Raw genomic sequence first — 115,343 nt, forward strand, 5'->3', positions numbered from 1 at the left:
GAGATGAACTGGGCATCTGGCTCTTCATCGCGGATGCTGATGGTGAGGGGGGTGCCGGTGATTTGGGAGGCGAGTTGGGCGCGGGCGATGGTGGGTTCATCGCGGGTGTCGAGGCGGAGGATGACGCCGCGGGAGGGGCGGTAGCGGAAGACGTTGGATTCGCAGCGGAGGGCGGAGGGATCGTGGGCGATGGAGAAGTAGGTCTGCCATGCAGAGGCGTAATCGGTTTCTGCGGAGGCGGTGTCGGTGAGGTGGCAGAAGTTGAGGACGTAGTTGGGGCCGCCGGCTTTGGCACCGGGGCCGATGCAGGATTTTTTCCAGCCGCCGAAGGGCTGGCGCTGGACGATGGCGCCAGTGATGGGGCGATTGATGTAGAGATTGCCGGCTTGCGCGTGCTCCTTCCACCAGGTGACTTCGTCTGGGTCGAGGGTGTGCAGACCAGCGGTGAGGCCGAAGGCGGTGGCGTTTTGCCAGGTGGTAGCTTGTGGTAGTGACTCGGCACGCATGAGGCCGAGGACGGGGCCGAAGCATTCGGTGAGGTGGAACCATGAGCCGGGACGGACGCCGAGCTTGATGCCGGGGGTCCAGGAGTTGGGGTCGTTGCTGAGTTGGCGTGGTTCGAGGAGCCATTCTTCGCCTTCATCGAGCTGGGTGAGAGCGCGGAGGAGGTCGGGGCCGGGTGGTGTGACCAAGGGTGTGACGATGCTTCGGGGGTCGGTGGCGGGGCCGGTGTGGAGGCTGGCGGCGGCATCGCGAAGCTGACGGCGGAAGGCGGGGTCGTCGTAGATTTCGGCCTCAAGGATGGCGAGGCTGGCGGCGCTGCACTTTTGACCGGAGTGACCGAAGGCGGAGCGGACGAGGTCTTTGATGGCGAGTTCGCGGTCGGCCTGCGCGGTGATGACGAGGGCGTTTTTGCCGCTGGTTTCGGCGAGGAGGTGCAGGGAGGGACGCCAGGTGTGGAACTTGCGTGCTGTCTCGTAACCGCCGGTGAGGATGACGCTGGCGATGCGGGAATCGGTGATGAGTTGGGTGCCGATGCTGCTGTCGCAGGGGAAGAACTGGAGGACGTCGCGAGGGACGCCTGCATCCCAGAGTTGGCGGGCGAGGAGGAAGGCGATTTGAGAGGTGACGCGGGCGGGTTTGAAGATGACGCTGTTGCCTGCTGCGAGCGCGGCGAGGACGCCGCCAGCGGGGATGGCATAGGGGAAGTTCCAGGGAGAGACGACGGCGACGATGCCGAGGGCTTCTGCTTTGACGCCGTGAGGCGCGTGGGCGGTGCGGGCGTAGTAGCGGGCGAAGTCGATGGCTTCGGAGACTTCGCCATCGGCATCGGCGACGGCTTTTTTGCCATCGGCGTTCAGGCAGGCGAGTGCGGTGAATCGTTGGGCGGACATGAGGTCGGCAGCGCGATTGAGGATTTCGGCGCGGCCATTGACGCCGAGGGCGGCCCAGGAGGGCTGGGACTGAACGGCGGTCTGCAGGACGGTTTCGAGCGCGGGGAGTTCTGGGAGCTTGTCTGGCTGCCAGACATGTGTGGACGCGGTCAGGGCGGCGCGATTGGCGGGCTGGGTCCAGTCGGTGTCGGGTTCGTTGGCGAACTGTGTCTGCGTGGCAGGATGAACGACGGGGGTGATGCGGCGGGATGTGGAGGAGACGGTGAGGCGGTCGTGCCAGCCTTGCACGAAGCGGGCGTGCTGGTGCTCCCACTCGGAGGAGCCGGGGCGCATGGCGAACATGTCGCGCAGGAAGTTTTCAGGCGCGGTGTTTTCGTCGAGACGGCGGACGAGGTAGGCCATGGCGCTGAGGAAGTCATCGCGCTGCACAGCGGGTGCGTAGAGGAGGAGGCTGCCGGCGACATCGCGCACGGCGCGGGCCTGATGATTGGCCATGCCTTCGAGCATTTCGATTTCGACGCGGTCGGTGACGCCGTTTTCTTCGCGAAGGGTGAGGGCGAGGGCGACATCGAAGAGATTGTGAGTGGCGACGCCGAGGCGGACGGCGGCGGCGTGGGCGGGCTGGCAGCCGTACTCCATCATGCGGCGGAAATTGGCATCGGTGTCGGCCTTGGTGGGATAGGGCGCGGGAAACCAGCCGTGGAGTTCTGCCTCGACGTTTTCCATGGCGAGATTGGCGCCTTTGACGAGACGGATTTTGATGGGGGCGCCGCCGCGGGCGACGCGCTGGATGGACCATTCGGTGAGTTCGCGCTGAGCGGCAGCGGAGTCGGGGAGATAGGCCTGGAGGACGATGCCGGCAGAGTGCGTGAGGAACTCGGGTTCATCGAGCACGGCGCGAAAGGCGGCGACGGTGAGGGCGAGATCGCGGTATTCCTCCATGTCGAGATTGACGAATTTTCCGCCTGCTTTGGCGGCGGCGCGGTAGAGGGTACGGAGGTGGCTTTTGATGGAGGCGAGGGTGTCGTCCCAGGCGATGAGATTGATCTGGCTGAAGATGGCGGAGATCTTGACGGAGATGTAGTTCACTTCGTCATCGGCGAGATGAGAGAGGACGGCGGCGAGGCGGTGCGCGGCTTCTTCCTCGCCCAAAACGGCTTCGCCAAGGTGGTTGAGATTGATGCGGAATCCTTCCGATGCTCGGGTGGTGAGGTAGCGGCGCAAAGGCGCTTTTTCGCCGGGAAGAATGACGCGTGCGCTGTCTGCGCGCATGCGGTCGGCGACGGCGTTCATGACGACGCCGGGGAGGACGTGACTGCCGAGTGCGCCGAGGCGCATGAGGAGGCGATCGGTGAGCGGCGGATACTGCGGGATGCCGAAGTCGGTGAGGAGTCCGCGCCAGCGGCGGGCCTCTGCGGCGGGGTCGTGGCTGCGAAAGACTTCATCGACCATTGCGAAGGTAAATGCCTTGCCGGTGGGGTCGTTCATGAGGCGGCCGAGGTTCGCGGCTTCGGCGTGTTCCGCGGCGGTTTGCTGGTGAAGCGCGGTGGTGAGGAGGACTTCGGCGAGGGAGGAGACGCGATCAACCAAAGCGGCGTCAACGAGGGGGGCGGAGGTGCCAGAGGGAGAGGAGGCGGGCGGCTTCTGGCGGGTTGGGGGTGCCGTGGTGTTCATGCAGTGATGATCTGAGTGAACAGGGCGGGAGTCGTGGAGATATTCGCAATGGGGGATGCGGAAAAAATACAAAAGGGAGGGGAAATTTGGGGGAATGGAATATTACAACGCGAGAGATTGGGAGGCCGCAGAGATGAGGTTTGGAGGGGGAGGTTTTTGTTGAGGTGGAGTGCGTGGGGAAATTTGGACGCGCTGTTTTTTGGCAAAGGAATGGGGATCCAGAGGGTGGGTGTTGTTTTGGTAGGTGAGATGGACCGGAAAGACACGATGAAGACAGGGGTCTGAGGTGGGTGTTGTTGGAGGGGCGCGTGGGTGGGCGATGCCTTCTCGCATACCTCCGGCATGCGGCCTCGAGGTATGGCGTGGGGTTTGTGGGAACCGGTGGTTCTCGCTACACCGCTTCGCGGTTTCGCTTCACCACCGGCTAATTTCTCTGCTCCCTCCGGGAGCACGGAGGTCGTGCAATGAATTCCACAAGCGGGCGGCGAAGCGATTTGCAGACGCTGCTGGTGACCTTCGGCATTATCCGAGGGCCCTGTTAGGCACTTAGCAATTCGAAACTGGCCATCATGTCATGTCTTTGTTCGACGAAGCTGCTGAATCAAGAGCTAGTGCAACGCCCCTGAATCTGTCGGCACATCGGATCAAGTATGCGCTTGTAAATGAGTTAAAAACACGAGTAAGCTCCCATCATGTCATGGGAAGTTTCAACCTCAAAACCACGTTTTGATACTCTTCCAGAAGAGGTTCAATAAAGGATCGTTAACGCTTTCATGAACAATGTGGTGCCTGATACATCGGGATATGATGATCTGACTGTCGATGTCATTTCGCATTGGTTTGCCAATCGTGAAGTTTTGGGTTTTTGGGTTCGCCAAAAACATTTGCGAACAAATAAAAAAACGTACCGCCGAAACAAACAGCCAGAATGAGATGAACAACGAAAATAATTCACCAAGAGTTGATTACGCCGGATATTCCATCGAGGCTCTTCAGAATTTTGTTTTCCGGTATGTTGAAAACCGAAAGCATGTTGATTATTTTTTTGATCTAGGAGGCGGGAAGGGTAATGGCATCATTTTATATCCTCAGCCCACATCGCAAAGTAAAGGGCTATTGCCAGGCGACGTTTCGCGAGCTTTTGATCGAGTTGTCGCTCATTTAAAATCGGTTGGGTATGACGTTGCAATCAGTGAGTGATGAATTCACCAGCCAACCAATCGAGAGCGCCTAAATTGAGAGCTTGAGATGAGTTGCGAGGCGGTGATAGAGCGACAAGGAATGCTGGGGAGCATGCGGTGCCGCAGGTCGACGGGCAGGAGTGCCCATCGTACTGCCGGATTGGTGGTGCTTTGTCATGTTACCGGAGATTGAAGAGCGTGTGTTTTTGTGGTCTAAGAAGGATGGAAGGGACGACATGTGCGGTTTGATTTTTTGGCGCAGCGGGGCGGATGAGCTTAGTGCGTGAGAAGGCTGCGGACGGGTGCTTGTGACTTATCGCTTTTCTCGCGGGGGTTTTGATCTTCATTTGGGGATGCGCTCTGCAACACGGTTACGAAGTCGTCGGGAGGATATTTTTGCGAGTGCGCCGGGGCTGGAGGCGGCGGAGGCGTTGTTTGATGCGATTGGGGATGTGCTGTTTTGTGTGAAGGACAGGAGCCGGTGCTATGTGGCGGCGAATGAGGCTTTCGTGCGGAGGGCAGGGCTGAGTCATCGGGCGGAGCTGCTGGGGAAGACGGCGCGGGAGGTGTTTCCGGCGATTTTGGCGGCGGGGTATGAGCAGCAGGATGATGAGGTGTTTGCGAAGGGGGCGACGGTGAGTGACCGGCTGGAGATGATCACGCAGGCGGATGGGGGCGTGGGGTGGTTTGTGTCGCAGAAGGTGGCGGTGAAGAATGCGGCGGGAGAGGTGATCGCGCTGGCGGGGACGTCGCGGGATCTTCACAAGGGGGCGGTGGATGGGAAAGAACTGGGGGCGCTGGCGGGGGTGCTGAACACGCTGCACCGGGACTGCGCGAAGCCGCTACGGATTGAGACGCTGGCGAAGAAGTCGGGGCTGTCGTGGAGCCAGTTTCAGCGAAGGGTGAGGGCGATCACGGGGCTGACGCCGAGGCAGCTGCTGACGAAGTCGCGGATCGAGATGGCGGCGCAGGCGCTGAGGTCAACGAATGAGGCGCTGTCGGCGGTGGCGTTTGACTGCGGGTTTTATGATCAGGCGGCGTTCAGCCGGCAGTTTCGGGCGGCGACGGGGCTGACGCCGGGGGAGTATCGGAGGGCGTTTTTGGGGAGGTGATGGGGAGCCGTGCTCTGTGCAGTTCTCTGTTCTCTGTTCTCTGTTCTCTGTTCTCTGTTCTCTGTTCTCGGTTCTCGGTTCTCTGTTCTCTGTTCTCGGTTCTCTGTTCTCTGTTCTCTGTTCTCGGTTCTCGGTTCTCGGTTCTCTGTTCTCGGTTGGCGGAGTGGGGGGTAGGAGGCTCGGGTTTGCCGCAGAGAGGCGGAGTGGCAGAGAGGGCAGAGGCTTTTGGGACAAGGGGATGGCGGGAGATTTGCACCGCAGAGGTTTGGAACGCCGCAGAGGTTTATTTGGTTGGGGTTTGTGGGTTATGAATCGTCAATCGTGCATGGATAAGGGGGCTCGGAGGGCGGAGGATTGACGATTGTCGAGCAATCGATTTTTGATTTTAGAGGGGCCGGAGACCTTCCTGGTAGGGGGTGTTGGTGACGCTTGTAACGTCGGTCTGGCTGCGGGGGTGATTTGATCGAGGACGAGTTCGAGTAGGAGGACGAGGACGAGGACGAGATGGAGGATGGCGAGGTGGGATTGGGGATGGCGAGGGAGGGAGATTGGGGTGGGTATGGGCTTGCGTGGGGGCGGGAGCGGCTGAATGCTGGTGCGGTCTGTGCTGCAAACCGGGTGCGGACGCCGAAAAGAAGGCCTATCCTGAGGCGTTAAGTTTCCATCCCTTTCCTATGAATCTTGCCCTACGTCCCGCCACGCACGAAGCTCTGCAACGGTTTCGCCTGCGCCGTGAGCTGCTGCTGAAAGTTCGCGCCGCGCTGTGCGGAGTGGCGATTGCCTTTGCGGCGTTCACTTTGATCGCGTTTCTGGACCGGGCGTGGTTCATGCCGGACAGGCTGCGGCCGTGGGTGACGCTGCTGGCGTATGGGGGTGCGGGGTATGCGGCGTGGCGGGTGGCGTGGCGCTTCATCGCGCAGGGGAGCGGTAAAGAAGGGGCGGCGAGGCTGATCGAGGCGGCGGAGCCCAAGCTGCGGGAGCGACTGCTGGCTGCGGTGGAACTGGCGGACCCGAACGGGGGTGTGAATGTGAAGGACTCGGTGGAGTTTCGTGGGAAGCTGCAGGACGAGGTGGCGGCGGCGGTGGAAGGGATCGACTGGAATGCGAAGCTGCCGACGCGGGCGCTGATGCCGTGGTTTTACGCTGCGGGCGGGGTGTTTGCTGGGATATTGGTGCTGTGCCTGGTGCCGAACCTGCACCTGGGTGGATTCCTGGCACGCGCGGCGCTGCCGTTTGCCAACCTGGAACGACCTGCGCTGGTGAAGATCAAGATTCTGGAACCGGTGAAGGCGAACGCGCTGGCGCCGATCGGCTCCGAGGTGCCGCTGGTGATCGAGACGACGGGACCGAAAACCGAGCGTGCGACGCTGGAGTTTCAGGTGGAGGGCTCGAAGCCACGGAAGAATGAACTTTCCACGGTGGGTGCGAACCGATTTGAAGGAGTGGTGCCGGTGGGGCAGACGGATGTGATGTACCGGGTGCATGTGGCGGATGCGATCTCGCCGTGGCGAACGCTGCGGGCTCGTGCAAGGCCACGCATCGTGGAGTTTACGAAGACGATCGTGCCGCCGGAGTATTCGGGCGGGGCGGAGAGCAAGGTGACGCAGGACCAGGGCGACCTGGAGGCGCTGGATGGCTCGACGATCAAGCTGACGCTGAAGACGAACCAGCCGGTGTCTCAGAGCGACTTTGTTTTGAATGCGGATCAGCCGGAAAAGAAGAAGCTGACCACGAAGATTTCGGCGGATGGGATGATCGAGACGGAGGTGGAGGTGAAGGCGACGAACAGCTCGTGGCAGATCGCGCTGAAGTCTGAGGAGACCGGATTTACCAATGAAGAGAGCACGCCGTGGCGCATCACGACGATCCCGGACCTGCCGCCGACGGTGCAGATTCATGAGCCGGTGGAGCAGATCGAGCTGCTGCCGGATGAAGGGGTGAGGCTGGTGGGACTGGCGACGGATGACGTGGGGCTGAGCCAGGTGAAGCTGGTGCACGCGATCAATGGCGCGGGATGGAAGGAGCAGGATGTGCCGAGCGAGAAGGCGGCGAAGGAAACGCCGATGCAGACGCTGCTGCCGCTGGCGCCGCTGGGCGTGAAGACGGGCGATGCGCTCTTGATCAAGATGGTGGCCACCGATTTGAAAGGACAGAAGGCGGAGTCCGCGCCGGTGCGGGTGATCATTCTGGAGCAGACGGTGGACCCGCAGCAGCGTGCGTGGGCGGAGAGCCAGCGCCGGCTGGCGATGAAGGCGGAGCGGCTGGAGGAGCAGACGCGGGAACTGCGCAAGGAGGTGGACCAGGTGCGCAAGACGGAAAAGAGCGCGCGCAAGGACCCGAACAAGGCGAAGGACGCCGCGGAGAATGCGCTGGCGAGCGCGCAGGAAAAACTTGAGCAGGTGAAGGCGGAGTCCGAGGATCTGTGGAATGCGCTGAAGGATGCCGCACGTGATGCGCCGAACCAGCTGGATGCGGCGGAGGCACAGCTGGTGGGCAAGAAGCTGGCACAGCTGAGGCGCGAGCCGATCCCTGAACTGGAGAAGCTGAATGCGGATGAGATTCCAAACACGGAGCCGCTGAAGCGTGCGGCCAACGAGGCGGCGGGAGAAGCGGCGCAGATCGCGGATGCGCTGCGTGCGTTTGCGGCGGAGGACAGCGCGAAGATCGCGGCGAAGGAGGCACAGCAGCTGCAGCGGCAGTCGAAGATGCTGACGGACACTTCGCTGCAGGCGAACCGTGACGCGGAGCAGCGGCCGAAATGGCAGGAGCAGCAGCGTGCGCTGATGGCGCAGAGCAAGACGCTGCAGAAGGACCTGCAGAAGCTGGATGAAACGCAGAAGGGCCGGAACCGCGGGCAGCTGCAGGACATTGACAAACGCCTGAACGAGACGGCCGCAGATCTGGCGAGCAGCCTGGACAAGTCGGATCAGATCAAGAGCCCGGAGCACCTGTATGGCGCGTCTGACAATCTGCGCAGCCGGCTGCAGCAGGCGGCGGATGTGAGCCGGACCATCGCGGAGCAGACGGCGAACGAGGCGCAGCAGCGGCGCGAGAGCCTGAACCGGCAGGACAACCCGGCGCTGGCGAAGCTGGAGGAGGCGCGGAATTTTCTGGCCAATGCTGAAAACGCGGCGCGGGATCCGCGGCACAACAAGAAGGATCATGACGACCTGACGCCGGTGGAGAAGGCGCAGAAGCAGCTGACGGAAGCGGCGAAGCAGCTGCAGGACCAGGCTGAGCTGAGGGAGCAGAACCAGGCGACGAACACGCAGGCGGCGCTGGACATGAACCGTGCGAGCCGTGCGGTGGATGAACTGGCGCGGCAGACTGAGGAGGCGGGCAAGATCCCCCTGCCCTCCCCCGAAGAGGCTGACAAAGCGAGGCGCAGCAACGCGCCGCCGTCCGAGGCGACGAAGGCGCTGGCAAATCTGAAGGAGCAGGCCACGCAGCTGGCGCAGGCGACGCGTGCGCTGGAGGCGGATGCGCTGGCGCAGGATGCAGCTCAGGCGCTGGAGGCGGCGCAGGCGGAAGGCATGGAGCCGCAGAACCTGCAGGATGTGGCGCAGACGGCGGCGCAGGCGAAAGCGGCCGCGGATGCGCTGCAGCAGGTGCCGGAGAAGATCAACCGCGCGCGCCTTGCTGAAGCCATGCAGAAAACTGATCCGCAGGCGGCGAACAATCTGCGCGCGGCGGCGCAGCAGGCGAGCGACATGGCGCGCAATGCGGCGGAGCAGAACAAGAACCTGGCACGTGAAGCGGCGCAGCAGCAGGCGGGGCAGCCGCTGAACAGCCAGCCGGCGCAGCAGGCCACGGCGGAGGCGCAGAAGAAGGCGAACGAACTGGCGGCGCAGCTGCAGCCGCAGGTGGAGGCCGCGCGCGCGCAGCTGGCCGGCATGACGCCGGAAGTGAGCGAGATGATGAAACGCGTGGCGGAAGATTTGAAAAAGACGCAGGAGGAAACGCAGGTGGCGGCGGACGATGCCAAGGCGGAGAAGCCGGTGGAGGAAGTGGCGGAGAAGGCGCAGGAGCTGCGCCCGGAAGCCGCGGAGAATGCGGAGAAGATGGCGGCGCTGCAGGCGGCGCTGCGGCAGGAGGCGAATGCGTCCGACCTTTCCAAGAAGAAGGATGAACAGCTGTCCCGTGCTGCGGATGTGGCGCTGGCGCAGATGCAGCAGAAGGCGCCTCAGATTGCACAGAATCTGAAGCAGGCGGCGCAGGCACAGCAGAGCAAGCCGCAGGAGCAGGCACTGCAGGCCGCGGCGAATGCACAGAAGCAGACGGCGCAGGCTCTGGAACAGCTGGCGCAGAACATGAAGAAGGTGGAGGACGGGCAGCAGCTGACGGACGCCGAACAGGCGGCGATGCAGCAGATGGAGCAGGAGCTGGGCGTACAGAAGCCGCTGGATGAAGCCTACGACCGCGCGAAGGAACTTGCCGACATGGCGAAGGACGCTGCGCAGAACCCGCAGGCGGTGCTGGATGCTTTGGAGAAGGAGCTGCCGAAGAATCCTTCCATGCAGAAGGCGCTGGCAGAAACGGCCAAGAGCACCGCGCAGAAGGCGGAGCAGGCGGTGGCGCAGGAAACGAAGCAGGCGGTGCAGAACGGCATGGCGCAGAAGCAGGCGGCGAATGATCTGGCGCGCGTGGCCCGCCATCAGCAGCGGCTTGGAGACAAGGATGCGGCGCAGCAGGTCGCGCAGGCCAGCAATCAGCTCCAGCAGGCAGGGCAGCAGGCTGAGGCGCAGCAGGCCAATCCGGTGCCGAACGCGCAGGCGGCGCAGCAGAGCCAGAGCAATGCCGCGAAAGCGGCGAAAGCGGCGGAAGGCACGAACAGCAAGACGTCTCCGGCCATGCTTGCGTCCCCGCTGGAAAAGATCCAGGGACAGATGCTGGCGCAGGCGCTGGACCAGCTGGATGCACAACTGCACCCGATGCAGGGGGGGCAGCAGCAGCAGTCTGAAAACGGGCAGCAACAGCAGTCGCAGGGCGGGCAGCAGCAAGGGCAAGGCGGCCAGCAGAAGGCGCAGCAAAGCCTGAGCGACGCGCAGCAGGCGCAGCAGCAGAGCATGGCGGATGCACGCAACCAGGGGCAGACACCGGGGCAGAAACCTTCCCAGCAGCAGGCGGACAACAAGAAGCCGCAGGGGCAGAACACGCAGTCTCCCACGGCTGAAGGGGGCAACCAGGCCATGGTGCTGCAGGACGGCGTGCTGGGGCAGGCAACGGTGCTGGTGAACGGGGACTGGGGCCACCTGCCGCAGAAGATGGCGGATGATCTGACGGAGGCGACGCGGAGCGAAGCGGCGCCGGAGTATCGCGCGGCGATCGAGAGCTACTACAAGGCGATCGCGGCGAAGGCGAAGCGTTGATTCTGAAGTTGGAAGTTACAGGTTTAAAGTTTCAAGTCATGCACTTGGGGCTGCTGGCTGGTGCTTTGGTGAAGCTATGAGATGGACTTTTTTAAGCACTCGGTTTGATGAGGATGGTGCGGCGTGTGAGGCGAAGTGATCAGCTTCCCTGTGAAAATAGGGTTGCTGATGGATGTCATGCTGTGCCTTAATTCGGCATGAGAACGTTTCTGATTGGGACCGCGCTTTTTTTAGCCGGTGGTTTTACCATGGGGCAAAATGCGGGCGCGTTGAAATCGAGCTATGAAATCGTGAGTGGTGGGACGGTGAGGCAGATGACGCTGGTGGCGGATGAGATAGCGGTGAGGGAGGCGGATGGAAAGCGGACGGTTTCCAAGGCGGGTGCTGCGGATCTGGCTGCGGCTGCGAAGGCGACGCGTGTGCGATCTGGAGGCGTGGCGAAGGTGGAGCTGATGCTGACGCACACGACAGGTGGTGCGAGAGCGAAGACGACGCGGCATTTTGTGACGCAGGAGGTGCTGGTGAAACTGAAGGCTGGAACGACGGCCAAAGAAGTGGCGCAGAGGGCGGGCGTACGCGTGAGCAGCGAGCCGGGGCATGCGCCGGGCTATGCGGTCATGGATGCGCTGACGTCTGAAGGAGCGCTGGTGGCAATGGAGGCGCTGAGAGCGCAGCCAGAGGTGGAGAGCGCGAATGTGGTGCTGGCGACGCAGAAGGAGGCAAAGTTCACGCCGAATGACCCGCTGTTTTCCGAGCAATGGCATTTGAGGAACAGCAGTCAGCTGGGAGGCGCCTTGTGGACGGACACAAACATCACGAGCGTGTGGGACGCATACAAGGGCACGGGGATCACCATCGGCATCATCGATGGCGGGCTGGAGTACACGCATCCGGACCTCGCGCCGAATTACAACACGGACCTCGATTTTGACTACAATGGGAATGACGCGGATCCCGCGCCTGCCGATGTGACCACGGAGAAGCATGCCACGGCGTGCGCGGGTGTGGCCGCGGCCCGAGGGAACAACGGGCTCGGCGGCACAGGAGCGGCGCCCGAGGCGACGCTGACGGGCTTTCGACTGATCGCGGCGGCGAACACGGACCAGGACGAAGCCAATGCGTTTCTGACGCACAATGATGTGATCCAGGTGAAGAGCAATTCCTGGGGCTGGCCTGATGGCGATGGCTATGGCGGGCCGGATGTGCTGGCGACGGCGGCTTTGCAAACGGGAGCGAGCAGCGGACGCGGGGGCAAAGGGACGATCTATGTCTTCGCGGGAGGAAACGGCCTCATTTATGGAGACAACTCGAACTACGACGGCTACGCGAGCTCGCCGTATGTGATCGCGGTGGGAGCGGTGAATGATTTTGGATTTCAGAGCTACTACTCGGAGCCGGGAGCGAACCTCATGGTCTCCGCGCCTTCGAACGGAGGAATGCACAATGCGGGGATCCGCACCACTGACATCACGGGAGAAGGCGGCTACAACACCACGGCGGCGGGCACGAATGATCTGGCGGACCGCAACTACACGAAGACGTTTGGCGGCACTTCCAGCGCGTGTCCGCTGGTGTCCGGCATCGTGTCGCTGATGCTGCAGGCGAATCCGAACCTGGGATGGCGAGATGTGCAGGAGATCCTGATCCGCACGGCGCGGAAAAATCACCGGACGGACACCGACTGGGTGACGAATCAAGCGGGGCTCTCCTTCAACCACAAATACGGCGCGGGGATCATTGATGCGGCGGCTGCGGTAGCGCTGGCGCAGCAGTGGACCAACCTGCCGGCGATGACGACGCAGCAGATGGCGGTGACGGGACTGAATGTGGCGCTTACGGACAACTCGACCACGGGAGGCTCGACGCAAAGCTTCAACTTCACGGCGGCCAATTTCCGCGTGGAGCATGTGACCGTGGCCGTGGGGGCGACGCATACGTGCCGTGGAGATCTGGAGATCACGCTCACCTCCCCTTCCGGGATGGTGAGCAAACTCGCGCAAGTGAATGACGACACGACGGCGAATCTGGCGTGGACGTTTGGAACCGTGCGGCACTGGGGCGAAACGGGTGCGGGAACCTGGACGGTGACTGTCAATGACAGGGTGGCCACGCAAACGGGCGCACTTAACAGCGTGACGGTGACACTGCTCGGAGCGACGAATGCGAATGCGCGCATTGTGGGAACAGGGGCCACATTGACCGCAGAGGGGAACACGCCTGCCAACTCGGCGGCGGATCCGGGCGAGGCGGTGACGTTTAACGTGGGGCTGAAAAACATCGGTGCGGCGGCGACGAGCAATCTTACGGCGACGCTGATGGCAACAGGTGGTGTGAGCAATCCTTCAGCGGCGCAGAATTATGGCGCGCTGAGCTCTGGTGGTGCTGCGGTGACGCGATCCTTTTCCTTCACTCCTTCAGGAGGGTGCGGCATGTCGGTGCCGCTGCTGCTGAAGCTGCAGGATGGAGCCACCAACCTGGGCTACGTGAGTGTGAACGTGCCGCTGGGCACGAGTGCGACGGCGAACTTCGCCGCGTCTGGAACGATCATCATCCGAGACACAAACCCGGCGCTCCCGTCCCCTTCCCCAGTCACTGTGTCCGGCCTTGTGGGGCGGGTGCAGACGGTGACAGCGGCGTTCACCAGCTTCACGCACTCGTATGTGAACGATGTGGGAGCACTGCTGCACGGACCGGATGCGCTGGAGATGCGGCTTTTCAACGGCGGCATCCGCAACCGAGCGACGGCGCTGGACCTGACCTTCAGTGACAATGCGGACGTGCCCTTTCCCTATCTGGGCACGAGCATGACGGCCGGCGCGTACAAGCCTTATTACCTCTACAGCACCACTTCGCGGCCATTCACCGGAGACGTCGCGACGGAGATGGGCTACACGCTGGGAGAGTTCAGCGGCCTGCAGGGCAATGGCACATGGAACCTGTATGTACAGGATTATTCCGCAGGAGACACCGGAACGCTCGGCGGGTGGAGCCTGAACTTCACCACGGTCACGTGCACGGACAATGTGATGCTGACGCAATCGGCCAGCAGCGGAGCGGAGGGGGCGGGGAGCATCCTCGTGAGCGTGACGCGCACCGGTGGGAAAGAGGGCAGCGCGACGGTGAACTATGCCACGAGCAATGGAACCGCGACGGCGGGCAGCGACTACACGGCGACGAGCGGCACGCTGAGCTTTGCCGTGGGCGAACTGGTGAAAACTTTTGCCATTCCGATCACCAACGACACAGCGCTGGAGTCGAACGAGACAATCCAGGTGACGCTCTCCTCGGCGGGTGGAAACACGACGCTGGGGACGCTGGCCAGCGGGAGCGTGACGATTGTGGATGATGATGCACCGACTCCGGTGGCGATTTCTCCGGCGACGCAGACCGTGACGGAGGCGGCGACGCAGGTGACCTTCACGGTGAGCCGGAGCACAGCGGGGAATGCGGGAACGGTGAACTATGCCACGGCCTATGGCAACGCCACCGCGGCGGATTTTACGGCGACATCGGGCACGCTGAGCTTTGCGGCCGGCGACTTGAGCAAGACCTTTACCGTAACCTTGCTGGATGATGCCGTCATCGAAGCAGCGGAGTCGTTTACGGTGACGATCAGCGGACCGACGGGTGGTCTGACTTTGGGAACACCAGTGGTGTCCACGATCACGATTGTGGATGGTGACGCCGACGCGGACGGCATGACGGATGATTACGAACAGAGCGTGGGACTGAATGCAGCTGTGAATGATGCGACGCTGGATCTGGACGGGGACGGCATCAGCAACTACAAAGAGTTCATCCTCGGCACGGCGCCGAACTCTGGCAGCAGCCAGTATCCTGTGACCGCCGCGAGTGCAGGTGGCAACATCAGCATCACGTTTCCAACGCTGACAGGACGCACTTATAAAGTGGAGCGGAGTGACAATGCATCGACGCCGTGGACGACGGTGCAGCAAGGGATCGCGGGAACGGGATCAAACCAAACTGCAACGGACACGGGAGGTGCCGCGCAGCCTCGGAGGTTTTATCGGGTGACGGTGACGCTGCCGTGAGGGAGGATTTACCAACTCTCGAAAAGCCAAGACCTACCACGGCCTTGGCAAGCCTATAGAATCTACCGTCAGTGGGCGCATGTGGGAGGTGGGTGAGAAGCGCTGTGCCAAAGACGCTCACCTAGAGCCCGCCACATCTTCTGCGTGCCTTCCGCATGCGGCTTTGGCCTGGAGTTTATCGTGCGAGAGTCCGGTGATTCTCGCTGGCCCAGCCTCCCTTCACCTCCGGCTCATTTTCTCGGCTCCGTTGAGAATCCAATGTCAGATTTCGTCTGGCTGGCTAAACTTCATGTCATCTCTTGCGCGATATTCAGGCTGCATGATTCAAAGCTCCGGATTCCGGCTTTGCCAGTTATTCCAGTCTCCCCTAGAGCATATTAAAAAATACTATAGCCACAAGAGGCAAACCAACCCATGGCGTTTTTGGCCGTGATTTTTGAGAACGCCATGGTGATGGCTTCATCAAGCTGCGCGGGCGTGCGTGCCTCCGCGCTGCGCAACAGCCCCTTGATCTTGCTCCACATCTTCTCAATCGGGTTGAGATCCGGTGAGTAGGCCGGCAGGAACCGCACTTCAGCGCCAACCGCCCTCACCAGCTCCAAAACTACGGGACTTTTGTGCACCGCGAGGTTGTCCATCACAACGATGTCGCCCTGCCGCAACGTTGGGCAGAGCACCTGGCCGATGTAAGCCACGAAGGCGGCGGTGTCGGCCGCTCCAGAGAGGTGCATGCAAGCCGTGGTGCCATCGAGACGGATGGAGGAGATCATGGTGGTGCTCTGCCACCGGCCACACGGCGCTGCTGCATGCAGCCGATGACCGCGCGGAGCTCTGCCACGCAGGCGGGTCATGTTGGTCTTGGCACCGCTCTCGTCGAGAAAGACCAGCCGCCAAGGCTCTAGCCCGCCTTGCTTGCGCTTCCAGAGGCGGCGCGCTTTGCGGACGTCTTCGCGTTCTTGCTCGGCAGCGCGGAGCGTCTTTTTTTATATGTCAGCCCCATGTCCACGAGCACGTAGTGGATCGCGGGCAGGGTGCACTCCAGCCCCAATGCATCACGCAGTTCGGCCAGTGTCATGTCGGGCTTGCCCTTGAGATGCTGCCGAATGGCCATGCGGTGTGCGGCTACAATGAGCTTTTTGCGCCCGGCAAGGTGATGCCGTGGCTTGATGCATCCGGTGTGGCGCCGCTGCTGCAGGAGCTTTTTGACCATGCCAAGGGAGACCTGAAAGCGGTGCGCAATCTCATCGCGGCTGCCTTCGCCTTTGTCATAAGAACTCAGGATGCGTTCACGCAAATCAAGGGAGAGTGTGGCCATGTGCCTTCATAGCATGTCATCGCCACAATGGCTATATAATTATTTAAAATGCTCTAGGCAGGAAAATCAGGGTAGAAAAATCTTTTGGAGCGCTGAGAGTGAGGCCAATGAGCGTGGGAAACGCCTGGACCTGGCATGAATGCTGAACTTGAGACACGAAGAGGCCGGATCTTTTTTTGGATCGGGATGGGGGTGTTTCCGGTGTTCTGGCTGTGGTGGATGAATGCGCGGCAGTTTAAGAACGTGCAGATTCAGGGGGCGCGCCTTTGGACGGGGCTTTACGTGGCGGCGGTGGTGGCGGCGTGGTGGATTTCCCCGGTGTTTCGAATGAGGGTGAACCAACTGCCGTGGAATTATTCGTTGATCGCCTTTGAGGTCGGCGTGTGGCTTTGGATCTGGCTGCTTTTCCGGCTGGTGAAACTGCCTGCAAACGTTCTGGGATTTGTCATCTGGGTGGACATGATGGGCATGTTATTCGGCAGTGTCAGACCGGTCTTGATGGCTCCGCCGCAGCATCCTGCGGCATTGCTGTTTCTTTTGGTTCCCGCCGGGGTGCATCTTCTGGTGGAGCCGGTGCGGCGATATCAGGAACGGCTTAAAAGCCATCTGCCATGGTATTCGATGAGCCGGGACCTTCACACGCAGGAGCATGAGCGTGTGGGCCTGGAGGAGGCTTTGCAGATAGCTGAAGGATATTGGTCTCGCGCCGGGGAGAGCCATGAGAAGACGGACGAGGAAGAGATGGCGGCGATGACGTTTGGATTTGGGTGGAAGGGACAGTTTTTGGAGTTTTGCATCAGGGCTCCTGACCGGATCTCATGCACGGAGGATCTTGTGCGCGACCATGTGCCGTGGTTTCTGAGGCCGTGGCTGGGCAAGCGCATGAAGGAGGAAGATCTGACCAGCCGGGACATGATGATACGGCGAATCGAAGATTTTTTCCATCGTTCTGCCGGAGGAAGCCGCCGGAAGCAATGAGAGGGTCCGGCGACGGAAGGGCGAGACGTGTCCTGGCTTTTAATACCAGGAGCCATTGAAAACGGGCCTGTTTTTCGCACGAAGACAGGTCTTGAGCAGAGGCGGCGGCGAGGAGTGTTGTCTGAAGAGTGAGACTACGTGAGAACATGCGGAGCCTGTACCTGCGGCGGAGTGGCGTGAGGACGCTGCTGGTGAAGGCGGTGTGCGAAGAAAGCGCCCATTCTTCGCTGAAGCAGCGAAGGGTAAACAGGGTTTGCTTCCCGGATGGTGCTTGCAAACCCAGGGAAGCACTCGCCATCGATCGGCATCCCTGGGCTCAATGACGGAAGGCCATTGGCCTTCAATGGGGGATCGTCATTCTACTAGGCGAGTCTCAATCAATGTTGATGGGGTTACACATCCTTTTGAAGGGAAGTGAGAAATGGAGCCAGTCTGTGCGGCTGCATCTTCCCGAAACATATCGTCTTGATAAAGAGAGAGATATCGAGCCTAGTGTGAGGTGCGGAAACAACATCAAATACAGGCGGGATTCGCTGCGGCCCTGCTCTCCTTGCTGCTGACTGGCATCTCGGCGTGGTGGAGCGTGCAACACAATGTGCAGCTGAACGGAATGGTGGACCAGACCCGGGAGGTGATCGACAGCCTTGACGGGCTGCTGGTGGAGGCGCTGAACACAGAAACGGGGAACCGCGGGTATGCGATCTCGGGTGATGAGAGCTTTCTGCGGCCGTACGAGGAAGGGAAAGAGGCGATCACGAGGGCGCTTGCCAATTTGAAGCGCCTGACGCGGGACAGTGCGGAACAGCAGAAGCGTCTGGCAACCCTGGAACCAGTGATCCAACACAAGCTCACCGTGGCAGGACACGCGGTCGAACTGCGCCGCAGCGGAGATGCCAGCGGGGCGCTGAGATACATTGGCGAGGGTCATGGCAAAAGAGCGATGGACGAAATCCGAGGAGTGATCGGGACGATGAAGGCCGCGGAGGGCCGGCTGCTGAAGGAACGCACGGCGAAGGCGGAGGAGCTTTCCCGCGTAACGATGAAGCTGGTGGTGTTTGGCAGCCTGCTTTCCCTGGCGCTGACGGCTGTGGGAGGCCTGATGGTGCGGAGGGATTTCAAAAAGCGGAAAGAGGCGGAAATTGAACGGGATCTCTTCTTCACGCTGCCGCTGGACATGCTGTGTGTCTCCAGTGCGGACGGCTACTTCAAACACCTGAACCCGGCATTCAGCCAGACACTGGGATGGAGCACGGAGGAACTGCTGCGGACGCCGTACATCGACCTCGTGCATCCGGAGGACCGTGAGGCGACGCTGAGGGAGGTGGAGCGGCAGGTGGTGGCAGGAGAAAAAGTGCTGCACTTTGAGAACCGCTATCAGCACAAAGATGGCACGTGGCGCATCCTTTCCTGGAGGTCCATGCCGCACACCGGGGGGCTGATGTTTGCCACGGCACGGGACGTGACGGAGCAGAAGAATGCGGCCGACCTCCTGCGTGCCCGCGAGGAGAAGCTGGCGGTGACGCTGAACTCCATCGGCGATGCGGTGCTGGCGACGGATGCACAGCGGCGCATCACGCGGCTGAACCTGATCGCCGAAAGGCTGACGGGCTGGACTCTGGCTGAGGCGAAAGGACGGCCTGTAGAGGAGGTGTTTCGCATCATCAACGAAGTCACGCGTGAGCCGGCGGTGATACCGGTGGATGATGTGCTGGCCACCGGGGAGATCCACGGACTGGCGAACCATACGGTGATCATCGCCCGGGACGGCACGGAGCGGCCGATTGCTGACAGCGCGGCACCGATTCGAGACCTTGCGGGCAAGATCATCGGAGTGGTGCTGGTGTTCCGGGATGTGACGGCGGAGCATGAGTCGCAACGGGCGCTGCGGGCCAGCGAAGCGCTGAACCGGGCGGTGCTGAACTCGATGATGGCCAACATCGCGGTGGTGGACCGTGAGGGGACGATCATCGCGATCAATGACGGGTGGGAAAGCTTTGCGCGGGCCAACGGAGGCGAGGCGCTGATGCACACGATGGGCGTGGGAGCGAACTACCTGGAAGTCTGCAAGCAGGCAGGGCGGGAGCTGGGAGGAGAGGCGGATGAGATCGTGGAAGGCATCCAGAGCGTGCTGAACCACTCGCAACCCACCTTTAAACACGAGTACCCCTGCCACTCACCGGATGAGTACCGGTGGTTCACGATGCAGGTGTCCGCATTGACCCGTGAAGAAGGCGGAGCGGTGATCGCGCAGATCAACATCACGGCGCGCAAGCGTGCGGAGCAGGTGCTGGCGGATTTCAAGGCGGCGCTGGACGAGCATGCGATCGTGGCGGTGACGGACGCGAGCGGGATCATCACGTATGTGAACGACAAGTTTTGCGCGATTTCGAAATACACACGCGAGGAGCTGCTAGGGCAGGATCACGGCATCATCAATTCGAACCACCATCCGAAGGAATTCATCAGCACCCTGTGGCAGACGATCAAGAGCGGGCAGGTGTGGAAGGGGGAGATCAAAAACCGCGCCAAGGACGGTTCGATCTACTGGGTGGACACGACGATCGTGCCCTTCCTGGGCGCCGATGGAAAACCGGCGCAGTACATCGCCATCCGGGCGGACATCACGAACCGCAAGCAGGCGGAGGAGGAGATCCGGCGGTTTAACAGCGAGCTGGAGAAGCTGGTGGTCCAACGCACGAGCGCGCTGCAGGAACGCGAGGCGCAGTTGCAAGAAGCACAAAGGATCGGGCAGATGGGAAGCTGGCACCTGGAAGTGGCGGAGAACCGGCTGAACTGGTCCGATGAGATTTTCCGCATCTTTGAAAAGGACCCGCTCAAGACGCGGCCATCCATCGAGGTATTCCGGGCGACGGTGCACCCGGATGACTTGGAGCGGGTCACGCAGGCGTATACGGAGGCGGTGAGAAACCGCAGCACGTATGAGATCGAGCACAGGCTGCTGCTGCCGGACGGACGCATCAAGCATGTGCGGGAACGGGCGGAGACGGTGTATGATGAGGAGGGGCGGCCGCTGCACTCTCTGGGCACGGTGCAGGATGTAAGTGAACGATGGATGGCGGAGGAGAGGGACGCCGCGCGACTGCGCAAGCTGAAGAAGCTCTCTGAACTGAGCATGAAGCTCTCGGGCGAGCCGGGAGCGGTGTTTGAAGAAGTGGTGAGCATGGTGGCGGAACTTTTTGGAGTGCCGACGGTGTGCCTGGCGGAAAAGGTGGGGCCGCAGCTGCATTTCAGGGCGGTGATCACGGACGGCAAGATCCTGCGTGACGCAGGGTACTGCGCGCTGGCCAACACGCCCTGCGCGGCGGTGGCAGCCACGAAAGACCTGCAGATCTTTGAGCGAGTGCAGGGAAAGTTCCCCGAGTGCGAACTGCTGAGGCTTTATGATGCAGAAGTTTATTGCGGTGTCCCTTCTCTAGATGTGAACGGGGAAGTGGCGGCGATCACCTGCCTGCTGTCCCACGGGCCCCAAGTGTACAGCGTGGAGGACCAGGAGATTCTGCGGATCATTGCGCAGCGTATCATTTTGGAACTGGAGCGCAGCCGCATTCTGACGGAGCGGAAAAACATGGAGCGTCTGGCGCTGCGCTCGCAGCGGATGGAGGCGATCGGCACGCTCTCCGGGGGTGTGGCGCACGATTTGAACAACGCGCTGGCACCGATCCTGATGGGAGTGGAGCTGCTGCGGACACGCTGCCCGCAGGAGGCAAAAATTCTGGACCTGTTTGAGACCAGCGCGAAGCGCGGAGCTGACATGGTGAGGCAGCTGCTGACCTTTGCCAAAGGAGCGGACGGCCAGCACAGCGTGCTGCAGGTGGAGCGCCTGCTGCGGGAGATGGAGAAGCTGATGCTCAGCAGCTTCCCGAAGAACATCCAGATCAGCGTGAGCTGCGCGGCGGAGCTGCCGGCGGTGCTGGGAGATGCGACACAGCTGCACCAGGTGCTGCTGAACCTGTGCGTGAACGCGCGGGATGCGATGCCCACGGGCGGCACGCTGACCCTGGACGCGAGCACGACGGAAGTGGACGAGGCCTTTGCGAGCGCCGTGACGGAGGCGAAGCCGGGCAGCTATGTGGCGCTGCGGGTGCAGGACACGGGCATGGGCATTCCGCAGGAGATCCAGGACCGGATCTTTGACCCGTTTTTCACGACGAAGAGCCCGGACAAAGGCACGGGCCTGGGGCTGGCGACTGTGATCGGCATCGTGAAAAGCCATGACGGATTTTTGCAGGTGACATCGAGGCCGGGCGAGGGCTCGACCTTCACCGTATGCCTGCCCGCACGTGTGGTAGAAGGTGGTATGCCGGTGACGCCCACGAAGGATGCGGCTGCGGCGCGGCCGGGCAACGGGGAGACGATCCTGCTGGTGGATGATGAAGCCGCCGTGCGCGAGATGGCGTGTGTGGTGCTGCAACGGCTGAACTTCAAGCCGGTGACGGCGGCGGATGGAGCGGAGGGGCTGCAGCTGGCGATGAGGCATCAGGCGGATCTGCGCGTGGTGATCACCGACCTGCACATGCCGCACATGGACGGGCTCGCGTTTGTGCGCGTGCTGAGGCTGCTGATGCCGAAGCTGCCGGTGGTGGTGGCCAGCGGGCGAATGGAGGACCCGCAGGCGGCGGAAATGGAGGCGCTGGGAGTGACGCGGCGGCTGGACAAGCCTTTTACGGAAGGACAGCTGGCCCATGTGCTGGAGGAGCTGCTGGCAGGGAGCCAAGGCGTGGATGGATGAGGGTGGAAGCCATGCCGTGCGTGGTCTGATGGAGGGGACGTTTTGGTGTGCCGCCTTTACGTTCCCGGCGCTCTTCGCTGTGCTCGTGCTTGCGATCAAAACTTTTGTCACATCGCCCGGACGGCGAGGCGGCCCCATTTGGCTGCGCTGGTCGCATGCCTGTTATTTTCGAGTGATGGGGGACCGTGTGCTGGAGAGGCTGTCGAGTGGCCCCTCACCCCAGCCCTCTCCCCGAAGGTATTTTTGGGTTGGTTCTCGCTATTTTATGGGCGGGGAGAGGGAGAGCCGCGTTGAGGGACCTGGATTTGCAGGACACGAACTCATGGAAAATGCACCAGCCTTAAGCTCGCGGACGGGCGGGCTGGAGCCACACGCCAACCATCCTGCTTCTACTTTGGAAATTTCGAATTTCTGGGATGCTAGAGCCAGCTTTTCCAGAGTGTTTGACCACGGATTACACGGATACCTGAGGCTGAGGGTCACATTTTTCGCGGTGGTTTTCGCGCACGCCCTGAGAAGTTATCAAAGTAGAATCGCGGTCCAGCATGCGCCTGCGGCCTGAAGTTTGTATTCGAGAACAACGCCGACAGCTTCGGTGTCTGGCGAGGTGCACGTGTGCAGCGCAGCGCTTTGTTTGAAAAGCCTTGGGGAGCGAAGCAGGATCAGGGCACGACTTCCACGGGGGTGCCGACGCGGACTTCGCGGTAGAATTTTTCGGCCATGCCGGCGGGGAGGCGGATGCAGCCGTGGGAGGCGGCGTAGCCGGGGAGGTAGCCCTGATGCATGCCGACGCCGCCGTAGATGCGCATGAAGTAATACATCTTGGCGCCTTCAAACCGTGTGCCTGGGGGCCTGCGGTCGATGCGGTTGTTGATGTTCTGCATGATGACGTTGCCGTTGAAGTCCTCGTAGTCGCCGTAGATGGAGGATTTGTGATCGATGTCCTTGTCGAGGACGTGGTATTTGCCGGGGCGGGTGTCGTAGCCTTCGGCACCGGAGGAAATGGGCGAACCGCCGGCGAGCTGGCCGCCTTTGAAGAGATAAACCATCTGCTCGCTGAGATTGATGACGACGCTGGGACGTCCGGCCATGTCATCGGCATACCAGAAAGAAGCATCATTGCCGCCGAAGACACCGGTGACGCCCTTCCAGACGAAACGAGAGGCGCGGGGGATCTCCTGCGTGACGAAGCGGCGGCTGAAATGGAAGGCGTTGTTGCCCGTGGTCTTGACGGTGTTGCAGCTGACGAGGCTGAGCGCGAGGGGGAGGAGCAGGAACAGGCGGCGGAACGTCATGCGCTGCATGTAGGGTTTAAAGTTTCAGGTTTAAAGTTCAAAGTTGTGCCAGAACGCGCCCGCGGTGTGGATTGGGAACGTGGGACCTGCGTCCCGGCCCGATGTTCAAAACAGCGGGCGGGAATCGTCACGACGCATGCCGACGGGAGCGGACTGGAAACGTCCGCAATCCCCAGTGCGGACGCGTTATTTCACGAGGAAGAAGGCGCGGAAGGCATCCAGCAGAGGCTGGGTGGTGACGTCGAGGGAGGTCGTCTCTTCGATCCAGCGGGACTGAGGATCGAGGATGTAGTTTTGGTAGGCGGCGGTGGCGGGGTCGGCATCGCCGCTCCAGAGGCGGAGGCGTGAGCCGGAGGTGAAGGGCTGCGAGCCGGGAGTCTGCGGAGTGGCAAGGCCGGTGCTGAGGAGCGAGGTGCCGGAGGTCTGCGGCAGGGCGAGAGCGGTGGTGCGGACTTCACCGACGAAGGTGAGGGTGGCAGGTGTGGTGCGGATCTGCACGAGCATGCCTGCCTGCGGCGGAATGATGCGCGCGGCATCATCCGCGAGGGAGGAGTCGCCATCGCGCACCCACTGTGCGGTGGTGCTGGAGGCGCGCAGCCATTCGATCTGGAACTGGCTGGTGGTGGAGTCGAAGAACATGATGCGGTCGGCCGAGTCGGACGCAGCCGAGGACTGAAGAGCGGTGGCAGGGATGAGCGAGCCGAGCGTCCAGTGAGGACGGATGCGGACATGAGCGCTGGCGAGGGCGGCGCCTGGAGCCGTGGTGAGGGAGATGGTGGCGGTGGATGCGGAGGCATCGAGATCGAAGGTGCGGCCGCGAAGAGCGCCGTCCATGACTTCGAGATAGTAGCTGGCGCCGTTCTGCAGGGAGGAGCGGATGTCTGCGCTGCCGAGGGGGAGCGTGACGGTGCGGTCCGCGACGGAGGTGACCTGACCGGCAAAGATGGCGGACTGGAGCAAGGGCATGGAGAGCGACTGGCGGCCGACCGGGAAGAGCATGCGCGCCCAGCCCTGAGCGGCGCTGAATGCGGTGGCTTCAGGCTTGCCGTCGAGATCGGCATCGAGCGTGACCTTGATGCGGAGGAAGCCACGGGAGGCACCGGCAAAGGCGGCGTCCACGGCGGCGTAGCGCTGCGTTTGCGTCTGATCCGAACTGGTGGTGGTGGCGGGGTTGATGGCCAGGGTGGACCAGGTGGTGAGATCGCTGCTGCCTTCAAGGTAGCAGCGCACATCCGCGTGGCTGCCGGAGGCACGGGTGAGGACGGCATCGACGGCACCGGTGACGCTGTTGCTGACGAGAGAGAAGCGGGAAGCACCGAGGCCGCTGCCGCCGGGGGTGCCGAGGACGTATTCGAGGAGATTGGACATGCCATCGCCATCCGGATCGTCATTGGGGCTGCTGAGTCCGGCCAGGGAGTTCTGCGTCTGCCAGTCGGTGAAGGTGGCGGGAGCGGTGGCGGCAGAAGTGGAGGCGGGGTTGAGGGCGAGATTGCGCTTCTCCTCGATGCCAAGCGGGCTGCCGACGAGAGGCTGGAAGCCGAAGTCGATGGTCATGATGCCGGAGTCGTCCGAGACATCGTCCATGAAGGACTGGAAGCCATTTTCACCGGAGTTCACGGTGAGGGAGGTGTTCAGCGGCATGGTGCCGTAGGCGAGATTGATGAGGCCGGAGGAGACGCCGGTGCTGGAAGGCGTGGTCATGTCGGCACCGTTTTCGTCGAGGCGGTCGTCCTTGCTGGTGTCCGCGGTGGTGGTGGGCTGGACATTGCCCGTGCCAGGAGCGGAGGTCATGCCATCGAGCGCAGCACCAGCGGCGAAGTTTGACGCAGGAATGTGAACATAGTAGGCGGCAGGCGAGGTGGCGTAGAGCATGTAGGTGCCGTCCGCGGCGGTGACGGCGGTGGAGACCGGAGTGTCGGTGATGGCCTGTGCCTGCTGGAAGAGTTTGACGGTGACGTTTGCCAGCGGCGAGTCGATGCCGGACTCGAAGGTGCCGTTGAGGTTGACGTCTTTGAAGACGAGGTTGCCAACCATGAGCTTCTGGGGCTTGAGGCCGAGATCGATGGTGAGGTCGATATTGGCATCATCCGCGTTGTCGCTGGTCCGGTCGAAGCCGGTTTCGCGGCCGTCGGAATCTGTCGGCAAGGAGCCGGAGACAAGGGAGAAGGCGCTGGTGACGGCACCGGTGGTGGAGGGGTCTGCGGCAGGAAGAAGGTTCTGGTTCAGGTTGTCGTCGCTTCCGTTGGTGGTGAGGGTGCTGGGGACGAGGAAGCCCAGTTTGCCGGTGACGCTGAACTGCGAGGCAGGGATGCGGACGAAGTAGCTCTGCGGAGCGATGGCAGGCGGCGCATAGAGGATGTAGGCGCCATTGGCGTCCGTGGTGGTGGTGCCGACGACGGTGGTGTTCTTGGTGCCGTCGTCATAGACGAGCTCGAGGGACACGCCGGAAAGCCCGGTGTCTACTCCGGCCTGGAACTTGCCATCGGCATCAGCATCGCGGAAGACGAGATTGCCAACGCCGAGGCGGGTGGCGAAACCGAAGTCGACGGTGAGATTGGAGTTGGCGTCATTGGTGTCATCCGAAGCGCCCTGGAAGCCACCTTCGAGCGAGCCAGCAGGAGCGGCATTGAGCGTGAGGGTGACGGGCATGGCGGTGATGCCGACCTGCTCAGGATTCTGAGCGTCGACGCCGTCTTCACCGATGTTGTCATCGCCTACATTGACCTGATAACCGCGCAGAGAAATCTTCTGATACAGCGGGCCGGGGCCGACGGGACCGCCATTGATGCTGACGGAGGGTTTGAAGTTGTTTGCAGCGACGTGGACGGTGTAGGTGCCGGGGTTGAGATTGCCGAAGTAGTAGCGGCCACTGGCATCCGTGACGGTGCTGCGGATGTAGCTGCTGGAGCCGGCGGTGCCGGTGCCGGAGTAGAGCAGCATCCAGACGCCGGAGACGCCTTCGCCGGAGTCTGCGACGCCGTTGTTGTTGGCATCCAGGAAGACGAGATTGCCCACGCCCATGAGATTGGTGACCACGCCGCCGGTGAAGCCCATGTCGATGGAGAGATCCACATCGGCGTCATTGTAGGCATCCTGCGAAGAGAGGAAGCCGGACTCGCCGGTGGTGGAGAGAGGCTCGGTGCCGTAGGCGAGCGCGAAGGAGATGGAATTGACACCGGTGGTGATGGGGGAGCCTGCATCGAGGCCGTTTTCATCCACATCGTCGTCCTTGCCATTGTCGTCGCCGAAACCAAGCATGCAGGAGGTGCCGCTGAGAGGAGCGCCGGTGGCAAACTCGGAGGCGGGGATATTGATGAAGTACTGGCCTTCCACGTAGGTGCTGAGCAGGAAGGTGCCGTCGAGGCCGGTGGTGGTCTGGGACACCGGCGTGGCGGTGGCAGGATTGTCACCCACCTTGAAGAGGCGCACGCTCACGCCGGCGACGCCGATGTCCTGGCTGTCGTAGTGACCGTTGGAGTTGACGTCGCGGAAGACGAGATTGCCCACGCCGAGAGGTTTCGGAGCGAAGCCGAGGTCGATGGTGAGATTGACGCTGGCGTCCTCAAAGTCGTCGGACTCGGAGTAGTAGCCGGTTTCATTGGTGGCAGCGGTCGGGGCCTGGTTTGGCAGGACGGTGAAGAGCGGAGTGCGTGCGCCATCGACCAGCACGGACGTGATGGTGTAGCCGTCCTGAGCGACGTCGTCATCGCCGACCGTGGTGGAGACGGTGGTGCCGGAGGAAGGCTTCGAAGGCACGAGATTGTCGAGAGCGGCGGCGTCCTGGAAATTGGAAGCAGGGACGCGGACGTAGTAGGAGCCGGGAGCCACGCTGAAGTAGTAGAGACCGCCGCCGTAGGTGGTGGTCGTGGTGACGGGAGCGGTGGCGTTTGCCACGCTGGACCACAGCTCGACGGTGACGCCATCGATGCCGATTTCGGTGGCAGGATCGAAGACGCCGTCATTGTTGGCATCGCCGAAGATGGTATTGCCAATGCCGATGTGAGGGACAAAGCCGAGGTCGATGGTGAGATTGGTGGCGGCGTCGTCGATGTCGTCGCTGGAGCCGAGGTAGCCGCCTTCCTGGCTGCCGGTGGGGGCATTGGCGGGGCTGAGCTCGACCACTGCGGTCTGGATGCCATTGTAGTTCGGGCTGCCGTCGTCGATGCCGTCTTCGCCGAGATTGTCATCTCCGGTCTGAGTGCCGAAGACGCTGGAGTAGCCGTAGAGCGGCGAGCCGAAGTCAAACTGGGAGGCAGGCACGCGGACGAAGTAGCGGCCTGGGGTGAGGTCGGAGAAGAGGTAGCTGCCGTCTGAACCAGTGGTGGTGGTGGCGACCGGGGCATCGAACGGAATGAAGGCGCCTTCGGCGTAGAGTTCGAGACTGACTCCAGCAACGCCTTCGCCGGCATCGGCACGGCCATTGTAGTTGGCGTCCTTGAAGACGAGATTGCCAACGCTGACGGCGTGGAAGAAGCCGAAGTCGACGGTCAGATCGGTGTTTTCGTCCTTGGCGTCGTCGATGAAGGCGTCGTAGCCGAATTCACCGAGGGAATCGGTAGGCTCGTCTCCGGGAGAGAGATGGAAAGGAGCGGAGACAATGCCGTAGGTGGCGGGATCGGCGACATCGATGCCGTTTTCATCGAGGTTGTCATCGATGCCGTTGTCACCGCCGTCTCCGGGCAGGGAGCGCCAGCCGGAGAGAGGCTTGCCGGCGGCGAACTCCGTGGGCGGGATGAAGATGCGGTAGTCGCCTTCGACGAGATTGCTGAAGAGGTAGGTGCCGCCATTGGTGGTGGTGAGGGTGGAGAGAGGCGGAGCGGTGAGAGGATCGACCGAGGCGTCGAAGAGCTGCACTTTGACACCGTCCACGCCTTCGCCGACATCGAAGGTGCCGTTGCCATTGAGATCCACGAAGACCAGGTTGCCGACGCCGACGGCATTTGGATTGGTGGGTGCGAAAGCGAAGTCGATGGTGAGGTCGAAGTTGTTGTCATCAAACGAATCGAGGTCGTTGAAGCGGCCGGTTTCGCCGGTGGAGTCGGTAGGCTCGGCATCCACGCCGAGGGTGAAGACGGCGCTGCTGATGCCATTGAGGAAGGGAGCGGAGTCGTCGATGCCGTTTTCGTTGCCGGGGAGATTGTCGTCCACCACGCTGGTGATGCTGCTGACACCCGTGACGGATGTGAGGCCGCTGAGCGGATGGCCGGGCTCGAACTGCGAGTAAGGAATGTGGACGACGTAGCTGCCTGCGGGCAGAGCATTGAAGAAGTAGGCGCCGCCATCGGCGGTGATGGTGCTGAAGAGAGGGACGCCGAAGCCGGGAGTCTGGTCGCCGCGGAAGAGTTCCACGGTGACGCCGTCCACGCCTTCGCCCACGTCGGCGAAGCCGTTCTGATTGGTGTCGATGTAAACGAGGTTGCCGACGCCGACTGGAGTCTGGAAGCCGAAGTCGATGGTGAGGTCGATGGCGGCGTCATCCTGGTTGTCGGAGGTGCCTTCAAAGCCGGTTTCGCCGCTGTCGTCGGTGGGTGCATTGCCGGGATAGAGGCTGATGACGAGGGAGGAGACGCCGTTGAGTGTCGGATCGCCATTGTTGATGCCGTCTTCACCGACGTCGTCATCACCCGCGAGACCTTCGAGGATGCTGATGCGCTGGTAGAGCGGGCCGCCGGACTTGAACTGTGAGGATGGGATGTGCACCAGGTAGTTGCCGGGGCGGAGGAAATTGAAGCCGTAGCGGCCGGCGGCATCGGAGGTCTGGATGGCGAGAGGATTGTCCACCTCAGGGAACTGAGTGTCTGTGTACAACTCGAGCTTCACGCCGGGAATGCCTTCGCCGGTGTCGTAGTGGCCATTGGAGTTGCTGTCGGCGAAGACCATGTTTCCAAGAGCGACCGGGCGGAAGAGACCGATGTCCTGGGTGAGGTCGATTTCGATGTCATTGAGATCGCTGGAGGAGTCGAAACCCGTCTCGATGCCAGTGTCGATCGGAGCCTGCTCACGAACCAGATTGATGGTGCCAGTGCGGACACCGGTGATCCACGGCGTGTCGGTCGGCAGGGCCTTCTGCCCGACATTGTCATCCCCGGCCGAGACAACGGGGAGGCTGAAGAGACCGCGGAGATTGCCCGTGGATTCAAACTGGTAGGCGGGGAGATAGATGAAGTATTGTCCCTGCCAGAGATTGCTGAAGAGGTAGAGGCCGCCATTGGCCGTGACGGCGGAGGCCACGGGCTGGGTGACGCCGGGCGTGTCTCCCACGCGATAGAGCTCGATGGCCACGTCATCCCTGCCCTCTCCGACATCGAAGCGGTTGTTGCCGTTGTCATCCACAAAGACCAGGTTGCCGATGCCCATGATGCCAGGCTCAACGAAGCCGAAGTCCACGGTCATGTCGCCATTGGCATCGACGGTGTAGTCATCGAGTTCGCCGCCGCGGCCGGACTCCGTGCCAGTGTTGCCGTTTCCAGTTGGCTCGGTGCCAGGGGTGAGGGTGATGAGGGGGCTCTTGACGACGGTCTTGGGACCACCGGGCTGGCGGCCATTGTCATCGCCATCGATCTGATCATCCAGAGTCGAGGAGATGGGGCTGCTGTAGCCGCTGCCCGCCAGAGGGAGGCCATCGACGAAGTTGGACTCAGGGATCTGGAGCTGATAGACGCCGGGCGCCTGGCCGGAGAAGTAGTAGAGGCCGTTGCTGTCCGTGTAAGTCCAGCCGACGAGGAATTCGGCGCCGTCAGCGGAGCTGCCATTCAGATCCTGCCAGAGCTCGACGCGGACACCGGGGATGCCGATTTCAGCGGCGTCCTGGATGCCATTGGCATTGTCATCATTCCACACGAGGGAGCCGATGGAGACGGAATCTGGAAGCGGCGCAAACGGACGGCCGATGGCGAGGTCACGCGGGCCGGACCAGATTTCGAAGTTGGGGCCTGGAGGACGCGGGATCGGAACTTCGAAGATTCTGACGGTGCCATTGGGCGCCGTGGCGACGTCCACGCTGAGGAGGGAGCCGCTGATGTAGCTGCTTGCATTGATGGGCTTGTCCCAGTGATAACCGGCGATGTAGAGGCGATTGTCGGCAGGATTGAACTCGACATCGCGGGTGTCCACCAGGCCCTTGCCAGCGCTGGAGATGGTGCCGATGAGCTGGGGCTGACCGGGGGCCGAAGGCGTGGCGATGTTGACGCTGAAGACTTCGCCGTCGGTGCGGTTCACGCCGTAGAGGGTGCTGCCCTCGATGTCGATGCCGGAGATCAAAGCGATGGGCTGACCGCCCGGGACCATGGCGATGAGCTGGGTGTCTGTAACGATGGTATTGAGCAGGGCGCCGGTGGTGGTGCTGTAGCGGCGCACTTCACGAATGTCATTGGTCTGGACGACGAGGTAGAGATTGCCATCCGGACCGAAGTTCATGTCCTCCACGCCGCCCTGGGAGATGAAGGTGTAAGGAGCGGTGCCGATGGGCTTGCCGGGAGTGGCGCCGCTGGGGCCCTGGAAGCGGACGATGCGTGCGCCGTTCAAGTCAAAGACGTAGAAGTTGCCGTCAGGACCGATGGCGAACTGAGTAACGAGACTCATGCTGGCGGTGGAGTTGTCGAGCACGGCGCCGAGGTCCACACCGGCGGGGCTGATCTTGCGGAGGTTGCTGGCGCCGTAGTGGGCGACGTACCAGTTGCCATCCTGGCCGAGCTCCATGCCGTAGGGGACATCGCCATAGTCGGCATTGCCCTGGCTGAGGCTGTTGCCAAAGGCGGAGACGAGCGAGCCCGCATACAGTCCGGTGGAGGCATTGAAGGTCTGGATGCTGTCCGCCTGGGTGGCTGAGACGTAGATGCTGGGGGTCATGTTGACGAACCCGAAGTCGATGGATGTCTCGTTGTAGGTGCCGCCGGTGGTGCCTGGCTCAGCACCCGGTGTGAGGGTGATGACGGGGCTGTTCACGGCACCGCCGCTGAGCTGGAGGCCGTTGTCGTCATTGTCCACGCCATTGTCCTGGAAGGTGGTGTTGCTGCTGGAGAGAGGCTGCGCGGCGGGAGCGGTGGGGATGCGCACAAAGACCTGCAGAGGAGGCACGGAGGTGAAGAGATAAGAGCCGCCGCCGCTGGTGGTGGTGGTCTGGAGAAGGGTGTCGTCTGTGCCGCCGATGCTGTTGTCAGCGCCGACATTCCAGAGCTGCACGGTGACGCCATCAATGCCGGGCTCGCCGACATCGCGGAGGCCGTTGTCGTTGGTGTCCTGCCAGACGAGATTGCCGACGCTCATGCCGCGGAAGAGGCCGAAGTCGATGGTGTTGTCGGTATCGGCATCGCCATCGTCCACGGTAGGTTCGCCACCCTTGGTGAGGGTGATGACAGGAGAGTAGGCAGGAGTGCCGGGGCCGCCGGGCTGGGAGGCGGCGTTGTTGTCATTGTCCACGCCGTTGTCGAGGTTCACCGGATTGCCGCCGATGATCTGCAGGGAGTTCGACATGATGACCCGCATGAAGAAGTAGCCGGGCTGCAGATTGTAGAAGCTGTAGCTTCCCTGGGCATCGGTGGTGGTGCTGCTGAGCAGGAGATCGCTGTTTGGACCACTGCCGCCGATGGCGTGGTCTGCGCCGGGGTCCCAAAGCTCGACGGTGATGTTGCTCAGGCCGGGTTCGCCGACGTCCTTGACGCCATTGTAGTTGCTGTCGTCAAAGACGGTGTCTCCGAGGCTGAGGCCCTTGACGAGGATGGAGTAGGACTGGGTGGCGGAGCAGTTGTAGGCATCCGTGCTGCGGACGGTGAAGCTGGCGGTGCCGTACACCAGCGGCGCACCGGAAACGAGGCCGCTGGAGGACACCGAGATGCCAGCAGGAGGAGAGCCCGCGATGACCGTGTAGGTGTAGGGACCGGTGCCACCGCTGGAGCTGAGCTGCTGGCTGTAGGAGGCGCCATAGTAGGCGCTGGGCAGCGTGGCGGGAGTGATGGAGACCGAGGGACAGGCCACGGCCAGCGTGTAAACGATGGTGTTGATGCAATTGAAGGAATCCGTGACCTTCACCGTGAAGGTGGAGGTGGAGGCCTGGGTGGGAGTGCCGGAAATGACACCGGCGGAACTGAGGGAAAGACCGGAAGGAAGCGTGCCGGCGGAAACGGTCCAGGTGTATGGGGCGCTGCCGCCGATGGCGCTGAGAGCCGTGGAGTAGGACGTGCCGACCACGCCATTGGAAAGCTGCTGCGGAGAGATGACCAGGCTGGGGCAGACGATGGTGATGGAGTAAGGCTGCGTGCCGGGAGCGCCATTGGCGTCCAGCGCCTGCACGGTGAAATTGTAAGTGCCGGGGCTGGCGGTGGTGGTACCGGAGATGAGGCCACCGGAGGAGATGGACAGGCCGGTGGGCATGGTGCCGGTGAGCTTGCTGAAGCTGTAAGGAGCGGTGCCGCCGGTGGCGCTGAGCTGCTGGAAGTAAGGCACCAGACGCACGGCATCCGAGAGAGTCGTCGGCGTGATGTAGATCGGCGGATAGTTGACGGTGAAGGTGTAGCTCTGCGTGGAGGCGCAGCCGTCTGCATCCGTGGCCTTGATGCCAAAGGTGTAGCTGCCAAGGCCGGTGGGAGTGCCGCTGAGCACACCGCCGCTGGAAAGCGTGAGGCCGGCAGGCAGGACGCCGGAGGCCAGGCTCCAGGTGTAAGGAGAGGTGCCGCCGCCGACGCTGAGCGTCTGCGAGTAGGAAGCATACTGGGTGCCTGCAGGAAGCGGCACAGGGCCGATGGAAAGCGTGGGGCAGGCAATGACGATGGCAAGGGCCTTGCTGGCGGAGCAGCTGACGCCATCGGTGGCACGCACGGTGAAATTGTAGGTGGCGGGCACCGCAGTGGGCGTGCCGGAGATGAGGCCGCCGGTGCTGAGGGAGAGACCTGCAGGCAGCGCACCGGAGATGATGCTCCAGCTGTAAGGCGATGTGCCGCCGGAAGCGGAGAGCTGCTGGCTTGGGTAGGCGACATTCTTCGAAGCGCTCGGGAAGGTCGGCGCAGTGATGGTGAAGGAAGGGCAGTTCACCGTGATGGAGTAGGCCGAGGTGCGGGCGCAGCCGTTGGTGTCCGTGGCTGTGACGCTGATATTGTAAGTGCCGGGAGCGCTGGAAGGCGTGCCGCTGAGAACGCCGCCGCTGCTCAAAGTCATGCCGGTGGGCATGGTGCCCGTGAAGCCCCAGGAGTAGGGAGAGGTGCCGTTGCTGGCGGTGAGAGTCTGCGGCGTGTAAGCGGCGTACTGCGTGGCGGCAGGCACGGTGGCGGGAGAGAGCGAGATGGTGGGACAGGTGACCGACCAGGTGAAGGAGGTGTCAAGGAAGCAGCCGTTTGCGTCCGTGGAGCGAACGACAAATGTGTAGGTGCCGGGAGCGCCGGTGACGGTGCCGGAGAGCAGGCCGCCGGCGGAAAGAGAAACGCCGTTTGGCAGCGTGCCTGAAGCGCGGTTGTAGGTGTAGGCCGCCGTGCCGCCCGTGGTGGAGAACTGCTGGCTGAAGACGGTGTTTTGCTGGACAGAGCTGAGCGTGGTGGGAGAGAGGGTGAGGACCGGGCAGACGACATTGAGCGTCATGGCCTGCGTGGCGGAGCAGTTGGAGGCGTCCACGGCCTTCACGGTGAAATTGTAGGCGCCGGTAGCGGCGGTGGCCGAGCCGCTGAGCACACCACCGCTCGAGAAGGTGATGCCGGCGGGCAGCGTGCCAGTGGCGATACTCCAGGTGTAGGGTGCGGTGCCGCTGGAGGCGGTGAAGGTGGTGCTGTAAGCTGTGGCCTTCAGCGCATTGCTCAACGTGGTGGGCGCGATGGTGATGACCGGGCAGGAATGGACGCCGAAGTCGATGGTGTTTTCCGTGTTGGTGGCGCCAGTGCTGCCGGGCTCGCCACCGGCGGTGAGCGTGAACACCATGCTGTTGATCAGCGAGCCTGCACCGCCGGGCTGCGAGCCGTTGTTGTCATTGTTCACCCCATTGTCCGTGCTGACGACGACACTGCTGGCCAGCGAGTAGGCGGCGGGAGGCGTGAGGCGCACGTAGTAGCTGCCAGCTGTGTACACTTTGAAACTGTAAGCACCGGTGCTGAGAGTGGTGGTGGAACTCAGCACGGTGTCCGCATTGAGACCGGTGCCGCCGACGGCATTGTCCGCGCCTGGGCTCATGAGATCGAGCTGCACGCCGGTGACGCCGGTTTCGGTGGAATCCTTGAGGCCGTTGTTGTTGGCGTCGTTCCAGACGAGGTCACCGACGGTGATGCCGGTGAAGAGGCCGATGTCGATGGTGCTGTTGGTGCTGGTGCCGTCTCCGTCCACGCCAGTGCCGGGCTCGGTGCCGACCTGGAGATCGATGACGGGGCTGTAAACGAAGGTGCCGGCGCCGCCGGGCTGGCTGCCGTTGTTGTCACCGTCCACGTCGTTGTCGAGATTCACCACGACGCTGCTGACGCCCGGCACGCTGGCGGTCGGGGTGACACGCACGTAGTATTTGCCCGGGACGAGATTGGTGAAGGCATAGGCGCCTGCGCTGCTGGTGAGCACGCTGGCACCGACCTGGGTGTCCGCATTGGCGCCGGTGCCGCCGATAGCATTGTCCGCGCCGGGGCTGAAGAGCTGCACGGTGGCGGAGCTGATGCCGAGCTCGCCGACATCGCGGAGGCCGTTGCTGTTGACGTCGTTCCACACGAGATTGCCGATGCCGACCCATGGCGAGACGGAGCAGGGCTCGGTGGCGATGGTGTTCACGCCGGAAGGATCGGTCACAAAGGAGCCTTCGGTGGAACCGGGGGTGTAGCTGAAGGAGGTGAGCGCGCCATTGCTGTCGTAGGCAGGTGCGCTGCTGAGGTCCACCATGTGGAGGATGAGGCCATTGCTGCCGCCGGTCTGGATGCCTTCCCAGGTGGCAGCATTGACACCCATGGAGGCCCAGTTGGCGGCGTTGTTCACGCGGCTGACATCGAGCACGCACTGGAAGCGGACGCTGCTGCCGGTTTCGGTGACGAGATTCTGCAGCACGTCAGCCGAAGTGGTGCTGCCGGGCGCGCTGCTGACCATGAGGTTCGCGGCAGTCTGCCAGCTCTGATAGCCGAGCGTGGTGTCATACTTGTAGATGGTGACGATGGGGCTGGAGCGGGTGATGCCATTGATGTAAACGATGGCGTGGTCCGCAGTGGCGGGATTGGAACCGGTGCTGACGACGAACCAGAGGGCATCCACCTTGCTGGCGCCGATCTGGTTGAAGGTCATGTCCAGAGCGAGACGGCTGAGCGCGGCGTCGTAGATCAGGTTCACGCTGTCCATGTTTGCCACACCTCCGGGGGTGTAGTTGAAGTCGTAGGCCTGGGCGGGCGTCCAATCCGAGGACTGGCTGAGGATGCCGTCACGATTGGTGTCTGTGGCGAGGAAGTGATAGCAACCGGTGGCGCTCGGACCGCTGGCCTTGAAGCCGAAGTCGATGGTCATGTTGCCATTGTTGTCGTCGGTATCGTCGAGGGTGTTGAAGGCGCCGCTTTCGCCGTTGCTGTTGATCGGCTCGCCCGAGTCGGAGAGGGAGATCAGCGAGCTGCTGATGCCGTTGACGGCGGGCTGGGCGTTGTCGATGCCGTCATCGTTGCCGACGATGTTGTCATCGATGTCGTTGTCGGAGGAGGTGGAGGGGAAGATGGAGATGGTGTTGACGAGGGCCTTGCCGGTGGCGAACTCGGACGCAGGGACACGCACGTAGTAGGAGCCGGGGACGACGCTGGTGAACTGATACTGGCCGCGCTTGCTGGAGGTGCTGCTGGTGGTGGTGCTGGTGACGAAGGAACCGGCGCTGTTGAGAAGCTCCACGCGCACGCCGCCGACACCTTCGCCGGAGTCATAGACGCCGTTGTTGTTGGCGTCCTTGTAAACGAGGTTGCCGATGGAGCAGAAGGTGGGGCGGAGGCCGAAGTCGATGGTGTTGTCCACATTGCTGCCGAAAGGCGCGAGCAGACTGCCCGGCTCCGTGAGGGCGGAGAGGGTGATCATCGGAGAATAGATCGGCGCGCCGGTGGCGGACTGGGTGATGCCGTTGCTGTCGTTGTCGATGCCGTTATCCGCATTGCTGCTGGTGGAGCTGCGGCGTGGGTGGGTGATCGGCGGGGTGAGCTTGACGTAGAACTTGCCCGCACCAAGTCCGGTGAAGCTGTAGAGGCCATCGCTGCCCGTGGTGAAAGTGGTGCCGACCTTCACGTCATCGCCATTGTTCACGGTGGTGTCGGTGGAGGAGTAAAGCTCCAGCTGCGCGCCGGACACGCCGGTTTCGCCTGCATCGACAACGCCGTTGTTGTTGTTGTCTGAGAAGACGAAGTTGCCCATGGTGAGGGCGGCGCTGAAGCCGAAGTCCACGGTCATGTCCTGATTGCCGCCGCCGCTGGCGAGGTTTCCGGGCTCCTTGCCGAGGGCGAGATTGATCACGGGGCTGGAAACAGGGGTGCCGGAGCCGCCGGGCTGGATGCCGTTGCTGTCATTGTCCACGCCGTTGTCGAGATTGACGGATGGAGAAGCAACAGGCCATTGCGAGTCAGGTGTGGGCAGGCGCACGAAGTAGTTGCCCGAATTGAGGCCGCTGAACAGGTAGTAGCCGTTGGCATCCGTGGTGGTGGTGGCCACGATGGTGTCGTCCGCGGTGTTGGTGGTATTGTCAGCGCCGGGATTGACGAGCTGCACGGTGAGGTTTTGCAGACCGGGCTCACGTGGGTTTTTGATGCCGTTGCCATTGGTGTCCGCCCAGACGAAGTCGCCGATGGCGAGCGACTGAGGATTCACCGTGGCGCTGCCCTGCAGGAGGATGTTGTCCACGTCGATGTAGCCGGTGCCGTCGCCGCCCCAGAGATACATTTCGATGAGGAAGGATTTGCCGGCGAGCTGAGAGCCGGTGGGGATGGCGGTGGCGCCGCCGAGGAAGGTGCTCCAGGGCAGATTGAGCGAGTACCAGGAACCGGTGGCGGGAATCTGGAAAGTGCTGGTGACCGCGGTGCAAATGGTGGTGCCTTCCATCCAGGAGAGGAAGACTTTCCCCTGCACCGGCGAGGTGGTGCCCACGCGATAGAGATCCATGAGGATGTTGCCGATGTTGCCGGTGGCAGTCGGGTCCATGTCGTAGCGGATCCAGAGGCTGTCGGGGCGCTGAACGAGAGAGGTGGGGGCGGAGTCGTAGCCGGTGTCATAGGCGGCATCCCAGTCACGCATGCGGCGGGAGAGGGACCCGGAGCGGATGGGGCCGTTGTTGGTGGGCTCGCTGATGTCGGTGAGGCCGTTCATGTCCGCCTCGATCTGGATTTTGGCGGCATTGACGATGGCGGGGCTCTTGTAGCTCGGAGGAGCAGGCAGACCACCGCTGGAGATGTTCATGTCATACTCAAGCAGATTGGTGAGCGAGGCAGGCACGGCGCGCAGGGCGAAGTCGACGGTGTTGTCCACATCGAGGCCGCCGGCGACATTGCCGGGCTCCTTGCCAACGGCGAGAGCGATGACCGGACTGGTGATGGCGGTGCCAGCGGTGCCGGACTGGATGCCGTTGTTGTCATTGTCCACGCCGTTGTCGAGGGCGACCTGCGGACCGGAGGAAAGCGGATAGGAGGTGGGAGGAGTGGCGATCTTGACGAAGTAGTTTCCGGGAGCGAGGCCGGTGAAGGCGTATGCGCCGGTGCCGTCCGTGGTGGTGGTGCCCTGGGAGACATCGTCGCCATTGCCAATGACGGTGTCCGTGGTGGAGAAGAGCTGGAGGGACACGCCGCTGATGCCCTGCTCGCCGACATCACGCGTGCCGCTTTGATCGGTGTCCTGCCAGACGAGATTGCCGAGGGAGAGACCATTGATGACGACGATGTAGTCGCGGGTGCCGGAGCAGGCGGCGGCGTCCACAGCGCGGATGGTGAAGCTGTAGCTGCCAGCGGCGGTGGGCGTGCCGCTGATCACGCCGCTGCTGGTGTTCAGGCTGAGGCCCGTGGGCAGGCTGCCGGCGGTGACGGAGTAGGTGTAAGGGCTGATACCGCCGCTGGCGACGATGGTCTGCGAGTAAGCGACACCACGATAGCCGGAGCTCAGGCTGGTGGGGCTGAGGGCGAGCGTGGGGCAGACGACCGTCATGGTGATGGTCTGCGTGGCTTTGCAAGAGTAGAGGGCGGTGGCGGTGACGCCGAAGCTGTAGGTGCCGGTGGCGGTCGGCGTGCCGCTGATGACGCCGGTGGGGCTGAGAGCGAGGCCTGGAGGCAGCGTGCTGCCAACAGGGAGACTCCAGGTGTAAGAGCCTGTGGCGCCGGATGCACTGAGGGTGGTGGAGTAGGCATTGGCGACGGTGCCGTTTGGCACTGTGGTGGGAGTGATGCTGACCACAGGGCACTGCAGTGTGAGCGTGCAGGCGAGCGTGCCGGGGCAGTTGTTCTGGTCCATGGCCTGGACGGTGAAGCTGAAGGTGCCGGCGGTGTCCGTGGGTGTGCCACTGAGCAGGCCGGAGGTGCTGAGCGTCATGCCAGTGGGCAGGGAGCCGGACTTGATGGTCCAGGTCTTGGTGCCCACGCCGCCGCTGCTGGAGAACTGCTGCGAGTAGGCGGACCACACCGTGGCGGCGGGGAGAGTGGAAGGTGTGATGGTGATGGCCGCGCAGTTCACGCCGAGCACCAGCGCCTGCTGTTTGACGCAGGAGTTCAGGTCGCTGACCTGCACGGTGAAGTTGAAGGAACCGACAACGTTGGTGGTGCCGCTGATCAGACCTGCGGACGAGAGGGTGATGCCGGAAGGCAGCGCGCCGGAGGCGAGGGACCAGGTGTAAGGAGTGGTGCCGCCGCTCACGGTGAGCTGCTGGCTGTAGGCGACGGTGTCCGTGGCCTGCGGCAGCGTGGTGGGGGAGACGGTGATGGCGGGGCAGTTGAAGATGATGCTGCAGGTGCGTGTGCCGGTGCAACCCGCGGTGTCTGTGGCAGTGACGCCGAAGGTGTAGGTGCCGGGAGCAACGGTCGGCGTGCCGCTGATGACACCGCCGCTGCTGAGAGTGAGGCCGGCGGGCAGCGTGGAGCCGCTGTTCAAGGACCAGGTGTAGGTGCCATTGCCACCGCTGGCGGTCATCGTCTGGCTGTAGGCCTGATACTGGCTGCCAGCAGCCATGGTGGAAGGACTGACGGTGATGGCAGGGCAGTTCACATGCAGCGTGTAGCTGCGGGTGCCGGAGCAGGCGGCGCTGTCAGTCCCCTGCACCACCACGGTGTAGTCGCCCGGAAGCGCGGTGGGAGTGCCGCTGAGAAGACCGGCGCTGCTGAGGCTCATGCCTGCAGGAAGGGCACCGCTCTTGATGCTGAAGGTGTAAGGGGAGGTGCCGCCCGTGCCATCCATCAGCACGGCCGAGTATGCGGCGAACTGCTGGGCATTGGCAAGCGTGGAAGGCGTGAGGGAGATGGTTGGGCAGATGACCTTGATGCTGAGGGCCTGGGTAGTGACGCAGTTGTTCACGTCACGCGCACGCACGGTGAAATTGTAGGTGGCAGGAGCGGAGCCGGGAGTGCCGCTGATGACGCCGGCGCTGCTGAGGCTCATGCCGGTGGGCAGCGCGCCGGTGGTGATGTCCCACACGTAAGGAGCGGTGCCGCCCGCAGCGTTCAGCGTGACCGAAGTGTAAGCAGCGTACTGAGGTGCATCGGCGAAGGTCTTGGGAGTGATGTTGAAGGTAGGGCAACCGACGGTGAGGGAATAGGTGCGGGTGCCGACGCCGCTGTAAACGTCGCTGGCACGAACCGTGAACGGATAAGTGGTGGGGACCGAGGAAGGAGTGCCGCTGAGGAGGCCGGTGGTGGCGTCCAGCGTCATGCCGGTGGGCAGGCCGTTGTTGCCGCTGTTGGTCGCGGTGTAGCGGGCGAGGGCTTCCGCGGCGGAGAGGGCGCGATTGTAGATCGCAGGTTCATCCAGCGCGCCATTCCAGCAGGTGCTGGTGGTGGAGCTGCCACCCATGACGAGCGGCTGGGTGGAGTGGCTGATGGCCGTGGTGAAGGCTTTCGTCGCAGCCTGCACACCATTGACATAGATGAACAACGTGGCGCCGTCATAGGTGGCCACGACATGATTCCATGCGTTCACCGTGAGCGTGGCGTCCACGACGTCGGAGGCCGAGGCGACGGTGGAGGGGCGGTTGACAAAGAAGCGCACGGTGCTGGTGCCGCTGCGCTGGATCAAGCCATAGCCATCGGCCGGAGTGGCGCTGTTCGTGCTCTTTTGGATGATGATCTGATCTGCCGCTGGCGTGGCGCTCGATGGCTTCACCCAGGCTTCCAGTGTGATCTGAGCGGGACGCAGCACCGACTGGTCGGCGACCTGGAGGTAATCATTGGTGCCGTCGAAGCTGAAGGCTTTGCCGACGAGGCCGGTGGTGAAGGCGACGCCGTTAATCAATGCGGCGTTGTTGCTGGCGATGATTTCCGCACCACCGCTTTCACCGGGCCAGAGGGCGGCGGTGCCGGTGAGAGGCGCGGGTCCGACGCTCCAGGCATAGGGAGAGGTGCCGCCGGAGGCCACGAGGCTCTGCGAGTAGGTGGCGTATTGAGTCGCAGCAGGCAGGGTGGATGGCGAGACGGTGACGATGGCGTTCGCCAGTGTGAGGATGTAGTTCTGCGTGCCGGAGCAGCCCTGGCTGTCGGTGCTGCGCACGGTGAAGGAGTAGCTGCCAGGAGCGGCGGAAGCGCCGGGAGTGCCATTGATGAGGCCGGCGCTGCTCATGGCCATGCCGTTTGGCAGAGCACCGCTGCTGATGGCATAGGTGTAACCGCCGGAGCCGCCGCTGGAGGTGAGCGTGAGCGGATTGTAGGCGACGTACTGCGTGGCCACAGCGACGGTGCCGGGGCTGATGGTGATGACGGGGCAGCCGCGGAAGCCGAAGTCGACGGTGTTTTCCGTGTTGGTATTGCCGGTGCTGCCAGGCTCGCCGCCGGCGGTGAGGGTGATCACCGGGCTGATGACAGCGGTGTTGATGCCGCCGGTCTGGCTGCCATTGCTGTCGTTGTCACGGCCGTCATCCGCCGTGTTCACCACGCCGGAAGCCAGCGGATAGGCCGCAGGCGGCGTGGGGACGCGCACGCGGTAGCTGGCGGGCTGATAAACGGTGAAGCCATAGACACCGGAGCTGTTGGTGGTGGTGGTGGTGATGACGGTGTTCACCGAGCCATCGAGGAGTTCGACCGTGACTCCAGCTCCGACACCCGTTTCGGTTGCGCTGCTGAAGACACCGTCGTTGTTGGCATCGACGAAGAGCTGATTGCCAAGCTGGATGCCGGAGAACAAACCAAAGTCGATGCTGAGCTCGGTGTCGGGGTTGGTGTCGCCATCGTTGACGGGCTCCGTACCGGTGGCGAGCGTGATAACCGGGCTGTAAATGAAGGTGCCGGGGCCGGCGGGCTGGCTGCCGTTGTTGTCATTGTTCACGCCGTTGTCCAGCGAGACCACATTGCCGCCGGTGGCCTGAATGCTGGCGGGCGGAGTGACGCGGACCACATACTTGTTTTCGGCGAGGCCGGTGAAGTTGTAAGCGCCGGCGGAGTTCGTGGTGGTGGTGGCGACGAGGAGGTCGTCGGCATCGCCCGCGACATCATTGGAACTGGTGAAGAGGTCGACGGTGACGCTGCTGATGCCGATTTCGGTGGTGGCGCCGGTGTCGCGGATGCCGTTTTTGTTGGCGTCGTTCCAGACGAGATTGCCGATGGTAAGCGTGGCAGTGGTGTTGACCTGGCAGAGATAGACCAGGTCAGCCGCGACCGCATTGGTGGAACTGCCGCCGGAGAGAGCGAGCGTGGCGGTGTCGATCTGCGAAGCGGTGGCGCCATTGGCCACGCGGAAGTGGTAGGTGAACTGGCGCCACAGAGGCTGGGTGGAGTTGGCGGTGGCTTCGGTCCAGTTGTTGTAATCGGAAGCACCAAAGGCGGAATAGGAAATGGTGCCGCCATTGTATCCGCAGCACTGGCTGACGCCCGGAGCGGTGGCGCTCATTTCGCCCTGCGGCACGGTGTAGTATTGATAGAGGCCGGGAGTGGAACCGGTGATGATCTGGAAGATCTGCGCATTGGCGCCGAGATTCCACAGGATGGAAGCCGCACCGGAGGAGGCGCTGGTGGCCCAGACGCTGAGCTCGTATTCTTTGCCGGGCTGCAGCACGCTGCTCCAGTTGCCGCCGCCTGCGGGGAGGAGACTGACGGAGGAGTTGGTGCCCTGCAGCAGAACCATGCGCTTGCCGTGGCGGCTCTTCACGCTCTCCATCCAGGAAACCTTGGAACCGGTGGTGCCGACGCTGACCTGCATGCGCTGCATCGGCTCGCCCACACCGCTGGTGCTGTTGGTGCCGCCGACCCACTGGATGGCATTGATTCCGGTGCCCATGGTCGTGCCCGTGCCATCGTAGCCGAGAACGGTGGTGCCGGTGCCGGTGATGTTTGGCAGGCCCTGGAATTCGAAGCTGGGGTTGTCGATGAGATTGGTGATCTGGCAGGGATTGGAGTTGGCGAAGCCGATGTCGATGGTGCCATCCGCATCTGCGTCGTCTCCATCCACTCCGATAACTGGCTCCGTGCCGGGAGAGAGGGTGATGAGCGGCGTGTAAACGGCGAGGCCCGAGGCGGCCTGGATGCCGTTGTTGTCATTGTCGACGCCGTTGTCCAGATTCACCTGGCTGGTGCTGGCCTTGGGATAATAGGCCGGCGGAGTGGGGATGCGCACGTAGCAGGTGCCGGGAGCGAGACCGGTGAAGGTGTAGGCGCCATTGGAGTCGGTGGTGGTGGAGGCGAGCAGCACGTCATCGCCGCTGCCGTTGTTGCCCACGCCATTGATGCCCGGAGACCAGAGCTGCACGGGAAGGTTTGGCACGCCGCTTTCCGTCGAGCCGCGCAGGCCGTCATCGTTCATGTCCACCCAGACGAGATTGCCGATGGACATGCCCTTGATGTTGAAGGTCACGGCGGTGGCGGTGCTCTGGCAGCTGTAGGCGTCCGTGGCACGCACCGTCACGGTGTAGGTGCCGAGCGTGGTGGGAGTGCCGCTGACGGTGCCATTGGAGGCGAGGCTGAGACCGGGGGGCAATGTGCCGCTGACCAGGGCAAAGGTGTAAGCCGCCGTGCCGCCGCTGGCGGTGATGGTGGCATTGAAGCTGGTCTTGAGATAACCATTGGCAGGAGCGGTGCCGCCGACGGTGATGACAGGGCAGACAGGAGTGACGGTGTAAGAGCGAGAGCCGGAGCAGCCGTTGGCATCCGTGGCAGTAAGCGTAAAGGTGGCGGGCGTGGAGGTGGTGGGCGTGCCGCTGAGCACTCCGGTGCTGGTGTTGATGCTGAGCCAGGAAGGCAGGCTGGCGCCGCTCCAGGTCAGAGGAGTGGCGCTGGTGCCGGAGGTGGTGATGGTCTGCGAATAGAGGAAGCCGATGGTGGGAGCGGGGAGAGAGGCGGGATTGAGCGTGATGACCGGGCAGACGCGCAGCGGGATCGTGGAAGTGGCCTTGCAACCCAGGCTGTCCGTGGCGGTGACGACGATGCTGCTGGCACCGGCCGTGGTCGGCGTGCCGCTGAGGACACCGGAGGACGAGAGCGAGAGACCTGCTGGCAGTGTGGCGGCCTGAACGGACCAGGTGTAAGGCGCCGCACCGCTGCTGGCGCTGAGGGTCTGGCTGTAGCTGGTGCCTGCGATCACAGATGGCAGGGTGGAAGGCGAGATGAGGATGGCAGGGCAGTTGCGCAGGCCGATGTCGATGGTGTTTTCGACGTTGGTTGTGCCAGCGGTTCCGGGTTCACCGGCGAAGGTAAGCGTGAAGGTGGCGCCGTTCACCACGGTGCCTGCGCCGCCGGGCTGGCTGATGGCGTTGCTGTCATTGTCCACGCCATTGTCAGCGGAGACGCCATTGAGGGCCATGAGCTGCGTGGCGCCGGGTGTGACTCGGACATAATAGACACCGGTCTGGAACACCGAGAAGCCATAGGCACCGCCGGCGTTGGTGGTCGTGGTGGTGATGATGACGTCGTCACCATTGTAGGCCACATTGTCCGCGCCGCGGGACATGAGCGCGACGGTGACACCGGCGACGCCGCTTTCGCTGCCGCTCTGATAGAGGCCGTCGCCGTTGGCATCGAGGAAGACGAGATCGCCGATGCTGATGCCGGAGAAGAGGCCGAAGTCGATGCTCAGGTCGGTGCTGGCATCCGTGTCACCGTCGTTCACCGGCTCGGTGCCGGGAGTGAGGTCGATGACCGGGCTGTAGAGAGGAGTGCCCGGGCCGCCAGGCTGCGCGCCGTTGTTGTCATTGTTCACTCCATTGTCGAGCGTGACCGGTGTGCCGCCGGTGACGGGATTGGAGGAAGGCGGAGTGACCACCACGAAGTATTTGCCGGGAGACAGGCCCGAGAAGGAATAAGCACCGGAGGTGGTGGTGGTGAAAGTGGTGCCGATCTGCGTGTCCGCCGCGCTGCCGGTGCCACCGACGGCATTGTCCGTGCCCGGGCTGAAGAGCTGCACCTGCGCTCCTGCGAGACCGGTTTCAGAGGAGTCCTTGAGCCCGTTGTTGTTGGCGTCATTCCACACAAGATCGCCGAAGGTGATGGAATTGACATCGACGGAGTAGGAGCGGGTCTGCGAGCAGTTGTTGGCGTCGGTGACCTTCAAGGTGAAGGCGGAGGTCTGCACCGTGGTGGGAGTTCCGGTGATGGCGCCCGTGGTCCCGTTCAGGCTGAGGCCGTCTGGCAGAGCGCCGTCGCTGACCGACCAGACATAAGGAGCGACGCCGTTGGTGGCGCTCATGCTCTGGCTGTAAGGAACTGCGACACTGCCACCGGCGAGGATGGATGGCGCGATGGCGATGATGGGGCAGGAAGGAGTGAGCGTGAAGGTGCTGGAACCCGTGCAAGCATTGGAGTCGGTGGCACGAATCGTAAACGTGGCGGGCACCATGTTGGTGGCGATGCCGCTGATGACGCCGGTGACGTTGTTCAGGGTAAGGCCGGCAGGCAGCGAACCGCTGGTCATCACATAGCTGTAGGGCCCCTTCCCTCCCGTGGCGCCCAGCAGCTGGCTGTAAGCCGCATTCATCGTCGGCGTGGCGAGGGTGGCGGGAGTCAACGTGATGGTGGGGCAGACGGGAGTCAGGGTGTATTGACGTGAACCGGTGCAGAGATTGGCATCCGTGGCGGTGACGGTGAAGGTGACCGTTGTCGAATTGGTGGGAGTGCCGGAGAGCACGCCGGTGGCGGAGTCCAGGGAGAGCCAGGCGGGCAGACCGGTGGCACTGTAGCTGATCGGGGTGGCCGTGGAGCCAGTGGCGGTGATGGTCTGGGAATAGGTCGTGCCCACGAGCGGTGTCGGCAGCGTGGCGGGATTCACGGTGATGACGGGAGCGATTTTGATCTGCACCTGCTGGTCTCTGACGCACAAGCTGGCATCGATGACACGCACGGTGATGCTGGCGCCATTCACGCCATTGGTGGCGGCGGTGGGTGTGCCGGAGATGACGCCCGCACTGCTGATGCTGAGACCCGCTGGCAGCGCGCCCGATGAGATAGTCCAAGTATAAGGAGTGGCGGAGCTGCCCGTGGCGCTGAGTGTCTGGGAGTAAGCCGTGCCGACCGTACCATTGGCCAGTGTGGTGGGAGTGACGGTGACGACCGGGCAGGAACGGAAACCCATGTCGATGGTGTTTTCAAAGCTCGTGCTGCCGGTGGATCCGGGCTCCTTGCCGACCGCCAGGGTGAAGACGTTGCTGATGGAGTTTGAACCCGGGCCGCCGTTCTGCACGCCGTTGCTGTCATTGTTCACGCCATTGTCTGCGGTCACTGAAAGGGTGGCGGAGCTGTAGGCGCTGGGCGGTGAAGGAACATTGATGCGGTAGGTGCCAGGTGCGCAGCCGCCGAAGAAGTAAGCGCCGCTGGCATCCGTAACGGTGCTCAGCATGAGATTGCCGGTGGTGCCGTCCAGAAGCTGAACGGTGATGCCCGACACGCCGGATTCGGTGGTGGACTGGAACAAACCGTCGCCATTGATGTCGGCAAACACGAGGTCGCCCACGCTCACGCCATCGCTGAGGGCGAAGTCCACGGTGAATTCCGTGTTGGCATTGGTATCCCCATCATTCACCGGCTCGGTGCCGGGAGCGAGGACGATCATGGGGCTGTAGATCGGCGTGCCGGGGCCGCCGGGCTGCATGCCGTTGTTGTCATTGTCCACGCCATTGTCCAGAGCCACGACCACGCCGGAGGTCGAAGGCAGAGAGGCAGGCGGGATGACCTGCACGTAGTAGGTGCCGGCAGGGATGGAACTGAAGACATAGACGCCGCTGCTCGTGGTGGTGATGGGCGAGGCGATTTCATAGTCCGCATTCACTCCGGTGCCGCCGCGCACGCCGTCCGCGCCAGGATGGAAGAGATGCACCACCGCGCCGACGGCACCAGGCTCGCCTGCGTCCTTGATGCCATTGCGGTTGGTGTCCTGCCACACGGCATTGCCAAGGCAGAGGCGAGAGTCCGCAACGGCCGCCTTTTGGAACACCATGGAATCTTCCACATTGTAGGGGTTGTTGCCATACACTCCCATCACGGTGCCGTCCGCGGAGATGCCGTCGCCACCATTGTAGATGTTCCAGAAGGAATAGGCGCTGTCCTGCCCGACGTGGCCGTCTGAAACGAGCAGGTCCGAAATGCGGGTGTAAAGGTCTGTGGGCGTGTCCCACATGACTGCAAAGCTGCCGGTGGAGGCGCTGCTGTAGATGGAACCGAGCACGCGGCCGGTATCGCTGACCGCCCCCACGATGCCGCCCAGGCTGTCCTGCGGGAGGATGCGTGGGAGATTGGTGCGAAGGCTGGCCTGAATGTCATACACGAACGGCGTGGGCACGCCGGAGAGCTTCTGGCTGGAGCCGATGTAGCGTCCGTTCGGGCTGACGCGGCCTGCGTTCAGAGAACCGCCGCTAAAGGTAACGATCGTGGTGGTGTAACCTGAGCCCGGGCTGCCGCTGAGGACTTTGCCCACACCGCTGGTGTCTGTGACGAGCAGCGTGGTGCCGTCCGCAGAGGCATCCACCACGGCGAGAACGCCCGGGATGGCCGTCCATGCACGAGTGCTGATGTTCCAATAACCACCCTGGGAGATGACGGGGCCGCCGGGGCCGTCCGGGTCCACGGTGCCGAAGGCGTAGGCGCTGTCGCTGGTGAGGGCGGAAGGCAGCGCGCTCATGCTGGCATTGGTATCAAACGGAGTGAGCAGGCGCACGCTGGTGCCGGTGGTCTGGCTGTAGTACCAGGGAATGATGGAGACCTTGGTGCCAGTGGTGAATTTTTCGTAGCCCACGGCATTGCCGCTGTCGTTGACATCGCGGCCCATGGCGTAGGGATGGGAGGCGTCCAGCAGCGGCACGTTGATGTTTGTGTCCGTGAGGGTGTTCAGCAGGAAGCCGTAGGACGTGAGGCCGGTGCGGATGCCGGTGATCCAGCGGCCGTTTGGCGACATGTTGTAAAGGCAGTTGCCGAAGCCGGAGTTTTCACCACCAAGCACATCGCGCCCGAGGCGGGTGACTTCATAGGCGCCGCCGATGGACTGATTCAGCGGCATCGGGCAGCTCGAAACCACATTGGAGGAGATGGTGATGCTGCGGGTGATGGAAACCTGGCAGGTGGTGGCATCCGTGACGGTCAGGGTGACGGCAGAAACGGATGCAGCGGTCGGCGTACCAGTGATGGCGCCGGTGGTGGTGTTCAGGCTCAGACCGGCAGGCAGGGAGCCGGAGGAGATCGCATAAGTGTAAGGGGCGGTGCCACCCGTGGTGGTGAACGTCTGGGAGTAGGTGCGGCCGACCATGCCCACGGGCAGAGTGCCGGGGCCGACACTGATGACGGGGCACTGCGGCGCGATGATGTAGCTCTGAGTGGTGGCGCAGCCATTGGCATCCGTGGCGGAGATGACAAAGGAACGCGAGACCGGGCTGGTGGGCGTGCCGCTGAGCACTCCGGTGCTGGCATTGAAGGTGACACCTGCAGGCAGCGAGCCGCTGACCAAGGCGAGGACATAAGGAGCAGCGCCGCCGCTGGCGGAGAGGGTTTGCGTGGAGCTGGAACCGACGGTCCAGGCGGAGGTCAGAGTGCTGAGGGAAATGACCGGGCAGATCTTGATGGTGACAGGCTGATCTTTCACACAGCCACTGGCGTCTGTGCTGCGCACCGTAAAGCTGCCGCCGGCTCCATTGGACACCGTGGGGGTGCCGCTGAGCACGCCGCTGGTGCTGAGAGTGAGGCCGGTGGGCGGAGTGCCGCTGACGACAGAGTAGGTGTAGGGGGCGGTGCCGCCGCTGGAGGCCAGAGTCTGGCTGTAAGCCGTGCCAACCGCACCGGCAGGCGCAGTGGCGGGGGTGACAGTGATCACCGGGCAGACCTGGAGGGTGAAGGTGCTGGAAGACTGGCAGCCATTGGCGTCCGTGGCGCGCAGAGTGATGCTTGCGCCCACCGCATTGACCGCTGTGGGCGTGCCGGAAATCAAACCAGAGCTGGTGTTGAGGGAGAGGCCGGCCGGCAGGGTGCCGGAGGTCAGCGCCCAGGTGTAAGCAGAGGTGCCGCCGCTGGCGGAGAGGCTCTGCGAGTAGGCGGAACCGAGGGTGGCCTGCGCCAGGGTGGAGGGAGAGATGGTGATGGCCGGGCAGACAGGAGCCAGGGTGCAGGCCAGTGTTTTGGCGCAGCCATTGGCATCCGTAGCCCGCACGGTGAAGGCGGCCACAGTCGTGGTGGTGGGAGTGCCGGTGATGACCCCGCCCGAGGACATGGTGGCCCAGGCTGGCAGCGCGCCGCTGGCGAGGGTGAAGGTGTAAGGAGAGGTGCCGCCGCTGGCGGAAACCGTCTGCGAATAAGAGGAGCCAACGACAGGGGTGGTGAGCGTGGCCGGAGCCAGGGTGATGACGGGACAGACCTGCAGCGTGACGATTTGGGAACCCTGGCAGCCATTGGAATCATTGACCCGAACAGTGACGGAGGTGGCGGGGCTGGCGGAGGCGGTGGGAGTGCCGCTGATGACACCGGTGGAGGCATTGAGCGTGAGGCCCGCGGGCAGCGTGCCGCTGGTGAGCGTCCAGGAGCTGTAAGGAGCCGTGCCACCGCTGGCGGCCAGCGCCTGCGAGTAAGCCGTGCCCACCGTTCCCTGGGTCAAAGAGGTGGGGCTGATGGCGATGGTGGCACATGCAGGAGTGATGGTGTAGGAGCGTGTGCCGACGCAGCCGTTGGCATCGGTGGCCTTGACCGAGAAGGTGGCGGAGGTGGTGCTGGTGGGAGTGCCGCTGAGAACGCCTGTGGAGCTCAGAGTGGCCCAGGCTGGCAGCGTGCCGCTGGCGAGCGAATAAGTGTAGGAGGCGGCACCACCGGAGGCGGTGATGGTCTGCGAGTAGGCGGTGCCCACGGTGGGAGTGGTCAGCGTGGTGGGGGAGAGGGAGACGACCGGGCAGACCTGCAGCGTGAAGGTTTTGGTGCCTGCGCAAGTGCTTGCGGCCGTGTCCGTGGCGGCGATCGTGATGCTCACGCCGGCGGCATTGCCGGCCGTGGGGGTGCCGCTGAGAAGACCGCCGCTGCTCAAGGTGAGGCCGGATGGCAGAGTGCCGCTGCTGACGGACCATGTGTAGGTTCCGGAGCCACCGGATGCCGCGAGTGATTGAGAATAAGCGGTGCCGACGCCGCCCTGAGCCAGGGTGGAAGTGGAGACACTGATGGCGGGGCAGCCCATGGCAAACGTCATGGCCTGCGTGCCCGCGCAGCCGTTTGCATCCGTGGCACGGATGGTGACGTTGGCGCTGCTGTTGGAGGTGGGTGTGCCGCTGACGACGCCGGTGCTGGCATTGAGCGTGAGGCCCACTGGCAGTGTGCCGCTGACGACGGCGAAGGTGTAGGGAGTGGATCCGCCTGAAGGAGTGATGGTCTGCGAATAGACGACGCCCACCGTGCCGCCGGCCGGCGTGACGGGCGCCAGCGTGACAGCCGGGCAGATCTGCAGCGTGACAGCCCGCGAACCCTGGCAGCCATTGGCATCATTCACACGGAAGGTGACGGTGGTGGCGGGGCTGGCCGTGGCGGTGGGGGTGCCGCTGATGACGCCGGTGCTGGCATTGAGAGTCAAACCAGCCGGCAGCGCTCCGCCGGTGATGGTCCAGGAACTGTAAGGGGCGATGCCGCCGCTCGCTGCGAGGGTTTGAGAATACGCCGCGCCCACACTGCCGGCAGGGAGCGCCGAAGGAGTGACGGTGATGGTAGGACACTGCGGGGTGAGGGTGTAGGCGAGCGTGGAGGTGCAAGCATTGGCGTCCGTGACGCGCAGGGTGAAGATGGAAGTGGCCGTGCTGGTGGGCGTGCCGCTGAGAACACCGGCGGAGGTGAGAGAAGCCCAGGAGGGCAGAGTGCCGCTGGCGAGAGCGAAAGTGTAGGGAGCGGTGCCGCCAGTGGCGGAGATGGTCTGCGTGTAAGCCGTCCCGACTGTCGCCGCGGGGAGAGTGGTCGGAGAGAAGGAGATGACAGGGCAGATCTGCAGCGTCATTGCGCGCGAGCCCTGGCAGCCGTTGGCGTCGTTCACACGCACCGTGATGGACGTTGCAGGGCTGGCCGATGCGGTCGGCGTGCCGCTGATGACGCCGGTGGAGGCGTTCAGCGTGAGGCCTGCGGGGAGAGTGCCGGCCGTGACGGTCCATGTGCCATACGGCGCGGTGCCACCCGTAGCGGAAAGCGTCTGCGAGTAGGCACTGCCGACCGTGCCGGTGACCAAGGTGCTGGGGGAGATGGTCACTGCCGGGCAGACAGGCGCCATGGTGTAGGAAAGAGCACCGGCGCAGCCATTGATATCGATGACACGCACGGTGAAGGTGGAGGAGGTGGTGCTGGTGGGCGTGCCGCTGATGACACCGCTGCTGGCATTGAGCGTGAGCCCCGCAGGCAGTGAACCGGAGGTGATGCTCCAGGAGCCGTAAGGAGCAACGCCGCCGGATGGAGTGAGCGTCTGGGAATAGGCGGTGCCGACGGTGGCGGGCGGAAGCGTGGAGGGTGTAAGACTGATGGCCGGACACAGAGGAGTGAGCGTGTAGCTGACTGTGCCCACGCAGCCCTTGGCATCGGTCGCGCTGACGGTGAAGGTGGCGCTCGCGGTGGTATTCGGCGTGCCGCTCAGCACGCCTGCGGAACTGAGAGCAGCCCAGGCAGGCAGCGCACCGCTGGAGACCGTGTAGGTGTAAGGCCCGGTGCCGCCGGTGGAGGTGATCGTCTGCGAATAAGCAGCGCCAGCGGACGGCACCGCCGCGGTGGCCGGTGAAAGCGAGATGGCGGAGCAAACATTGGCCAGGTAGTCCTCCACTTCGCCAACGCCTGCGGTGCCGGTGGAGCCGGGAGTGCTCACCGAGCTGAGGCGGACGCGGATGCCCACATTGCCAAGAGAAGCTCCAGCAGGCGTGGTGAAGGTGATGGCGCGCGCGCTGGAACTGGTGCCGGTGGCGATGACGACGTTGCTGGCCACCTGCTCGCCCGCGTCTGTCAGCACGCCGTTGCCATTGAAATCCACCCACGCATTGAGGAAGGCGGAAGAGCCGCTGGTGTTGGTCACCGTGGCGGTGAGCGTTGTGGAAGTGCCCTGGTAGATGGCGGATGGCACCACCACGCCGTCTTCGTCATTCAGGCCGGTGATGTTGTCTCCCGTGGCCGAGGCGTTGTTGTTGGCGGAATATTCGGAGTCAATCAACGCGCCGAGACGGAGGGTTGAATTGAGTGTGCTGCCAGCAGAGCCGAAGGACGAATAATCGCCGTAGTCCACTGCGGTGAGCAGGCCGAAGTCGATGGTGTTTTCGTTGTTGCCGCCGCCGGTGGAGAGGTTCCCCGGTTCGGCGCCTTGGGTCAGCGTGATGATCGGACTGTAAACCGTCGTGGCGCGTCCGCCCGGCTGCGAGCCGTTGTTGTCATTGTCCACACCATTGTCTCCTGCCACGGTGCTGCTGACCACGGAGTAGAGCGTGCTGGGCGTCACGGTGACGAAGTATTTGCCGGTGCTCAAACCCACGAAGCTGTAAGTTCCAGAAGCGTCCGTGGCGGTGGTGCTGGTCAGCGTGTCCGCCGCAGAGCCGGTACCGCCGATGGCGTTGTCAGTGCCGGGATTCCAGAGCTGAACGGTGACACCGCCGATGCCGCTTTCCCCGACGTCCTGTAGGCCGTTGTTGTTGACGTCGTTAAACACCGTGTCGCCGATGGACAGTGTGCGAGTCAGGCCGAAGGTGGCGTTCACGATCCCCACGGAGCCGACCGTGACGGCGAGGCTGCCATCGATGGTGCCGTCACTGCCCGAGCCGGAGCCGAGGAACTCACCTGCATTCAGCCATCCGTTTGGAACAGCAGCCGCTGGAGCGGTGGAACCGAGGCTGCCGTAGGAGGTGCTCAGCACGACCTTGTAAGAGGTGTTGGCCGAGGCGCCGCCGAGGATGAAGGTACCGTCACTCTTGACCGGGAAGGAGTCCACCAGATTGCCGGAGCCGTCCACGAGCATGGCAAACAGGGTGCCGCTGGCGTTGGTGCCGGTGCCGCTGATGATGCCGTCGGTCAGGCCGTTCACGTCATAGTACACGATGCCCTTCACGCCGAGGGAGGTCACGGAGGAGGAGATACCTTCGGACAAGTCGGTGTAGGTGGCGGTGGGCAGCGGACCCACCTTCACCGCATTCGGAGTGGAGGTGTCGTACCTGTCGATGCGGTAAACATTGGAGCCAGCGGAGCCCAGAGCATAGAGGCGGGTCACACCACCCACACCGGCAATCTGCACGGAGCTGTTGCTGGAGTAAGGGATCTGCGTGTCCACGCTGGCGGTGGTGGCGGCGGGGCCGGAGGAGTTTTCGCCGTCATCAATGAACTGGTTGAACAGCGTGTTGGTGCTGTTGATCACGGTGGAGGTGACCAGCAGGCCGTCCTGCGGACGAATGACGAAGTCACCGCCGTTGAAGGTCTGGCTCAGGTGGAAGAAGTTCGTGTAGTCGCTGTAAGCGGGCGTGCTGAGGCCCAGGCCGGCGGCGTTCAGATGCCAGACGGCCACGTTGTTGTCGAGCTGGCCGCCGGCGTAATATTCGCCATTGTAGAAAGCAGCACGCGGGAACGCTCCCGAACTGGCAGTGGCCGAGGAGGGCGTGCCGGAATTGAAGGTGATGTTTGAAAGCGCGGAACCTGTGACGAGCTGGTAGCTCCAGGTTTTGGTAACGTTGTTGTAGGCCGCCGTGTACAAGCTCGCATTGTAGCCGCTGGATCCGGTGGAGGTGGCCAGCCAGTAGAAGCGGCGGTTCAGCCAGTCGAGTGCCAGGCCGTTCATCCATGCGTCCGTGGCGCTGGCGTTGAAGCCGGGAGAGGCGGTGTTCAGATTGAGGATGCCCGGCGTCACCGAGACGGTCGGCGAGGCGGAGTTGGGATTGTAAACGGAGATTTCGTCCAGGTAGAACTGGGTGCCCACCGCGCGGATGCTATAGAAGTAGTCACGGAAATTGGACGAAGGCGCGACGATGGTGGTGGTGTAGTCTTCCACTTCACCGTAGCCGCTGGCACCGGTGGCGCCGGGGGAGGCAACCGAGGTCAGGCGGAAGCGGGCGCCGACGGACCCCAGGGTGGCCGTGCTGGGAACATCGAAGTAGAAGGTCTGGAAGTCACCGGAAGTGCCGTCATCAACGACTGAATCCGCGATCACCTGCTCGCTGGCTTCCAAAGTGCCGTTGTTGTTGAAATCCACCCAGCCGTTGAGGTAGGCGGGAGCGCCGGAGGTGTTGTTGAGCTTGACGGTGACCGCCACGCCGGCCTGGCCCTGCACCAGAATGGCCTGAAGCGTGACGCCGTCTTCGTCGTTCACATTGGTGATGTCGTCACCCGTGGCCGCGAGGTTGGTGACGGCGGTGAATTCATTGTCTTCCAGATCGCCGATGCCAAGCGCCGGGGAGTTGTAGCTGCTGGCGTCCGCGAAGCGGGAGAAGTCACCGCGATCAGAAGCAGGGACGATGGTGAGAGCGTAGTCTTCGACTTCACCTGTGCCGGCGAGGCCGCTGTCTCCAGGAGAGGCGATGGAGGTGAGACGGAAACGCACGCCAACCGCCCCGGTGGCCGCAGCGGCCGGAATGGTGAAGGTGTAGGTGCGCGTGCCGCCGCTGGTGCCGGTGGCGACGACATCATTGACCGCGATCTGCTCGCCCACATCGGTGAGGAGGCCGTTGTTGTTGAAGTCGATCCAGCCATTGAGGTAGGCGTCCGCGCCGGTGGTGTTGGTCACGTTTACGGTCACGCTCACGCCGGACTGGCCCTGGATGACGGAGGCGGGAAGCGTGACGCCGTCATCGTCGTCGGTGTTGTTGGTGTCGTCCCCGGTGGCTGCAGCGTTGGCCAAGGCAGGGCCTTCGCTGTCCACCAGCGCTCCCATGCGGAGAGCGGTGGAGTAGGTGCTGCCGGCAAGGCCAAGTCCGGAGTCATCTCCGAAGTCGGTGGCCGGGAGGATGGTGATGATGCTGTCCTCCACCTCACCGTTTCCGCTGAGACCGGTGGAACCCGGGGTGCTGGTGGAGGTGAGGCGGACGCGAATGCCTGCCGTGCCGAGAGATGCCGCAGCGGGCACGGTGAAGGAGATGACCTTGGTCGAATTGGACGTGCCGGTGGGGATGATCGTATTGGCGGCGATCTGTTCACCCGTGTCGGTCAGGGCGCCGTTGCGATTGAAATCAATCCAAGCGTTCAGATAAATGGAGGCGCCACTGGTGTTGGTGACGATGGCGCTGATGCTGCCGGTGGCACCAGCAACCAGGTAAGCAGGGAGGATGACACCGTCTTCGTCGTCGGTGCCCGTGGTGTCGTCTCCCGTGGCGGTGGCATTGGCCGTGATGGCCGTTTCACTGTCGGTAGTGGCACCGAGCCTGATGGTGCTGACCGTGGTGCTGCTGGCACTGGCAAAGACCGAATAGTCACTGAAATCCGTGGCCGCCTGGGTGCTGGCCGCCGAGGCGAAAAACAGGGCGACGAAGGCAAAAAGGGCGTGTCCCAGCCCGGCACGGTGTCCCCTCACGCCCGAAAGAGCGCGCAGCGTGGAGGCAGCCGAATGCCCGTCTCTGGGGAGAGAGGGGAGCTGACGGCTGTATTCTGGAGACAAATCCATGTAATTCTGTGAATAAACCGACTTTAACCATATCAATTATAATTTCAATAGAAAGAAGGGAATTATTTAACTTTTCCTAATCACCCCCTTTTCCTCCCCCCAAAATGTCAAAAAAAGGCTCACTCCGAGGCTCGACACACCAGCGAAATCCCTTATCCTCGGCACCCCCCTCAAAAAAGTGGAACACATGAGCAAAAAAATCGTCCTCGCATACTCCGGCGGTCTCGACACCTCCGTCCTTCTCTCCTGGATCAAGGAAACCTATGACGCTGAAGTCATCGCCTTCTGCGCCAACGTCGGGCAGGACGACGAACTGAAAGGCCTGAACGCCAAGGCCAAGAAAACCGGGGCCTCGAAGATCTACATCGACGACCTGCAGGAGGAATTTGCCTCCGACTTCATCTACCCGATGATCCAGGCCGGAGCCATCTATGAAGGCGAATACTTTCTGGGCACGAGCATTGCGCGCCCGCTGATCGCCAAGCGCATGGTGGAGATTGCCAAGGCTGAGAAGGCCGGGTTCATCGCCCACGGTGCCACCGGCAAGGGCAATGACCAGGTGCGCTTTGAGCTGACCGCCGCCGCTTTGGCGCCGGAGATTGAGATCATCGCCCCCTGGCGCGACGAGCGCTTCCGCACCCAGTTCCCCGGCCGTGCGGAGATGATCGCCTACTGCGAGGAGAAGAAGATCCCGGTGCAGGCCAGCGCGAAGAAGCCTTTCTCCATGGACCGCAACCTCCTGCACATCAGCTACGAAGCGGGCATCCTGGAAGACCCCTGGTTTGACGCCAGCGATCCGAAGTACAAAGGCTACTTCAACACGCTGTCCGTCTTCCCTGAAGACGCGCCGGACAAGGCGGAGACGGTGATCCTGGAATTTGAGAAGGGCAACTGTATCGCCGTGAACGGCAAGCTGCTCTCCCCGCTGGGCGTGATGAAGATGCTCAACAAGCTGGGCGGCAAGCACGGCGTGGGCCGTGTGGACATGGTGGAAAACCGCTTTGTGGGCATGAAGAGCCGCGGCGTGTATGAAACCCCCGGCGGCAGCATTCTGCACTTTGCGCACCGCCAGATCGAAAGCCTGACGATGGACCGCGAGGTGATGCACCTGCGCGACAGCCTGATTCCGAAGTATGCCACGCTGGTGTACAACGGCTTCTGGTACGCCCCAGAACGCCTCGCGCTGCAGGCCCTCGTCACCGAGAGCCAGAAGAAGGTCAGCGGCACGGTGCGTGTGAAACTCTACAAGGGCAACATCATCCCCGCAGGCCGCAAGAGCATCTTCAGCCTGTACAACCCGCAGATCGCCACGATGGAAGCCGACCCGACGAAGGCCTACAACCAGGACGACGCGACCGGCTTCATCCGACTGAACGGCCTGCGCCTGAAGACGGGTGCGATCCGGGATCGGAAGAAGTAAGACGCTCCAACGAGCCGATCATGTTTTCAACGCCGCAGGGGAGACTCTGCGGCGTTGTTCGTTTTGCTGGGGAGGTTGGAAATTCATTGATACGCACACAGCCCCGCCTTGAATTTGTTTCGTACCACCAATACCTATATCCTGCCTAGGTATTCCCGCCTTACCGTACCAAACACCGATGTCATCCCAGAACGAAGCCACAGCACCCAGCAGCGAATTCGGAGACCTCTGCCGGTCTCACGATTGCGGCTTAGCCCAATCTGCCTTTTTTCATCTTTTAGGAGCCGGAATGATTGCCGGGGGCATCTTTTTTTGGGTGAACATGTCAGTTCGAAGTTTTAATGACGCCATATTCCCGCTGTTATTTATCCTTGGGGGTCTGCTCACCATTCTGGCAGGCTGGCGCAATTCGAAAATACGTTTGGATCTGTACGAAAACGGGATGACGTTTACGGGGTCCGGCAGCCAGTGGAAATGCCGGTATGATCAGATTTCAGAGTTGTATATCCACTCCCAGTCTGCGAATGGCGGGAAAATGCCCGTTGGAATTCAGGTGGTCTTGAAAAACGGCCAAAGCTTTACTGCAAAAGCCATCACCAAAGTTCGGGAGGCGGCAGGCTTCATCCAAGCCAAAAGATGACATTGTGAAGTTTGCGAACAAAACAACCGCGAATTTACAGTGCCACAAAACAGAGGCTCAAGGAAAGCCGGACTGCGGGAAGCGATAGTGCGGCTCTTTTGAAAAGGGTTCGAGCGGTCATCGTCGTGGCAGTGTGGATTCGAGGGTATTTTGTCGTGTTGAATACGATTGCAGAATCCAGCGGAAGGTTGGCTTCGATTCAAGATTGGCCCGCTGGAAAGCGGGGCTCAACAAGTCCCCTTCCCCGCTCACTCAACTTTTACCCAATCCAAGGAGTCCTACCCATGCGTGTGATGGTGTTCGTCAAAAACAACGATGTGAGCGACAAAGACTTTGTGCCGACGCCGGAGGTGCTGGAATCGATGAAGGCGATGGGGATGTTCAATGATGAGTTGCGCGCGGCTGGCATTCTCATCGACTGCGACGGGCTGAAGCCTTCTGCGCATGGCAAGCGGGTGGCGTTTGATGGTGAGAGCCGCACGGTCATCGACGGGCCGTTTCCGCATTCGCGGGAGTTGGTGGCGGGCTTCTGGCTGTGGGAGGTGAAGGACATGGAGGAGGCGGTGGCCTGGGTGAAGCGCTGCCCGAATCCCATGCCGCAGGCGAGCGAGATCGAAATCCGGCCGATATACGAAATGGATGATCTGCGATGAGGGACGGGCCGTGAGCAGAAAGGCAGCACTCCCCCGCCCCGCCTTCTCACCACAGCATGAAGCCCGTCTCGCCGGCGATACGGACGCGGGAGTTAAACAGCACAACCAGCGCACCAAGGCCGTAGGTAAGATTGGAAAAACCCAGCCACAGAGGGATGGCCGAGTGCGGCAGGAGCGCAGTGCGTGACGGAATGATGTCGGGATAGATGCGATTGAGGAAAAGGAGACCAACAGCCGTCCCGGCGAGAAACACCAGAGACAGCAGCCAGCGGCAGCACCTGCTCTGGTTCATGAATCCATACATGGCCGCCAGACTGGCGGCATACCATACCAAGGAGCCTGCAAACCAGATGAACAGCTCGTGAAACAAGAACAACGCGATCACCGCCGCGCCCCAGATCATGTGCGTCCACATGATCTTGCGCGTGAATTCGATTTCTCCACGGTTCTTTGCCCCGCGATTGCGCTGTACATCAAGCATGCGGTGTCATTGGGAGGATGCGGAGCTTTCGTCCATATTGTCTTTGATGAGGATGCCGGTTTTCTGAGCAAAGGCCAGCCACGGACTGCCTTTAGGAAGGCTACGTCCGCAATCCAAGCAGAGATTGGAAGTGACCAGCACATTCTTCACCTCGCCCTCGCTCCAGGCGGCGGCCGTGGAGAGGCCTGAGAAGGTGTTTCCGCTGAGCACGAGGCCATTTGCGCCGGCCTCCAGTTTCACGCCGGTGCCGATGTCGATGGCCATGGGCTCCTTGCCTGCATCCGGGCGTTTGTTTTTGCCGGCCCCGATGAAGGAGTTGGTGAAGGTGTTGCCGGAAACGGTGTTGCGCTCAGAGTCGGCGGAGACACGCACTGAAAACTGGTGCACGAGGACGAAAGTGTTGGCGCTGAGGGTGCAGCCGCAGGCGTCCCGCAGGTCAATGCCGCCCTGGAGGTGATGCGCAATGACATTGGCGCTCAGCGTGATGCCATAGCAGTCGCGGTCGAGGATGATGGCGGTGCCATTGCACTCCTCGATCATGTTGCCGCTGACGACGGAACCGTAGGTGTTCTCGATGATGATGCCGTTGCCGAGGTGATCGTCGATGTTGTTTCCGTTCATGCAGAGGTTGAAGGCATCCATGCAGCGGAGGGCGTCCTGATTTTCTTCGAAGTGGCAGGCGTTTACGACGATGTCGTGACCGCCGTGGATTTCGATGCCGCTCTTCTTGTTGTAGGTGAGAATGCAGTCCGCGACGCGCGGATCTTCCGTGCAGTCCACCATGTGGATGCCGTGACCCCCATGGTGGTCGATGGAGACGCCTTCGAAATAGATCTCCTGAATGCCTTCGGCAAAGACGCCGTCTCCGCTCCGGGGAGTGCCGCTGATGCGCAGATCGGCCATCTGCACACGCCAAAGCTGGGCCTTGGCATCGGTGTCGCGAGTTGGCGGCCGTAGAATGAAAGCAGCTTCTCCCTGCGTGTTTTCATTCACGATGTGCGTGGCGGCGCCGCTGCCCACGATCCGGGTCTCCGCCGTCCTTACCCGCAAAGGCTGCGTGATCACGTAACGCCCGGGTGGGATGGACACAAGTCCTCCGCCCTCCGGGACCGCATCGAGCGCCGCCTGCAGGTTTGGATGCTTGCCTGCATCCACACTTGCGACGGGCGGAAGAGTCTGAGCCTGCAGGACGAATGCGGAAGTCAGAAGGAGGGATAAGAGTGTTTTCACCCTAGACAAACGCTGCGGATTAAGACTTTCCTCGCATGGAGCTTGCAAATTCTCATTTTATCTGGTGGCAAAGGCGAAACATCCTAAGTGCGATTCAAGAAAAAATCTGATGCGCCATACATCCAAATAGTTTCTGCATTTCGATAGACGGCAGCCAAAAGCTCAAAGTAGGTTTCCGATTATGAAGAACGCGCTCACTCTCATCGCCACCCTTGGCCTTCCCTGTTTCCTCCACGGCCAGATGGCAGGAGATGTGGAACCAGCGCCGCTCACTCCAACGCTGAGCCCCGCCCAGATGGCTCCAGACCTGAGTCCTGCGCATTTCGGCGCCCTTACGTTTTATTTTGAGAACGATGCCTTTGCCGGGACGGACCGGGATTATACCAACGGAGCGCGCATCAGCTGGACCTCGCCGAGCCTGAACAAGTTCAGCGACGATCCCGCCGCAGGAAATGTGGCGGGCTATTTTGATGATGCGCCGTTCATGGGAAACAGCGGCTACACGCGGAACGTGGCTGTGTTCATTGGTCAAAGCCTCTTCACGCCCAACAACACCAAGGCTTCCACGCTGGTGCCAAATGAACGCCCCTACGCCGGCTGGCTCTACGGAGGGCTGGGCCTCGTGTGGAAGACTCCGCGGGTGAAGAACACCTTTGTGCTGAACATCGGCGTGGTGGGACCGTGGGCACTGGGGGAGGAGACCCAGATGGCCGTGCACCACGCCCTCGGCCAGCGCTCGCCGCAGGGCTGGAGCAATCAGCTCCGCAACGAGGTCGGCATCAATGCCTCCTATGAGCGCAAGTGGCGCTTCCGCAGCAATCACGACGTTGCGGGCCTGGCCTGCGACTTCCTCCCCTATGCCGGGGCCACGGTGGGGAATGTGTATACGCTGGCGGACATAGGCAGCGAGTTGCGATTCGGCTACAATCTGCCGGATGACTTTGGCACCAGCGGCATCAGCGATGCGGCCACCACGCCTACGCCGGTGGAAGGCATGGGCGCGCGGACCTGGATGCACCGCTTTGGCGTGCACATGTTTGCCCGTGCGGAAGGACGCGCCGTGGCCCGCAACATCTTCCTGGACGGCAACACCTTCCGCAGCAGCCACTCCGTGGACAAGAACGTCTTTGTCGCGGATCTCTCGCTGGGCATGGCCATGAACTGGCGGAACTCCAAGCTCAGCTACGCCTTCATCTACCGCACCCGTGAGTACAAAGGGCAGCCCGAAGGGCAGCTCTTTGGCTCGGTGATGCTAAGCATCTTTTTCTGATCCGTTATCGGCCCAAGGCTCGCAGTGCCTGGTTTGCTGGTCCATGGTGCATGAGATGCCGCGATGCTCAACCGGACGGCGACATGGCTCGTTTTGCGGTCCGCATGCACTGCCTTGCTTTTTCCCGCACTTTCCGCCTGCAAAAGACCTTCGGCACGCCACGTTTGGATTTTCCCCACCATGATCAAACGCCTCACGCTCCTGTTTGCCGCAGCCTTGACACTCTCCGCCTCGGCGGAGCCGAAGAAGCTGCTCGTCGTCACCGTCACCACCGGCTTCCGCCATTCCTCCATTGAGACGGCGGAGAAAGTGCTCGCGGAGCTCGGTCAGAAATCCGGTGCCTTCACCGTGGATTACGTCCATCAGCCCGAAGGCCAGCCGAAGAATCCCGGCAAGGCGCCTGAGCGTGGCCCGAAGGACACGGACGAGTCCTTCAAGGCGAAGACCGAGGCCTACAGCATCGCCAACGCCAAGTTCAACGAGGACAACAAAGCTTGGGGCGAAAAGATCAAGGCCTACATGGCTGAGAAGATGGCGCTGGACAAGATCAAAGGCTACGACGGCTTCGTGTTTGCCAACACCACCGGCGATCTCCTGCTGCCTGACCGTGAGGGCTTCATCAAGCTGATCGAAGGCGGCAAGGCCTTCATCGCGATGCACTCGGGTTCGGACACCTATCATCCTTTCCGCGGTTACATCGACATGCTGGGGGGAGAGTTTGAAACGCACAAGTCGCAGGTGGAGATCCAGCCGGTCATCCATGACCCCGCGCACCCGATCACCAAGACCGTGCCCATGGGCTGGAAAGTCTTTGACGAGATTTACATCATTAAGAGCTTCAACAAAGCCAAGGTGCATGGTCTGCTGGGCCTGAACACCCACCCGAACCTGGAGCAGATGAGGGCTGAAGCAGCGCAGCGGAAGGAAAAGAAGGTCGAAGACCCGAAGAAGGATCAGGACCTGAAAGATGTGGAGGCACAAAAGGGGCGCTACTACCCTGTCTCCTGGTGCAAGCAACTCGGCTCGGGCCGTGTCTATTACAACTCACTCGGCCACCGCGAAGACGTGTGGGACCCCACCTGGAAGGCCGACACCAAGGAGCGCAAGAACAGCCCCGAGATTGCCGAAACCTATCAGGAGATGATCCTGGCTGGCATCAAGTGGGCGCTGAAACTAGAGGAAGGCGTGTCCACTCCGGGGAATATTCCGTGAGTTCGAAATCAGCTTTGTAATTCGAAGGGCGCTGTGGTGACACAGCGCCTTTTTTTCTGGCGCTGCTACAGCCCCGAAGGCGGCAGTCCGCCCGCTGGCGGCGGTCCGCCCGGCATCGGTCCCGGCGCACCGGGTGGCAGGGGCGGTGGCACAGATCCAGAAGGTGAAACATATCCAGGATGTGGAAGGGGAACGCCCGTCAACATGTTGTAGCAACCACCTCTGCCAAGGGTAGAAGCTTCCTGATCTTGGAGGGCCATTCCCACCAGGGTGCCAGCATCGAAGGCGATGGAACCAGCGGCAACGGCGCTCATTGATATCAACGCGGCCTTCAGCAGTTTCCTTTTGAGAGGATGACCTTCCGGCAACGCCGTCACATCAATCGGCTCGCCATTCAGATATTGGAAGTAGGTCACGCAGGGGCTTTCTTCGGTACTCGCCAGCAGCTTGCGGCGCTCCTCCGAATTCATCATCGAGAGATTATGCACGTTCTTCTGGCACACGTCGCAGAAGCGCGTCTTCTCATCTCCCTGCATCTGCGCCCAGAGTTTGGGGCAGGAAAAGGAGAGGGCTGGAAAGTCAGCGGTGGCGCTCATGCGGGAGGGAAACCCTGTTTCCCACTGACTATAACCTAAACCAACGCGAACTGCACGCGTGTATAATCCAGCACCTCGGGACAGCCGGGCTCGAAGGGATGCGGACGGGCGGCGGTGATGGCGACGACATCGCAGCCTGCGCGGCGGCCGGCCTCGATGCCAGCGGGGGCGTCTTCGAAGACGAGGCATTGGTCCGGGGTGGTGCCGAGGAGGCGGGCGGCTTTTTGGTAGCCTTCGGGGTCGGGCTTGCCGTAGGCGACCATTTCGGCGGTGACCATGACGGACGGCACTGGCAAACCGGCAGCGGCAAGACGACGGAGGGCCAGTTCCCTGCCCGCCGAGGTGACCAGCGCCCAGCGGTCGCTGGGAAGGCGTGAGATGAGCTCCTTCGCACCGGCGATGGCAACGATGCCCTCGACATCGGCGATTTCCATGGCTTCGACCTTCCGACTTTCTTCCTCCACATCCGCGCCGGGGATGGCGAAGGCGCGGACGGTATCGATGGTGCGGCGGCCATGGGACACGGCCATGATGGGCGCGGAGTCATGCCCATGCGAAGCAGCCCAGTGCCGCCAGACCCGATCCACCACGGCACGCGAGTCGAGCAGGGTGCCGTCCATGTCGAAGAGGACGGCTTGATAGGGGCGTGGGAGGTGGAGGATTGGGGGCGTGGGGGAGGACATTGGGGTGAAGTTTGGCGCGGCGGAAAGTCGCGTTCGGGATTGCCGCGCTGAACGGGCAGCCTTGGATTGCGGGCATTTCGACACGAAGGGCCCGTAGCTTCAATGAAGCGCTGGAGGAGAAGCTTTCCAGAACGAGCTAAAGCTCTAGACTACTTTACAAGCCTGAAACGGCTGCGGCGGCGGCGACTTCGGCGCGTTTGTCTTTGCTGAAGCGGATGTCTTCAGCGCGCTCAATGAAGATGGTGTCTTCGCAGATGTTTTTGGCGTGGTCGCCGACGCGTTCGAGGAAGCGGGCCACGAAGATGAGGTGTATGTAGCCTTCGAGCTCGGCGTGCTTGGATTCCATCACAGAGATGATTTCGCGGTCGAGCGCTTTTTCAGCGGCATCCAGCTCCTTGTCCAGAAGGCGGGCGGCGGCGGCGGCATCGGGGTCGGCATTGAGGAAGGCCTGGAGGCTGATGTCGAGATTGCGGTCGCACAGCGAATAGACGGGCTGGATGAGCTTGATCTCGGGGAACTCGGGGAGGTTGTTGATGATGCGGGCGCGCTTGGCAATGCTGGAGGCCTGGTCGGCGATGCGCTCCAGGTTGTTGGCCACACGAATGGTGCCCATGACCTGGCGCAGGTCGTGGGCGGTGGGCTGAAACTTCACGAGGATCTGCATGCCGATCTTGTCCACGTTCTTTTCGAGTTCGTTCACATCCTGGTCTGCGGCGATGGCGGCATTGCAGAGGTCGGTATCGCGCTCCAGCAGGCCGCGCATGGCGCTGGCGAGGTTCTTGCGCGCCATGCTGGCCATGGCGAGAACGTCGTCACGCAGCTTGTCGAGCGAGTGATTGAAACTGGAGAGGATGTGATCTTGCATGGCTTAGGATGAACTAATGTAACGGTTTTGCTACATGGGAATTGGGGAAGATTCCGCCGGCAGCGGCTCTTCTTCGCCCTCGGCCGCCGCGCCTTTGGGGTCGCGATTGGTGCGCTGGCAGAAGTCGAGGTAGCCGAGGATCTCAAAGGTGCCGTCGAGATGCTCCACAAGGGCGGTCATGGACTCGACCCAGTCGCCGGAATTGAGGTAGTGGGTGGAGCCGACCATCTTGTTGTCCGCTTTATGAATGTGGCCGCAGATGATGCCGATGCAGCCGCGCTGTTTGGCGAGGTTTTGCAGCTGCTCCTCATACTTGCCCACGGCGCCGATGGTGGACTTGACCTTCTGCTTGACCCAGGCGCTGAAGGAGAAGGGCTCCTTCCCACGCAGGCGGCGGTAGCCATTGTAAAAGCGGTTGATGCGCAGGAGGAAATTATAGCCGAGGCCGCCGAGCTGGGCCAGCCAGGCGTGATTGGTGCTGACGGCATCAAAGCCATCGCCATGCACCACGAGGTAGTCGCCTTTGGGCGTGTGGTGGATGTGCTCGTCGGTGATGATGAAGTGCTCGAACTGGATGGGGATGAAGCGGTCCAGCACATCATCATGATTACCTCGCAGGTAGATGATGTCGGTGTTTTCCTTCTCCATCTTGCGCAGGACGGTGCGGATGAAGTTGGTGTGGCCCTTGTTCCAGCCGCCCATGCGGCGGAGGTGCCAGGCGTCGATGATGTCGCCATTGAGCACGAGCTTTTCGCAGAGGCAGTTGCGCAGGAAGTGGGAGGCCTGCGCGGCCTTGCTGTCCGGCATGCCGAGATGAACGTCGGAGACAAAGATGGTCTTGAAGCGCAGCTTTGACTTGCCGGTGGCGGGATTCAGAACTGGGGCGTCGTCATTCATCGCTTCAATCAATCATGCGGTGCATCACTGATGCCAGTTCATGCTCAAACTGCTCGATCACCCGCTCCCAGCCGAGGTCAAAGGCGGACTGGCGGGCGGCGAAGCGCAGTTCGTCATTGCGCCATTCTGCGGCGGCCACGCGGGTCTGCGTGAGGAATGCCGCCTCTTCATTGAAGGGGGCCAGCCAGCCGTTCTGCCCCGAGCGAATGAGCAGGCGCGGCGCGGCGTAATCATAAGCCACCACGCCCAGGCCGGCGGACATGGCCTCCAGCACCACATTGCCAAAAGTTTCCGTGATGCTGGGAAAGAGAAACACATCGCCCGAGGCATAGTGCGCTGCGAGGTCCAGGCCCGTGCGGGCGCCCGCGTAATGAAAATCCGGGCGCTCCTGCTGAAGGGACTCCAGGCGGGGGCCATTGCCCACGATGACCATGCGTGCAGCCGGCTGGACTTTTTTAAATTCATCAAAGGCACGCACCACCAGCTCCAGATTTTTTTCCGCGGCCACGCGCCCCACATAGAGGGCCACGGGGGTGTCTTTGTCCGCACCCCAGGCCTGGCGCAGGGCGGGATCCCGCCGCTTGGGGTCAAAGAGTTCGGTGTCCACACCGCGACCTAGGACACCGACGTTTTGGATGCCCCAGCGCTCCAGCATGGCGGCGGTGTCCACGGAGGGAGTCAGGGTTCGTGCGGTCTGGTTATGGATGGCCCGCAGGACGCCCTGGGCCACGGTCTCCATGCCGGGGAGGTGGTAGTCTTCGAGGTAATTTTGGAAATTGGTGTGGAAGCCGGAGACCACGGGGATCTGGCGCTTGCTGGCCGCACGGATGGCGGAGATGCCCATGAGGGTCTCCGTGGCGACGTAGAGGGCGTCCGGCTTGTAACTGTCCAGGATCTCCAGCATCTGGCGGGTGGAGGCAAAGCCAAAGCGAAGACCGGGGTAGCCGGGGAGCGGCATGGAGTGCATGACGTGGCGCTTCAGGCCGTCATCCCCCTCCACGGTCGTCACCACCTGAACTGTATGGCCACGACGCGTCAGCCCTGCGCCGAGGGTATGGAGCGTCCTCGCCACGCCATTGATGTCTGGCGGGTAGGTGTCCGTGACGATGAGAACTCTCATTATGGGAGACATTTAACGAAAGCTGGATGAAGCGCATCCACGAAAGCAGACCAACTTTGACTCCGTGACGAATCCGTCACGCTTCACATCTGGGAAGCGAGCAAGTCAGTTGCGATGTGTCAGCTTCGTTGCCATCATCGGTTTGCCGCTGGTGCACAACACCCCAAAGCCATTCCCCATGAGCAAAATACTAATCGTCGAGGATGAATCGGACATCGCGGAACTCATTTCCATGCACCTCAGCCGTGAGGGGCATGAGTCCATCTGTGTGAGCAACGGCCTGCAGGTGATGCCGACGGCGCTGGCCCAGCAGCCGGAGCTGATCGTGCTGGACCTGATGCTGCCCGGCCTGGACGGGATGCAGATCTTCAAACGCCTGCGCGCGGACACCCGCACGGCCACCATTCCGATTATCATCCTCACCGCCAAGGGGCAGGTGACAGACAAGATCGCCGGCCTGGAACTGGGGGCGGACGACTACCTGACCAAGCCCTTCAGCCCGCGCGAGCTGTACCTGCGCATCAGCGCCGTGCTGCGCCGGGTGAAAAAGGTGACTCACGTCTCGGAGATCCAGCGCGGGCGCTTCATGCTGGACCGCAAAAACCTGAAGCTGTTTCTGGATGGCACGGCGCTGGACCTGACCACCATCGAGTTCAAACTGCTGACCACCCTGATGGAAAACGACACCGCCGTGCACAGCCGCGCCGACCTGCTGCGGGATGTGTGGGGCTACAACAGCGACGTGGCCACCCGGACGCTGGACACGCATATCAAACGCCTGCGTGAAAAACTGGGTGCAGCCGGCGATCATATCGTCACCATTCGCGGCACCGGTTTCCAGTTCCAGACGGAGCTCTCCGCCGCCTCCCAGCCTGCATGACCTCCTTTTCTTTCCTCCTCGCCCTGCTGCTGGCCGCGTGCCTCATTGCCTGGGCGCGACGCGAGAAGTACTGGACCAAACGCTGGGAGGGCGCGGCCAAATCTCTCGGCATGAAGGCGCGGGATGCCGACCAACTGCCGGTGCAGGCGGCCGCCATGGTGCAGGCCCGCCTGCATGCTGAACAGCAGGCGGAGCAGCGCCGGGTGTTTGAGGCTCTGCTGGACGAGATCAGCCAGGGGCTGGTGCTGGTGGATGCGAACCTGCGCATCCGCTACGCCAACGGGCCGCTGAAGAAGCTGCTGCACCGCCACGAGATCCACAGCGGGCGCTCCCTCATGGAAGAAGTGCGCGACCACCAGATTTCCGACCTGGTGCAGGAAGCCCTGAGCAAAAAAAGCCACGCCACCCGGCGCATTCAGATGCTGCCGTCGGATGTGGGTGCCGGGGCCAATCTGGGGGGGCGCTACTTCATCGCCGAAGCCGCGCCGCTGGCCGCCGACGTGGGCGGAGGGGCCTGGCTCATGATTCAGGACGTGACGGAAGCCGCCATGACGGAGCAGATCCGCCGGGACTTCGTGGCCAATGCCTCGCACGAGCTGCGCACACCGCTCACGCTGATCAACGGCTACATTGAAATGCTGCAGGAGGACGCCGGCAAGGCCTCCCCCACGGTCAAGCGCAGCCTGGATGTGATGGAGAAACATGGCAAACGCATCGCCCGCATCATTGAGGACATGCTCGCCATTTCACGACTGGAAGACGCCAGCAGCACACTGAACAAGGAGCCGTTCAATGTGCTGGACTGCGCCAGGGACGCGGCTGACCGGCTGGCGCCGATGCTGGAGGGCCGAGATGCACGCATCGAATTTCATTTTCCCAAGGAAGGGGGCGAACTGGTGGGCGACCGGTTTTACTGGGACCAGATCTTCAGCAATCTCATCGAGAACTCGCTCAAGGAGAACAGCAAGCCCGGCCTCGTCATCCGTGTGTCCGGGGAGTGGCAGGACAAAAGCTGCGTGATCAAGGTCAGCGACAACGGCATCGGCATTCCGGCTCACGACCTGCCCTTTGTCTTCAAACGCTTCTACCGCGGCAACAAGCACCACTCTTCCACGCAGGTGAAAGGCACCGGCCTGGGCCTTTCCATCGTCAGGCGCGCGGTGGAGGCCCATGGGGGCAAAGTGGAGCTGACGAGTTCCCCGGGGATCGAGACCACATTTACGATGCGGCTGCCTTTGCTGCATACCCAGGCTTGAGCGGAGGCGTAGAGTGTGGTTAGAACCCTCCCCCTGTGCAAGACCCTTTCGGCCATCGCATCTCCTACCTGCGCGTCTCCGTCACCGACCGGTGCAACGAACGCTGCCGGTACTGCATGCCCGAGGAGGAGCAGACGTGGTTCGCCAAAGAGGAGACGCTGAGCTATGAGGAACTGCTGCGCGTCGTCCGTGTCGGAGCCACTCTAGGAATTAAAAAGATTCGCGTCACGGGCGGAGAACCCCTCACCCGCCCCGGTGTGGCGGACTTCTGCGCCGAGCTTTCCAAGATCGCAGGCATCGACGAAATCGGCATCTCCACCAACGGCACGCTTTTGTCCAAGCTGGATGGCGGCAGCACTATCGCGGAACACCTGGTGAAAGCGGGTGTGCGCACGGTGAACATCTCGCTCGATTCGCTGGACCGGGCGACCTATCAGCGCACCACCAGCCGCGACCTGCTGCCGCGTGTGCTGGAGGGCATCGACGCCGCCAAGGCCGCCGGGTTTCAATCCATCAAGCTCAACTGCGTACTCATGAAGGGCCAGAGCGAGAACGAGTTGCCGGCCCTGATCCAATACGCGCACGAAAAAGATGCTCTGCTCCGCTTCATCGAACTCATGCCCGTGAGCACCCAGGAAGTGCTGAGCGAGGATAATTTTCTTCCCATCGCCACCGCCAAAAAACTCGTCGAGCAGACCACCGGCCCGCTCATCGAATCGCCCGATTTCAAAACCAACGGACCCGCCGTCTATCATCGCGTGCCCGCCACCGGCCAGAAGATCGGTTTCATTGGCGCGATGACGAACCTGCACTTCTGCGAGAACTGCAACAAACTCCGCCTCACCTGCGACGGCAAGCTGCGCCCCTGCCTGGGCAGCTACCTCGAGTTTGACCTCCGCAGCGTCATCCGCGCAGGTTGCACCGATGCCGAGCTTGCGGCGTTCTTCCAGAACGTGGTGGCGCGGAAGCCGAAGGAGCACGACTTCCGGCACAACTATCAGCCGAACCGTCGGATGATTGCGATTGGGGGGTGATTGAAGAGGGTGCGGCTTACTTGTAACCAGACTTCCAAGATTCTGATAACAGGCCTCCAATATTGCCCTCAATCAGCCGCTGCCACAACTCGAGCACTTGCTCTTTTCGGACTGGTTTCATATGCATTTCGCCACCTTTGGTAAGATGTTCAAAAACGAGCCTCCCATCACGATGCGCGGACATGCACCATCCCGTATCATCATGAATGACTGCTACGCTGCCATCCATTATACCAGACAGCTTCAATTCATCGTACAAAGCATCCAGACTTTGCACGGGCGGATCATCGTCGCCCGAGCCATCCATATGAGTTACACCAAACATGGCTTCGCTAATCCTTTCATCCTATTAATATGGCCCCTGATATTCGCTAGTATATAGGATTTTGATAAAGCACTAATCAGAGTGTCTGAGAACAAGAGAAACGGCACAATGCCTCCTCGCCACTACATTACTCCATTTTCTGCCCCATGCCCACCCTCACCCACCTCAATCGCAAAGGCGAAGCCTCCATGGTCGATGTTTCTGCCAAGCCACCGCTGCGGCGTGAAGCGGTGGCGGAAGGGCGCATTTTGCTTCAAGCTGCCACGCTGGATTTGATCCGTACCAATCAGGTGAAAAAGGGAGATGTGCTCAGCATCGCGCGCATCGCGGGGATCCAGGCGGCGAAGCAGACGCAGTATCTGATCCCGCTGTGCCATCAGATTCCGCTGAGCAAGGTGCAGGTGGATTTTGAAATTCGTGCCAAGGCGGTGCACATCACCGCGACGGCGATCACCGTAGCACCGACTGGGGTGGAGATGGAGGCGCTCACCGCGGTGAGCGTGGCCGCTTTGACGATCTATGACATGTGCAAGGCGGCTGACAAAAAGATGCGCATTGAGGGCATCAAACTGGTGAGCAAGACGAAGGGCTGAGGCCGGCGTGCTGCAGATTTCTGGTTGCCCTTGTCCTGCGCGGAGCCTATGACAAGGCATGGCGGAGCGCCCCCGGGCACTCCGTTTTCTTTATCCGCAGGGCGTGCAAACACACGCCGTGCAGCCGTTCGCAGATGCAGGGAAGGCCGTGAGAACCGGCCACAGTGGCGCTGCGGTATCGGGTCACAGACCTCCATTCATGTTCTTTTTGGACATGGAACACAGCCAATCGGGAGCAATCCTTGGTGAAGGCGGAGGCGAGGAGCGGAGGCGGTCATACGCCATCGCGCAAACCCGGAGTCCGAACATCTCGCTGCGAACACATCACCCGACCCGCCATGTGGCGGTGCGCGGGTGATTTCATCGAACCAATGAACAACGCAACGACATGTACCTCCAGAAAAACCTGGGTCGCCGCCATTGTGCCGCGATCTCGGCGGCACTCCTAGCCGCCATCCAAATCGGCGCGGCGCAAACGCCCGCCAAAACACAGAACAACGACGAGAAAAAGAACCCGTCGAAAGACATTCCGGAAGTCGTCATCACCGCGACGATGACGGAAACAGAAACCTGGCGCACCGCCAGCAGCGTCACGGTCATCGACCGCAAGAAGATCGAGGAAAACCAGTACCGCTTTGCCGTGGATGCGCTGCGCAATGTGCCCGGCGTGGGCATCGCCACGCTGGGAATTCCCGGCAACGTGGCCACGGTGATGACGCGCGGCACCACCACGAAGGACACCGCCGTGATGATCGACGGCAGGCCGATGCCCGCGAACCTCGCGGGTTCCTTCAACCTCGAAACCATGACGCTGGACAACGTGGAGCGCATCGAAGTGCTGCGCGGCCCCGCCGCCAGCCTCTACGGCGGGCGCACCATGGGTGGTGTCATCAACATCATCACCCGCAGCGGCAAAGGTTTGGAGAAGCCGAAGACCACGGCTTTTTTTGAAACCGGCAGCTACGGCACCTTCCGCGAAGGAGTGAGCTCCCTCGGAGCCATCGGCAATCTCGACTGGGGCCTTGAGGCCACCCAGACCGACATGCAGGGCCAGCGGGAAAACAGCCAGTTTCACCAGACCGCCATCGCGGGCAAAGTCGGCTACCAGTTTGCCGACAGCCTGCGCTTTGACCTCGACACACGGCACTACAATGCCAGCGTCGGCGTGCCGGGAAACATCTACACGGTGGATCCGGATGCGCGCCTGCTGACCGAGTTTTGGAGCATCTCGCCACGGCTGGTATGGAATACCACTGAGCGCTGGACGCAGTCGCTCACCTTTTCGCACAGCCAGTTCCGGCAGGTGGCCACGGGCATGGGCGGCTTCTTCAATCCGGACAACCGCACCAGCTCGCGCACGGACTTTTTGGAATACAAAAGCGTCGTAAACGTGATGGACCAGTGGACGATCACCGCCGGCGCGTGGTTTCAGGATCAGAAGATCAGCCGCTACAACGACACGGCGCAGATGCTGGACATCTCGCAGGCGCAGACAAACTACGCCTTCTTTGTCCAGTCCCAGGCGCAGCTTTTCAAAGGCTTCAACCTCATCAACGGCATCCGTTACGACAAGTACTCGGACTTCAGCAATGCCCTGACCTGGCGCAGCGGCGTCAGCTACCAGGTCCCGGTCATCAACACGGTGCTGCATGCGAACTACGGCACGGCCTACACGCCGCCCACGCCGCAGGATCTCACGCCTGTGTTCGGCGGGAATCCGAACCTGATCACGCCGGAGCGCAGCCGTGGCTATGAGTTTGGCATCACGCAGCCGCTGCTGCAGAACAAGCTCTCGCTGCGTGCCACCTACTTCCACAATGACCTGCGCAACACCTACCAGTACCTGCCGCCGTTCTTCATTCCGGTGGCCGTCGGCTCCGCCACCACCCAGGGCCTGGAAAGCGGGCTGGACTGGAACCCATGCGCGATGTTTGGCGTGAACCTGAGCTACACTTATCTGGGTGCGTATGACAACACCAACATGGCCCGCCTGGTGCGCCGCCCGCGCCATACCCTCTCCGGCGGCATCCGCTTTCAGCCGGTGCCGGATGTGACCTTCAACCTCAACGCCCTCTATGTGATCGACCGCGAGGATTTTGATCCCATCAGCTTCGCGCAGCGCGATGTGCAGGACTACCTCAACGTGCGCCTCTCCGCCAACTGGCGTGTGAACCGGCACCTGGACCTGTTTGCCCGCGTGGAAAACCTGCTCGGCCAGAAATACTCGGAGATCCCCGGCTTTCCTGTCATGGGAACCGGCGCGTATGCCGGGCTGCGTTTGCGCTTTTGATCCGCATGGCTAAGACTGGGGCGTGAGCAATCCTGCGCCACGCCCCGAATCCCCTGCCGCACTGCGCGAACGTTTCATCCGTCGCGTCAGTGCGGACAGTCCTTTCTACCGGCTGTTCGACCACCTGCCGGACCTGGCGTTTTTTGCCAAGGACAGCGACTTCCGTTTCATGTGCGCCAGCCGCCGCTTCATGGACCGCTTTGGCATCACCGAAGAAGCGGGCATCGTGGGCAAGAATGACTTTGATCTTTTCCCTGCCCGCCTGGCCGAGAACTTCCGGCGCGATGACGAACTGGTCATGAGCACCGGCAAGGCCCAGCTCAACATCGTCGAACTCTTCTTCACCGATCAGGGCCTGCCCGACTGGTTTGTCACCAACAAGCTGCCGCTGACCGATGCAAAAGGCCGAGTCATCGGCATCATGGGCACGGTGCAGAGCTTTGAGGGCAAGAAGCAGATGCTGCAGCCCTATCTGCAGATTGACCGTGCGCTCGCTTATATCCGCGAGCATTTCCGCACTGGCGTCTCCATCACGGAACTGGCGCAAATTGTGCATCTCTCACCGCGCCAGCTTCACCGCAAGTTCGTGGAAACCTTCGGCGCCAGCCCGCAGGCCTTCATCATGAAGCTGCGCATCCAGGCCGCCTGCGAATCCCTGCAGCGCGAAGGGGCGAACATCTCCGATGTGGCCCGCGATCTGGGCTTCTGCGATCAAAGCGCGCTGACCCACCACTTTCACCGCCACATGGGCATGACGCCGCTGCGGTATTTGCAGCAGTTCCGGCTGAGGAGGGTGTAGGAGGGAGATCATCTGCTCCCCTTTCGAGGCTGAGCGTGAGGGATCTGGATGATCCCTCTCCTATCTTGCAATTTCTGGTTGCTCACACCGCAAAGCCCTGTTACAGACTCCGCCCCACAACTTCCGCGCGGTTAGCTCAGCGGTAGAGCACTGCCTTCACACGGCAGGGGTCGCAGGTTCGAACCCTGCACCGCGCACCATCTTTTTAAGTTGTGGAGAGTTCCCGGGCCGGCAGAGATCGGCTGGTGCGATCAGTCACCACACATGACGGTGCCGCTCAAGTCCAGGCCTTCACACACCCCCATCAAGCAGTGACGCGATGGATTCAAGGCCTCCCTAAGACTGAACGATCCGCTCCCCTTCCCGCACCACCTTGGCGCGTTGCAGTAGAAGCTGACCTCCTTTGATGGTGAAAAACTCGAAGTGTGGATCGATCTGGTCGTCGTCGATTTCGCAGCGCAGTTCGCCCTCAGCCTCGCCGAGGGTCCGGGCCACTTCCATGAACAGAGTCAGAATCACTCGATCCCGCTCCCGCCCCATCCAGGAGAACTCCAAGGATTGGAGGGCCAGATCCACCTCGATGCCCGCTTCGGCAAACAATTCGTCCAGATGATCTGCCTGATCGCGGGAGAGGATTTTAAAGGTGAAGTAGCCGTCGTAAGTTCTGATCTCGCTCATGCACGGCATGCTTGGCAGCTTTTGTTCCGTGGAGCCACCGAAAAGGTATTGAACCGCAGTTGCCAAGGCGCCGCACCCATGGAGGCATCGAAAATCCAGGCGGCTCAGTGACACGACACAGGGCGCGAGATTCGGCTTGCCGCAGGCCCTTCGCTTTCTCATCATCAGCATTCCTTTTTTCCAGCATGAAGCCGCTCCTCATCTGCCTCCTCCTCGCCACATGGAGCGCCGCAGCCGCTGACAAAATGCCGGCGGATTTTCAGGCGCAGGCCCAAGAATCCGTCCAAGCCCTCGTCGATGCCGGCAAATATCCCGAAGCAGAGCAGGCCGCGCGCAAACTGGTGGTGGCAGGAGACAACCAATTCGGTCCGAACAGCGCGCCAGCACTGCGTGCCAAAATCATGCTGGCGGGCCTGTTCTTCGCCGAGAATAAACAGGCCGAGGCAGAGTCTCTGCTTCAGAGCCTGTCCACCATCCTCAAACCGATGCCGCGTGAGGAAGTACGCGACTTCCTCATCAGCCAGGGGCGCGACATCAGGACAAAAATGGAGCGTGGGAAGTTTGCGACGGCTGAACCCGAATTCCGCACCTTGATCGCTCTGGACGAGCAGGTGCTCGGTGGAGAGAATGATGACACCCTGCTAGCGCGCAGCGGTCGCGTGACCTGCCTCCTGGAGCTGGGAAAATATGCTGAGGCAGAGAAGGAGCAGCGCGCCGTCGTGGCCGTTCGTGAGCGCACCCTGGGTCCGGATGATCGTCAAACTCTGCAGGCACGCTGCAGTCTGGCCACGCTCCTCATTCATGCAGGCAACTTTGCGGAAGCAGAGGCGATCATCAGCGACGTGATTCCTGTGAGCGTCCGGCGTCTCGGCCCGGAGCACAGCACCACCCTCTATGCGCTGAGCATCTTTGCCTCCGTGCTGGTCTACAACGAGAAATTCGTCGAAGCCGAGCAGGTGAACCGCGGCCTCATCCCGCTGCAGACACGCATCTTCGGCCCTGAACACCTCAACACCCTGAGCAGCCGCAGCCAGCTGGCGAAAGCCTTGCTGGATCAGGGCAAGGCCGCGGAGGCTGAGCAGGAGCACCGCGCGGTGCTGGCCATTCGTGAGCGGGTGTATGGCGCCGGGCAGGCGGACACGCTGCAAAACTGCTACAATCTGGCACTGTGCCTGCAGGCGGAGAAAAAGACGGCGGAAGCCCTGGTGTATGCACAGCGGGCCTATGAGGGACGCTTGAAGCTTCTGGGCAAAGAACACCCCAACACCCTCAAGGCGGAAAAACTGGTGAAAAGCCTCGGCACTGCGGCCAAGGAATGACCGGGAGCCCGTGCATGCTGTTTTCTGACGTCCCTAGCTGCGAGCCTGGACGCCGCTCTTGGGTCCGGCTGGCTCTCTGCTCGCCTTCCGGGGTTTGAACCGGAGCACCGCGGCCTTGAAATCGTCCAGGCTCTCTCGTGCAGATCCGTAGCGGCCTGCGACGTACATTTCTGCCAAAGGCGCGAACTGGGAGGAGAGATCTGGGCGGGAGAGAGCGACTCGCTGGGCGAAGGCAAGCGGTCCTTCATTGGGCAGCAGAGCGTGCACACCGGCTTTGCCCACACGTCGGCAGGCCCGCTGCCAGGTTCGCATCCAGGGGTCCGCATGGCGCGCGGGACGGCGCAGCCACAGGGTGATGAGCAGGACGCTGAGCACCACAAAGGCGGCACTGGGAATGAGCAGCACGAGTTTGCTCTGCCGCAGGCCGACACGCTCCAGCAGGCCGCGCTGGGTTTCCTGATTGTAGTCGATGACCTGGTTCTGCCAGCCGTAGTTCACGCTGTCCCACCAGAGATGAAGGCGCTGCAACGTCCGCCCCCACAGCGTGCGGCGCTGGCGCTCCGCCTCCTCGGCACCGCCGGCCAGGTAGGAGCGCAGGTCGATGTTCACACGATCGGGCGCCAGCGCGGCGGTGGGATCGATGCGCAGCCAGCCAAACTTCTCCAGCCACACCTCCGTCCAGGCATGCACATCGCTTTGTTTCACGATGAGGTAGCCCCCATTGTGATCTGAGTACTCGCCGCCAAGATAACCAATGACCACACGCGATGGCACCCCTGCCATGCGCATGAGGGTGGCAAAGCTGGCGCTGAAGTGCTCGCAGAAACCCGTGCGGCGGTGCAAAAAGAACTCTTCAAGCGCCTGCGGACCTTTGTATTCGCCCGGCTCCAGGGTATACCGGAACCCTTGTGTGCTGATGAAGCTGAGGCCGATGCTGACGATCTGCTCGTCACTTTGCGTCACCGATTTCCAGTATTCCGTGAGTTCCCGGAGCTTGGGGGAGATGTTCTGAGGAAGCTGCAGCGCGGCGATGCGGTGGGTTTCCAGCAGCTCCGGCACGTCTGCTGGGTCCTGTGGGGTGGGAATCTTGAAGCGCGAGAGCACCTCGAAGCGCTCGGTGTTCTGCACCGAGATGGGAGATGCGAGCGTGTCATCATAGTCAGGATAGACCTCCACACCCCGAAGGTAGCTCACGAGCGGGAGATCGAGCGCCGGCAGCCAGCGTTTGCAATGAGCCTCAAGATCGATGATCTGGGTGACATCCGTCTCGCGTTTCTTCCCGGAGAGCCTGGGTGAGAAGCCGAGGCGGTCGCCACGGGTCCAGCGCATGCCTTCGCAGTGCCAGAGGGTGAGGCAGCGCCAATAGCGGGTGTCATTGGCGGGCAGCCTGCCATCTGGAAAACGCACCCGGAAAGAAACCTCGGAGCTCAGGGCCACTTTGGCGATGTTGCCAGCGTCGAGCACGTTGTCGATGCCAGTCTGGCCAAAGCGGCTGCGGCCAAGCGCTGAACCAAGGTCCAGCAGACCGCGTGGAAAGACAAAGAAGAGCAGCACCGCCAGCGGCAGCGCCTGGGCAAACAGAACAGCCGTGACCCGCGCCGGCTCGCGCGCGCCGGGCAGATTGCGCCGAAAACGCACCATGGCGGCGGCGATGAGCAGCAGCACCGTGACCGTCCACACGGAGCGGGAGAGACGGTTTTCCATCAGGATTGAGCAGAAGGCCAGGAACCAGCCGATGAGGGCGAGCACCTGAAACTCGCGCGGCGTGCGGCTTTCCAACATTTTGGCTCCGGCGAGCACGAGCAGCAGCGCGATCCCGGGCTCCATGCCGCTCAGCTCTCCATAGGTGGAGTAGACCGCCGCCACACCAGCAAAGATGACGCCCACGCGAACGAGGACCGGCGGCACCCCACGGCGCAGCACGCCGCGCCAGAGCAGGCAGAGAGCACACACCACCAGGCCGCCCATGGCGATGTAACCGTGCAGGGGCAGGATGGCGAGAAGCAGCGCGATGCTCAGGAACATGAGCGGCCGCCAGGGCAGGAAGGTGGACTGCTCCATGCTGACCACGCTGCCGGCCCTGCCATTCTTGAGGTCATTGGAAGGGGCTGCTCCCGCCTCCGCCGTGGTCTGCATGGAGAGGGCGTCCAGGCAGCGCCGCATGTGAGCAGGCCCATGGCTGGCGCGGATGGTTTGACCGGGCATGCGGAGTTCATAGGGCTTGCCTTCGTGCTCGCAGATTTCCATCCAGCGGGCGATCTGCGAGGCACGTGCGGACTCCTCCAGAGTCATGGCTTTCCAGTCAAAGACGACGACGCCCTGGCTGCCGCTGCTCCATGCTTTGACCATGAGCGGACCGCCGCGGGCCGCAGCACGCCAGTCGATGTGGCGCGGCGAGTCTCCCGCGCGCCATTCACGCAGGCCGGCAAAATCATCGCCACCACTGGTCTGCCCGCGGGCGGTGGCGACTGCGATGGCATCGCCCTGCCGCGCGGGATCTGGAGCAGGCAGAGGAAGATCTCCGGAAGGCTGCGGATGCACCCGACGCACCCATGCCGTCTCCACCATGCACTCCGCAGAAAACAGGCCGAGCGGATACACACTGCGCACCAGGAGCTGCAGGGCGCCCCCGGTTTGCTGCACCGGCGGGGGCAGGTCCACGATGACCGAGGCTCCCGCCGGCACGCGCTCCACAAAGACGGGCTCTTTGGCACCAATGACAAGGGCTTCGAGGCCGCAGGGGGAAACCGCACCCGTGGCACGCAGTTCCACAGGGATGGGCATGGAGGCGTCCTGTGCGGCGGGCCGTGCGCCGACCAGCCGCACCTGAAGGCCGCGCAGATTGGCCCGCGCATGCAGCCAGGAGAGCATGCCCATCGTCGCTGTGAGCAGCGCGATGAGGTGCGCCGCGCCATTGGACTGGGCTTCGGCGGCATACCACATGCCTGCCACGATGGCCATGAGCGCCAGCGTGTGTCGGTTCCAGCGCACGCGCACTTTCATGGCATCAGGGCACGGGAGTTTCGGCGATCAACTGGCGTGCCAGATCGAGGCCGGTCATGCCTTCGGCGGCATGCTCCAGACGATGGCCCATGACGTAGACAGCCACGGCCTGAATGTCCTCCGGCAGCACCATTGCCCGCCCATTGAGCAAGGCCCAGGCTCGTGCCGCCGCCAGCACCGAAAGTCCGCCACGTGGGGAAAGTCCATGCCCCTGCACACGGCTGGCGGCCAGCAGGTCCTGCAAATAGTCGAGCAATGCCGGAGCGGCATGCACGGCACGCGTCCAGGTTTGCAGCTGCTGGAGTTCGATGAAGGACATCGCCGGCTGCATCGCACGGAGGATTTCCCGCCTTTCCTGACCTTCCAGCAGAGCGCGTTCCGCACTCCGATCCGGCACCCCGAGCGCAAGACGCATGAGAAAGCGGTCCATCTGCGACTCCGGCAGCATGAAGGTGCCGATTTGCGAAGAGGGGTTCTGCGTGGCGATGACAAAGAAGGGCTCGGGCAGCGGATGCGTGGCGCCATCCGCCGTCACCTTCCCTTCCTCCATGGCTTCCAGCAGCGCGGACTGTGTCTTGGGCGTGGCGCGGTTGATTTCATCCGCCAGCAGCACCTGGGTGAAGACGGGGCCTTTGTGAAAATGAAAGGCCGCTGTGTCGCGGTCATACACCGAGGCGCCGAGGATGTCCGCAGGCAGCAGGTCGCTGGTGAACTGCACGCGGCGGAAGCCGAGACCCAGCGCCTGCGCGAGCGCCTGGGAGAGCATCGTTTTGCCCACGCCCGGCTGGTCTTCAAACAGCAGATGCCCGCGCGCCAGCAGGCAGGTGACCGCAAGGCGCACGACATTCTCCTTTCCCAGAATGACCTGCGATACACGCGCGATGATGGATTCGATCTGTTGAGACGCTTGCAGAGCGGTGGCAGCGGGCAGCATGGCGTCGGCGGAGGTGTGGGATGCGCGTGAGGACACGAATGGTTGGGTTAGACATTCAAGTCTCGCCGAATTCCTGCCAGGAAAGCAAGCCGCTTTCACCACACTCCGCAAATTGATGCGCATCCGGCATTCAAAGCCTTGCCGCATGCTCCACTCATGGTGCTGCAGCACAGGCCGCCCTTTGTCCATCAGCGAATCACGCCAGCCTTCCGATACACATCCACAATGTCCAGGATGGAGCGGGCAAACGGGGCCGGGAGATACCAATGGACGTTTTCTTCAACATTAACGCCTGCGACCATGGCGGGCATGTTCGCCGGCGGCATGCCTGGCACCTGCACGGGAACCCTTGGCATCGGCCCGGTTTTGTCCTGAAACGTGGTCTTGATGCAGACCGCCCCCGTGCCGCCTTTGAGGATTTGATACGGAACCTCTTTGGTCGTGCTGCCGTTGTGTGCCAGGCTGACCAGATTGTAGTAAGGCTCACGGATGCCGTCCGGTACCGGCAGCCACCTGGCATTCTTCCCATTCTGATCCACGAACTGGACGGAGACGACTTTGCGCTCCTTGTCCACGAGCATGAACATGACGTTGAAGGGCTGCCCGTGGTCCACAAACTTTCTGGACTGAAAGCCGCAAAGGACGAGCGAGTCATTCGGAAAACAGGGGTGCACCATCGGCCGCTCTGAGATCTTTTTAAAGTCGGGAGGCAGTGTCTTTACCGCCTCGTCAACGGGCATGCGCCAGGTGATGCCGCCCACGATGGAGGACGGTATGGGCTCCTGGCCCTTGGGCGCATCACCGACGGAGGCCTTGCAATAAAATTCCAGGGACTCAAGCAGCTCCCGTTTGGCAGTCAGCGTCTGCGGCAGCCACCTGGGGGAGAACACCATGCCTCCGGGCAGATCCGAAGGTGCAGCGCCTGCCTGGCCCTGATCTTCGATCCACTTTTGATCCGCCGTGCTCAGGGTGCTGATGCTGAGCGTGTGGAGCTGCCCGTTTCCGAGCCGGAGCGTGACCTGCCCGTTCTGGGTTGATATAAACGCAGCGCGGACGCTGCGCCCCTTTGCATCGGTAAACAGACGAATCTGCTCGGCGCTTTGTGCGTGCAGGGAAAAGACAACAAGGAGGAGGAGGATTTTGGTATGCATGATGAAACAGCTCTTTCACAGAGATGCTTCGTGATGCGCGAAACGCGGTTGCACCCGCCTCAGCGTTTTTTTTCAGCCAGGGCTTTGGCGATGGCCGGATCAAGACCGGCGCCACGCACTCCGGTGGCGAGGATGCGTCCCGTGTCCCCATCGATGAGGAATGCGGCCGGGATGGAATTGACGTGGTAGAGCCTGGCGATGGAGGCGTCCCAGGACTTGCCCTCAAAGACCTGCGGCCAGACGATGCTCTTCTCTTTCAGAAACGCGGTGAACTGGTCCCTGTTTTGATCGAGGCTGATGCCAAGAATCTCCAGGCCCGCGGCATGGTGCTTTTGATACGCACTCACGACATAGGGCGCCTCTTTGACACAGGGCGGACACCAGGTGGACCAGAAATCCAGGAGGAGGATCTTTCCTTTGAAGGCGGCAGGCACGGCTATCTTGGAGCCGTCCAGCGTGGCAGCCTCAAACGGAGGCGCCTGCATGCCGGTTGCCAGCACGATCTGCGGCTTGAACTCGGGCACAGAACGCGAGGACGGAACAATGCGGAAGCTGGCGCCGCTCGGCGTGAGGTCCGCGATCTCATAGTTCGAGGCACCGATTTTGAAGGCGTCTTTCACATGAAAGAACTTGGGGCGGCCATCGCCATTCAGGTCTATGCGGAGGCTGCTGGTGGGTGCGCTGAAGTCTCCCTTGCAGTCATCGTCACACAGCAGCGCGGAGACGACCTTGCCTTCCAGTAAAATGGAGCCTGCACGCAGGTAGTCCGAATAGTAGAGCAGGGCTTTTTGCGGGCGCTTAGGCATGCCGGTGCCAAAGCGGTAGGCCTCTATCCTGACATTGGCCGGCCGCTCGCCGCCAAAGTTCAGCTCGGCCTGGAAAGAGCCGAAGGCGGAGATCTCCTCCGTGCCATCATCCTTTTTTAGGATGCGGCGCGCCCATGAGGCAGGCGGATCATCGCCGAGGTCTCCATTGGCATTGCTGTCCACATAGAGGCGGGGATTGAGACTGTCCGGCTTGTCGATGATGAAGGCATGGCTGCGCTGGCGGTCGGCGGGCCCCAGTCTGACGAAGCCGTATTCTGCCTGCTCAAGGCCCGCGGGAGAATTGCGAAGCGAAACCTGCGGGCTGGGAAAGGTCTGTGTCAGCTGCGGTCTGTAACCAGGCAGGCGGCGGCTGCCACCACTGGAGATCAGGGGCAGCTCAATGAACTGTCCGATGCCGTTTGAAACGGCCTGCGGAGTTTTGGACCTGGGCGTGGCTGTGACCAGGGCATGTTGCGTGGCGGAGTCTGGCAGGCCGGGGCTGGGTCTGAATTTCAGCCATGAGAGGCCGCCCAGCGCGAGAATGGCGGCCCCCGCCAGCCACCATGGCGCGGCAGGGAATTTCTTGTCCGGAGCAGACACGGGGGCACGCACCGCTTCCGGCAGCAGCGGGGCCTGGCCCGCGGGTGGCACTGGCGCGGCCTGGGACTCCTGTTCCTCCTGCACGGAGATGGAGATGGGCCGTGTCAGGATGCCATCGAGCGCCAGACGCATTTCGCGGATGCTCTGGTAGCGGACTTCCCGGTCCTCTCTCATGGCGGATGCGATGATGGGGTCAAAGCGGGGATCGAGACCTTTCACGAGCAGGCTTGGCAGCTCGAAAATGCCCTGCGGCAGGCGTCCTGTGAGCATCTGGTAAAGCATCACACCCGTCGCATAAATATCCGCACGATGATCCACACGGCTGCCCAGGGTCAGCGCCTCAGGCGCCAGGAAATGCATCGTCCCCATCACATGCCCGGTGACGGTGAGGCTGTCATGATGGCTCTGGGATGACTTGGCGAGCCCGAAGTCCGCCACTTTCACCTGCCCATCAACCCCGATCATGATGTTTGCAGGCTTGATGTCCCGGTGTACGACTCCGCGCTCATGCGCGTATTGCAGCGCATCGCACACATGCGCGGTGACCTCCAGCGCATGGGCGGAACTCAGGCGGCCCTGGCGCGCCACCATCTGCCCCACGTCCGTGCCGTCCACAAACTCCATGATGAAGTAGAGCGTGCCGTCCCTCATCTCTCCAAAGTCAAAGACCTTCACGATGCCGGGATGATTGAGCTGCGCCATGGCGCGGGCTTCCTGCTTGAACCTCTCCGCAAACGATGCGTCGTAAACGCTGAGCATCCAGGGCAGGATTTTGATCGCAACGGGACGCTCAAGAGAGGTCTGCATGCCACGATACACCGCGCCCATGCCGCCACGGGCGAGAAAAGACTCCACGACATAGCCTTCGAGCCGCGCCTGCAGTTCCTCAAGCTCCGGCGGCTGCCAGAGCCGAGGGTCAGACACTGGCTTTGTGGCGTCCTGCTCCAGCGCACCTTGCAGCAGGTCGGCGGCGGCATTGCCAAAAAGCGGATCAGAGGATGGCGGCTCGGGTTCGGGAGTCATTGGAGTGAGGATGATTGTGTGCGCAGGAGCTACTTTGAAGGCGGCGCGGTCTGGCTGGTGGATGCAGTCGTGGCAGGCGCGCCTTCCGCCACGAATGCTGGAGCAGCCCAGAAGGCGTGGTCACTGCTGGCATCTCCCGCAGTCTCGGTGATGAGGGTGAGGCGCTTCGAGCCCGCGGGCAAAGCCACGGAGACAGGCACCTCATGCCCGGGGTAGCTCCTCAACTCATTGGAGTTAAAAACCGCCTTCCCATCCACTTCGACGATGTAAGTCCAGCTGCCGTACGCAGTGACCGGCTGCCCTGAGGCCAGGTGGGATGGCCCGATGCCCGTGGCTGTAAAGGAGGTATAACCAGCAGGGATCGCAAATTCGACACGGCTTGGCGGATGTGCCCAGAGGTATTGCTTGCAGGCCACACCGCCGACATACACACCGCGTCCTTCGAGCGCGTTGATCTCCCCGTAGTAGTTGGCACGGAACACGTCCCAGCCCACTTGGGCGTGCAGCGGAGACAGATCCGCGAGCGAGAGTTCATGCCTGGGCGCCGGCGGTGCAGCGGTGACTGCCGGATCAGCGGCGATGGCCTTCCAGTGGCAGATGCCCGCGGTCCTTCGCTCCGCGCACTGCGCCGAGATTCGCAGCGCCCTTGTCTTCACCGCGGGAAACTTCACCACGCACCACTGATCCTTCTCCGCAGGCGGCATGGTGGCGTCCACGGGCACCCATGCGCCCGATTCCTCCCGGTAAAGCAGCCGCCAATACAACGGCATGGCAGAGATGCCGCCCTCAGACCAGACGATCTGGCACTCGTGGATTGACTGCGGTGTCTCCCATTCCAGCTGAGCCCATTCCATAGCCCCCTTTCTTGGATTCCAGCTCATGCGCTGCGGATTGCTGGAGTCGGGCACGGCCACCTCCCTGCCATCGTTCATGTGCCTGGCGTAGTTGTCATGGGCAAACGAGCATCCAGGCCTGGCCAGAGGCGCGACATCCTTGCCAGGAACTGCAGGGGCAGATCTGACCTCGGTCGGTTCCAGCTGGATGTAGTCGAGTCCGAAACAGATGACGTCGTGGTTGAGCCAGACTTTTCCATGAGTGTCCACAAGCCTGACCTCCAGCGTGTGATCACCCGCCGTGAGATCAAAGACACCCCAGTCCAGAATGTCCGAGGTCACCATCGTGTCCGCCTGCATGTCAAAAGGCGCACCCTGCACCCGCCTGCCATCCAAAAAAATATCCACCACTCCATAATCTGCGGCCCCCGTGAGCACGCCCATCACCCGCTGCCTGCCCGGCTCCTCCACGAAAAAGGAGGTTTTGAGCACATCTCCCAGCTTCCCATCGTGCCACCATAGATGCGCCTCCGCGCTCCAGACCCCGGCGTGAAAGGCAGTGGTACTTTGGACCTGAGAAATGCCGCCCGTTACCCGGGTTTCCTTCATTTCCTCTCCTTCGATGCGCTGAATGGTCACCCTCACGGGCTGCGAAGCATGGTGCCACACTAGAAAAGCAGCGAGAGCAAGCACCATGCCGCCGACTGGAAACAAGAAGACGAGCTTCCCCTTTGCCTTTGCGCGCGCTGGCATGGCGGGCTGCGAGGGGCGTTGAGGCCTGGAGGAGGCATCCAGGACGGCGGGGGCCTCCGCGGCATTGGGGTCCACCTGCGGCACCGGCTTGGTGAGTATGGCGTCGAGGTCCTGGCGCAGTCCGTTCACATCCTGGTAGCGTTCCTCGGGGTTGCTCCGCATCGTGCGGGTGATGATGCGGTCGTACCGCGGGTCCAGGCCTGCGACCTTGTGAGACGGGAGTGCAAACATGCCCTTGGGCAGATTCCCCGTGAGCATCTGGTAGAGCATGACTCCGATGGCATAGATGTCAGCGCGATGATCGACCGTGGAACCGAGTATCAGCGCTTCCGGAGCTATGTAATGCATCGTCCCCATGGCCATGCCGCTCTCGGTAATACTGGACTGCTCACCCTGGGCCGTTCTGGCCAGGCCAAAGTCCGCCACCTTCACCATGCCATCGTAGCTGACCATGATGTTTGCCGGCTTGATGTCGCGGTGGATGATGCCGCGTGAATGGGCGTATTTCAGCGCATCGCAGACGTGGGCGGTGATCGCCATCGCCTCCTGGGAGGACAGCCGTCCTTTTTTGGCCAGCATCTGCGCCAAATCAGTGCCATCCACGTACTCCATGACAATGTAGCGCGTGCCATCCTCCGCCTGGCCGAAATCATACACCGCCACGATGCCCGCGTAGTTGAGCTTGGCCATGGCCAGCGCCTCACGGCGGAAGCGTTCGCCGAAACTCGGATCTGCGGTGCCCACCTCCGGTGAAAGAATTTTGATCGCCACATCCCGCTCCAGCGCCCGCTGGTGGCCATGGTAAACCGCCCCCGCCCCACCGCAGCCGATCAGGGAATACACCTCATACTTTGGCAGCAGAGCCTGCAGTTCTTCCGGAGCCGGCGGCTGCCAGGGGCCGGAACCGCTGGAGGGCGAAGGTGATGGCAATGCGGACATGAGCAAACCAGTAAAGATATAAAGAAAGACATGCTAGGCGAGCAAGGAATGCGCTGAATCGCTCAACATCGCAGCTCTTAAGCGGAGCGTGGGCAGTCGAAGGCCACATGAAAAACCGTGGAGCCTTGATTTAGAAGGCTTTCTCCGCGGTGTTCTAATCCTGCGCTGTTCAATCAATGTTTCTCCATACCCAGCATTCCACATGCCTGCATTACGGGGTGAACGCTTTCACTTGAATGAAGAAAAAGACGGCCTGCGTAGGTTTGCCATCCAGCTTCGCCTGCCGGGTGAGATCGGGCTTCGTCGCGGCGGAGGGCAGGCTGCCGCCACTGGCTCCGCCGAGAACCAAAACATGGCCGCTGGGCATGCTGACACCAATCGTCGATTTGACGACACAGAAGACGGGCTGAAGCACGTGGTTCTCGGTGAGGACGACCTCGCTGAGCTTGCCTTCTTTGTCAGCGGCCACGGCCTTGACGGGGCTGCTGTAATTGATGAAGCCTTCAAACGCCACGAGTTCTGGTGCCAGGTTCATTTCAATAAGAGTGCCGTCTGAATTGATGACGGGCTCCACTTCCAGGCGAAAACCCGTATGACGCATCTCGAAGCTTCTGGGAGTGGAAGGCGTGGCGGCAATCACCTGCCCCGGTGCGATCTGCACCGGCTTGCTGCCAGCCTCGCTGGAAATTTTTGCCGGCACGAACTCAGTCGGGTAGATAAACTCCCTTATGCTTTCACTAGTGGAACGCACTCCACTTCTGGTGACAAAGCTGGGAGAATACATCAATGCATGTCCGGAAATCTTTTCGAGCTTTGCCAGCATGGCCGCGGCCTTGTCTGCCGGGATGATGCCGAGGTTTGACATGGCGGCAGTGCTCTCCAGCGCAAGGCCGGCATCGCGCAGGGCGGCTGCGTCCAGCGGCACGCTGATAACCTTGGCATTGATCTGTACTTCCTTTGCCTGGGCAAAGGCGGATGCTGCAACGGCAAAAAGAAGGGTGAGGACTTTCGGGGTGTGGTATGTTTTCATGGGAAGATTCAATGCGGTTCAAAGAAATGTTCAGCGCGGGATGACGCGGTAAGTGCTGTCTTCTTGATCCAAGCGCAGCCCAGCCTGACGGGCACTCGCTTCGAGGATATCCTCCAGCGGTCCCACACGGGCATCCAGATTGATACTGCCGGTCTTGGGATCGATCCGCGGGTCCAGCTCAATCTGCAGCTTCAAACCAGCCTCTGCCACACGCTGGCGCAGCAAGGTCACGGCGTCTCCAATGCTGGTGCCGGAAAACTGGACCATCGACACCAGTGCCAGCGATTCATCGTCCAGCAGTTTTTCCTCCTGCTCATGCAGGCCTTGTGAGTCAATGACGAAGGTGCTGCTTTCGGCCTTCGATTCTGCCAGTCCGAGCCGAGTGCCGTCCTTGGTGGTGACAAGCCAAACGTGGCCGATATAGGTGAGCTGGTGGCACGAGTTCCCGCGCGCCAGGCCCCGCCACCTGGCGAGCTTGCCGTCCTCCCTCACCCACTGGATTCTCACCTCCTCGGCGAGTTTGTTGGTGAAGCGAATTTCCGATGGATCTCCCCCTTCCACTGAGGGGCGGATTTCAATCATGCGGGCGGGCAGCGCCGGAGTATTCACCGGTGCCGCTGGCGATGCCCCGGCCACGGCTGCGCCTCGTGCAGGCCCGTCAATCCAGATCAGCGGAGAAGCGGCAGTGCCTTTCACCTTGGCAAGGGGTTTGCCGCCGGCGTCCGTGATCAGCCAGACATGGCCATCATAGGAGTTCGTCACATGATCGCGCCCTGGCAGGATGTCGCCATAGGAGTGCTGCTTGCCATCGCCCGGCAGCCAGTGAATTTTCACGGTGCCGGAGGTCTGATTGACAAAGCGAAGCCCAAATGGCGCGCCTGAGCCGCCGCCCTGGATCGGTGCGGTGCTGAGATTGGAGGTCAACAATGCCCCAGGGGGCGGAGTCATTGATGGTGAAGGCAAATCGGCGGCATGCGCGCTCACCGGGGCTGACGGCCTCTTCTGACTTTCGGCGCTGAGGAAGGTGGGATAGGCCCAGAAGGAGTGGTCAAATCTCCCATCGGCCAAGTGATCAGTGATCAGGGTGAGCGTCTTGGAGCCCGGTGGAAAAGCGATGTCCACGGCATGCTCACACGTTTTGTAACGCGAGAGCTGATCGGATTGATCCAGAAGCTTGCCATCGACGAGAACGGAGGCTTTCCAAGTGTCTGCCTCAGCCACCGGAAGGCCGGTGTTTTGCATGGAAGGGCCGACGGCAAAGGCCGTGAAGCGCGCATAGCCAGCCGGGATGGCGAAGTCAACACGGCTGCTGGCATGTGCAAACAGGAACTGCGGGCAGGGCTTGCCGGCCTGAAAAACACCACGCCCTTCGCGTGCGTCGTACGCCCCATAAAGGTTTGTCCGATAGGGACCAGCGCCGACCTGTACATGCAGCGGAGAGAGATCGCCCAGAAAGAGATCGGGACGCTCGCGCTTTTTGGGATCTGGCACGCTTGCGGGATCGGCAGCCTGAACCTGCCAGTGGCAGATGCCTGCGGACCAGCCATCGAGGCACTGTACCGCCAAGCGCAGCGCGGTGGTTTTCACCGGCGTGAATTTCACGCTGTTCCAGCCATCACGCGTGGCCGCGGGCATGGCTGCGCCTACCGGCACCCAGGCTCCGGTGGACTCTTCCCGGTAAAGAAGCCGCCAGAAGGACGGCAGTGCGCAGCCTCCGCCCACTGAGCTATCGTCGAACCAAAAGACGCGGCATTCACCAACCGCCTGTGCCGTCTCCCATTCATACTGCGCCCATTCAGCACCGCTCTTGCGAGGATGCCAGGTGAAGCGCGGCAGGCTCTGATCGTTGGATTTTCGTCCAAGGCGCTCCTCGCTGGTGTTCATCATGCGGACGTGGTCGTTCCCGAATGCATAGGAGGCGCTGGGCTGGGCCTTGGCGGCGATGTTTGTCTCCGCCGCAGCAGGAGCAGCGGTGCTCACAGACGGCTCGAGCTGGAGATAGTCGAGGCCGAAGCCGTAGGCGTCGCGCTTGTCCACATTGATGACACTGGTGTCGAGCATGCCGATGCGCAGCACATGCGGACCTGCGGCGAGATCGTGCAGGCCGAGATCGCTTGCGCCGGAAATGACGGCCTCATTGGCCTGAAGATCGAAGATCCTGCCCTTGAGCTTTTTACCATCGAGGCTCACTTCGATGACACCATAATCCGAGGATGAGGTGAAGGCCGCTTTCACGCGCTGCCTGCCAGCCTGCTCACGTTCGACGGTGATTTCCAGATCGAGGCTGTAGCCAGCGGCACCACCGTGCCACCAGAGGTGGGAGTCCCCGCTCCAGAGAGCGTTGGGTTGTCGCATTGGCTGCGGCTCGACCTCGCCGCCGGTGACCTTGATGACCTTGAGCACTTCGCCTTCGAGGCGCCTGGCCACGCTGCGCTGTGGCGGAGGTTTGGGACTGAAAAATGGCCAGACTATGACGAAGGCGAGGACGCTGACAGCGCCGATGACGAGTGCTTTCAAGCCTTTGCCACGACGCGGCGCCGCTGCGCTGGCCGGCTGCGAACGCGAGGCTGAAAAACGCGCCTGAGGCGGCCCCGCTGGACGCGCGCCGGGCTTCTTTGGCCCCGGCCGGCCCGCCGTGGGCGCAGCGGCTCTCACCGGGTGCGCCGGCATCTGCAGAGCCGTTTCCACCCGCGGCAGATACGCCGCAAAGGGAGAGTCCCCAATGGCCTGCCATTCCCGCGCCCCCTCCGCCATGACGAAGTGGCCGGCCACAAGCTGCCCCGCATGGATCATGGCAACGATCTGGTCCGTGGTGATGGGACCGTAGGTATTCTGTGTGTCGGAGTAGAACCAGGTGTTCATGTTTGGGAAGAAAGTGGACTCTCCATGCTACTTCGTGAAAACCGGCGGCCGGTTGCACCTCAGCGCAAAATTTTCTTCAACTGCCAAGGACATGAGTTTCGCGGTCCAGCGATGTCATTGAATGAAATCATCCCCAGCCAGGGTCGATGGCGTGAATCAGCGGCGCACAACGAAGTCCATATCGCCCCGGTAGTAAGTTTCGAAAATCAGGACAGCAAGGGCGGTGTTTTCGATTTCTTTGCCGTTCATGAAAACGGATTGGTGGCCGTTCACAGAACCATCCGGCTTCATGCAGGCGAGCATTTGCGGGAGCATCTGATTGTTCCAAAAGAGCCAGTCATCTCCTCCGCGATGATAGAATGCGCGAGTATAAAACAGCACCGATTGGAGTTCCATGCTGGCCCAGTTTAACGGCTCTTTTTGGAAGTGTTCCCGGGCAAACCGGATGCCATCTTCAAGCAGTGACGGGTCTCCGTCCGGGAAGAGCTGAAGCACGCGCAGGCAGGCGCCTGTGATGGCCTGCGGCGTCTCGGGTGCCGCCGCCTCAAAACCTCCTCCAGCGCTCTGAAGAGAACGCAGCGCACTCGCCACATGGGTGGCACACTCATTCATCCCTTCGAATTCCAAACCCGTGAGCTTTGCAGTCCTCAGTGCCTCGCACTGCCAAGCCAATGTGAAGATGCTGGCCCGAGTTCCGCCCGAAACGGAAGTCCGGGACCTGATGATGAAGCGCACAGCTTTTTCAAACACCTCCCGCATCCCCGGTAATGAGCTGGAGCCCATGCGTGCGGCCTGATACATCTGCCCCAAGGCGTCAGTTGCCATTCCATGTTCGGCCGCGGCATGAGGACTGGCAGAGTCGGACGCGATGAGACCATCACTGTTTTTTTTCCCGGTTTCGATGAGAAACAACAGCCCCTTCAAAATGGCGTCACGATAATAGCTTGAATCTATCGTCTCACAGCGTCCGGCAAAAGCCTGCAGGGCGAGCGCCGTCATTCCAACACGATCCTGATCACCCCAGGAGCCGTCACGATTTTGCTTCGCTTTCAAAAACTCAAAGGCTGCGATCACAGCTCTTTCCACATTTCGATCCCCGCCTGTACGCATCATCATGGCCAGCCGTTCCGCTGGGTTGCAGCGGTTGTTCAAAACAGTTTCCAGAGCAGCTGCGTTTGCAAGAGGAGCAGCCGCGGGCAACGCTGAGCCAGGGCGTTTCAGCTTGAGCCAGCCAAGCCCCCCCAGGCTGATAACAATCGCTGCCGCGAACCACCCAACATTACCTGCGTAGGTTTGCTTCACCCTCCCGGTCTTGGTGACCGCCCTTGGCCCTCTGGCTGCGGGCGCAGGGAGGTTTGTCCGCAGAGCTTCCGATGCCTTCTGCACGGGTTGGGTGAGGATCGCATCCAGCGCATGGCGCATATCTCGTATTTTCTGGTAGCGTTGCTCCCGGTCTTCACGCATGGCACCTGCCACGATTGCATCGTAGCGTGGATCAAGCCCCGGAACCTGCATGGAAGGCATCTCAAACAATCCCTGCGGCAGCTTGCCTGTCAGCATCTGGTAGAGCATGACACCCACGGCGTAGATATCCGCGCGATGGTCGATGCCCATGCCAAGAGTCAGCGCCTCAGGCGCGACAAAGTTCAAAGTGCCCATGACGTGGCCGCTCAGGGTAAGGCTCGCATTTTGTTGGCGGGAGGATTTGGCCAGGCCAAAGTCCGCCACCTTCACGCTTCCATTGTACCCGACCATGATGTTCGCAGGTTTGATATCTCGATGTACCACTCCGTTTTCATGGGCATAGTGCAGGGCATCACAAACGTGCGCTGTGATGGCCATGGCGTGGGCAGAGGCGATGCGGCCCTGCTCCTGCACCATTTGCCCCACATCCGTGCCGTCAATGAACTCCATGACGTAATAAAGCGTGCCGTCCGCCATCTCACCAAAATCATACACGGAAACGATGCCCGGATGGTTTAGCTGCGCCATGGCCCTGGCCTCCTGCTTGAAGCGAAGCGCAAAGCTGGAGTCGCTGTCGCGAAGCTGCGGCGGCAAAATTTTGATGGCCACGGACCGCTCCAGCGAGGCCTGGATGCCGCGATACACCGCCCCCATGCCACCCCGTGCCAGAAACAATTGCACCTCATATGCGCCGCCAAGACGTGCCTGCAAATTTTCAGGTGTGGGCGGCTGCCACGCACGAGGATCGTCGGTTTGAACACGTGAGGAGGGGGCCATCGCCGCGCAAATGAGATCGGCGGTGTTGTTGCCAAAGAGCGGGTCGGAAGAAAGTGGCGTTTCAGAACTCATCGGGAGGAAGTCGTATCTGAGAGCTTCTTCGCGAAAAACACCGCGCGGTTGCACCGGCGGTGAAAAAAATTTCACTTCACGTACGCGCGGCCATCAGTTCACGCAGTTCGTCGTCGATGTTGGCAGGCGTGGGGTCATCCAGCGTGGCGGCTATCTGCTCGCGAATAAGGTTCTGGCATTTGCCGCGTAGACGTGAGATATCGCTCTTCAGGGTGCCTTCGGGGCGGCCGAATGTCAGGGAGAGCTTGGCCAGGGTCTGTTCGCTGCTGCCAGTGATGAAGGGTGCAAGGGCTTTGAAAAGCTGTTCCAGCCCGCGCTCCGCATAATCGCGCTGCAGTTCTTTCATCGCGTTGGCGGCCAGCGTCTTCATCCATTGGCGCTGGAAGGCGATGATGGGCGTATGGTCATCCACGGGTTCGGCCCGCAGGGCCTGCGTCTCGCTGAGGTCGGCCATTCTGGCCACCTTCCCCGCCCCGCGCTTCGCCGCCGTGTCATGGCGATGGCGGTCGATCAGGAAGGATTGCAGCTTGGTGATCAAATAGGCCCGCAGCTTCACTTTGAACCCCTCGGCATCGGCAAACGCATTTTTAGCCAGCAGTTGCTCGAAGAACGCCTGCTTCAGATCTTCGGCCTGATCAGGCGGGAGTCCTTTGCGCAGGAGGAAGGCCATGATGGGTTTCTCATACTGCCTGCACAGGTCGTTCAACGCCCGATCGGCTCCCGGCTGCCCATCCGCGACCGCAAGACGCACCATGCTCCATTGGGTGGGTGGAAACGAGGCCGGCGTATGCTGCGACACGGGAGTATTCATCTATTGCAAGGGCACACCTCAACTACCAGCCCTAATCTCCAAATGCAAGGAGTGTACGTCATCCTTTTCAACAGATGAAGGGCAGAAGTGCTAAATCTGCTGCAGCTTGTTCCGCTCATTCGGCGTGCGGCACACCGGACAAATGGTGACGGCGATCTTGCGCTTGGCCTCGCAGGCATAGGCGGTGCCACAGATGCGGCACTGGATGGCGATACGGCGGCGGTAGACCTCGCGCTTGCGGTCACGCCAGAAGGTGTAGAACCACAGCAGGCAGACGGTGGAGACACCGACAGCCATGAAGAGGATGATGAGGCCGCCGAGCGGAATGGGAATCATGGCGGCGAGGCCTCCCCCCAGCGGAACGAAACTTCTCCCCAGTCCACCTGCTTTGCCTCAGACGGAGTGAAACGCAGCGAAAGCACCGCAGCATGGAGCTGCTGCATGATTTCCACATCTTCGACGCTGCCCAGTGGCAGCGCGGTGATAATCTGGCCGGAGGAGCCAATGCCCACACGGAACTGCACGCGCGTGGGCTGGGTCAGCCGGATGCCGGAGAGCTCCACGCTGGCGGGGCCGCGCTTTGCCAGCGCCGTGCTCATGAAGGCACGCAGCTGGGCGGCGGGGGCGGCCGCCACGGGCGGGGCGACACGGTGGGGCACTGGCGGCAGCACATCCGCAGCGGCAGTGAAGAGCCGCGGCTGATGAATGGCGGTGGCGGCCGGGTCCAGCTCCCGCAGCTTGATTTGATGACCCTCAAAGGAGGGGTGGAAGGCCAGGGCGGTGCCTTCAACGGGCAGAGTCGACTCCGCATCGCTCAGCAGCGCAAAACTGCGATCCTGCGCCCGATGGATGAGCGCGAGCTCGGCAGGGTTTTTGGGATTTAGCGAGATCACATGCTGCGGTGTGACCGGCAGGCGCTGCGCCACCGGGTGCACGATGCGAAAAATGAAGAAAAAGCCAGCCATGGCGGCCATGAGCAGCAGCAGCGCGACGAAGAGATGCCAGGTGGAGTGGTCCCGCACGCCCCAGGCAAAGATCAAGGCCGGCTCGTCATGATGTGGTTTGGCAGACATCGTGGGTGAGCGCTGGTTCAGGCCCTGGGCGGCACGGTGGAATACGCCACTTCATAGCCAAGCTCGAGGGCGATGTTGCCGATCTCGACGACACGGCCATGCGGCGTCTCCCGGTCGCTGTGAATGATGGCGCGGCGCTCGCCTTCGCGGCTGGCCTTGAGTTTTTCACGCAGCTCCCCGGGACTGGTGCGCACCCCGTCAAAATAGAGCTGATTTTCCGCCCCCGCAGGGACGGTGATGATATGGGCGCGGTCAAAACCCGTGAGCCGGGAGTTTGACTGTGGAGTCTCCACCTTGATGCCGGACTGCACCACAAAGTTGCTGTTCAGAAGGAAAAAGACCAGCAGCAGCAGGATGGTGTTCAGCAGCGGCACCGTGTACAGCCAGGGGCTTTGCTTGGGCAGTTGGCTCTCGAGCTTCATGGTTGGTGCGGCGGTGCACGCAGTATCGGAGGCGCGGGGTGGTTGGGCCAGCCGAAAATGCGCTGCGGGCGCTTATCCTTTCATCCCACGGCCGCGCGCCTTGGTCAGCGGCGGCGCGGCTTCCGCCTGGCGAAACTCCACGATGTTGTCCGTGCTGTTGGCGTCTTCGATCAGGTTCACGATTTCGATGCCAGCGCGTTCCAGATCATGCATCAGAGAGCGCGCACGGGCGCTGAGAAAGGCAAAGGAAAGGTAGGAGGGAATGGCCACCACCAGACCGAGTGCGGAGGTGATGAGGCTTTGATACACCCCGTGCGCCACATCCGCCTGAGTGGCCAGACCATTGGCAGAGGAAAGGCTGGTAAAACTGTCCAGCAGGCCGATCACCGTGCCCAGCAGGCCGATGAGAGGGGCCGCGTGCGCGATGGCGTTCAGAATGCCCAGAAAGCGCTCCAGCCGGGGAACTTCCAGCTGACCTGCCTCCTGAACGATCTCCTTGAGCTGCTCGCGGGGGGCGTGGTGCCGCAGAAGGGCCGCATGGACGACACGGCCGGCGGGGACTCGCGTGGCCACGCATTCCTGCAGCGCCTCGGCGAAGTTCTTGCGGCGGATGAGGCTGGCCAGACCGGCCAGAAACTCGCCCACATTCATGCTGGCGCGGTGAAAGTAGGCCAGACGCTCGATAAAGATCGCTCCGGCGAAGCATAGGCACCCTATCAGGAGCCAGACGAGAGGTCCGCCTTTGGAGATAAGATCAATCATGTGCCTGGAGTCGGGAAAGTGATGGGATAGGGTCTGGCGCTACACGCCAGTTCGGGAGACGTGAAAAAACCAAGCAGATTTTATGCCGAGACCGATGGCTTGTAAACACTGGAAATAAACAGGATGCGGGTGCCTGCCGGCCTCGGAGGGACCTATGGCAGACACGTGGGGAAACTCCCCTGCCCCTCCCCCCTTCATTTCCCCTTTCACATTCCGCACATTCATACCAAAAGCCATCACCTCCCAGCCTTGATTCCCTTTCCCAAAACCGCTCCAATGGCTGGATGAAACCTTTCGATCTCCAGGTCAATGGCTACGCGGGCACCGATTTTAACGGCGACAACCTCACCGCCGAATCCCTCCACCACGCGTGCGAGGCCTTGGCGCAAGACGGCTGTGACGCCATCCTGGCCACGTTTATCACGGACGAAATTCCCACCTTGGAACGCCGCATCGGCAAACTGGTGGAATTGCGAGAAAAAGACGAGCTTGCCCGTCGCATCATCACCGGAATCCATATCGAGGGGCCGTTCATCAATCCCATCAAAGGCTACGTGGGTGCCCACCCCCCTCATGCGGTGAAACCTGCGAACGTGGACGACGCCAAGCGCCTGCTCACAGCCGCCGGCGGTCTGGCCAAACTCGTCACCCTGGCCCCCGAGCACGATGAAGGCTGCAAAACTACCGCTTTCCTGGCCTCTCAGGGGGTAACGGTTTCCGCCGGACACTGTGATCCCACGCTGGACCAGCTGAGCGCGGCCTGCGACGCCGGGCTGAACATGTTCACCCACCTCGGAAACGGCTGCCCCATTCAGATGCACCGGCATGACAACATCATCCAGCGCGCCCTAAGCCTGCATGACCGCCTGTGGCTCTGCTTCATCCCGGACGGGGTGCATGTGCCGTTCTTTGTGCTGAAAAACTGGCTGGCCGGCATCAGCCTGGAGCGTACCATTTTCGTGACGGACGCCATCTCTGCCGCCCGCCTGGGCCCCGGTCGCTACACCCTCGCCGGATGGGATATCCTCATTGGCGAAGACCTCGTGGCCCGCTCCCCGGATGGCACGCATTTTGTGGGCAGCACCGTCACCGTGCCGAGGATCAAGGCGAATGCGCTGGCAGAACTGGGAATGAGCGACGCGGATCTGAAGCAGGTGCTGGATGTGAATCCGCGGAAGGCGATTATGGTCTGACGCCTGTCTTGCTATGAACCAAAGAGCTCTCTCTTGCGAGCACGCTGCTGATTTGGCGAAAGCTTACCTTCGCAGAAGAATCAGCAGAGAAAGGTTTTTGTACACGCCCAGTGCAGTGTTGGAACAAGAGCACTCTTGGTTGTTTGATTTTTATTATACAAAGTGGCGCAGCCTTCGGAAGACTTCGGAGCCATTTGGAATACAACTCAGGGTTGAGAAGAAGACGGGCAAGACCACTTGCCATACGCCTCTTGTGAAAAGTAATCATTGATTGAAGGGCCATTTGTGAATCCTTTTCTCTGGCTCGAATCTAAACGCGGACGCTACACTGTCGTCCGCTGGCTTTTTCCGCGCCTGCTGGCGGGCATCTACCTCATCGCGTTTGCCTCCTGGGGCGTGCAGTATGACGGGCTGGTGGGTGAAGAGGGCATCCTGCCGGCGAAGGCGCTGATGGAAAACATCCACGCCTATGAAGCACGCGAGCACCACACGCTCTTCTGGCAGATGCCCACGGTCTTTCACTGGCATTACAGCGATGCCTTTGCGCATGGCATTCTGATCTCCTGCTGTGTACTGGCGGTGCTGGTGATGGCGGGTGTGGCGCAGGGGCCGCTGCTGGCTCTGCTTTGGTTTGGCTACCTTTCGTTTGCCACCACGGGCGAGATTTTCATGGGCTACCAGTGGGATGCCCTGCTGCTGGAGGCAGGGCTGCTGGCGCTCTTCCTCGCGCCGTGGCGGCTGTGGTCCTGGCGTGGGCCGACGGACCCACCACGCGGCTCCGTGTTCCTCCTGCACTGGCTGCTCTTCCGCCTGATGTTTCTCTCCGGCTATGTGAAGATCGGCGGTGGCGACCTGCCGTGGCATGACATGACCGCGCTGCTATACCACTACGAGACGCAGCCGCTGCCCAATGGCCTTTCGTGGTTCGCCCATCATGCACCGCGCTGGTTTCATGTGACCGGCTGCTGGATCATGTATGTCATCGAGCTGGGCCTGCCCTTTGCCATTTTCCTCGGTCGCTGGGGGCGGCTGGCGGCGGCGCTGGGATTTCTCGTTTTGATGGCCATGATCTCCGCCACGGGGAACTACAACTTTTTCGACCTGCTCACCGCCGCACTCGCGATCACGCTGCTGGATGACCGCTGGTGGTTGAAAAGAGTGCGACGCTGGCTGCGCATCGAGGACGACGCCCCGCGCCCGGCCTTCAAACGCTGGACGGAGTGGCCTGCGCTGGCCGCAGTTGTACCTGTGATGCTGTTCACCCTCCTCGCGGCCGATTCCTTCCTTTCCGGCCGCATCCCCGGTTACAAGCAGGCTCTGCCTGCCGCACTGCATGAAACGCTCGACTCCCCTCTCGCCCGGACACGCAGTTTCAATGCGTATGGCTTGTTTCAGGACATGACGGAGCAGAGACCGGAGATCATTCTGGAAGTCAGCGACGACGGCGCCTTCTTTCTGCCGCTCGATTTCAAATACAAACCCGGGGACCTCAAGCGACGGCCGCCCTTCATTGCTCCGCATCAGCCGCGGCTCGACTGGCAGATGTGGTTCGCTGCGCTGTATCCCGGCTACGATCCGCAGCGCGATTCCAATCCCGCCGCCCCCATGCACTGGTTTGGCCAGTTTTGCACCGCACTGCTCAAGCACAAACAACCGGTGTGGGACCTGCTGGAGCCGCCCCCCTTCCCGATCGAAAAAATCACCCACATCCGGGCCAGGCTCTACCGCTACCATTTTACCAGTCCGGAAGTGCGTCAGACCACCGGGGAATGGTGGGAACGCGAGCAAACCGGGCTGTTCAGCGGAACGATGTCGCTGAAGGCCCCCGCGAGATGATTCATCCCTCACGTGACATTCTCCTTGCGTCTCTCCCATCCTGCGGCACTATCGCGGCCCCTCGTTCGTTTTTCGGACGAAGGAACAACCTTCGGGGCGTAGCTCAGCCTGGTAGAGCGCTTGCTTTGGGAGCAAGAAGTCGTGAGTTCGAATCTCGCCGCCCCGACCATCTGAAATTCTTCAGATTTTAGATTTCATTCCGCAGCAATGTCCGCCCTTTACGCCACCGCCCTGAACACCTTCAAGGAAATGGGCTGGCACTACCGAGAAGTCTCCGAGCACTCCGTCATCGAGGCCGATTTTGAAGCCCACCACACCAAGGTGCCCCTGCATGTGCAGGTTTTTGGGGAGACACACATCATCACCGTCGTCTCAAACTCCACGCAGCAGGTGCCGGCCACCCACCGCCTGCCGGTATGCGAGCTGCTCATGCGCACAAACAAGGACCTGAACCTCGGCAATTTCGAGCTCGAATGGGAGAACGGCCAGGTGATGTTCCGTGTCACCAATGTCTTCCCGCCGAACCGACATGATTCGCGCATCATCGCCAGCCTGGTGCATTCCGCGGTAGCGGAGATGGACCGCCTCACGCCTTTCCTCGGCGAAATCATCCGCACTCCCAAAGGCGAACTGCTGCTGCTCAAGGTGGCTGACTTGATGCTGCGCGAAGATTTGCTGCCACCAGCGCCCGAGGCTGAGTGATTGGACGTGACACGGACCGCCCGCCTGTGCTTCTTTGGCGGCGATCAGGCTTCCCCCATGTCCGCCCGCTACAGACTCCAGCAGCACCCGGCCTTCAGCGACCCGCTGTCCAGAGAGGACCTGTACACGCTCGTGTCCCGCGGCTCACTGGCCCGTGGCGAGATGTGTGTGGATGAGGCCACCGGTTTTTCCCATACCGTGGGCGAACTTATCAGCGGCATGCGCCAGCCCGGCGCTTTCAGCGGCCAGTCGCGCATCACCCGGCCTGCCTACCGGGAGTTCAGCCCGGACACGGAGCTTCCTGAAGAAGAAGAGGAGGAAGAAACAGACGAAGAAGATGAAGGAGAGGAGCCGGATGCTCTGGAGGAGAAGGCCATGAAGGACCGCGATTTCTCCCCGAGCGGCGAGGTGATTCTGCATCACGCGCACCCTTCCTGGCTGGGTTACACGAAAGCGCTGATCCTCTGCATCCTGCTCACCACCGCAGGCGGCCTGCTGTTCGTCATTCAGTTTGAATACGCCCTCATTGCCTTCCTCTGCGCATCCTCCACGCTCATCGCCGTCGGCATTTCACGCTACTCGCACGACTACATCGTCACGCGCGAGCGCGTGGAGCTGATCTGGGGCATCATCGGCAAGAGCTCGAAGGAGGCGCGCATCTGCGACATTCGCAGCATCGATGTGTATGAAAGCGGCATCAAGGGCCTGCTCGGTTTGGGAACCATAGATTTTTCCACCGCCGCCAATGCCGGCATCGAAGTACAGTTCAAGGACCTGCGCCGCGCCCACGTGGTGAAGGATCTGGTGCGCAAACTCCAGCGCGGCGTAGACCCGACCAATGATTGAAAACGACGAGCGTCGAATGTTGAAGGACAGGCCGGGAGACCGGGCGGCGGTCATCCGCAGGTTCGTTCTGCTTTCGATCTTGATTCTTTTGCATGCGTCCTTCGCGTTCGGTGCACCGTTCTCCCGCGCCATCGACATCCGCATGCTGCCCTATGAACGCAGCCTGGAAAAACTGCCGGTCGATCTCACGGCGACCGTGGGCTTCGTGGAAAATGGCGGCACCGTCTTCGTGCAGGACGACACTGCGGGCACACACCTGCACTTCAAGCCTTCGCGCACGGATCTCCGCGTGGGAGACCATGTGCGCATCCAGGGGACCACGACTTCCGGCCTCTACTTTCCAGGGGTGGATGTCTCCCAGCTGCAAATTCTCGGTCACGAGGCCCCGCCCACCGCCGAACCCGCCACTTACGATGATCTCGCGACAGGCCGATTCCATTACCAGCGTGTGATCGTCGAAGGACTGGGCAGAACAGTGACGCCGCTGGACGAAAACCGCACGCTGCTGCGCCTGGCCATCGGCAGCCGTGTGCTGGAGGTGCGCATCGATGCCCCGGTGGAGACAGCGCCAGACCTCGTCGACGCACGCCTGCGCATCACCGCACTTGCCGCAGGCGGCATCAATGACCGCCGTCAGCTTGTCTTTCCCTATCTGCGCGTCACCGACTGGAGTGATGTGGTGATCACGAAAGAGGCGCCAAAGGCGGAGTCGCTTCCCATCACCTCCGTGGTGACCTTGCTGCAGTTTGGCGCTGCGGATGAACCCCATCATCGTGTCCGCATTCGCGGCACCGTGCTGGCCGCTTTTCCCGACGGCCGCGTTTTCCTGCGCGATTCCCTTCCGCCACCGCCACCGCGTGAGACGCCGCAGGGTGCCGTGCCCACACCGCCCCAGACGCCGTCCATCGCCATCCACCTTCTGGCAGCCACCCCGCTCACGCCGGGAGATGTCGCGGACATCACCGGATTTCCCACCATGGCGGGTTTCAGCGCTTCTCTGGCAGATGCACTGGTGCTGACCGCAAGTCCCGATGCCGCGCCCGCAGCAGCGCTTGTTTCTCTCAAAGAATTTCAGCAGGGTTCACATGACGCCGATCTCGTTCAGCTCTCCTCGCCTGCAGTGCTCAATGATTCTTTCCGCACCATCGATGGCTTCGAGCTGCGCCTTACTTCCAACGGCACTCCACTGCGCGCGTTCCTGCTTCAGCCCAGCCCACCCGACATCGAGATCGGCGCCTCTCTTGAGCTCACCGGCATCTGCCTGGTGGAGTCTTCTACAGACAAAGGGTTTCGATCCCAGGCAGAGCGCGCATCCCTGCTGCTGCGATCCCCGGCAGACATCCGCGTGCTGAGTGCCGCACCGTTCTGGACTGCGGGCCGCCTCGTCATCGCCATCAGCATTCTCGCGGGCGTCGTGCTGCTCGCTTTCATCTGGATCGCCGCGCAAAGGCGGCAGATCAGCGCGCTCAGCAGCCGCATCGTGCAGCAGGCCACGCTGGATGAGCGGCAGCGCATCGCCCGTGAATTCCATGACACCCTGGAGCAGGAGCTCACGGGCCTCTCCCTGCGCCTGGACGCCGCCACCACGCGTCCGCTGGAAGACAAAGCACGCAGTCTCATCGAAACCTCGCGCAGTCTCGTTTCCCGCATTCAAAGCGAGGCGCGCAACCTCGTGACCGACCTGCGGGACACCGCGCAACTGCACGACTTGCTCGGCGCTCTGCGTGAAATTCAAACCCGCATGCCGCCGGACGGTCCCGCGCTGAAGCTCGAGCTTCAGCCCGTGCCACCGATCTCCGGCCCTGTCTCCCACCACCTGCGCATGATCGCCCAGGAGGCCATCACCAATGCGCTCAAGCATGCGCAAGCCACGGAGATCACCCTTCAGCTTTCCACGTCTGCTGAGACATTGGTGCTCCGCATAGCTGACAACGGCCGCGGCTTCGCCAACAGCGCGGAAACCACCGGCAAGCCCGGCCACTTTGGCTGCATGGGCATCCGCGAGCGCTGCCGCAAAATAAATGCTGACATCACCTGGCAAAGCCAGCCCGGACAAGGCACCGTCGTTACCATTCGCCTGCCTCTGGACCTTTTGACTCCCTGAACTTTTTCACCGTGCCCCCTGCCCCGATCAAACTTCTCCTCATCGACGACCATTTTGTGGTTCGCAGCGGCCTCGTTGCATCGCTGGAGCTGGAGGATGATTTGAAGGTCGTGGGAGAAGCCGACCGTGGCGAGGAGGCTGCGGGCCTCTTCAGCAAAAAGAAACCCGACGTGGTGCTCATGGATTTGCAGCTCCCAGGAATCAGCGGCATCGACGCCACCGCTGCCGTTTTGGCCGAACATCCAGGCGCACGCATCCTCATCTTTTCCACCTTTGCCCGTGACGATGAAATCCAGGCCGCGCTGAAAGCCGGAGCTCTCGGCTACCTGCAAAAGTCATCCTCCCGCGGCGATCTCCTGGAGGCCATCCGCACCGTCGCCAAAGGAGAGCGCAGCCTGCCCGCGGACATAGCCCAGCGGCTCAAGGAACGCCTGGCGGAGCCGGAGATCACCCCCCGCGAACGGGAGATCCTGGCCCTCGTGACACGTGGCAATGCCAACAAGGAAATCGCCGCCACCCTGGGGATTGGGGAAGACACGGTGAAGCAGCACGTCAGCCGGATTTTGATGAAACTGAAGGTGAATGACCGGGCGCAAGCCACGGCGGAAGCCATCCGGCGTGGGCTCGTTCAGGTGTAAGCCCCCCCGCGCTGCCGGCCTCGGGCGTAAAAGTGTTTCGCGAACTCCTCTCCTATGCTTAGGTGGCGGTGGCCGCCCTTCTTCCATGAACACGCGTTTCCTCCTGGTCCTGGTATTTCTCACCTGTTGCCACTCCATCTTTGCGCTCGACGCCAACACCAACCAGCAGAGCGACATTTGGGAAATCCATTACGGCGCGATCGGCTTGCAGCCCCTTGCTGATGCCGACCATGATGGCTGGACGAATGCACAGGAAAGCGCAGCGGGCACCAATCCGCTCGATGCACACTCCTTTCCCCATTCTGCCATCTCCCCCGTGCTAACGGGTCAGGTCAGTCTGGGATGGTCAAGCGAAGCAGGCAAGATCTACAGCATCTACGGCAGCCCCGATGTCAATCCCGCCAACTACACCCTGATGGCCACCGTCACAGGCGATGGAACCTCGCTTCTGGCACCGCTGAACACGAACGGGCAGAGCCGCTGGTTTTTCAAACTCACCATCAATGATGTGGACACGGACCTTGACGGATTGAGCGACTGGGAGGAGCGGAAAATCGGCTTCAATCCTGCGCTCAATCACAGCGACCGCAACGACACCGATGACTTCACAAGGGCGAAAAACACGCTCACCACCAACAGCACCATCACGGTCGGTTTGATCGATGGAGACATGCGCGAAGACTGGCCGGACAAAGGGGTGATCGCCATCCGCCGGAGCGGCGGCCTGAAGGCGCTGACCGTCAATGTCATCTTCACCGGCACCGCCACGCGCAACGGTGACTACACCACCAACATTGCCGCCCAGCAGGTCTTCCTTCCCTTCGGTGCCCGTGAGGCATGGATCGAACTTTCTCCGATCAATGACGCGGCGGTCGAAGGCACCGAATCCATTGTGGCGACGGTCACGGCCGGCACAGGCTATTCCGTGGGCGCACTCAACAACGCCACGGTGGCTTTGGGCGATGCATCCCCCCTGCCCTGCGCCAAAGAAGCCGCGCGCTTTCTCATCCAGGCAGCGTTTGGACCCGACCAGGACGATACGGATGCAGACATCGTCCCGGAGAACGTGGAGGCGCTGATGGCCATGGGGCTTGAAGCCTGGATTGATGATCAGTTCACACGCCCCATCGGCTACATCCAGCCCTACACCAACTGGGCGCTGCAATACGCCAACGGTCTTGCGCTTTACGGCAACTACAAGGAGCACGCCTGGTGGGAGCGCGCAATGGGCGTGCCAAAGCTGCGCCCTGACTCCACCACCACGCAGCTGCCAGATCCCCTGCGCCAGCGCGTGGCTTTTGCCTTGAGCGAGATCCTTGTGACCTCCGACCGGCCGGAAACTCTCGCGGTCGATTACGAAGGCATGGCCAACTACTACGACATCTTTGAAGAGAACGCCTTCGGCAACTATCTCGACATCCTCAAGAAGGTCGCGATGCATCCGGTGATGGGAGTTTACCTCAGCCACCTCGGCAATCAAAAGGCCAACCCCGCCCTGAACATTCATCCTGACGAAAACTTCGCGCGCGAAGTCATGCAGCTTTTTACCATTGGTCTCTGGCAGCTGGAGACGGATGGCACGCGCAAAACTTATCCCGCCGGGCATCCGCAGGCGGGGCAGTTCATCCCGACTTACAGCAACTCGGACATCACCGAACTTGCCCGCGTATTCACCGGCCTCACCTGGAGCGGCAGCGCCAGCTTCAATCCAAACAATCTCATCAACGGTGACCGCCTGCACCCAATGATCATTTTTGACGCCTACCACGACTGCGGCGCCAAGACGCTGCTGAACGGCTACGTGGTGCCCGCCAGCACCCCTTCTGCGGGAAGCACCGGCACCGCGGGCACGGCAGACATCAACGCGGCAGTGACCAATCTCTTCAACCACCCCAACGTCGGCCCCTTTGTCGGGCGGCTGCTCATTCAGCGCTTCGTCACGTCCAATCCCAGCCACGCCTACATCGGCAGGGTTGCCGCCAAATTCAACGACAACGGCAGCGGCGTGCGCGGAGACATGAAGGCCTTCATCAAGGCCATCCTCATGGATCCTGAGGCGCGCGATCCGGCCATGATGGACTCGCCCACTTTTGGGAAAATGCGCGAGCCCTTTCTCCGTGTGGTCAATCTCGTCCGCGCCTTCAACGGCGCCTCGGTCTCCGGCCGCTATCCTCTGGACCAGTTTAATCTCGACCACCAGCAGGACCCGCAGAACTCTCCCAGCGTCTTCAATTTCTTTCTACCGGGCCACAGTCCTGCAGGGCCCGTCACCCAGATGGGGCTGGTGGCGCCGGAGTTCCAGATTCTCAATGCCACCTCCGCCATCACAGGCGCCAACTACTTCTACAATGCCATTGGCAACAACGACATGGCGCGCTGGGGTTCGGGAAATGCCGACTACGCCGTTCGCCTGAATGTGGACCCCGAACTGGGATACATCATTCCCGCCGCCCACATCAATGAGGACACGCCCAGCGTGTCCAATCTCATGGATCTGGATTTCCACATCCGGCGCATGGATCTCATGCTGCTCGGCGGCACCATGACACCGCAGCTTTTTCAATGCCTGCGCGAGTCGGTCGACCGCGTGAAGCCGCCAGATGCGAGCTGGCAGTGGCATCGCGAAAGGCTGCGGCAGCTTATCACCTCCATCGTTTCCTCGGCTGAATTCAATGTGCTGCGCTAACCCTTGAAGCCCTTGCTGCCATGATCGCCTTTCATTCCCCACGCCGTCAGTTTCTTGGCCAGGCCAGCTGTGCGGCCGTCAGCTCCATTCCAGTGCTGAACACGCTGCTGAATCTTTCCTTTGCGGAGAGATTAGCCGCTGTGACCGCCCCCACCAACAGCGACTACCGGGCCGTGGTCTGCCTGTTCCTTTCCGGTGGAAATGACAGCTTCAACATGCTCGTGCCGCGAGAGACCTCCGCGTATGCGCAGTACCAGGCCACACGGTCCAACCTCGCTCTCGCTCCGGGATCGCTCATCGACATTCATCCCACCGGCCAGAACACCTTTGCCGTGCATGGCGGCATGCCGGAGATCGCCACCTTGTTTGAAGCGGGGCATGCGGCTTTCGTAGCCAATGTGGGCACGCTGATCGAGCCGGTGCAAAACCGCACCCAGGTCTCGGCGGTGACAAAACAGCTGCCGCTCGGCCTCTACTCCCACTCGGACCAGATCGAGCAATGGCAGACCAGCCTGCCAAACCAGCGCTCCGGCATCGGCTGGGCCGGACGTACGGCCGATCTGCTGCAGGGTCTCAATGCCAATCAAAAGGTGCCGATGAACATCTCGCTCGATGGCAGCAACGTCTGGCAGACCGGTCATCAGAACGCCGAGTATGCCATCACCACGGGCGGAGCCGTTGCCCTGGAGAATTACAACTTCGGGTGGCAGCAGTATGACACCACCACGCAGGCCTTCAGCCAGTCGGTGGACAGCCATCTGGCGCAGCAGTATTCCAACATTCTCATGCAGACTTTCAACACCCGAAAGAAAGCTGCGCTGGATGCCTACGACGCCTTCACCACGGCCACCGCCGCCAGTCTCCCGGGCGGCATCACCTTCCCCGGCTCCTACGTCGGCTCGCGCTTGCAAATGATTGCGAAAGCCATCCAGGGCCATGCGCATGCGGCGCTCGGTGCGGTGCGGCAGACCTTCTTTGTCAATCTGGGCGGATGGGACCACCACAGCGGCGTGCTCAATCTTCAGGGACAGATGCTGCCGCAGATCAGCGCCGCCATCGGTGCGTTTTACAATCAGCTCGTCGCCATGAACATGCAGGACAAGGTGACGCTCTTCACCGCGTCTGACTTTGGCCGCACCCTCACCAGCAATGGCCAGGGCAGCGACCACGCCTGGGGCAGCAATCAGTTCGTCGTTGGCGGCAGCGTGCAGGGAAGAAAGATTTACGGCAGCTTCCCCAGCCTCGCGCTCAATCCGGACACCGGCCCGGAGCAGAACCCGCTCGACACCGGCAGCGGGCGCCTGATCCCAACCACAAGCTGCGACCAGTTCTTCGCGGAACTCGCCCTCTGGCTTGGAGTGTCCCCCACCGATCTTCCGCTCGTGCTGCCGAACATTGGCAACTTCTACACGCCCAGCGCCAGCAATCCGCCGCTGGGATTCATGATGTGAGCTGGCGGGAGCCAGTGGCGCCAGCATCGGCCCTGCCAGCAGCCCTCACCCCACACGAAAGTGGGGTGCCCAAAATGCTGAAAGCAGCGCCAATCTTGCGTTGTTAGGAGCATGACGCGCCCCGTTTTAGCCACATTCCTGCTCACCGCCCTCGCCGCTTCCGCCCAGAATGACAGCGGCGGTAATGACACGTCGGACAAGCCGGTCGCCAAACCCGTGATACAGTGGCGCTTTGACGATGCCAAGGAGCCCGGCCCCCGCGCGCCCACCTTCCCCAACTTCTCCAAGGACAACACCGCCCAGCGCTTCACGGGCGATGGCAAGAAATCCGCGCTGACCGTTCCGGACAGTGAACAGCTGCGCTTCCACCTCAATGAAACCATCACTCTGGAGGCTTGGGTGAAGCCTTCAGCCATGACCGGAACGCCCTACATCATCGGCAAAGGCCGCCTCGGGACGAAGGAATTTGGCACTGAAAACCAGAACTACGCGCTGCGCCTGCAGACCGCGAAAGGCGGCGCGCAGATCGGCTTTCTCTTCCACAGTGCGGACGTCCCCGGCAAGAAGGGCGACTGGCATCGCTGGTGGTCCAAGGACACGCTCTCCAGCTCCGGCTGGCACCACATCGCCGTCACCTACACCTTCGGCAAACTCAAGAGCATCAAAGGCTTCATCGACGGCCGCGAAACCGATGGCGTGTGGGACATGGGCGGCGAGACAGACCGCGCCCCTGTGACGGATGGCGACTCCCTCATGCTTGGCAGCGGCTCCACGCTGGCCGCTTCCCATTCCCTCAACGGCTGGCTGGACGACGTGGCCATTTATCGCGGCCCGATCGATGTCACCGCGCTGAAGGCAAAATATCAGTTCGTTCCGCCGCCACCGCCTATCGCCAAAAAGCAGGTGCCCGCAGGCCGCGTGCTGGTTCAGCTGGCCGAGGAAGGCATGCCCGATGCGAACGCCTGGCCCAGCGAGCACCCCAAAGTGGCCGAGACCTACACCGAGGACGTCTTCGGGTTCTTCGACGTGCCGCAGAAGTACGTGGACACCGGCGTGCGTGGCGAACGCCACGTGCCCTTCCTCCTGCGCGCCGCCGCCAGCATCACCTTCCCCAAAGGCAAACACCGCCTGCTGCTGCGTGCCCGTGGCGCAACCAATCTCTACATCGACAACAAGACCATCCTCACCACCCCCTTCCCGCCCAATGACAGCGACGGCCATCATCTCGTGGCTGATCAGCACGAGTACCTCAATCTGGGCCCGGACTTCCGTTTTGTGCCTCCAGGGAACCGTGAATCCTGGGTCGAGTTTGAAGGCACCGGCAAGCCGCAGTTCATCGTGATGGAGACGGTGGTGGGCAGCTTTGCGGGCAAGAGCGTGCGCCGCCCGGAGCTGGGAGAAACCGTCGTGGCCTGGAGCCCGCAGGGCAGCGAGACCTGGAAGCTCATCACCCCCGGCAAACGTGAAGTGCCCTACAACGACGCCGGCTGGGCCGCCTATGAGAAGGAGCGCAATGCGCACTATGCAGACGTGAATGCGAAGAAGCGCGCCGAGCTGCGCGCGCAGTCCGCACCTTACTGGGCCACGCGCCGAAAGGCCGCCGAGGCCTGGCTGGCGAAGAATCCCGTGGGCGAAGGCAGCATCGATGGATTCATCGCCGCGAAGATCGCCACGGTGAAGTCCCAGGACGCCCACAAAGGCAGCATCGACTACTTCAAGGACATCCAGCCCATCCTTGAAGCCAAGTGCACGGAGTGCCATCGCGGCTCAAAGGCCAAAGGCGGCCTGCATCTCGACTCGCTGGCCGACGCCATGAAGGGCGGCAAGTCTGACGGGGCCGCCGTCGATCCCGGCAAACCGGACCACAGCTCCCTCATCGCCCGCATCACCTCCAGCGATGAAGACGAGATCATGCCGCCCAAGGGCAAGCCTTTGACCAAGGACGAGATCGCCCTGCTCACCACCTGGATCAAAGAAGGCGCGCACTGGCCGGAGATCCGCGCGGACCACCTGACGCTCACCCCTTTGACGGACGACCTCACCTTCCTGCGCCGCGTGTATGTGGATGCGATTGGCGTGCCGCCCTCGCTGGAGGAAATCGCTGCGTTCCAGAAAAATCCAGATCGGAAGGCCGTGATCGACCAGCTTCTGCAAGACCCGCGCTGGGCCGACAACTGGATGGGCTACTGGCAGGACGTCCTCGCCGAAAATCCGAACATCCTGAACCCCACGCTGAATAACACGGGGCCCTTCCGCTGGTGGCTCTATGAGTCCCTGCAGGACAACAAGCCCATGGACTTCTTTGTCACCGAACTCCTGCGCATGCGCGGCAGCGAGCGCCTTGGCGGACCCGCCGGATTTGGCACCGCCTCGCAGAATGATGTGCCCATGGCCGCCAAGGGCACCATCGTCAGCACCGCCTTCCTCGGTGTGGAAATGAAGTGCGCGCGCTGCCATGACTCGCCCACCGGCAAGTCCATCCAGCAGGATCTGTTTGAACTCGCCGCCATGCTCGGCACGAAGGAAATTGAAGTCCCCAAAACCAGCAGCGTGCCGATGGACAAGATCCACGCCGGTGGCCGCAAGCCGCTGATCCAGGTGACGCTGCAGCCCGGCACCAAGGTGCAGCCAAAGTGGCCCTTTGCTGAATTCTGCGATGAAGCCGCGGCGAAGCTGGCGGAAGATCCGAAGGACAGCCGCGATGTGCTCGCCGCCATGATCACCGCACCGCAGAACGAGCGCTTCGCGCAGGTCATCGCCAACCGCGTCTGGGCCCGCTTCATGGGCCGCGGCATCGTCGAGCCGATCGAAGACTGGGAGAAAGGCAAGCCCTCCCATCCCGAGCTGTTGAAGTGGCTCGGACGCCAGTTTGTCAGCGGCGGCTACGACGTGAAACACCTGGCACGCCTAATCCTCAACAGTGAGGCCTATCAGCGCGCCACTGATCCGACGCTCAAGCAGACCAGCCCGCTCTTCACCAGCCCCGCGCCGCGCCGTCTGCAGGCCGAGCAGATCGTGGACTCTCTCTTCTCCGCCACCGGCAAGCCCTTCCACACCGAAGAAGTCTGCCTCGACATCGACAACACGCGCGATCTCAAAAACGCCATCCACATGGGCAAGCCACACCATAGCTGGATGCTCACCAGCACCAGCAATGAGCGCGACCGCCCCAGCCTCGCCCTGCCCCGCATCCAAGCCGTGACAGATGTGCTCAGCGCCTTCGGCTGGCGTGGCTCCCGCCAGGATCCCGTGAGCAAGCGCGATGCCGACCCCAACGTGCTTCAGCCCGCCATCCTCAGCAACGGCACTCTCGGCGTGTGGCTCACCCGCCTTAGCGATGACCACGGCATCACCTCCCTCGCGCTGCAAAGCGAATCACTCGACCAGTTCATCGACCAGCTCTTCCTCAAGCTGCTCACCCGCCACCCCACCGCCGAAGAGCGCGCGATTTACACGAAGCACCTGAGCGCTGGATTTGAGAAGCGCATCGTGCCTCAGTCCGAGCTCCGCGCTCTCCCTGCCGAAACCCGCACTCGTGAAAAATACGTGAGCTGGTCCAACCACCTCGACGGCGAAGCCACCACCGTCCGCATGGCCCAGGAAGCCGCCGCCCGCGCCGGAGATCCCCCCACCACAAAGCTGAATGCCGAATGGCGCGGCCACCTGGAAGACGTGCTGTGGGCCCTGCTCAATGCCCCTGAGTGGGCTTTTAGCCCTTGAGAAAGCCGATAAAAATGGATAGGGTTCTTCCATGAGCACTCAAACTGCAGCCATTCTCGAACAGGTTCGCCAGTTGCCGCAAGCGGAGCGGGAAGAGCTCTACTGGCAGCTTGGAGACTGCCTCTTTGACAAGGCTGGGCAGCAGGAAGCTGAGGATGATGAACTGAAAGCCACCCTTGATCGGCGTTGGAATGAAATCACCTCGGGCATAGTACAGTGTCCGGACGCCTTCACGGTACTGAACAAAATCGAGGCCAGGCTCCATGCGACGATTGCTGCTGCATCCTGAAGTCGAGGATGAAATCGAAAGCTGGGCAATGATTTTGGCTAAGCGCAGCGATCGTTCACCTGCACGATTTATTGCAGAGTTACGGTCAGGATTCCATCGCATTCGTGAAAGGCCAACGCATGCACATTTCATCTATCAAAGTTACCGCAGGCTAAATCTCGATCGCTTTTCGCACATGGTCGTTTATCGAGAGTACGGCGATGCAGTTTACGTCATCGCAGTGGCTCACGAGAAACGCCATCCCGATTATTGGAAGCGCCGCATCATTGACGACATCGGCTAATTCCCCACCCCACGAAAGTGAGGTGCCCCGGAAAGTGAAAACTGTCCTGATTTTGCGTTTATAGTACATCACACCATGAAACGCCGCTCCTTCCTCACCTCAGCCGCCGCTATGGGCGCAGCTCCGTTGTTCGCAAACAACACCACCGTCCATACGCCAAAGGGCAAGGCCGAGCACTGCATCTTCATCTGGCTGGGCGGCGGCATGGCGCAGATCGACACCTTTGACCCCAAGAAGATCGGCAACAACACCGACAAAACGAAAGTGGCGGGATCGCTCTACAAGGCCATCGACACGACCGTGCCCGGCGTGCAGGTGACCGAGCATCTGAGCAAGACCGCCAAAGTCATGGAACACGTCACCGTCATGCGCACGGTGAACCACCACGTCATCGACGAGCATGCGTTCGCCACCAACATCGTCCACACCGGGCGCATGATCTCCGGCAACGTCGTGTATCCCAGCATCGGCTCCATCATCGCCCATGAGCGCGGCGCCGCCGGCGAAGGCATGCCGCCTTACATCCTCATTGGCTATCCCAACGTCAGCCGAGGCCCGGGCTTCCTGGGTGCCAAGGCGGGCTACGTCTATCTCACCGATACCAACACCGGCCCCGCCGGCTTTACCCGCCCGGACTTCGTGGATGAAAAGCGCGCCCTCACCCGCGAGCAGCTCCTGGCACCGCTCATGTCCCGCGCGCCGCGCGAATCTGCCATTTCCGACTACAAGGCAGCGCAGGAACAGGCCCTGAGCCTCTCCGGCCCGCAGTTCATGCGGCATTTCAACCTCAAGGAAGAACCTGCCGCTCTGCGCAATGCCTACGGTGGTGAATTCGGCCAGCGCTGCCTGCTCTCTCGGCGCCTGGTGCAGGCGGGTGTTCGTTTCATCGAGGTCTCGCACAACCTCAACTTCATGAACGGCACCGGCTGGGACATTCACAACGAAGGCTACAAAAACCAGCACCTCCTCATTCAGGAACTGGACACCGCCCTCGCCGCCCTTATCCGTGATTTGAAAGACAAGAAGCTCCTCGACAAGACGCTGATCGTCGTAGGCACCGAATTCGGCCGCCCACCAGAATTCGACGGACGCGGCGGCCGCGGCCACCAGGGCACCACCTTCTCCATGGTCCTCGCCGGCGGCGGTCTGAATCACTGCGGCGCCTATGGCGTGAGCGACGAGCTTTCCAAGAAGCCCGTGGAGAACCCCGTGCCGCTGGTGGATTTCCACGCCACGGTTCATGCCGCGATGGGCATTGATCCCAGCAAGGAACTGATGGACGGAACGCGTCCGGTGCCGATCACCGATGGCGGGAAGCCAGTGGCCGCCTTGTTTGGCTGAAGCACCACCACATCGTATCCTCGGCACCGCCCCCCTCAAAGAAGCGGACGAAAAAAAACACGCGATGCCTTGCGGCATCGCGTGCTCAAACAACACACACTCTTCCCCCGCTTACGCGAAGAGACTTGTGATCGGCTGGCCTTTGTCCGCGATCGTGAACGGACGCTTGCTGGGGCTGTAGATCACCTGGTCAAGCGGCAGACCAAGGGCGTAGGCGATGGAAGCATTGAAGTCCATGATCTTGACCTTGTCCTCGACGACCTCGCGGCCTTCCTTGTCGGTCTTGCCGTAGGTGTAGCCACCTTTGACACCGCCGCCGAACATGACGCCGGAGAAGGCCTTCGGATAGTGGTCACGTCCAGCGTTCTGATTGATGTCAGGCGTGCGGCCGAACTCAGAAGTCAGAACGATGAGGGTGTCTTCCAGCAGACCGCGGTTGTGCAGGTCAGAAATCAGGGTCGCAAGGCCCTTGTCGAGCGTTTCGCAGCGGTCAGGCACGGCCACAAAGTTGGCGTTGTGCGTGTCCCAGCCGCCGAGGGAAACTTCCACGAAACGGACGCCGCGCTCCACCAGACGGCGTGCCAGCAGGCAGCCCTGGCCGAAGGCTTCCTTGCCGTAGGCGGCACGGAGTTCACCGGGTTCTTCGCTGAGGTCAAAGGCCTTGAGGTCTTCCGACTTCATCATCGCCATCGCGTCATCATACATGTCGGCATAGGCCTTCACGTTGCGGTGCGGGAAGGTGGCGCGGAAATCCTTGTCGAGTTCATCCGCCAGCTTCATGCGCGCCTGGAATTTTTCTTCCGGGCTGCCGTTCTTGATGTTCTTGAGTCCGTTTTCAGGATTGCTGACAAACAGCGGAGCCTGCGCGGCGGGGAAGAAGCCCGCACCGGGATGACGGCTGTCGTTGCCGATGAAGACAAAGTTTGGAAGGGTGCTGTTGCCACCGCCCTGGAACACATTGAGCCAGGCGCCCATGGCGGGATGGCGGATGGTACCGCGCATCTCGTAGCTGGTGTGCATCATGTAGTTCCCCTGCTCATGAGCACCCTGGGTGGAGGAGAGGGAATTGATGACCGTGCCGTGGTGCATCTGCTGCGCGGTGAGCGGCAGGTATTCGGAAATGCGCACACCGTCCGCGCTGGTCTTGATCGGCTTGGTGGGGCCGGCGGTTTCCACGCCTTCCTTGGGATCCCAGGTGTCCATGTGGGACTGACCTCCGCTCATGTAGAGATAGATGACGTTCTTCGCCGTCGCCGCCTGCTTCAGCTTCGAGGAGCCTTCAAAGGCCGCGAAGGATTTGCTGGTGAGCGAGTTGCCAAGCAGGCCGACTCCGAGGAGGGAGCTGGCAGTTTTGGCCGCGAAGTCACGGCGGGTGATTTCACCCGAACGGACGAGTTTGGAGGCAAGTTCCTGTTTCATGGGAGGTGCGCGTGTGGTGTTGGGGTTGTCGTGTCTTACTGAATGAAAATGAATTGCTGCGTGTTGAGGAGAGAGAAAACGAGGTCCTCCATGCTGGAGAGGCCGCTGTCCTGCGCCTTGAGCCATACAGCTTTTTCAGCGGCTGTAGGCTTGCGGGAAAGCAGGGTCATGTAAGCGGCGTCCACCTTGTCATCCGGGTAGGGAGCCTTGTTCACGGTGAGCATGAGCTGGCTGTATTTGCTGGTGATCTGCGGCAGAAGGCTGCCGTTCATCATGGCCAGTGCCTGCGGAACGCTGGCATCGTTGTTGGCGTTTTCGATGGTCTCGCGGTCGCTCTGGCCAAATTCACGCAGGTAATGGCCGCGCGGGGCGGGGCTTTCGAGTTCGGCGGCACGCAGGGTGTTGCGGCTGATCTGCGCACGGGTGCTGATGTAGGCCTTGCGCTCCTTCTCGTCCTTGATGCCAAAGAAGTCGGCTTCTTCCGCATACGCGGCCTGAGTCTTCTGGGCGATGGCCTTCTCTTCCTCTTTGGTGAGAGCTTTGCGATCGTAGCCAGGAATGATGACCTTCTCGGCCTTGGCACCATTGGCCATCATCATCATTTCGCCGGCACCACTCATCATGGCAGGGGCGGCGTCCGCACCGCCGGCGCTGCTCTTCGCCGTCAGGGAAACGGTCTGGTAAGGCTTGCCGGTCACTTTTTCATAGAGCTTCTTCTGTCCCGGGGAAATGACCTGGGCGTAGGTGACGCGGCGGCCTTCGTTCTGGATGCGGTTGACCTCGCTGCGGATGGCATCGGCCTTCTTCTTCAATTCATCGGCCTTGGCCATCGCGGCCACTTTGGCTGGTCCGTCCGGCAGTGCCTCAGCCTCGTCACGGGCTTCCTTCGAAGCGGTGCGCGCCTCGGCAAAGAGCTTCTGCTGCGCATCGGTGCGCTCGCGGTTCTTGCTGTAGATTTCAGCAGCCTTCTTCAGGCCGTCGAGCGCTTCTTCGGCAGAGAGCGCCTCGACGCCGTCGGCAATCTTCTTGGCCTGCAGAATGCGCTGCTCCATGACTTCACGGTTGGCCTCGTTGATCATGTCCGGGCTGGGATTGATGAGGGTCACGAAGGAATCCCACATCTGCTCTGCCGTCATGCGGCGCAGGAGCGGACCGGTGAAATGATAAACGGTGCCCGGGGCGTGTTCTTCACGGGTGACCTGGGCCTGGTAGGCCTTGGTGTTGTAGAGGACGCGCAGGACGCCTTTCATGTCGTAGTTCATGTCCACCACGAGCTTCTCGATGTGCTTCTCCATTTCAGGAATCATGGGCACAGTGGTGTCCATGAGTTCATCCAGCGGTTCAATCAGAGCGAGACCAAACACGCGTTTCCAGAGGCGGTTTGCGATCACCGTGGTGAAGCGCGGATTTGCCGGGCTGGTCATCCAGCGTGCATAGGCCTGCAGCGGCGTCTCACCCGGCTGGGTGATGCACTCATGTCCCATCATCGTCTTGGGCTCCACGAGGGACTTCGGCTTGGCGTCCGTGTACTGATAATCGTGCGGCAGCGCAGGCTTGCGGTCGCGGCTGCTCACGGAGGTGTAGCGAAGGTTGTCACGCACATCCTGCATGGCTTCCTGGTAGCCGCGCTGCTCCTTGCGCAAGTTCTGGCGCGCTTCCTCCCGCTTCTTGTTCACTTCCTTCATCTCCGCCTCGAAGCTCTTGTAGGCGGCCAGGTAGTCCTTCTGCAGCTTTTCACGCTCCTCGGCGGGCATTTTGCCGTTGATGTTCGGACGCTGCGGCTTCTGCGGTTCCTTGATGGCGGCGCGGACGGCGTTTTCCTTCTCGCGCAGCAAATCGCTCACGCCAGACATCGTGTCGCCGCCGTAGTCCTGCGTCTGCACGCCATACGTGAAGGACGCCATTTGGTAGAACTGCATCTGCGACCACTTGTCGAACGGATGATTGTGGCACTGGGCGCACTCGATGCGCGTACCAAGGAAGACGCGGACGGTGTTGGCCATGTTGTCCAGCGGCATGCCGCGGTCCCGCATGTAGTAGC

The 115,343-nt window shown here is 61.9% G+C and carries 58 protein-coding genes, 2 tRNA genes, 1 pseudogene and 1 riboswitch (2 of these 62 running past the window's edge); of the genes and pseudogenes, 32 read left to right on the top strand and 29 right to left on the bottom strand.

The window, feature by feature from the left end; genetic code table 11:
• Window positions 1–3,068 carry the 5' portion of a bifunctional proline dehydrogenase/L-glutamate gamma-semialdehyde dehydrogenase gene (locus ACILSO_RS08110; protein WP_395736882.1) on the bottom strand. The gene continues 235 nt to the left of window position 1, outside the view, so only the first 3,068 of its 3,303 coding nucleotides appear in the window; the start codon lies at window positions 3,066–3,068; its stop codon lies beyond the left edge, outside the window.
• An 822-nt stretch (window positions 3,069–3,890) separates the two neighbouring features.
• On the opposite strand from ACILSO_RS08110, the gene ACILSO_RS08115 reads away from it, so the two are divergent.
• From ACILSO_RS08115 to ACILSO_RS08130, 4 genes are all read left to right on the top strand, one after another.
• Window positions 3,891–4,268 (top strand): hypothetical protein, encoded by a 378-nt coding sequence (locus ACILSO_RS08115; RefSeq protein ID WP_395736883.1) that lies wholly within the window; start codon window positions 3,891–3,893, stop codon window positions 4,266–4,268.
• A gap of 334 nt (window positions 4,269–4,602) precedes the next feature.
• Window positions 4,603–5,361, top strand: coding sequence for an AraC family transcriptional regulator (locus ACILSO_RS08120; protein WP_395736884.1), 759 nt, complete (start codon window positions 4,603–4,605; stop codon window positions 5,359–5,361).
• 674 nt (window positions 5,362–6,035) lie between these two features.
• Complete coding sequence (locus tag ACILSO_RS08125) at window positions 6,036–10,730, top strand: hypothetical protein (RefSeq protein WP_395736885.1); 4,695 nt, start codon at window positions 6,036–6,038, stop codon at window positions 10,728–10,730.
• Between the two features lie 197 nt (window positions 10,731–10,927).
• Window positions 10,928–14,782: a S8 family serine peptidase gene (locus tag ACILSO_RS08130; RefSeq protein ID WP_395736886.1), complete on the top strand. Its 3,855-nt coding sequence runs from the start codon at window positions 10,928–10,930 to the stop codon at window positions 14,780–14,782.
• 377 nt (window positions 14,783–15,159) lie between these two features.
• Here the strand turns inward: ACILSO_RS08130 and ACILSO_RS08135 are convergent.
• A pseudogene (locus ACILSO_RS08135) lies at window positions 15,160–15,693 on the bottom strand (IS630 family transposase); the annotation flags it as partial.
• The gene (locus ACILSO_RS08140) at window positions 15,681–16,097 is read right to left on the bottom strand and encodes a hypothetical protein (protein ID WP_395736237.1); all 417 of its coding nucleotides are present in this window, start codon (window positions 16,095–16,097) and stop codon (window positions 15,681–15,683) included. The gene ACILSO_RS08140 and the pseudogene ACILSO_RS08135, both read right to left, overlap by 13 nt.
• Before the next feature lie 135 nt (window positions 16,098–16,232).
• Here ACILSO_RS08140 and ACILSO_RS08145 point away from each other — a divergent pair, with 135 nt between their 5' ends.
• Window positions 16,233–17,075, top strand: coding sequence for a hypothetical protein (locus ACILSO_RS08145; RefSeq protein WP_395736887.1), 843 nt, complete (start codon window positions 16,233–16,235; stop codon window positions 17,073–17,075).
• 610 nt (window positions 17,076–17,685) lie between these two features.
• Window positions 17,686–21,825, top strand: a complete 4,140-nt coding sequence (locus tag ACILSO_RS08150) for a PAS domain S-box protein (RefSeq protein WP_395736888.1) — start codon at window positions 17,686–17,688, stop codon at window positions 21,823–21,825.
• Between the two features lie 662 nt (window positions 21,826–22,487).
• On the opposite strand, the gene ACILSO_RS08155 is transcribed toward ACILSO_RS08150, so the two are convergent.
• Together ACILSO_RS08155 and ACILSO_RS08160 are read right to left on the bottom strand one after the other, a co-directional pair.
• Window positions 22,488–23,120 carry a L,D-transpeptidase family protein gene (locus ACILSO_RS08155; RefSeq protein WP_395736889.1) on the bottom strand — a complete coding sequence of 211 codons (633 nt, stop codon included), beginning with the start codon at window positions 23,118–23,120 and terminating at the stop codon, window positions 22,488–22,490.
• A 186-nt stretch (window positions 23,121–23,306) separates the two neighbouring features.
• On the bottom strand, window positions 23,307–55,238 hold the full coding sequence (locus tag ACILSO_RS08160) for a putative Ig domain-containing protein (RefSeq protein WP_395736890.1): 31,932 nt from the start codon (window positions 55,236–55,238) through the stop codon (window positions 23,307–23,309).
• A gap of 187 nt (window positions 55,239–55,425) precedes the next feature.
• Here ACILSO_RS08160 and ACILSO_RS08165 point away from each other — a divergent pair, with 187 nt between their 5' ends.
• The 3 genes from ACILSO_RS08165 to ACILSO_RS08175 all read left to right on the top strand — a co-directional run bounded on the left by ACILSO_RS08165 (window position 55,426) and on the right by ACILSO_RS08175 (window position 57,951).
• On the top strand, window positions 55,426–56,658 hold the full coding sequence (locus ACILSO_RS08165; protein WP_395736891.1) for an argininosuccinate synthase: 1,233 nt from the start codon (window positions 55,426–55,428) through the stop codon (window positions 56,656–56,658).
• A gap of 178 nt (window positions 56,659–56,836) precedes the next feature.
• The gene (locus ACILSO_RS08170; protein ID WP_395736892.1) at window positions 56,837–57,298 is read left to right on the top strand and encodes a hypothetical protein; all 462 of its coding nucleotides are present in this window, start codon (window positions 56,837–56,839) and stop codon (window positions 57,296–57,298) included.
• Window positions 57,299–57,582: 284 nt separating this feature from the next.
• Entirely contained in the window at window positions 57,583–57,951 is a 369-nt protein-coding gene (locus ACILSO_RS08175) for a YciI family protein (RefSeq protein ID WP_395736893.1), read from the top strand.
• Window positions 57,952–57,997: 46 nt separating this feature from the next.
• Here the strand turns inward: ACILSO_RS08175 and ACILSO_RS08180 are convergent, their stop codons facing one another.
• Together ACILSO_RS08180 and ACILSO_RS08185 are read right to left on the bottom strand one after the other, a co-directional pair.
• Entirely contained in the window at window positions 57,998–58,432 is a 435-nt protein-coding gene (locus tag ACILSO_RS08180) for a hypothetical protein (RefSeq protein WP_395736894.1), read from the bottom strand.
• 6 nt (window positions 58,433–58,438) lie between these two features.
• Window positions 58,439–59,662, bottom strand: coding sequence for a right-handed parallel beta-helix repeat-containing protein (locus ACILSO_RS08185; RefSeq protein WP_395736895.1), 1,224 nt, complete (start codon window positions 59,660–59,662; stop codon window positions 58,439–58,441).
• A 181-nt stretch (window positions 59,663–59,843) separates the two neighbouring features.
• On the opposite strand from ACILSO_RS08185, the gene ACILSO_RS08190 reads away from it, so the two are divergent.
• Together ACILSO_RS08190 and ACILSO_RS08195 are read left to right on the top strand one after the other, a co-directional pair.
• Complete coding sequence (locus tag ACILSO_RS08190) at window positions 59,844–60,932, top strand: lipid A deacylase LpxR family protein (protein ID WP_395736896.1); 1,089 nt, start codon at window positions 59,844–59,846, stop codon at window positions 60,930–60,932.
• 180 nt (window positions 60,933–61,112) lie between these two features.
• A complete protein-coding gene (locus ACILSO_RS08195; RefSeq protein ID WP_395736897.1) occupies window positions 61,113–62,144 on the top strand; it encodes a ThuA domain-containing protein in 1,032 nt (343 codons plus the stop codon).
• Between the two features lie 65 nt (window positions 62,145–62,209).
• On the opposite strand, the gene ACILSO_RS08200 is transcribed toward ACILSO_RS08195, so the two are convergent.
• The 5 genes from ACILSO_RS08200 to ACILSO_RS08220 all read right to left on the bottom strand — a co-directional run bounded on the left by ACILSO_RS08200 (window position 62,210) and on the right by ACILSO_RS08220 (window position 66,305).
• The gene (locus ACILSO_RS08200) at window positions 62,210–62,740 is read right to left on the bottom strand and encodes a hypothetical protein (protein ID WP_395736898.1); all 531 of its coding nucleotides are present in this window, start codon (window positions 62,738–62,740) and stop codon (window positions 62,210–62,212) included.
• Window positions 62,741–62,775: 35 nt separating this feature from the next.
• The gene (locus ACILSO_RS08205; protein WP_395736899.1) at window positions 62,776–63,423 is read right to left on the bottom strand and encodes an HAD family hydrolase; all 648 of its coding nucleotides are present in this window, start codon (window positions 63,421–63,423) and stop codon (window positions 62,776–62,778) included.
• Window positions 63,424–63,577: 154 nt separating this feature from the next.
• Window positions 63,578–64,288 (bottom strand): phosphate signaling complex protein PhoU, encoded by a 711-nt coding sequence (gene phoU, locus ACILSO_RS08210; RefSeq protein WP_395736900.1) that lies wholly within the window; start codon window positions 64,286–64,288, stop codon window positions 63,578–63,580.
• A 30-nt stretch (window positions 64,289–64,318) separates the two neighbouring features.
• A complete protein-coding gene (locus ACILSO_RS08215; RefSeq protein WP_395736901.1) occupies window positions 64,319–65,185 on the bottom strand; it encodes a UDP-2,3-diacylglucosamine diphosphatase in 867 nt (288 codons plus the stop codon).
• 4 nt (window positions 65,186–65,189) lie between these two features.
• On the bottom strand, window positions 65,190–66,305 hold the full coding sequence (locus tag ACILSO_RS08220; RefSeq protein WP_395736902.1) for a glycosyltransferase family 4 protein: 1,116 nt from the start codon (window positions 66,303–66,305) through the stop codon (window positions 65,190–65,192).
• Window positions 66,306–66,483: 178 nt separating this feature from the next.
• Here ACILSO_RS08220 and ACILSO_RS08225 point away from each other — a divergent pair, with 178 nt between their 5' ends.
• The 3 genes from ACILSO_RS08225 to moaA are packed head-to-tail and all read left to right on the top strand — an operon-like array spanning window position 66,484 to window position 69,475.
• Entirely contained in the window at window positions 66,484–67,185 is a 702-nt protein-coding gene (locus tag ACILSO_RS08225; RefSeq protein ID WP_395736903.1) for a response regulator, read from the top strand.
• Window positions 67,182–68,441 carry a sensor histidine kinase gene (locus ACILSO_RS08230; RefSeq protein WP_395736904.1) on the top strand — a complete coding sequence of 420 codons (1,260 nt, stop codon included), beginning with the start codon at window positions 67,182–67,184 and terminating at the stop codon, window positions 68,439–68,441. The genes ACILSO_RS08225 and ACILSO_RS08230 overlap by 4 nt, the downstream gene beginning before the upstream one ends.
• 35 nt (window positions 68,442–68,476) lie before the next feature.
• Complete coding sequence (gene moaA, locus ACILSO_RS08235) at window positions 68,477–69,475, top strand: GTP 3',8-cyclase MoaA (protein ID WP_395736905.1); 999 nt, start codon at window positions 68,477–68,479, stop codon at window positions 69,473–69,475.
• A 16-nt stretch (window positions 69,476–69,491) separates the two neighbouring features.
• Here moaA and ACILSO_RS08240 read toward each other — a convergent pair whose 3' ends face one another.
• Window positions 69,492–69,800: a hypothetical protein gene (locus tag ACILSO_RS08240; RefSeq protein ID WP_395736906.1), complete on the bottom strand. Its 309-nt coding sequence runs from the start codon at window positions 69,798–69,800 to the stop codon at window positions 69,492–69,494.
• Between the two features lie 146 nt (window positions 69,801–69,946).
• Between ACILSO_RS08240 and moaC the strand changes: the two genes are divergently transcribed.
• The 4 genes from moaC to ACILSO_RS08260 all read left to right on the top strand — a co-directional run bounded on the left by moaC (window position 69,947) and on the right by ACILSO_RS08260 (window position 73,682).
• Entirely contained in the window at window positions 69,947–70,393 is a 447-nt protein-coding gene (gene moaC, locus ACILSO_RS08245) for a cyclic pyranopterin monophosphate synthase MoaC (RefSeq protein ID WP_395736907.1), read from the top strand.
• Window positions 70,394–70,498: 105 nt separating this feature from the next.
• A riboswitch (cobalamin riboswitch) is annotated at window positions 70,499–70,725 on the top strand.
• A 56-nt stretch (window positions 70,726–70,781) separates the two neighbouring features.
• Window positions 70,782–72,683: a TonB-dependent receptor plug domain-containing protein gene (locus ACILSO_RS08250; RefSeq protein WP_395736908.1), complete on the top strand. Its 1,902-nt coding sequence runs from the start codon at window positions 70,782–70,784 to the stop codon at window positions 72,681–72,683.
• 22 nt (window positions 72,684–72,705) lie between these two features.
• Window positions 72,706–73,482 (top strand): helix-turn-helix domain-containing protein, encoded by a 777-nt coding sequence (locus ACILSO_RS08255; RefSeq protein WP_395736909.1) that lies wholly within the window; start codon window positions 72,706–72,708, stop codon window positions 73,480–73,482.
• A gap of 125 nt (window positions 73,483–73,607) precedes the next feature.
• A tRNA-Val gene (locus tag ACILSO_RS08260) sits at window positions 73,608–73,682 on the top strand.
• 136 nt (window positions 73,683–73,818) lie between these two features.
• On the opposite strand, the gene ACILSO_RS08265 is transcribed toward ACILSO_RS08260, so the two are convergent.
• Window positions 73,819–74,160: a hypothetical protein gene (locus tag ACILSO_RS08265; RefSeq protein WP_395736910.1), complete on the bottom strand. Its 342-nt coding sequence runs from the start codon at window positions 74,158–74,160 to the stop codon at window positions 73,819–73,821.
• 185 nt (window positions 74,161–74,345) lie between these two features.
• Between ACILSO_RS08265 and ACILSO_RS08270 the strand changes: the two genes are divergently transcribed.
• On the top strand, window positions 74,346–75,479 hold the full coding sequence (locus ACILSO_RS08270; RefSeq protein ID WP_395736911.1) for a tetratricopeptide repeat protein: 1,134 nt from the start codon (window positions 74,346–74,348) through the stop codon (window positions 75,477–75,479).
• 33 nt (window positions 75,480–75,512) lie between these two features.
• Here ACILSO_RS08270 and ACILSO_RS08275 read toward each other — a convergent pair whose 3' ends face one another.
• From ACILSO_RS08275 to ACILSO_RS08335, 13 genes are all read right to left on the bottom strand, one after another.
• Complete coding sequence (locus ACILSO_RS08275) at window positions 75,513–78,482, bottom strand: transglutaminaseTgpA domain-containing protein (protein ID WP_395736912.1); 2,970 nt, start codon at window positions 78,480–78,482, stop codon at window positions 75,513–75,515.
• A 4-nt stretch (window positions 78,483–78,486) separates the two neighbouring features.
• Window positions 78,487–79,416, bottom strand: coding sequence for an AAA family ATPase (locus tag ACILSO_RS08280; protein WP_395737066.1), 930 nt, complete (start codon window positions 79,414–79,416; stop codon window positions 78,487–78,489).
• 188 nt (window positions 79,417–79,604) lie between these two features.
• Window positions 79,605–80,567 (bottom strand): hypothetical protein, encoded by a 963-nt coding sequence (locus tag ACILSO_RS08285; RefSeq protein ID WP_395736913.1) that lies wholly within the window; start codon window positions 80,565–80,567, stop codon window positions 79,605–79,607.
• Window positions 80,568–80,626: 59 nt separating this feature from the next.
• Entirely contained in the window at window positions 80,627–82,996 is a 2,370-nt protein-coding gene (locus ACILSO_RS08290; protein WP_395736914.1) for a protein kinase domain-containing protein, read from the bottom strand.
• Window positions 82,997–83,025: 29 nt separating this feature from the next.
• On the bottom strand, window positions 83,026–85,521 hold the full coding sequence (locus ACILSO_RS08295; protein ID WP_395736915.1) for a protein kinase domain-containing protein: 2,496 nt from the start codon (window positions 85,519–85,521) through the stop codon (window positions 83,026–83,028).
• A 211-nt stretch (window positions 85,522–85,732) separates the two neighbouring features.
• Window positions 85,733–86,551 (bottom strand): hypothetical protein, encoded by an 819-nt coding sequence (locus ACILSO_RS08300; protein ID WP_395736916.1) that lies wholly within the window; start codon window positions 86,549–86,551, stop codon window positions 85,733–85,735.
• Window positions 86,552–86,581: 30 nt separating this feature from the next.
• Window positions 86,582–89,413, bottom strand: a complete 2,832-nt coding sequence (locus tag ACILSO_RS08305) for a GYF domain-containing protein (protein WP_395736917.1) — start codon at window positions 89,411–89,413, stop codon at window positions 86,582–86,584.
• Window positions 89,414–89,569: 156 nt separating this feature from the next.
• Window positions 89,570–91,726 carry a protein kinase domain-containing protein gene (locus ACILSO_RS08310; RefSeq protein WP_395736918.1) on the bottom strand — a complete coding sequence of 719 codons (2,157 nt, stop codon included), beginning with the start codon at window positions 91,724–91,726 and terminating at the stop codon, window positions 89,570–89,572.
• Between the two features lie 76 nt (window positions 91,727–91,802).
• On the bottom strand, window positions 91,803–92,480 hold the full coding sequence (locus tag ACILSO_RS08315; protein WP_395736919.1) for an RNA polymerase sigma factor: 678 nt from the start codon (window positions 92,478–92,480) through the stop codon (window positions 91,803–91,805).
• Between the two features lie 147 nt (window positions 92,481–92,627).
• A complete protein-coding gene (locus tag ACILSO_RS08320) occupies window positions 92,628–92,873 on the bottom strand; it encodes a hypothetical protein (RefSeq protein ID WP_395736920.1) in 246 nt (81 codons plus the stop codon).
• Window positions 92,870–93,610 (bottom strand): hypothetical protein, encoded by a 741-nt coding sequence (locus tag ACILSO_RS08325; RefSeq protein ID WP_395736921.1) that lies wholly within the window; start codon window positions 93,608–93,610, stop codon window positions 92,870–92,872. Before ACILSO_RS08325 ends, ACILSO_RS08320 begins: the two co-directional genes overlap by 4 nt.
• Before the next feature lie 17 nt (window positions 93,611–93,627).
• A complete protein-coding gene (locus ACILSO_RS08330) occupies window positions 93,628–94,032 on the bottom strand; it encodes an ExbD/TolR family protein (RefSeq protein ID WP_395736922.1) in 405 nt (134 codons plus the stop codon).
• 72 nt (window positions 94,033–94,104) lie between these two features.
• On the bottom strand, window positions 94,105–94,794 hold the full coding sequence (locus ACILSO_RS08335) for a MotA/TolQ/ExbB proton channel family protein (RefSeq protein WP_395736923.1): 690 nt from the start codon (window positions 94,792–94,794) through the stop codon (window positions 94,105–94,107).
• 284 nt (window positions 94,795–95,078) lie between these two features.
• Between ACILSO_RS08335 and ACILSO_RS08340 the strand changes: the two genes are divergently transcribed.
• The 13 genes from ACILSO_RS08340 (at window position 95,079) to ACILSO_RS08400 (ending at window position 111,883) form a co-directional block, all read left to right on the top strand.
• Window positions 95,079–95,987 carry an N-acetylglucosamine-6-phosphate deacetylase gene (locus tag ACILSO_RS08340; protein ID WP_395736924.1) on the top strand — a complete coding sequence of 303 codons (909 nt, stop codon included), beginning with the start codon at window positions 95,079–95,081 and terminating at the stop codon, window positions 95,985–95,987.
• Between the two features lie 285 nt (window positions 95,988–96,272).
• The gene (locus ACILSO_RS08345; protein ID WP_395736925.1) at window positions 96,273–97,823 is read left to right on the top strand and encodes a lipase maturation factor family protein; all 1,551 of its coding nucleotides are present in this window, start codon (window positions 96,273–96,275) and stop codon (window positions 97,821–97,823) included.
• Window positions 97,824–97,915: 92 nt separating this feature from the next.
• A tRNA-Pro gene (locus tag ACILSO_RS08350) sits at window positions 97,916–97,992 on the top strand.
• 38 nt (window positions 97,993–98,030) lie between these two features.
• Window positions 98,031–98,525 (top strand): YbjN domain-containing protein, encoded by a 495-nt coding sequence (locus ACILSO_RS08355; protein WP_395736926.1) that lies wholly within the window; start codon window positions 98,031–98,033, stop codon window positions 98,523–98,525.
• A gap of 57 nt (window positions 98,526–98,582) precedes the next feature.
• Window positions 98,583–99,371: a PH domain-containing protein gene (locus ACILSO_RS08360; protein WP_395736927.1), complete on the top strand. Its 789-nt coding sequence runs from the start codon at window positions 98,583–98,585 to the stop codon at window positions 99,369–99,371.
• Window positions 99,364–101,475: a sensor histidine kinase gene (locus ACILSO_RS08365; RefSeq protein WP_395736928.1), complete on the top strand. Its 2,112-nt coding sequence runs from the start codon at window positions 99,364–99,366 to the stop codon at window positions 101,473–101,475. Before ACILSO_RS08360 ends, ACILSO_RS08365 begins: the two co-directional genes overlap by 8 nt.
• Window positions 101,476–101,486: 11 nt before the next feature.
• Window positions 101,487–102,113, top strand: coding sequence for a response regulator (locus ACILSO_RS08370; protein ID WP_395736929.1), 627 nt, complete (start codon window positions 101,487–101,489; stop codon window positions 102,111–102,113).
• An 85-nt stretch (window positions 102,114–102,198) separates the two neighbouring features.
• Entirely contained in the window at window positions 102,199–104,799 is a 2,601-nt protein-coding gene (locus ACILSO_RS08375; protein ID WP_395736930.1) for a DUF1800 family protein, read from the top strand.
• A gap of 20 nt (window positions 104,800–104,819) precedes the next feature.
• Complete coding sequence (locus ACILSO_RS08380; RefSeq protein ID WP_395736931.1) at window positions 104,820–106,250, top strand: DUF1501 domain-containing protein; 1,431 nt, start codon at window positions 104,820–104,822, stop codon at window positions 106,248–106,250.
• Between the two features lie 111 nt (window positions 106,251–106,361).
• Complete coding sequence (locus ACILSO_RS08385; protein WP_395736932.1) at window positions 106,362–109,970, top strand: DUF1553 domain-containing protein; 3,609 nt, start codon at window positions 106,362–106,364, stop codon at window positions 109,968–109,970.
• Between the two features lie 31 nt (window positions 109,971–110,001).
• On the top strand, window positions 110,002–110,259 hold the full coding sequence (locus ACILSO_RS08390; RefSeq protein ID WP_395736933.1) for a hypothetical protein: 258 nt from the start codon (window positions 110,002–110,004) through the stop codon (window positions 110,257–110,259).
• The gene (locus ACILSO_RS08395) at window positions 110,234–110,542 is read left to right on the top strand and encodes a hypothetical protein (protein ID WP_395736934.1); all 309 of its coding nucleotides are present in this window, start codon (window positions 110,234–110,236) and stop codon (window positions 110,540–110,542) included. Before ACILSO_RS08390 ends, ACILSO_RS08395 begins: the two co-directional genes overlap by 26 nt.
• Before the next feature lie 75 nt (window positions 110,543–110,617).
• Window positions 110,618–111,883 carry a DUF1501 domain-containing protein gene (locus ACILSO_RS08400; RefSeq protein ID WP_395736935.1) on the top strand — a complete coding sequence of 422 codons (1,266 nt, stop codon included), beginning with the start codon at window positions 110,618–110,620 and terminating at the stop codon, window positions 111,881–111,883.
• Window positions 111,884–111,994: 111 nt separating this feature from the next.
• Here ACILSO_RS08400 and ACILSO_RS08405 read toward each other — a convergent pair whose 3' ends face one another.
• Window positions 111,995–113,302 (bottom strand): DUF1501 domain-containing protein, encoded by a 1,308-nt coding sequence (locus ACILSO_RS08405; RefSeq protein WP_395736936.1) that lies wholly within the window; start codon window positions 113,300–113,302, stop codon window positions 111,995–111,997.
• A gap of 35 nt (window positions 113,303–113,337) precedes the next feature.
• Window positions 113,338–115,343: the 3' portion of a DUF1549 domain-containing protein gene (locus tag ACILSO_RS08410; RefSeq protein ID WP_395736937.1), read on the bottom strand. Its footprint extends 490 nt past the window's final position; 2,006 of the gene's 2,496 nt are visible here — the last part of the coding sequence; its start codon lies off the right edge, out of view; the stop codon is at window positions 113,338–113,340.

This window comes from Prosthecobacter sp. (genome assembly GCF_044226605.1).
Classification (GTDB): domain Bacteria; phylum Verrucomicrobiota; class Verrucomicrobiia; order Verrucomicrobiales; family Verrucomicrobiaceae; genus Prosthecobacter.

Coding starts and splice junctions, on each gene's coding strand:
- ACILSO_RS08115 (WP_395736883.1), top strand. CDS start 3,891: ATGTCATTTCGCATTGGTTTGCCAATCGTGAAGTTTTGGGTTTTTGGG.
- ACILSO_RS08120 (WP_395736884.1), top strand. CDS start 4,603: ATGCGCTCTGCAACACGGTTACGAAGTCGTCGGGAGGATATTTTTGCG.
- ACILSO_RS08125 (WP_395736885.1), top strand. CDS start 6,036: ATGAATCTTGCCCTACGTCCCGCCACGCACGAAGCTCTGCAACGGTTT.
- ACILSO_RS08130 (WP_395736886.1), top strand. CDS start 10,928: ATGAGAACGTTTCTGATTGGGACCGCGCTTTTTTTAGCCGGTGGTTTT.
- ACILSO_RS08140 (WP_395736237.1), bottom strand. CDS start 16,097: ATGGCCACACTCTCCCTTGATTTGCGTGAACGCATCCTGAGTTCTTAT.
- ACILSO_RS08145 (WP_395736887.1), top strand. CDS start 16,233: ATGAATGCTGAACTTGAGACACGAAGAGGCCGGATCTTTTTTTGGATC.
- ACILSO_RS08150 (WP_395736888.1), top strand. CDS start 17,686: ATGGTGGACCAGACCCGGGAGGTGATCGACAGCCTTGACGGGCTGCTG.
- ACILSO_RS08155 (WP_395736889.1), bottom strand. CDS start 23,120: ATGACGTTCCGCCGCCTGTTCCTGCTCCTCCCCCTCGCGCTCAGCCTC.
- ACILSO_RS08160 (WP_395736890.1), bottom strand. CDS start 55,238: ATGGATTTGTCTCCAGAATACAGCCGTCAGCTCCCCTCTCTCCCCAGA.
- ACILSO_RS08165 (WP_395736891.1), top strand. CDS start 55,426: ATGAGCAAAAAAATCGTCCTCGCATACTCCGGCGGTCTCGACACCTCC.
- ACILSO_RS08170 (WP_395736892.1), top strand. CDS start 56,837: ATGTCATCCCAGAACGAAGCCACAGCACCCAGCAGCGAATTCGGAGAC.
- ACILSO_RS08175 (WP_395736893.1), top strand. CDS start 57,583: ATGCGTGTGATGGTGTTCGTCAAAAACAACGATGTGAGCGACAAAGAC.
- ACILSO_RS08180 (WP_395736894.1), bottom strand. CDS start 58,432: ATGCTTGATGTACAGCGCAATCGCGGGGCAAAGAACCGTGGAGAAATC.
- ACILSO_RS08190 (WP_395736896.1), top strand. CDS start 59,844: ATGAAGAACGCGCTCACTCTCATCGCCACCCTTGGCCTTCCCTGTTTC.
- ACILSO_RS08195 (WP_395736897.1), top strand. CDS start 61,113: ATGATCAAACGCCTCACGCTCCTGTTTGCCGCAGCCTTGACACTCTCC.
- ACILSO_RS08200 (WP_395736898.1), bottom strand. CDS start 62,740: ATGAGCGCCACCGCTGACTTTCCAGCCCTCTCCTTTTCCTGCCCCAAA.
- ACILSO_RS08205 (WP_395736899.1), bottom strand. CDS start 63,423: ATGTCCTCCCCCACGCCCCCAATCCTCCACCTCCCACGCCCCTATCAA.
- phoU (WP_395736900.1), bottom strand. CDS start 64,288: ATGCAAGATCACATCCTCTCCAGTTTCAATCACTCGCTCGACAAGCTG.
- ACILSO_RS08215 (WP_395736901.1), bottom strand. CDS start 65,185: ATGAATGACGACGCCCCAGTTCTGAATCCCGCCACCGGCAAGTCAAAG.
- ACILSO_RS08220 (WP_395736902.1), bottom strand. CDS start 66,305: ATGAGAGTTCTCATCGTCACGGACACCTACCCGCCAGACATCAATGGC.
- ACILSO_RS08225 (WP_395736903.1), top strand. CDS start 66,484: ATGAGCAAAATACTAATCGTCGAGGATGAATCGGACATCGCGGAACTC.
- ACILSO_RS08230 (WP_395736904.1), top strand. CDS start 67,182: ATGACCTCCTTTTCTTTCCTCCTCGCCCTGCTGCTGGCCGCGTGCCTC.
- ACILSO_RS08240 (WP_395736906.1), bottom strand. CDS start 69,800: ATGTTTGGTGTAACTCATATGGATGGCTCGGGCGACGATGATCCGCCC.
- moaC (WP_395736907.1), top strand. CDS start 69,947: ATGCCCACCCTCACCCACCTCAATCGCAAAGGCGAAGCCTCCATGGTC.
- ACILSO_RS08250 (WP_395736908.1), top strand. CDS start 70,782: ATGTACCTCCAGAAAAACCTGGGTCGCCGCCATTGTGCCGCGATCTCG.
- ACILSO_RS08265 (WP_395736910.1), bottom strand. CDS start 74,160: ATGAGCGAGATCAGAACTTACGACGGCTACTTCACCTTTAAAATCCTC.
- ACILSO_RS08270 (WP_395736911.1), top strand. CDS start 74,346: ATGAAGCCGCTCCTCATCTGCCTCCTCCTCGCCACATGGAGCGCCGCA.
- ACILSO_RS08275 (WP_395736912.1), bottom strand. CDS start 78,482: ATGAAAGTGCGCGTGCGCTGGAACCGACACACGCTGGCGCTCATGGCC.
- ACILSO_RS08280 (WP_395737066.1), bottom strand. CDS start 79,416: ATGCTGCCCGCTGCCACCGCTCTGCAAGCGTCTCAACAGATCGAATCC.
- ACILSO_RS08285 (WP_395736913.1), bottom strand. CDS start 80,567: ATGCATACCAAAATCCTCCTCCTCCTTGTTGTCTTTTCCCTGCACGCA.
- ACILSO_RS08290 (WP_395736914.1), bottom strand. CDS start 82,996: ATGACTCCCGAACCCGAGCCGCCATCCTCTGATCCGCTTTTTGGCAAT.
- ACILSO_RS08295 (WP_395736915.1), bottom strand. CDS start 85,521: ATGTCCGCATTGCCATCACCTTCGCCCTCCAGCGGTTCCGGCCCCTGG.
- ACILSO_RS08300 (WP_395736916.1), bottom strand. CDS start 86,551: ATGAAAACATACCACACCCCGAAAGTCCTCACCCTTCTTTTTGCCGTT.
- ACILSO_RS08305 (WP_395736917.1), bottom strand. CDS start 89,413: ATGAACACCTGGTTCTACTCCGACACACAGAATACCTACGGTCCCATC.
- ACILSO_RS08310 (WP_395736918.1), bottom strand. CDS start 91,726: ATGAGTTCTGAAACGCCACTTTCTTCCGACCCGCTCTTTGGCAACAAC.
- ACILSO_RS08315 (WP_395736919.1), bottom strand. CDS start 92,480: ATGGTGCGTCTTGCGGTCGCGGATGGGCAGCCGGGAGCCGATCGGGCG.
- ACILSO_RS08320 (WP_395736920.1), bottom strand. CDS start 92,873: ATGATTCCCATTCCGCTCGGCGGCCTCATCATCCTCTTCATGGCTGTC.
- ACILSO_RS08325 (WP_395736921.1), bottom strand. CDS start 93,610: ATGTCTGCCAAACCACATCATGACGAGCCGGCCTTGATCTTTGCCTGG.
- ACILSO_RS08330 (WP_395736922.1), bottom strand. CDS start 94,032: ATGAAGCTCGAGAGCCAACTGCCCAAGCAAAGCCCCTGGCTGTACACG.
- ACILSO_RS08335 (WP_395736923.1), bottom strand. CDS start 94,794: ATGATTGATCTTATCTCCAAAGGCGGACCTCTCGTCTGGCTCCTGATA.
- ACILSO_RS08340 (WP_395736924.1), top strand. CDS start 95,079: ATGAAACCTTTCGATCTCCAGGTCAATGGCTACGCGGGCACCGATTTT.
- ACILSO_RS08355 (WP_395736926.1), top strand. CDS start 98,031: ATGTCCGCCCTTTACGCCACCGCCCTGAACACCTTCAAGGAAATGGGC.
- ACILSO_RS08360 (WP_395736927.1), top strand. CDS start 98,583: ATGTCCGCCCGCTACAGACTCCAGCAGCACCCGGCCTTCAGCGACCCG.
- ACILSO_RS08365 (WP_395736928.1), top strand. CDS start 99,364: ATGATTGAAAACGACGAGCGTCGAATGTTGAAGGACAGGCCGGGAGAC.
- ACILSO_RS08375 (WP_395736930.1), top strand. CDS start 102,199: ATGAACACGCGTTTCCTCCTGGTCCTGGTATTTCTCACCTGTTGCCAC.
- ACILSO_RS08380 (WP_395736931.1), top strand. CDS start 104,820: ATGATCGCCTTTCATTCCCCACGCCGTCAGTTTCTTGGCCAGGCCAGC.
- ACILSO_RS08385 (WP_395736932.1), top strand. CDS start 106,362: ATGACGCGCCCCGTTTTAGCCACATTCCTGCTCACCGCCCTCGCCGCT.
- ACILSO_RS08390 (WP_395736933.1), top strand. CDS start 110,002: ATGAGCACTCAAACTGCAGCCATTCTCGAACAGGTTCGCCAGTTGCCG.
- ACILSO_RS08395 (WP_395736934.1), top strand. CDS start 110,234: ATGCGACGATTGCTGCTGCATCCTGAAGTCGAGGATGAAATCGAAAGC.
- ACILSO_RS08400 (WP_395736935.1), top strand. CDS start 110,618: ATGAAACGCCGCTCCTTCCTCACCTCAGCCGCCGCTATGGGCGCAGCT.
- ACILSO_RS08405 (WP_395736936.1), bottom strand. CDS start 113,302: ATGAAACAGGAACTTGCCTCCAAACTCGTCCGTTCGGGTGAAATCACC.